Raw genomic sequence first — 115,343 nt, 5'->3', positions numbered from 1 at the left:
ACTGGGGAGATAAAGACGGAGTGGGCACAGATCATTTTGTATTGACGCTTTATACGGATATGGAAGTAGATGCTACTGGTAATCCGATAGGACCGGGCAAGATCATGGCGTTCAGCCTGAATGTCCCGCCATTTGCTTCGGAAGCTACGGAATTTCCGCTCCCTGAAGGCACTTTTGATGCAGCATTGAACGGATACACGTTTGATGAATGGACATTCAACCTCGGATATATGAATCAAATCGATCTCCCGACCGGAAAGGTGGATATTCCTGCCGGAACTTTCTACGGTGATGTGAAATCTTACTCTACGAGTGTCGATGCCGATTTGCTTTCCGGTGGTAAAATGACGGTGAAACGGCTGTCCGGTGGTGAATATTCGATTAGCGGAACATTGGTGGGCGATCTTTCCTTGAAACGTTATTTCACCTATACGGGAAAAGTAATCACCATCGACCGTCACGAAAGCAAGGATGAAACTCCTAATTCTACGCTGACCACCGATATTGCACTGAATGGATGGACGCAAGCCCGCCTGCAGGATAAGGGCGATTCTTATTATCTGCAAGATGAGTCGTGCCGGGTAGTCGAGCTTTATCTGGCGGAAGAGAGTATAAGTCTTGTCGACACTTGGCCGGCCGGTAATGGAAGAGTATTGAAGGTGGAATTTTTCGTGGAATGGGCTACGGATGTAACACAGGGTATTCCGGCAGGTACTTATACGGTGGTGGCGCGTGATAAGGAATCATATGGTATCCCGCGCGAGTTGCTGAAACCGGGAAACCTAGCTTCGGGCTATCCTAACGGCTTTACTTATCCGGGAGGAACCTGGTATGAGAAACTTCAGAACGGAGCCATGAAAGAATATGCACGCATAGACGGCGGAACCATGACTGTGGCACGCGACGGTGACAAACACACGCTGACGATAGATTTTATTGACTGTGATAAGGAACACCCGAATCATGTACGTACCACTTATTCGCAGGATGCTCCTATTACCGTATTTGATTATCGTCCGCAGTAAACACGGGTGGATGGCATCATTTTACTAATAACGCGATTTTATAATTAACCCCAAAAAACGAGAAATATGAAAACTAGATTTATTTCCTTTTTCTTATTCATGTTGGCAATGAGTTGTTTTGTGGCATGTAGTGACGATGATCCGGCCACTGATCCCGAACCGGAGCCGGAACCTGTGGAAACTGTGAATACGTACACGTATAAGGATAAGACCATACAAGCCCAATCGGTGTCTTGTTTTGAACAGGATGGCATTGTGTATGTGTGTATGAGTCCGTTGCAGAGTTTGGAAACGCTTGAAGACTTTATGAACAGCGGTAAGGAATATGTGATGTTGGGAGTGAGTAAGAGTCTGGTGGGCAGCCCGGTTACGATAGGCGGCTCTGAAGATGACAATTATGTGCTTTATTACATGGATGCCGATGGTGAGGCTATTCTGGCTGTCAATCCTTATGAGTGGAAAGAGGTGCTGACGCAAGGTAAGTTCACCTTGACGATGACTCCGGGTGAGAATGAAACATCGGCTGTGAAAGCTACTTTTGATTGTACGCTGAAAAGTGGCGGTAAGTTTACAGGGGAGGCTGGTTGTAGCTACAAGGCTCCTGCAAAGTTGCCCAGTGAATTTTCTTTCGGAAGTGAAGTGCGTCCGTTGAAATCGGTGGTGGCTACTGTCATCGGGGGAATTCAATATTTTTATCTTAGTCCGTACGCAGGACTGACAACGGTGGAAGATATGTCGGATACGGAGTTCCTGATGATCGGAATCAATCCCGCTATGTTGGGACAGGTATTGGATATCACGTCTTATGACGGTATGGATTATGCTTTCTATAATATGACAGAATTGGGAGCTGACGACCTGACTGCGGTGGAGCCTTATGGATGGTCTGAAATATGTTCGGCAGGTAAGTTCAAAGTAGAAAAGACGGACGATCATGTGAAAGTAACTTTTAGCTTTACTTTGCTTTCGGGTGAAAAGTTCGAAGGTTCTTATGAGGGTGCTTATTCTGAAATTAAGCAGAGTACGACGAATATATTAACGTTGAACGGAGAAAAAACGCGTGACATCAAAGCTACTTTCTATGAAAAGACAGATGCAGGAGTAGCGTTGTATCTCACTCCGTCGGGAATTTCATCTGCTGCGGACTTGGAAAATGTAAACTCGTATTATGTGCGCCTTTTTGTTCCGAATGCAGGACTTAACGGGCAGGAGGTGGATATTACAGATACCAATCTGGCTTTTGAGTTTACTTATTATAGCCCGTATGACGAAGAAAGAATACAAATATCCAAAGGTCACCTGGAGGATGCGGCAGGTACGTTCAGTGTATCGAAATCAGCGGATAATGAATATTCATTGACGCTTAACCTCAAATATTTGGGTGATAATAGCCTTAAAATATCAGGTAACTATAACGGTGCTTTCGCGGTGTATGATACGACGATCCCGAATGAATATCGCTTAGGGGCGGACGGTACTCCGGTCACTATCCAGTCTGTGGTGATAGATAAGACGGATGCGGATATTTGTGTTATTTACCTTTCACGACAACCAGGTATCACTACTGTGGCGGGAATGTCGGCAGCGGATGCAGTGGTGCGTCTTTCGAAAACAATGCTGGATGGAGTGCTCCGCGGATTCTCCGGTGATGATGAAAATGTGAAAATCTCGATTACGTATGAAGGAGTGACTTACAGTCGGGCTAATACCACATTGGGCAATCTGGCTCTGGGAGGCCGGACTTCGGTGTCTCTTCAGGGCAATGAAGTTGAAATGACTTTTGAAGTGGTAGGTATTAAGAAATATGGCGATGCCAGTTTGTCCGGCTACTATAAAGGTGCGGTGACAGTAATAGAGTGACGATTTAATGAAGTGTATTCATGAAGAAAATCTTATTGAAATATTTAAATTTATATGTTTTATCGGGATTGCTTCTGGTGGGTTTTGCCGGATGTAGTGACGATAAAGATAATGATCCGGTAAATCCCGGTCCGGATGTGGAGGAATTGCCTTCCATCGGTACTTATTCATTCCGGGGGGAAGCGAACAGGATCGTGTCCGGTGAGGCTACTATGGACGGTGGTTATTTTACCTGTATCTTTTCTCCGGAAAAGATACAGGACGGGAAAACTAGTACTTATTTTTTGTTTTCTCTGGGTATGTATTGGGAGGGGCAAGTGGTGGATGCATCGACCTTGTACCAAAACGACCAGTATTTCTTTATTTACGAAGATCCGTTCTATTATTATTCCCAATATAAAAGGGTGACGGGAACGTTTTATGTGAAGCGTAACAACGATGAGAATGTTACTGTCAAATTGAATCTGCGGCTTCACGACGGTGTCCGTTTTAAAGCGGAGGTTACAGCCGATTTGATGAAGCCGTCGGGAGAAGGTACTCCGGAATGATATAATCCTTTTTTTATATAATGAGCGGACAGTTCGTTACAGATTATCTTGGACTCTTTATAACAGCAATCAGCAAGTTATAATTTGATTCGCGTGATCTGTGATGAAATGTCCGCTTTGCTTTGGCTTGCCTTTTTTCTTGCCTTGTTTGGCTTTATCTTTCTCCGAATGATATTTTCTTTGTAAAAGAGTCGTTTCAGGGCTCTCCTAAAAACTTGAAGAACAGCCTTACTTGTGCCGGAGTGAGCAGGATGGCTTTTTCACTATATCCGGTTTGAGCGAGTGCGGCTTGCAGTGCAGTGTTCTTGGCAATCCAACTACGGAGGGTGCGTCGTGCCGAGGCGGACTGTATGTGAGGTAGGTAAAGTCCGGCCAACTGGCTTTTGCTATAGGCTTGTATGCGGGTACGGCTCTCTGTTTCTGCTTTTGGAGTTGTTTCTGTTTTCATATTGACTGTTTTTTAGAGGTTTATTTTGTATGAACTCATGCAAAGGTACGCCTTTTTATGTCGGTTGGTTCTGTTTTGTACAGAAGCCTTTGTAGGCATGAATCGTATCAAATTGTGTTTGTCTGTTCTCTCTTGCGACGGGTTGTAACATCGTGTTTCCCTGCTTTTTTCTCTTCGTGTACTTTTGTCTTCGTAATCGGTTACAAACAGTAGTTATTTATTCATCAATCAAAAAAGAAAGGAAAACAGTATGCCATTAATTTACAAACCTTATCAGGCAACACTTGCCAACAAGGAAGGACAGAAACTTTATTATCCCCGTCTGGTGAAATTCGGGAAAATGGTCAATACGCAGAAAATGGCGGAATTGATTGCAGAAAAAGCCTCGCTGACGGCGGGTGATGTTCATAACGTGATTCGTAACCTGATGTCGGTGATGCGCGAACAGTTGCTCAACAGCCGCACGGTGCGCCTCGAAGGCTTGGGAACATTTACAATGATTGCCAAAGCAGGAGGAAAAGGAGTGGAGTTGGAGAGTAAAGTCAGCAGTTCGCAGATCACTTCATTGCGTTGTCAGTTTACCCCTGAATACACCCGTGCCGCTAACGGAAGTGCTACCCGCGCATTGACCACCGGAGTGGAGTTTGTGCACATCAAGGATGTAGCGGGTTCGTTTGTGGCCGACGATGTCGTTGACAAAGACCCGGATGACGGCGACGAACCCGGTGGCGGAGGAGGAGAAGCGCCGGACCCGGCCGCTTGACCGGAAGTGCAGCTGGCAGCTGAATCCGTAGGGATTAACTGATAAGTTTGTCAGGCAAACTAAAGCTTATTGATAGACTTATCAGTAGCCGCGAATCGGGTATAGCTGATGGTTGCACTTCGACCGATATAAAATAGATTATCAACCTTAATAGAAAAGCGAATGAAATTATTACTGGAAAAGTTGTTAGACATTCTTGAGGCTGTTCTGCGGTTCCGTCATCGGAGAAGCAGTAAGACGGAAAAAGATTAGTGTACGTGTAAAAAAATGATCCTGAAAAAAAACGAAACGTGCCGCCCGCACATAGCTCACGGAACCGGTAACAAACGTGGAGCAACTCATAAAGTGAAAGTAAAGTAAGGCTCAAGGTTCAAATGAAGAAGCTGTCTCCCGATGAATGAGGCAGCTTCTTTTTTTGTACCCATTTATTTTTTTCTATTCTTGACCGTATTCAACAAAAAAACTCTATCTTTGTTTTGTAATTGAGACACAGCATATAATGGGAAGATTTATCAATCCCTTTACCGATTTTGGCTTTAAGTTTTTATTCGGCAGAGAGGTAGAAAAGGAGTTGTTAATCGACTTCTTGAACGATTTGCTCGTAGGAGAGCATGTGATTACCGACATTCAGTTCCTTAACAGTGAACAGCAGCCGGAAGTAAAAACAGAACGAGGTCTTATCTACGACATCTATTGCGTAACCGATACCGGTGAACGTATTATCGTAGAAATGCAGAACCGGGAACAGCCTTACTTTAAAGATCGTGCCCTCTTCTATCTTTCTAGGGCCATTACGCAGCAGGCGAAAAGGGGAGTTTGGAACTTTCAATTGGATGCCGTGTACGGAGTGTTCTTCATGAATTTCGTGATGGACAAGGATATGCCCTCTAAAATCAGAACGGATATCGTTCTTTCTGACAGGGATACGGGGAAGCTCTTCAGCAACAAGTTCCGGCAGATTTTTATCGAACTGCCGAACTTCAACAAAGAGGAGGATGAATGTGAAAATGATTTTGAACGCTGGATTTATATACTAAAGCATATGGATACACTTGACCGGATGCCTTTCAAGGCTCGCAAGGCCGTCTTCGAGCGACTTGAAAAGTTGGCTTCCAAAGCAAATATGACCCAGGAGGAAAGAGCCCGGTATGAAGAAGAATGGAAAGTTTATAACGATTATTTTAATACGTTGGACTTTGCTGAACAGAAGGGGGTGCAGAAAGGCTTGCAAAAAGGTAAAGAAGAAACAGCTCGTAATTTGAAAGAATTAGGAGTGGCTGACGATATTATCATAAAATCTACCGGGCTTTCGAAAGAAGAAATCGAAAAATTATAATTTCTTTCATTTTATCGGAAAGAAAGGTTTGGTCGAAAGTGAAAAATAGTCTGTAACTTATGAAGCAAAAGATAGTTGTGGAGACTTTTAACACATTCTTTTTTCGCTAAGAGTGAAGTAGCTAAAAACTATATATGTCTTTTGGGTGAAATAAACGGAATTGGAATATTATCCACGTTAAAATCAGAAAAAAGTTTTCCGTTTTGGAAAACTTTCTGTATCAGCGAGAAAGAAATGTTTCCCGAAATTTAATGTTAAAAGCTAACCAAGCTATTAGATTATCTTCTATCTTTGTATCTGGTTTCGGAGCTAAAAGAGGTTTAGTCAATGAGGGAACGCTGTGTAAATCGGCGACAGTACCCGCTGCTGTAATTCTCTAAGAATCCGCACAATAAGCCACTGCATCGATGTCGGTGTGGGAAGGTGTTGCGAGGGAGGGATAAGTCAGAAGACCTGCCGGAACTTTTTCTTTTAGTTATCAATATTTTAAATTTAAACTTTCGGGAGTTAAAGTTATGAACTACGCGGAAATTTGTATCATCAAACGTGATGGTAAGAGAGAAGATTTCTCTATCAGTAAGATCAAGAATGCAATTAGTAAAGCATTCAGTGCAACAGGTATTCAGGATGAGCAGCAGTTGGTGGCTGACATCACTATGAACGTAATCAGTCAGTTTACTACTCCTACTATTACCGTAGAAGAGATTCAGGATTTAGTAGAAAAGTCGTTGATGAAAGTACGCCCGGAAGTAGCGAAGAAATATATTATTTATCGCGAATGGCGGAATACGGAGCGCGATAAGAAAACCCAGATGAAGCAAGTGATGGACGGCATCGTTGCTATCGACAAGAACGATGTCAACTTGAGCAATGCCAACATGAGCAGTCACACGCCTGCCGGACAGATGATGACGTTCGCTTCCGAAGTAACCAAAGATTATACGTATAAATACCTGTTGCCGAAACGTTTTGCCGAAGCGCACCAGTTGGGAGATATTCACATTCACGACTTGGATTATTATCCGACAAAGACGACGACCTGTATCCAATATGATATGGATGACCTCTTTGAACGTGGTTTTCGCACCAAGAACGGTAGTATCCGTACCCCGCAAAGCATCCAGAGTTATGCTACGTTGGCTACTATTATTTTCCAGACGAATCAGAATGAGCAGCATGGCGGACAGGCAATTCCTGCTTTCGATTTCTTCATGGCAAAAGGTGTGGCCAAATCTTTCCGCAAGCATCTGGCATCGTTCATCAATTTCTATGTCGCCATGGAAAACGGAAATCAGGCCGATGAGAAATCCATCCGCACATTGATTAAAGAATATCTTCCGTCTATCAAGACTACTGAAGCCGAACGCGAAACATTGCGCATTGCTTTGGTGGCTTTACAGATTATTATAGATAAGGAACACCTTGCCCGTATCGTTGAGAAAGCTTATCAGCAGACTCGCAAAGATACCCATCAGGCCATGGAAGGATTTATCCACAACCTGAACACGATGCATTCACGTGGCGGTAATCAGGTGGTATTCAGCTCCATCAACTACGGTACGGACACTTCTGCCGAAGGCCGCATGGTGATCGAAGAATTGCTGAAAGCTACCATTGAAGGATTGGGTACAAGAGGTGAGGTGCCTGTATTCCCGATCCAGATTTTCAAGGTGAAAGACGGAGTTTCTTACTCGGAAAAAGACTTTGAGAAAGCAATGAAAGCGGAAAATATCGAAGAGGCAATGACCGACCGTTACGAGGCTCCCAACTTCGACTTGTTGTTGAAGGCTTGCCAGACTACGGCGAAAGCATTGTTCCCGAACTTCATGTTCCTCGACGCACCTTTCAATCAGAACGAGAAATGGAGAGCGGACGATCCGAAACGTTACATCTACGAATTGGCGACGATGGGTTGTCGCACCCGTGTCTTTGAAAACGTGGCAGGAGAAAAATCTTCTTTAGGTCGTGGCAATCTTTCATTCACTACGCTGAATATGCCGAGACTGGCGATTGAAGCCCGCATCAAGGCGGAAAACCTGATAGAGGATGAACGCAACAAGGATGCCATTGAACAGAAGGCAAAAGAAATTTTCATCGAATCCGTACACCAAATGTCCGTGCTTGTAGCCGATCAGCTTTACGAGCGTTATCAGTATCAGCGTACGGCCCTGGCACGTCAGTTCCCGTTCATGATGGGAAATAATGTGTGGAAAGGCGGCGGTGAGCTGAACCCGAATGAACAGGTGGGTGATGCATTGCGCAGCGGTACGCTGGGTATCGGATTTATCGGCGGACACAACGCGATGGTGGCTCTCTACGGACAAGGTCACGGCCACAACCAGAAAGCATGGGACACGCTGTATGAAGCGGTGATGGAAATGAATAAAGTGGTAAACGAATATAAAGAGAAATATAACCTGAACTACTCCGTTCTGGCTACTCCTGCCGAAGGACTTTCGGGACGTTTCACTAAAATGGATCGTCGGAAATATGGAAAAATCCCCGGAGTGACAGACCGCGACTATTATGTCAACTCTTTTCACGTAGACGTGAAAGAACCGATCAGCATCGTTGAGAAAATCAAGCGTGAAGCTCCGTTCCACGCCATTACGCGCGGCGGACATATCACGTATGTAGAACTGGACGGTGAAGCACAGAAGAATGTACGTGCCATCGCCAAGATTGTGAAAGTGATGCACGACGAGGGGATTGGCTACGGCTCTATCAATCACCCGGTAGATACTTGCCATAACTGTGGTTACAAAGGGGTTATCTTCGATAAATGTCCGGTGTGCCAGAGTGAAAGCATCCTTCGTATGCGCCGTATAACCGGTTACCTGACAGGCGATTTGAGTTCCTGGAACTCTGCTAAACGGGCAGAAGAACAAGACCGCGTAAAACACCTGTAGAAGTGAATTTATTAGGAACTTATCCTGAAACGATTGTCGATGGTGAAGGCATCCGGTACTCTATTTATCTTGCCGGATGTTCCCATCACTGTCCTGGTTGCCACAACCCGGAGAGCTGGAATCCGAGGGCGGGGGAAGAGTTGACGGAAGAAAAAATACAGTCCATCATCCGTGAAATCAAGGCAAATCCTTTGCTGGACGGTGTTACTTTTTCCGGTGGTGATCCGTTCTTCCATCCGGAGGAGTTTCTGCTTTTACTGAAACGGGTGAAAGAGGAGACGGGGATGAATGTGTGGTGCTATACAGGATATAGCTACGAAGAAATCAAGGCACAGCCCCGCTTGAGTGCTGCTCTTGATTATATAGATGTGTTGGTGGACGGACGCTTCGAGCAGGCTCTTTTCTCTCCGTATCTGGAGTTCAGGGGAAGCAGTAATCAACGGATCTTGAAGTTGAAGTAACGACTTTTCTCCACTAAAAAAACTTATTTTTCAAAGGAAACAAAAACACCTGTACCATTGTTTTGTTTACCTTTACGAAACCAAGTGAATCATTTTTCATCACGGAGTAACGCGGTGCTTTTTTTGTAGTCGGTGGTGTTTGTGTTTGCATCCCTGCGTTGCTTTATGGTGAAAAAAGAATGACTACTTACAAGAATAAGTTTTTATGGTACAATCGATAAATTCAACTCAAAAAATAGAGGAAACCGACGGATTGCCGATGCCTAAGCGTATTTGGGCGGTGGTGTCCGTCGGATTCGCTCTTTGTATGTCGGTATTGGATATTAACATCGTCAATATCGTACTACCCACGCTTTCGCATGATTTTGGGACTTCTCCCGCTGTAACAACCTGGATTATCAACGGCTATCAGCTGGCTATCGTCATATCGCTACTGTCTTTTTCCGCTTTGGGTGAAATCATCGGTTACCGGAAAGTCTTTCTTTCAGGTATCGGTCTGTTTTGCATCACTTCGTTGATTTGTGCCTTGTCCGATTCGTTTTGGACGCTAACCGTCGCCCGTATTTTTCAGGGGTTCAGTGCCTCTGCCATCACCAGCGTGAATACGGCACAGCTACGTTACATCTATCCGAAGAGCCAGATTGGGCGGGGAATGGGGATTAATGCGATGGTCGTTGCCATATCGGCTGCCGCCGGGCCTTCTGTGGCGAGCGGTATTCTTTCTATTGCCAGCTGGCACTGGTTATTTGCTATTAATGTTCCGTTAGGACTTACCGCATTGTTCCTCGGCATCAAACATCTGCCAAGGCAGGAGGAACGCTCGAAACGCAAGTTTGATTATATCAGCGCCATAGCGAATGCGGTTACCTTCGGCCTGCTTATATATACGCTGGACGGATTCGCCCATCACGAGGAAATGGATTTCCTTTTCATCCAACTGGTTGTATTGGCAGTGGTAGGCACGTACTATGTGCGCCGGCAACTCACGCAGACTACTCCGCTATTGCCGCTCGACCTGTTGCGGATTCCGATTTTCCGGTTATCCATCCTGACTTCCATTTGTTCCTTTATCGCTCAAATGTCGGCAATGGTTTCCCTGCCTTTTTTCCTGCAGAACACTTTAGGACACAGTGAGGTGATGACCGGACTTTTGCTTACTCCGTGGCCGTTGGCTACGCTGGTCACGGCTCCATTGGCAGGGTATCTCGTGGAGCGTATTCACCCCGGTATACTGGGAAGTATCGGGATGGTTTTGTTTGCCATCGGGCTTTTCTCGCTTTCCAGTCTGACTGCCGAATCATCTGATATAAGTATCATCCTGCGTTTGATGTTGTGTGGTGCGGGCTTCGGATTGTTTCAGACGCCGAACAATAGCACGATTATCTCTTCCGCTCCTACGCAGCGTTCGGGAGGGGCCAGTGGGATGCTGGGAATGGCCCGCCTGTTGGGACAGACCACCGGAACAACATTGGTTGCCTTGCTTTTCAGCTTTGTCACTCATAGCCGGAGCACGGCTGTTTGCCTGATGGTGGGGAGTGGGTTTGCCGTTGTGGCAGCTATCGTCAGTAGCTTGAGGCTATCACAGCCTTCCACCCTGAAAAGAAAATAATGAAGTCCTGAAAGAGGATTAAGTCTTTCAGAACTTCACAGGAACATCATACAACATATCAGTAAGCAATCATTCAAGATGAACTTGAAAGATTTGACTTTCTAGTATTTCGTTTCCCGTATGACTTCTACCAGACGGCGGAAGTCTTCCGGATGCACATCACCGATGTTTCCGATACGGAAGGTATCTGCTTTTGAAATCTTTCCCGGGTAAATCACGAATCCTTTATTTTTCAGTGCATAATAGAATGTTTTGAAGTCGAATCCTTCATGCGGATAAAGGAAAGAAGTGATGATAGGCGACTGGATGTCATCTTCGAGCAGTGTTTTGAATCCGAGTGCACGCATACCTTCCACCAAAATACGGTGATTTTCGCAGTAGCGTTGGTAACGTGCTTCTACGCCTCCTTCTTCAAGCAATTCGGTCAAGGCTTGTTTGAAAGCACGGACAACATGTGTCGGTGAAGTGAAGCGCCATTTTCCGTGTCCTTTTTCCATTGTTTCCCATTGGTCGTAGATGTCCAGGGAAAGAGAGCGTGCCACTCCTTTGCAATATTTTAATTCCGAACGGCGGGCGATGATGAATCCGAATCCCGGTACACCCTGAATACACTTGTTGGAACTGCTGATTAGGAAGTCGATACCGAGTTCGTTTACATCTAAGGGAATACCTCCGAAGCTGCTCATACAGTCTACAATCAGCTTTTTACCATGCATCTTGACGATGTGGGACAGTTCTTTGATCGGATTCAGGATACCGGTCGTTGTTTCGCAATGAACGAAAGCGACATGTGTGATATCGGAGTTATTGCTAAGATAATCGTCTACATATTCAACTGATACCTGCTCTGTTTCTTCAAAAGCCAGCATGTCGTAGTCGAGATGGTAATATTCTGCAATGTTGCCCATACGGTCGCCATAGGCTCCGTTGCTACAAATCAGGAGTTTGTCTTTCGGGGTGATGGTGGCGCCCAAAACGGCTTCCACGCAATAGGTTCCGCTTCCCTGTAAAAGGATGGAAGTGTATTCTTCCGGTTTTTTAGTGGCGATGTTAACCAGGTCTTTGCGGAGTTCCTGAACAATGCCGAGGTTGTAGTCTTCGTCCCATGTACACCAGTCGGTCATCATGGCTTCTTTTACTGTTTCAGAGGTGGTTAGAGGTCCCGGAGTTAATAACAAATATGGTTTCATAATGATGTTTTCTTTAGAAATGAATAAATAAATGATTTTGTTTCTTTTCTGATTGTTGGGTGCGGGCTTGAATGTTAGTTGCCGGCGTTGATCGTTTCAATCAGTGCGGGAAGTTCTTCGATAGTGCGTATCACGTAAGAAGCTCCTGCGGCAAGCATGCGCTCTTTGACATCGGCGATGCGGGCTTCGGGTTCGGAGGCAGGCATTGATTTTGTTTCTGCTTCGGTAAGTGCCATTTCATTGCTGCCGAGAATCACGCCTACACTATACACTTTCGCGTTCACTCCTTCGAGAATATCGGCAATCGTATCACCCACTTTTATAACGGCGTCGAGGCTGGGGACTGCTAATTTCGTCAGGTTCTCAAAAATCATGTAAGGAGCGGGACGTCCGGCGGGAAGTAGGTTGGGAGTGGCGCAATAATCCACGTGGTATCCTTTTGCCTGTGCGGCGGGGAGAACTACATCCATCATTTCGCGGGTATAGCCGGTGGTCGATCCTATTTTAATACCTGCGGCACGCAATTTTTCCAAAGTTGGGATTACTCCCGGAATAGGGTCTGTGTAGTTTTCGAGAGAGGCGAAGAGATGCTTCTCGAAAAGGCGGTTTAGTTCTACCACGTCTTCTTCCGTCCAGGCGCGTTGGTAACGGGCGGTAAACTGTTCGTTCACGTCAGGCATGGAAAGTAGTTCGCGGATGTGTTGAATTTTGGGTAGTCCCATTGGTTTGCGGGTCTGTACAACATCGATTACCAGTCCTTTTTCGGCAAATGCTTCGATAAAAGCAGCCACGGGGGCAAAACATCCATAGTCAACGGCTGTACCAGCCCAGTCCATAATAATACATTCAATCTTTTTCATTCTTGTTTCTATATAATATTGGTTTATTCGTCAGAAATTAGTAAGAAGCGAGGGAGGGGACGGGGCAAGATTCGTTCCCGCGTATTTCACCCTGTTTCCCTTTTCTGTATTTTTGTGTCAGATAAATCATTGCTAAGGTGAACGCAAAGGTGCAGACGATTCCTACTGTCCCTGCCATCGTATTGTAGAATTCCAGCCAATTCAAATCCGGGTTGAAACATTCTTTCACTACCAATACCACCACTGTGCCTGTGTAGCCGATGGAATCGACCATCGCTATGAAGAAACCTACATTTCCCTTGATGCGGAAACAGGCGATGAAGCGGTCGAAGAAGATGGTTTGAAAGCTCAAGTAAGAAAAATAGAGGCAGAGGCTCTGGATAAATAACCACACGAGCGGAGAAAGTTGCAGGGTATGGTAGTTGAATGCCACAGTGCTAAGTGTGATTGCTCCCGCAATGACAAGGGTCAATAGAACGGAAAGTACTTTGATGTGGCTTTTCATCACTGCCAGGGTGGCGAAAATGGCTAGGATAATCAGTGTGACTACACCGTCCACTTTGGCGAATACCCACGGGGAAAGTCCGGCGGCATTGACGTCTATGATTTTCACCAGAAAGTCTTCCTTGACATCTTGCAAAACGGTGAGAAAGAGGTTGGCGAAGAAAAGCAGTGTCAATATGGGAGCAAAGCTGCGGAACAGGTTCCAGCGTTGTTGTTTGTTGAGAGTGACACGTTCCACACGCAGTGCTTTGTCTTCGGCAGTCGGTTTGGGCAGGTGATCGAGGATATAGCCCAGTCCTGCCAGCAAGGGCAATGCTACCGCACCGATCAGTGCAGGCATCCAGAATTCACTGACATGCAGGGTGTCGACAACGAAAAGTCCGATGGATTTGGCTGTGCCGCTACTGACTGCGATACTAAGTCCGAAAAGGGAAGCGAGCAGATCCGTCACCCGGCGTCCTTCGAGGAAGCTGAAGATGACTCCCCACATACAGCCAAGCGACAGTCCGTTGAAGAACAACGCCAACACATTGAACGGGCGGGGTAGGCATCCGAAAAGAACCAAAGAGAGTTCGGCCACTAAAATAGAAACAAGAATGAATTTCAGGCGGCCTTCTCTCTTCAGTTCGGAAATAAGTTTGATCCCGATAAACTTGGATACCATATATCCGAATATCTGGATGATGCTGGTGGCTATCTTATAGTCCATACCAAATAGTTCCATGCCGTCGAACGTGGCGGCGGTGAACGGTTTGCGTAGTGCGTAGACTAATGAATAGGATAGCAGTGCCGCTCCTCCCGCATAAAGGATAAAGAGTAAATCGGAAAGTTTCTTTTGGGCCGAAGGCGACAGTTTTTCTTTGAAATTCATAATGCTATTTTTTTTGTTTCCGGTGCAAAAGTAAGGGTGTCGGAGCGAACGAAAAAATGAATTTCAATGAATCATATTGTATATATGAGCCTTTAAGTGTACTGAAATATTAATGTAATATTCATGCAATACAAACATAATACCTTAGTCATTCCTTTGCAACGGAATCAATTAACAAACCGAAAAATCATGGACGAACTTACGGATATTTATAAAAGAATAGAGTACCTGCGCAACAACGGGGTGAAGATGAAAGAAATTGCCGACCGGGTGGATATGGCTCCGAGTGTGTTGTCTGCTTTGTATTCGAGTGTGCTTCCCGCTTATATCGACTTATTGAAAACACGCACACCGGACGAGGCGCTGGATGAAGCTTTGGCACTGGTGAATAATGTTTCCAAGAAACGCTTATTAAATAATGTGGGATCGGTGAGGCTGTTGCTTCAGGAGATGGAGCCGGACGTGCAGAGCGAGGCGGAGAGTGGCAACTCTTTTATCAAGTTGCTGGGGAAAGAGGCGAAGGAGTCTGTGCAGGAGGTGTATAATTATAGCGGTATGTATCTTAGTTACAGTTTGTCGTCTTCTACGGATAGCTTGAAGATCGAGCCGTACATGATTTGTGCTTCCGAGAATAATGAGTATGTGAAGGTGGGGATGATTAATGCGTATAAGTCGGTGCATTGGGGGAGCGGGATTATCAGTAATCATCAGAACTCTTACCTGATGTTCAACGAAAGGGATTTGCCACAGTTTGCGCTGGTGACTATTTACCTGCAACTTCCGCATTATGAGTTTCCGAATATGCTGAAAGGGCTTTATCTCTGTCTGGACTACAATCATAATCCGATTGCGCGTCGTATTGTACTGGTGAAACAGTCGGATAGTACGGATGTTAATCAGTTTCTGGAGATGGAAGGGTGTCTGGTTCCGCGGGCGGAATTGACTCCGGAATTGGAGGTGTACTATAATTATACGTGTCAGGAGGGAGATTATATCAAAACGTGCACGGTGCCTTCACCTAAGTTGGATGAGACGGATTTGGAGAGAGAGAAGAAGATGTTGAAGATTTAAAGACAAACAACAATAAAAAAAGATCCCGGATGAAAATTGGTTTTTAAAACCTTTTTCATCCGGGATGATTCTTTTTATATGTTTTCTCTATCTTTCTATTGTTATATTCGCTAGAAGAAGAATCGCAAAATATCATTGAAGTTAGCCCATATCAACAGACCGAAGAGCAGAATCATACCGGTCATCTGGGCGTATTCCATAAACTTGTCGCTCGGTTTGCGGCGGGCTATCATCTCGTAGAAGAGGAAGAGCACGTGGCCACCGTCTAATGCGGGGATAGGGAGGATGTTCATGAAAGCCAGGATGATGGAAAGGAAGGCTGTCATATACCAGAACTGGTGCCAGTCCCAGGTAGCGGGGAAGATGCTGCCGATCGTTCCGAAGCCGCCCAGTTGTTTGGCTCCTTCTTTTGAGAAGAGGTATTTCATGTTTCCTACATAGCCTTTCAGGGTTTTCACACCGAGGGAGACACCTGCGGGGAAGGATTCAAAGAAGGCATATTCTTTTTTTACCATAGGGAGCAGACGGTCTGTGACGAGACAGGCGGTTACACCCATCAGGTAGGCGGAGTCTACACGCATACTTAGCGTGTCTGTTGCACCGTTACGCACATAAGTCAGCGTGATTAGACGCGGATCTATGCTGTCTTTGAGCAGGGTTGCTTCGTTTTTCTTACGTTCTGCCATCGCTTCTTTGAAGTCGGAGAAAGAGATCGGTGTTCCGTTCAGGGCGATGATGCTGTCACCTGCCTGGATTCCTGCTTGTGCGGCAGGAGAGTTCACCATTACGCTGTCTATAACGTACGGGAAACGGTAGGAGGCGAAGCGGACACTGTCTGCCAAGAGGCGTTGCATCAGGTCTTCCGGGATATAGACGGAGGCTTTTGCCCCGTTACGGATGACGCTTACTTCGCGTGCATCGGCAATCTGGCTCAACATGTCGCCGTCATAACGTTCGAAAGGAACACCGTCGGCAGAAAGGAGGATATCACCGTCCTGGAAACCTACCGCTTTGGCAGTCTCGTTGAATTCCATACCAAGAGGGGCTTCCTGTACCTTTATATATTGGTCGCCCCATGCAAAAAGAATCATGGAGTAGATGAACAGTGCCAACAGGAAGTTGAACAGTACGCCACCCACCATTATCAGCAGACGTTGCCACGCCGGCTTGGAACGGAACTCCCACGGTTGTTCGGGTTGTTTCATCTGTTCGGTATCCATCGACTCATCAATCATGCCGGCTATTTTGACATAACCGCCCAATGGCAACCAGCCTACTGCATACTCTGTGTCACTTTTCTTGGGTTTGAACTTAAAAAGGGTGAACCAAGGGTCAAAAAATAAGCAGAATTTTTCTACACGCACCTTAAACAAACGGGCAAAAAGAAAATGCCCGCCTTCATGAACGATAACGAGCAAGGATAAGCTCATAATCAATTGCAGGGCACGAATCAAAAATGTTTCCATATAGTCTATTTACAGTTTAAAGCCTTCAACTAATTCTCTACCGAAGAGAGGATATAAAGGCTATTTTCAATTTATATTAATACTAATCAATTTCTTTATTTTCTTTGTTCATCAATGGGATGAAGCGGATCATATCAGACTGGCTGCTATTTTCCTTGCTTCCGCATCCGTAGCTACATAATCGTCGTATGTCGGATTGGCGATGAAGGCAACCCGTTCCATTGTTTTCTCTATTACGTCGCTCATGCCGAGGAAGCTGATGCCGTCTTTCAGGAAAGAGGCTACCACTACTTCATTGGCAGCATTGACGATACAGGGCATATTCCCTCCGCGGTACATCGCTTCGTAGGCGAGTGCCAGGTTGCGGAACCGTTTCGTATCGGGTTGCTCAAACGTCAGATTCGTGCATTGGGAGAAATCGAGCCTGTCGAAAGAAGAGCTGATACGGTCGGGGTAGGAGAATGCGTACTGGATGGGCAGGCGCATATCTGGCATCCCAAGTTGTGCCTTGACAGCTCCGTCTTCAAACTGCACCATCGAGTGGATGACTGATTGCGGATGCACCACCACTTCGATCTGGCTGGGCTGAACACCAAACAACCATTTGGCTTCGATCACCTCAAAACCTTTATTCATCATGGAAGCGGAGTCGATTGTGATTTTTGCTCCCATTTCCCAGTTGGGATGTTTCAAGGCTTGCGTCTTTGTGACGGATTTCAGCTGTTCCAAGGTGCAAGTGCGGAACGGACCTCCGGAGGCTGTCAATATCACTTTCTCGATCGGGTTACCCACTTCTCCCGCTAAACACTGAAAAACAGCAGAGTGTTCAGAGTCTACCGGCAGAATCGGAGTGCGATATTGTTGTGCCAACTGATTAATCAGTTCGCCCGCTACTACCAATGTTTCTTTATTGGCCAACGCAATCGCTTTCTTGGCGCGGATGGCGTTGATGGTTGGTTTTAGTCCGGCATAACCGACCATGGCTGTCAACACCATGTCGATGGGGCCTGCTTCTACAATCTGACAGATAGCGTCTGTGCCTGCGTACACTTTGATAGGCAGGTCGCTCAATGCTTCTTTCAGTTCGGAATACTTTTCTTCGTTGGCTATCACTACCACTTCCGGCTGGAACTTCCGTGCCTGGGCAATCAGTAGTTCCACGCGGTTGTTGGCTGTCAGCGCATAGGCTTCGTACAGGTCGGGATGTTCTTCGATGACTTGCAGAGCCTGCGTCCCGATGGAGCCTGTTGAGCCTAGGATAGCTATTTGTTTTTTCTTTTTGTTAGTCTCTATATTCATTTTTCTATTATCACTTAAAATACGATGTATTTTTCGGGATTCACCGGATGACCTTTATACCAAAGTTCGAAATGGAGGTGCGGCCCTGTACTAAGTGTGCCGCTGTTTCCTACCAGAGCGATGGCTTCGCCTCCTTTCACGCGTTCACCTTCCTTTTTCAGGAGGGAGCCGCAGTGTTTATAGATTGAAATTAAATCCTGGTTATGTTGTACGCCAATCAGATAACCTGTCTCGGCGGTGTATGTACTTAGGATGACGGTCCCGTCCATGGTTGCCAATACACTTTCGTTGGGATTGGCGGCGATGTCGGTGCCGTAATGTTTCTTCTCGGCATTGAAGTGGTCGGACACCATACCTCGTGTCGGACGGTATAAAATGAGTCCGGTCACGTCCGGTTGGGAAGTGATGGAGGTCAGGTTATATTTTTCATTCTCTTCATACTGACGGCGGAATTCTTCTTCCCGTTTGGTACGTTCCATCAGTGTGTCTTCGCGGGCAGTGGTCAGTGAATCGAGTGTCTGCACGCTGTCGATGGATACTTTTCCACTGAAGATATCCTGAATGTTCATGATGTAAAGATTCTGCTTGTTGAGCACTTGTTGTAAAGAGTCTACACGCAGGGCATTGTCCACGATTTGTGTACGGACTTCACTGTTCATGTATCCGGGGAGGTAGTTGCGCAGCGGGGTGAAGGTGATGATGCAGGAAGCGATCAGGAAAAGTACCGCCAGCACGCAAAGTAATACGGAAAGTCCATTGAGCTTGGATACGCGAAGTCCGACAATTTCTTCAAGTGTATTTTCATTAACGATCGTTAGTTTATACTTGAACTTGAAATTTTTCCAGAAAGCTTTACTTCGTCTTCTCTTTGGCATCTCGGGTATTTACTGTTTTTACGATTTACTATTTACTATTTTCAGTGGATGAGCGGCTCATCGTTTGATTCGTTCTCACCGGTCATCTTCCAATTCCTCCAGATTGAGCAACCCTTCGGGAAGTTCCACCGTGATGAGTTTCTGTTTCTGGTCTATTCCTACGATAAATTCCTCCTGGGCGGGAACGAGCAGTTCCTCTTCTTCCGCTCCTTCAACCACGAAAAGGGTGTTTACCGTAGTGGTATCTACATCTATGACTTCTCCCAGAAGTCCGTGATGGATGTCTTCCATTTGGAAACCGATGAAGAAGTTCCAGGACAGTTCGCCGTCTTCCGCTTCTTCGGCGTGTTTCACGGGGAAGTAGACTTCAATGTTGGTGAACATTCGGGCACGTTCGGCACTGTCGACTCCTTCCAGTTTCACCAAGGCGGTGGAGTCTGAACGGAAGCGGTATTCTTCGATGAAGAAAGGCACGAAAATGCCATCGAGCAGGCATATCAGGTAATCACAGTCCACACGGTCGAAAATATCGTCCGTGAAGGTAAATTGCAATTCGCCGTGGATGCCGTGCGGTTTATTGAATAATCCTATCTTGTATACTTCTTCTTTCTTTATCATATCCGGGTGATTCTGGCTCCGATAGCGTTCAGACGTCCTTCGATGTTCTGATAACCACGGTCTATCTGTTCGATGTTACTAATGGTACTGGTGCCTTCGGCGCTCATGGCGGCAATCAGAAGGGCGATACCGGCACGTATATCCGGTGAAGTCAGGCGGGCGCCGCGCAGCTTGAAGCCGTGGTTGTGTCCGATGACTACGGCGCGGTGAGGGTCGCAGAGAATGATCTGTGCACCCATGTCGATCAGCTTGTCCACAAAGAACAGGCGGCTTTCGAACATTTTCTGATGGATCAGTACGCTGCCTTTGGCTTGTGTGGCTACAACGAGCATCACACTTAGCAAGTCGGGAGTCAGTCCCGGCCAAGTGGCGTCGGCTATCGTCATGATGGAGCCGTCGATAAATGATTCTATCTGGTATGTTTCCTGTGCGGGAACGTAAATATCGTCTCCTCTTTGTTCGAGCTTGATGCCCAGACGGCGGAAGCTCTCGGGGATGATTCCAAGATTTTCGTAAGAAACATTCTTGATGGTAATTTCGCTTTTCGTCATTGCCGCCATGCCGATGAAGCTGCCCACTTCAATCATGTCGGGCAGTACGGTGTGTTGCGTGCCGTGCAGTTCTTCCACGCCTTCGATGGTGAGCAGGTTGGATGCGATACCGCTGATTTTGGCTCCCATCCGGTTGAGTAACCGGCAGAGTTGTTGCACGTAGGGTTCGCAGGCGGCATTGTAAATGGTGGTCGTACCTTTGGCAAGTACGGCTGCCATGACGATGTTGGCTGTTCCGGTGACAGATGCTTCGTCCAGTAGCATATAGCTTCCCTGAAGTCTGTCGGCCGTTATTTCGTAGATACCCCGCTCTTCGTCGTAGCGGAAGTCGGCCCCTAAATTCTGAATACCTACAAAGTGAGTGTCCAGACGGCGGCGACCGATTTTATCTCCTCCCGGCTTGGAAATCAATGCCTTGCCGAAACGTGCCACCATGGGACCTATAAGCATCACAGAGCCTCGCAGACTGGAACATTTCTTTAGGAATTCATCGCTTTCCAAATAAGCCAGGTCTACATTTTCTGCTTTAAAACTATAAGAATCAATGCCTTTCTTCGCAACCGTCACTCCCATCTCCCGCAAGAGCTGAATCAGGTTGTTGACATCAAGAATGTCAGGTATATTGTTCACCGTCACTTCCTCTGCGGTCAGCAACGTGGCACAGATTATCTGCAAAACTTCGTTTTTAGCTCCTTGCGGGTGGATTTCTCCGCTAAGCCGATGTCCTCCTTCGATTACAAATGAAGCCATTAATTTTTTTAGTATTAAGTATAAAGTGTTTAGTATCTTCTTTTATTGTTTTGACGATTGTTGGTATAGTTCGTCTTCGGACGGTAGTTCTGATTCAGGCGTTCTGCCATCAGCCGGACGATATCGTCGGTCATTTGGAGTTCCCCGTTAGACAGTTCGTACAGGTCTTCGGCAATCTTTTTGTCGTCCACTGTATCTTTGTTCCATGCCAGGTAATCCTTTTTCATGTGGTTGCAGATAAGGGCAATCAGGTTTCTCTTTTCGTTTCCTTCAGGGAATTCGATCGCTTTTTTTATCAGTACTTCCAGCGTATGTCCGTAGTGACGGTAACGCATACGGGCAGTGGAGTAGGGGATATGGTCCGGGCGGGTCACCAGATTGTCCTTGCGGATGATTTCATACGGATAGTCAATATCCAGCTCAAAACCGGACATGATAGCCAGGTGGTCCCAAAGCTTGTGCTTGAAATCGGGTACATCACGCAAATGGGGGAACATATTTCCCATAATGTTGATGATGGTGTTGGCACAACGCTGACGTTCTGCACGATCCTGAATGGTCAACGCATAATCTACCATGTTCTGGATGCTACGTCCGTATTCGGGAAGCGGCATTCTTTTCTGTTGAGTATTGTATTGCATTTGTTAAATTAAAATTGAGAATTAAAAATTAAAAAATTAAAGAAGCTTTTTCGGCATGGAGGCAACGAATTCTTTCAGGTAGAAAGGTTCGAAGTAAGCCACGTCTTTATAGTCTTCATCGGCCACTACTTTTTCTGCCAGTGGGAACATCATTTTAGCCAACGGATGGATATTGTCGATAAAATGTGCGTTCGGATGCGTGATCTGTTCGCGGCATTTGTCGGCTCCGTTTCCAAAGAAATAAACCGGTTGTTCGTTCAGGAACTCCAGGTAAGAGTTCTCATCTACGATGTCGGCGGCAACTGTACGTTTCACTTGTAGACGACGGTCATAGACGGCTGCATATACTTCCATGCGGCGGGCGTCGATCATCGGACAAAGCAAAGCGTTTTCGGGCAAGTCGTGATACAACAGCACCGGAACACTCAATACTTCCAGCGTCGGGATACCGATCAAGGGGATATTGCGCCCGTAACAAATTCCTTTCGCCATAGAAACCCCGATTCGGAGTCCGGTGTACGAACCCGGTCCGCAACTCACTGCAACGGCATCCAAAGGGATGGCATGACTGTCTATGAACGACAATGCTTCATCTACAAAAACTCCTAAAGACACGGCGTGTGAAGGGCCTTTCAAGTCTTCTTTCACAAAAATCGTCTGTCCGTCTTGACTGGCCGCTACCGAGCAAACAGAGGTAGAGGTTTCAATATTCAGTATACACGACATAAAAATCAGCTTATTAAATTGTCGCAAATTTACATGATTATTTCCAATTCTTAAAATATTCGTGTACTTTTGCACAAAACTTTAAGGTTATGATACAGTCTATGACAGGATACGGTAAAGCTACGGCCGAACTTCCTGATAAAAAAATAAATGTAGAAATCAAGTCGCTCAACAGCAAGGCAATGGATTTGTCCACTCGCATCGCTCCGGCGTATCGTGAAAAAGAGATTGAAATCCGTAATGAGATTTCTAAAGTTCTGGAACGTGGAAAAGCTGACTTCAGCCTGTGGATAGAGAAGAAGGAGGGTGCGGATGCTGCTCCCATCAATAAGGATGTACTGAAAAGTTATTATAGCCAGTTGGATTCGATAAGCCGCGAACTGGGGATTCCTTGTCCCGCACCGGAAGACTGGCTCCAACTATTACTCCGCATGCCGGACGTGATGACGAAAACGGAAATTCAGGAACTGACGGAAGAGGAATGGAGCATGGTGCATGCTACCATACTTGAAGCCATCAGTCATTTGGTCGATTTCCGCAAACAGGAGGGGGCTGCATTGGAAAAGAAATTCCGTGAGAAGATTGCCAACATCAACAGTTTGCTCGAACAGATTACTCCTTACGAGAAAGAACGTGTAGAGAAAGTGAAGGAACGCATCACTGATGCTCTCGAAAAGACGTTAAGCGTAGACTACGACAAGAATCGTCTGGAACAGGAACTGATTTACTACATCGAAAAACTGGATGTCAACGAGGAAAAACAACGTCTTAGCAACCATCTGAAATATTTCATCAGCACGATGGAAAGTGGTAGCGGACAGGGTAAGAAGCTTGGTTTTATCGCCCAGGAAATGGGTCGGGAGATCAATACGTTAGGCAGCAAGTCCAATCATGCTGAAATGCAGAAGATCGTAGTTCAGATGAAGGATGAACTGGAACAGATTAAGGAACAGGTGCTGAACGTGATGTAAAACAGTATCTATCATTTTTAATTCTTAATTCTTCATTAAACTTATGACCGGTAAGCTAATTATTTTCTCTGCTCCGTCGGGTTCGGGCAAATCTACTATAATCAATTATCTGCTGACGCAGAACTTGAATTTAGCGTTTTCTATTTCTGCTACCAGCCGTCCTCCGCGTGGAACGGAGCAGCATGGGGTTGAATATTTCTTCCTTACGCCGGAAGAATTTCGCCAACGCATTGAGAACAACGAATTTCTGGAGTATGAGGAGGTGTATAAGGACCGTTATTACGGAACGCTGAAAGCGCAGGTAGAAAAGCAATTGGAAGCGGGTCAGAATGTGGTGTTTGACGTAGATGTGGTTGGCGGATGCAATATCAAGAAGTTTTATGGCGATCGTGCGTTGTCGGTGTTTATCCAGCCGCCTTCGGTGGAAGAATTACGCTGCCGGTTGGAAGGACGTGGAACGGATGCGCCGGAAGTGATTGAAAGTCGCATCGCTAAGGCGGAATATGAATTGAGTTTTGCTTCGCAATTCGATTGTGTGATTGTCAATGATAATTTGGAAACTGCTAAAGCGGAAGCTTTGAAAGTTATCAAAGAGTTTTTGGAACAATGAATAAGCAGAAAACCGGAATCTTCAGCGGATCATTCAATCCGATTCACATCGGACATCTTGCTCTAGCCAACTACCTTTGTGAGTATGAAGGATTGGATGAAATCTGGTTTATGGTGAGTCCGCAGAATCCTTTGAAAGCACAGGAGAAGTTATGGAATGATGAATTACGTCTCGAACTGGTAAAGTTGAGCATCAGTGACTATCCTCGTTTTCAGGCTTCAGATTTTGAGTTTCATTTGCCTCGCCCCTCATATAGCGTATATACGTTGGAGAAACTGCGTGAGGCATTTCCCGATCGCGAGTTTTATTTCATTATCGGTTCCGATAATTGGGAACGTTTTGGATATTGGTATCAGTCCGAACGTATCATTAAAGAGAATCAGATTCTTATTTACCCCCGTCCCGGCTTTCCCGTCAAAGAGGAGGAATTGCCGGAAACGGTGCGTCTTGTTCATTCTCCTGTATTTGAAATCAGTTCTACTTTTATTCGAGAAGCATTGGATGCAGGGAAAGATGTTCGATACTTTGTGCATCCAAAGGTCTGGGAGACTATAAAAGAAAGATAATATACGTCTTTGAATATATTAAAATATATATCCGACAGAATATAACGGATAATTTGTCAGCCACTCCTGTTGCCGGTAATCTGACATGGAAAAACGAATGCCATGTAGTCCTGGATTTTTTTCAACAAAAGAACGCAGACTTTTCGACTGTAAGTTTTCTTCTGCTTTCACTTCAACCGGAATAATATAGATTTCTTTTTGCAATAGAAAATCCAACTCTCCTTTGGAAGTATCTGAAGACCAGTAATAAATATTCAAGCCTTTCACCGATTTCAGTTGTTGTAACACATATTGTTCGGTAATTGCTCCTTTATAATCGGTAAATAAAATATTTCCTTCCAATAATGCCTGTGGGGGGAGTCCGCTCATTGCTCCCATTAATCCGGTATCCAGCATAAATAGCTTGAATGCAGAAAAATCTTCGTATGCCGATAAAGGTATTCCACCTTTCTTTACCCGGTTTACTTTATAAATAAGGCCGGCATCTATCAACCATTCCATAGCCAGTTCAAAATCTTTGGCTCTTGCTCCTTCTTTTATAACTCCATAAATGAATTTGCGATTTTCTTTTGCCAACTGTGCCGGAATCGAACGCCATACCATACGAATTCTGGGTACTTCGGCAATAGGAGCATGTTTGGAGAAATCACGATCATAAGAATCCAGTATATTTTGTTGTAACTGGCGGACTTCGGTATAGTCTTTGTGTTCAATAAAGGCATTGACTACTTCAGGCATTCCTCCTACGAAATAATACTGTTTAAGGAAGTCGGTGAGTTTAGAGCGGAAGGTAGAAATCAGGTTCCAATCTTGTTTAGCGAGCAAGCTGGCAAAAGGTTCTTGTCCGATAGCTTCTAAAAACTCGGAAAAAGAAAGTGGATATAAGTCTATAAAATCGACTTTTCCTACTGGGAAAGAATCATTTTGATGCATCGCGATCCCCAATAAAGAACCAGCTGCAATGACATGATACTGTGGTGCTTTCTCTTGGAAATACTTCATAGCTGTCAAACCGCGTGGAGCTTCCTGAAGCTCGTCAAAAAGAATTAAAGTATCCGTATTTACTACTTTTCCGGTAACTAATTGGATAGCCATTAAAATACGTTCGATATCAAAATCTTTTTGGAAAATCTCCTTCATCACTTCATTGTCTTCGAAGTTGATGTAAGCAAACTGTTTGTAAGCAGTAGCCGCAAACTCTTTCATGAGCCATGTCTTTCCTACCTGACGGGCTCCGCGAATAATCAAAGGCTTTCGTGTAGACTTTTCTTTCCAGTCATACAATTCTTGCATTGCATCTCTTCTCATACTTCTTTCTTTTATTATCAGCTACTTATAGATGCAAATGTAAGCATTAAAAGGGATATTAACAAAAAAAGTCGTACCTTAAAAATGTGATCTTTAACAAAAAGTCGTATCCTAAAAGTGTGGTATATCACAGAAAGTCGTACCTTAAAATGTAGGATGCTACTATTCGGGTTGTTTTTTCATACCAAGCTACGATACTTTACTCCGTTAATCGATGAAGAGTAATAACGATGATTTCCGCCGGAGCGCCAACACGGATTGGTAATTTGGAGGTTCCTATTCCGTTTGTTATAATCAAAGGTATTTTTGCAGAATTATATGCCAGTCCGGTGATGAAACGATTGCCATAGTGTGAGTTAAGTGCCGGGGCAACTCCGAATACACGGACTTGTCCGCCGTGGGTGTGTCCTGCCAGGGCAAGGTCGGTGTTAGCTACTGAAACATCTTCGATGTAATCCGGGGTGTGAACCAGTAAGATGACAAAATCTTTGGGAGAGAGTGCCAGAGTAGGCGATACTCCGTTGCGCCCCAGATCAAAAGGATTGCGCACTCCAGCGATAATGATCTGCTGCCCGTCTTTACGAAGCGTATCTACTTCATGTTCTAACGGACGCATGCCGTAATGTTTCATTGTATTCACAATATCGTCGTGGCAACGTTCGTAGTCGTTATTGCCCATTACCCCATAAGTGCCCATCGGTGTTTTTACGCGTGCCAGTGCGGAAAACAAAGGTTCCACATATTCACAACCTTCCTGATAGTCACCACCCATTAGAAGCACATCAGCCTTTTGAGCAATCAGTAGGCGGACAAGGTCGTTCAGGCCTTTTTCTTTCAGCAGACTTTTGTAGTGTAAGTCGGAAATGAAAGCGATACGGAAACCTTCAAAGGCTTCGGGAACATCGCGGTGGGTAAAGTCATATTTTACTACGCGGTCCACTCCGGTATAGACAGAAGATACATCTACGCTGGAAGAAGTGATTTTTGTTCCCCGCAGTACCAGATCCGACGATTCGTGTGTATCGGTAGAAGTCTTTTTCTTTGTATTCTGCTTTTTGTTTTTGGAAACATTCAGCTCTTTGAGTTGCGAGTGGTCGGGGGAGAATAACCCGGCTATAGCATTAGCCGTATCCGGATAAATAGAATCTGAATTTAAAACAGGGCGTGGCAAGGTAGCCACCATATTCTTTTTCGACTTACAGGAAGCCAGCAAAAGCAATGTCAACAGGATAACAGGGTAGATTGTTTTTATTTTCTTCATCTTCTCTTAGTTTGAAGTTTTTCGGGGTGCAAAGATACGAAAAATCATGTATCTTTGTCCGTCAAAACTATTTATAATATATTAAAGTATGGAAGAAGTAAAGCGTAACTCGCTACAAGCATGGATATTAGCTGCACGTCCCAAAACGCTGACAGGGGCCATAACTCCGGTTATGATAGGTACTGCTCTTGCTGCAATGGACGGACGTTTTCACTGGTTGCCTGCACTGATCTGCTGTCTGTTTGCAAGTCTGATGCAAATTGCCGCTAATTTCATCAATGACCTTTTCGACTTCCTCAAAGGGACAGACCGGGAAGACCGGTTAGGCCCCGAACGTGCTTGTGCGCAAGGATGGATTTCTCCGCAAGCGATGAAAACCGGGATTATTATTACGGTTGCTCTTGCCTGCCTTATCGGCTGTACGTTGCTCTTCTTTGCCGGGTGGGAATTGATTATCGTAGGAGTGCTTTGTGTGTTATTTGCCTTTCTTTATACCACCGGTCCTTATCCTCTTTCTTACAACGGTTGGGGCGATGTATTGGTGATTGTCTTTTTCGGTTTTGTACCCGTAGGCGGAACATATTACGTACAGGCGCTAACTTGGACACCGGATGTCACTATCGCCTCTTTAATCTGCGGACTGCTTATCGATACATTGTTGGTAGTCAATAATTATCGTGACCGCGAAGCGGATGCACGCAGTGGAAAAAGGACAGTGATCGTTCGTTTTGGCGAGAAATTCGGTCGCTATTTTTATTTGATGCTGGGGATTACCGCTTCTCTTCTCTGCTTGTGTTTCCTTCGTGAAGGTCATTTCTACGCCGCTTTTCTTCCGCAACTTTATCTGATCCCTCATTTCCTTACCTGGAAACGGATGGTGAAAATATACAGCGGTAAAAAATTAAACAGCATATTAGGCGAGACTTCGCGTAATATGCTGCTTATGGGTATTCTTATTGCAATAGGAATGTTGATAAATTGAGAATCATTTCCCGTACATCTTTTCGTAGTAACCCTGATAATCTCCGCTGGTAACTTCTTCCACCCAAGCTTGGTTGGCTAAATACCATTCGATTGTCTTTACGATACCTACCTCGAATTTAGTTTCGGGATACCATCCTAAGGCATTTGTTATCTTGGTGGGGTCGATAGCATAACGTTGGTCGTGTCCCAGACGGTCCTTAACGAAAGTAATCAGATCTTCGTTGATCCATTCGATCGAAATATCTCCGTTTTCGTCTTTCACTTTCTTTTTGAGAACCTGACGATATTCGGGATTTTCTGCCATCAGACGGTGGATAGTCGAAATTGTCAGTTTCACGATTTCGAGGTTTGTTTTCTCGTTGTGTCCACCAACGTTGTACACTTCTCCGTCTTGACCTTCACGCACAACGAGGTCGATTGCTTTGCAGTGGTCTTCCACATAAAGCCAGTCGCGCACATTGCTACCGTCACCGTAGACGGGGAGATGCTTTCCTTCGAGGATATTCTTGATAATCAACGGAATCAATTTTTCCGGGAAGTGGTACGGACCGTAGTTGTTGGAGCAACGGGTAATCGTTACCGGCATTTTATAAGTGTCGTGGTAAGCCATTACCACCATGTCTGCACTTGTCTTAGAAGCACTGTATGGGCTGTGAGGACAAAGCGGAGTTGCTTCAGTGAAATACCCTTCGGCTCCCAATGAACCATACACCTCATCGGTAGATACCTGATGATAGCGTACACCTTTTCTCCAGGTCGGATATCCTTGTTCGTCTTTCCCCATTACCCATGCACGGCGTGCACAATCCAGTAAGTTCTGTGTTCCGAGAATGTTGGTAATCAGAAACAGTTGCGGATTTTCAATGCTGCGGTCCACATGGCTCTCGGCAGCGAAATTCACCACATAGTCAAAACGATACTCAGCAAAAAGACCGTCTACCACATCGCGGCTACAAATGTCTCCTTTGATAAAGACACAGCGTTCGTTGTCGATGTCTTTGGCAATCGTTCCTAAGTTACCTGCATACGTCAAAGCGTCCAATATCACGACTTTGATGTCGTTATGTTTGGCTAAGATGTACTTGATGTAATTTGCCCCGATAAATCCTGCGGCACCGGTCACTAGATAAGTTTTCATATTTTATTCTTTATGTTGATTTTAGGATTGTTTAGCCAATTCGATAAGGTACTTTCCATACTCGGTTTTTTCGAGCTGTTGACCCAGTAGAAGCAACTGCTCCGTCGGAATCCATCCCTGACGCCAGGCGATTTCTTCAATACAGCTGACGTAAAAACCTTGGCGGTTCTGAATAGTGGCCACGAAGTTGGAAGCTTCCAGCAGACTGTCGCAGTTACCCGTATCGAGCCATGCAAATCCGCGTCCGAAGAGTTCCACTTTCAATGTACCTTCTTCCAGATACAGACGGTTCAAGTCTGTTATCTCATACTCTCCACGTGCTGAAGGACGAAGAGCCGCTGCTTTTTCCGTCACACTGGCATCGTAGAAATAAAGTCCCGGAACGGCATAATTACTTTTCGGCACTTCCGGCTTTTCTTCCAGTGAAATCACTTTTCCCTGTTCGTCAAATTCCACTACACCATAAGCGCGCGGGTCTTTCACGTAGTAACCGAAGATGCAGGCGCCCTTTTCTATATTGGCAGCCCGGCGGAGCATGGCGGAGAAGCCCTGTCCGTAAAACATATTATCCCCAAGAATCAGACAGCCCGGTTCGCCGTTCAGGAAATCGGCTCCCAATACGAAAGCTTGTGCCAGTCCGTTAGGTTGTTCCTGAATTTTATAGGAGAAAGACATACCCAGTTCCTCACCCGTTCCCAACAAGTCGCGGAACATCGGCAAGTCGCGTGGAGTCGAAATAATCAACACTTCGCGTATTCCTGCCAACATAAGTGTTGACAACGGATAATAAATCATCGGCTTGTCATACACAGGCATGATTTGTTTGGAAATCGCTTTAGAGAGCGGATAAAGTCGGGTGGCACTACCACCGGCTAGAATAATTCCTTTCATGTTCGTCTGAGTTATTCATTAACTGCGTGCAAAGGTCGGAAAGAATTCCGACGTGGCAAAATTTTAAAATAATTTTTCAATCTGGCAGGAACATTTATTTTATTTGTCCGCCAATTCGATGACTTCCAAGTCCTGAAAGGCCCCCTGGTTGATAACAAAACGTACCAAAGTCCGTACCTTGTGGAAACCGGACATGCCGGCAGCTCCCGGATTAATATGCAACATATCCAGTGTTTTATCATATTTCACCTTTAATATATGAGAATGTCCGCTGATAAAAAGTTTGGGCGGACGTGCCATCAGACTGCCGATGATGGAAGGATCGTATTTCCCCGGATAACCGCCGATATGTTTAATCAGCACTTCTGCACCATCCACCGTGAAACGGTTTATTTGCGGATACAGCTTTCTGATTTCCTGTCCGTCAATATTTCCATATACCGCCCGGAATGGACGGAAGGCGGCTAACTTTTCCGCTACTTCCAGCGAACCGATGTCTCCGGCATGCCAGATTTCGTCACACGGTTCAAAATATTCCAGATATTTCTCGTCCCAGTAAGCGTGAGTATCAGATAATAATCCAATTCTTGTCATAAATTTCTTTGTTTAATCCCACAAAGATACTATATTTGGAAAAATCTTAAAGCACATGGAAAGCAAATATAATTATTTCAAGCGAGATATTAGTTGGCTCTCATTCAATTACCGCGTATTGTTGGAGGCTCTGGACGAGCGTCTACCGCTCTACGAACGTATCAACTTCATCTCTATCTACTCTTCCAACCTCGAAGAGTTTTACAAAATCCGTGTAGCCGACCATAAAGCTGTTGCCTCCGGCGCTACGGAAAGTGATGAAGAAACCGTACAATCCGCCCGCGAACTGGTAGAAGAAATAAATAAAGAAGTCACCCGCCAGCTGGATGACCGTGTACGCATTTATGAAGAGAAACTACTACCTGCCCTGCGCAAGAATCACATCATCTTTTATCAGGACAGACATGTAGAACCGTTCCACCAGCAGTTTATTAAAGACTTTTTCCGGGAAGAAATTTTTCCCTACCTGCAGCCTGTGCCTGTATCCAAAGATAAAATAGTCTCCTTCCTGCGGGATAACCGCCTTTACCTGGCCATACGAGTCTATCCGAAGAAAGAAGGAAATGAAGGAACTACCAGTCTAACAGAATCCCGGCAACCTCTTTACTTCGTGATGAAGCAACCCTACGCCAAAGTGCCCCGCTTCATCGAACTTCCATCCCGCGAGAAAAACCATTACCTGATGTTTACCGAAGATATAATCAAGGCAAACCTCAACCTTATTTTCCCCGGCTACGATGTTGATTCCAGCTACTGCATCAAAATCTCCCGTGACGCTGACATATTAATTGACGACACCGCCAGCAGTGCCGACCTTGTCGCTCAACTCAAGAAGAAAGTGAAGAAACGTAAGATCGGTGACGTCTGCCGTTTCGTCTACGACCGTGGTATGCCTCATGACTTTCTGGACTTTCTGGTAGACGCCTTCCATATTCAGCGTGATGAACTTGTCCCCGGCGACAAGCACCTGAATCTTGAAGACCTGCGTCATCTTCCCAACCCGAACAAATCTCTTCACAGCCTCGAAAAGCCGAAGCCAATGAAGCTGACCATCCTCGACGAAAAAGAATCTATCTTCAACTACGTTGCCAAGAAGGACCTGTTATTATATTACCCTTATCACTCTTTCGAGCACTTCATCCACTTCCTGTATGAAGCCGTGCACAACCCGGAAACCCGTGAAATCATGGTAACCCAATACCGCGTAGCTGAAAACTCCGCCGTCATCAACACCCTGATAGCCGCCGCCCAAAACGGCAAGAAAGTCACCGTATTCGTGGAACTGAAAGCCCGTTTCGACGAAGAAAACAACCTTGCCACGGCCGAAATGATGCAAGCCGCCGGCATTAAAATAATATACAGCATACCCGGTCTGAAAGTACACGCCAAAGTAGCCCTTATCCGCCGCCGCGGACTGAACGGTGAAAAAATACCCAGCTACGCCTATATCAGCACCGGTAACTTTAATGAAAAGACCGCCACCCTCTACGCCGACTGTGGCCTTTTCACCTGCCGTCCGAAGATAGTGGCCGACCTCTATAACCTCTTCCGCACCCTGCAAGGCAAAGAAGACCCGAAGTTCACCACCCTTCTTGTCGCCCGTTTCAACCTCATCCCCGAATTGAACCGCCTGATTGATCGGGAAATCGCCCTCGCCGACGAAGGCAAACAAGGCCGTATCATCTTAAAAATGAACGCCCTTCAAGACCCCGCCATGATCGACCGTCTCTACGAAGCCTCCGAACACGGCGTACAAATAGACCTCATCGTCCGTGGAATCTGTTGTCTTATCCCCGGACAGTCATACAGTCGTAACATTCGTGTCACCCGTATTGTAGACAGTTTCCTCGAACACGCCCGTATCTGGTACTTCGGCAACGACGGCAAACCCAAAGTCTTCATGGGCTCCCCCGACTGGATGCGTCGTAACCTCTACCGCCGCATCGAAGCCATCACCCCCATTCTCGCCCCCGACCTGCGTGACAGCCTCATCGAAATGCTTAATATCCAGCTCGCCGACAACCAAAAAGCCTGCTGGGTAGACGACAACCTGCGAAATATATTCAAAAAAAGAGCGCCCGGCACCCCCGCTGTACGAGCCCAATACACCTTCTATGACTGGTTAAACAAAACAAATAACTAAAAAACAACCAACTAATTAACTAACATAAGAATCCCATACCCGTGTCCTGCAACTTACAACGCCCCACACGGCCTTCCCGCAACGTTCCCGCTGCACATCCCCGTTATACGCCCTTACTATATGGCTTCCCTCGCAACAACCACACCGACATCTCATGCAACCTCCCCCACAACGCCCACCCCGCACGCCCCTCCGGCCTACTTTTTTCTCCGTCAAGCGAGCCCCCGTAACGGAGCGTCAAAAAGGGCAGACTGTTTGAGCGTAGCGAGTTTCTGCCCTTTAGCGCAGTGCAGGGAGCGAGTAGGAGAAAAAAGTCAGCCTTGAATTTTTCTTTGCTTCTTTCTTTTGTTTCAAGACAAAAGAAAGACGATTGTAACATAAATGTAACATGTATGACACCTCCCTGCAACGTCAAATCCCGTCCTTTGCAGCCGGAAACAACATACACATATATTTATTATGGAGACTATTTATTTATGCATTATCATCTTCCTCTTTGTACTAGCTGTTTTCGATCTGATAGTCGGAGTCAGTAATGATGCAGTTAACTTTTTGAACTCTGCGGTAGGCGCCAAGGCCGCTTCGTTTAAAACCATTCTTTTCATAGCCGGTATTGGTATATTCATTGGCGCTTCCCTGTCCAACGGTATGATGGACATTGCCCGGCACGGCATCTACCAGCCCGAGCACTTCTACTTTGCCGAAATCATGTGCATTCTGCTGGCCGTCATGTTGACCGACGTAGTACTGCTGGACGTATTCAACTCCATGGGGATGCCTACCTCTACCACCGTTTCACTAGTCTTTGAACTACTCGGAGGTACCTTTGCCCTCTCACTTATCAAAGTACATAATAGCGATACCCTCGGTCTGGGCGACCTCATAAACACCGACAAAGCCCTCTCCGTCATCATGGCGATCTTCGTCTCCGTCGCTATCGCCTTCTTCTTCGGAATGCTTGTACAATGGCTTGCCCGTGTGATATTCACTTTCAACTATACGAAAAAGATGAAATACAGCATTGCCCTCTTCGGAGGTGTAGCCGCTACCGCTATCATCTATTTCATGCTTATCAAAGGACTGAAAGACAGTTCCTTCATGACCTCTGAAAACAAACACTGGATACAAGACAACACACTGATGCTAATCACCGTTTTCTTTGTATTCTTCACCGTACTGATGCAAATCCTTCACTGGATGAAAATCAATGTTTTCAAAGTCGTCGTACTGATGGGAACCTTCGCTCTGGCTCTCGCTTTTGCCGGTAACGACCTTGTCAACTTTATTGGCGTTCCCCTCGCAGGTTTCTCCTCTTTTTTAGATTACACCGCCAACGGAGAAGGAAATCCGAACGGCTTCCTGATGACCTCCTTGCTGGGACCTGCTAAAACACCGTGGTATTTTCTTATCGGAGCCGGAGCCGTCATGGTCTACGCCCTCTGCACCTCTAAAAAAGCACATGCTGTAATTAAAACATCTGTCGACCTTTCCCGCCAAGATGAAGGAGAAGAAGCATTCGGAAGTACTCCGATCGCCCGCACAGTAGTCCGCATCAGCATGACACTTGCCAATGGAATCTCCCGAATAATGCCGGACGGCAGCAAAAAATGGCTTGACTCCCGCTTCCGCAAAGACGAAGCAATCATTGCCGACGGAGCTGCTTTCGACCTTGTCCGCGCTTCTGTCAACCTGGTATTGGCCGGTCTGCTCATCGCCTTGGGAACCTCCCTGAAACTTCCCCTTTCCACCACCTACGTAACCTTCATGGTAGCTATGGGTACTTCTTTGGCCGACCGCGCCTGGGGACGTGATTCAGCCGTTTACCGTATCACCGGCGTATTAAGCGTCATCGGAGGCTGGTTCATCACCGCCGGAGCCGCCTTCACCATCTGTTTCTTCGTAGCTCTCGTACTCCATTATGGAGGTAACATCTCTATCATCGCCCTCATCGGTATAGCTGTATTCATCTTGATCCGTAGCCAGGTGATGTACAAGAAACGCAAAGCGAAAGAACAAGGTAACGAAACGCTGAAGCAACTGATGCAAACCACAGACAGCACAGAAGCCCTGCAACTGATGCGTAAGCACACCCGCGAAGAACTTTCCAAAGTATTGGAATATGCAGAAACAAATTTCGAACTGACTGTCACTTCATTCCTTCATGAAAATCTGCGAGGATTGCGTCGTGCCATGGGGTCCACTAAATTTGAGAAACAGCTCATCAAACAGATGAAACGTTCGGGCACCGTCGCCATGTGTCGTCTCGACAATAACACCGTACTCGAAAAAGGACTTTATTACTATCAAGGCAACGACTTCGCCAGCGAATTGGTCTACAGTATTTCCCGCCTCTGCGAACCTTGCCTCGAACATATCGACAACAACTTCAACCCATTGGACGCCATCCAGAAAGGTGAATTCAGCGATGTTTCCGAAGATATCACCTATCTGATTCAGCAGTGTCGTAAGAAAATGGAAAACAACGAGTACAACGACTTCGAAGAAGAAATCCGTCGTGCCAACGACCTCAACGGACAGCTTTCACTATTGAAACGTAAGGAACTGCAACGCATCCAAAGCCAATCAGGAAGCATCCGGGTAAGCATGGTGTATCTCACGATGGTTCAGGAAGCACAGAACGTAGTCACTTACACTATCAATTTGATGAAAGTAAGCCGTAAGTTCCAGATGGAAACTGAAATGCCGTAAGGACGAAAAGCAAGGATCGTCCACTGAATAACGGACGAATCATACTCCGCACGGAAAGGACTGTCTGATAAACCCTGTTTATATAGGAGGGGTGTATCAAACAGTCCTTTCTTTTTCAGAAATAGGTTTAAAAAAAGTTCTACTCTTTAGCATTTGATCTGGTAAAATTGTATATTTATAGTCGATAAGATACTTGAGACGATTTTAGATGCAATGATATAAAAACGAAATGAATGAAATATCAGTTAGAAATAACCACCTTACTGGTTCCTGTCAATGTGCATCAACTGTTTGAGAAATGTGAATGGCCTGAACTAAACTGTTTTGACAGAGAAATGGTTGAAGGCTATTTCTCTGATTTGGTGAATGGTATTCAAACCGATGAGGCTTTGGACGATTGGACGCTGACCGTTGTCCTTTATATCGGCACTTATTTGGGAGCCAACCATATCAGTATCTGGAAACATGGAATCACCGATACGGTAACTAAAGAAAAAGTGCTGACGATAGGTATACCTCTTCCTTGTAGTAAAACCATTCGTTGGGGAGTGAAGAAGAAAGGACGTTTTACCGGTAAAATACCGGATGAAAGCTTTAGGAGGAATAACAGACTCCTTCCCGTCAACTTTGCAAAATATGATAATATGGAGACCTATATAGAAGATAACATCCGGATAGCCCTTTTGAACCTGTTTGAAGTTGGTTTTACCCTGAAAGGATATAAAGTAAAGAAACGGTGATAAGTAACTGAATTGTAATCAAACTTCTTTTTCATAGGGATTAAACTTGCTTATCCCGGCAGGAAAACGTATCTTTGTTGGTAAGAAAACTATAACCGCAAGTTCTGATTATAAAACCGGAACTTTTGATTATGTAATCAGAAGTTTCAGTTATAAAACCAGAACTTGCGGTTTTAGTTTGTCCTATAGGAAAAACAACTTTTCCTGTAGGGGAGAACAAGTTTTCTACCTATAGCGAGTAAGTTTTCTATTAATAATCAATATTTCAAATAAACTTTAGTATTATGGCAATGTACGTAATGGAAGAAATGCCCGATATTCATGGAACGGGCGAACAGGTACTTTATCCTCGGTTTGCAATGATAGATCAGGTATCTACCGAGGATTTAATACGTCAGATAGCATCCAGCAGTGGCTTTAATGTCGGAGATGTGGAAGGCGTAATTACACAGATCGGTATTGAAATGGCACATCAGATGGCAGAAGGCAAGTCTGTGAAGCTGGATGGTATCGGAACATTCTCTCCTTCGTTGGCGTTATGCAAAGATAAAGAACGCGAAAAGACCGGAGAGGGTGAAACCCATCGTAACGCACGAAGCATTGTGGTGGGGAGCGTGAACTTTCGTGTAGACAGGAAGATGGTGAGGCGTATCAACGGAAGATGTCTGCTGGAAAGAGCTCCGTGGAAGTCGCAACGCTCTTCACAGAAGTATACACCGGAGCAACGACTAGCATTGGCTGTTAGATATCTGGAGGAACATCCTTTTCTGACGGTCTACGAATACCGGAAACTGACAGGTCTGCTGCGCACGGCGGCTACCAATGAATTGCGCCAATGGGCGTATACGCCCGGTTCCGGTATCGGGATTGATGGCAGAGGAACACATCGGGTGTATATAAAGAAAACATAATTCATCATATTTGTATGATGATACTTTGAGATTTTGAATTAAGAGCATTGGGGGGAATTGCGGTGAGGGCGCTTTTCTTCAGGGATGTGCTTGAGTGATAACTAAAATTAATAAAAATGGGGAATTTGATTTCATTTATGAAGGAAGTAGCTGAAGGGCTTCGAAAAAGTGGGAATTATGGAACTGCTCATGTTTACAGGAGTAGCATGAATGCTATCATTGCATTTAATGGGAGCAGGAATCTGTCATTCAAGAAAGTGAATCAGGAGTTTCTTAAAAGTTTTGAAACGTATTTGCGGGAAAAGGATTGTAGTTGGAACACGGTTTCAACCTATATGCGTACATTGAGGGCGGTGTACAACCGCGCGGTTGACCGTCGTATGGCATCTTATATACCGCATCATTTCCGGTATGTTTATACAGGAACGCGTGCTGACAGAAAGCGTGCACTGGAAAAGGAGGATATGGAACGATTGATGAAAGAGCTTCCCAAACAAATTCATCAGGGAAGGGAAGAATTACAACGTACGCGCGCGTACTTTTTCTTAATGTTCATGCTTCGTGGTATGCCGTTTGTAGATCTTGCCTATCTTAAAAAGCAGGATATGGTGGGGAATGTGCTTACTTATCGTCGTAGAAAAACCGGGCGGCTTCTAACTGTGACGCTTCTGCCGGAAACTATGAAACTAATAAAAAAGTATATGAACACCGATTCTGCTTCTCCTTATCTTTTTCCCATACTGACTGGCGGAGAAAGTACCGAAGCTACCTACAGGGAATATCAGATAGCTTTGCGTAATTTTAACTATCAGCTTCTGTTGCTGAAACAAGTACTTGCATTGACTTCTGATTTAAGCTCATATACGGCTCGGCATACTTGGGCTACAATGGCATATTATTGCGAGATACATCCAGGCATTATTTCAGAGGCGATGGGACATTCATCTATTATCGTCACAGAGACTTATCTAAAACCTTTTAAGAATAAGAAAATAGATGAAGCGAATGTGACGATTCTATCTTCGCTGAAGAGGAACTATATTTGTGGCAAGTAACTGATTAATAGTGCTGTTACTTTGTAGGTAACGGGGAGAAAAGACGCTGCAAATATGAGCATATTTCTTAAAACATCCAAACAAAATCGTACATTTTTTCTAATAAACTACTCAAAATAGGAATAAACACAGAAGAACACGTGGATTCTTTGTCTTAGAGCTTTGTTAACGTCTAAATTTTGCAATAGATTTCCCGCCCCTCTACTTTTTCTCATAAGCAGGGGTAAGAAGATTCGTCATATATCGTATTATTTTCTAGTATAGACTACTCCAAAAGAGCAGGCACAAGGGTTTTCCCGTTACCTACAAAGTAACGGGAAGAGGGGGAGTGAAGCGAAATAAATCATGAATTAGTACAAACAAATTTTTTATTTATTAATTGTATAACATTTAATTTACTTTTATGAGAAAATGGACGTATTTAGTCGCAACCTTGCTCATGGCAGGTACGACGGCGACATTCACGGGATGTATTGATACCGATGAACCGGAAGGCATTGCAGAACTTAGGGGAGCAAAGTCTGATTTTATCAAAGCTCAAGCTGCAGTTGAGCTTGTAGAGGCTGAATTGAGAAAAGCACAGGTTGCAGAGCAAGAGTTAGTTAATGCAGGTTTGGCACTTCAGAATAAATCTGCAGAAATTGATTTGCAGTTGCATGAACTGAATATTCAGTTGAAGCAACTCCTGATTGAAAAGGAAGAAGCTGCTACTGCACAAGCTAAAGCGGAAGCGGAAGCTGCCATTGCAAAAGCGGAAGCTGACAAAACTAAGTGGGAAAATGAAAAGGCATTGATTGTTGAGCAGTATAAGGAAAAAATGCTTCTTGCCGAAACTGTCACTGCTAAAGCACAGGAAGCTTACAAGCAAGCTATGGAACAGATTGAAGCTTCCAAGTTATTGCTGACAGATGAAGAACAAGCTCGTTTGAATGGTGTACAAGCGCAAGTCGCCTATGCAAAACAAGCAATGGACAAGGCAATGTATGGATATTCAACAACTGTTATCAAAAGAATTCTGTCATCGGAAGTTGCAAATTCCACTACTACTACAAATCCGGATGAAAGCACGGAGACTAATTCTTCTACGACTAAGTATTATGTTTATCTTATTACTGAAGATCCTACCCAGTCTGTGGATGGCTATAAAGCCGGTAGCTTAAAAAAACTTCAGGAGCAATTAGCTAACTATTCTGATATAGTAGCTGATAATAATTTAGAAGCGGTTTTGGATAATGCATTGAAAAATGCAGAATTTGCTTTAGAAATGACGCAGAAGTATGCTGATAACTTGAAAGCTATCTTGGATAATGAGTATACTACTGTTGCAGATTGGGAAGCAGAAGTCAAGAAGCTGGAAGAAGAGATTGCTGCTGCAAAAGTCAAGGAACAACAATATAATATTGAAAAAGGTAAGCTGGAAGTTGCTAATCCTAAACTGATATCTGACTTGGAAGCTACTAGCAATAAGTTGGAGACTGCTAAAAATAACCAGAACTCTAACAAGAACAAAGCTAAAACAGCTGCAGCTTATTCTAAGAAAGTGGAGGCTGAAAGTGTAAAGAAAGGATTAAATGATGCAATATCTGGTGGAACAACTGTTGCTGGTTATAATTCTAATACTGGTACTTTTGCCTATGCTAAAGGTATACAAATTACTGAAGCACAAAGTCAGATTGATGGTTGGGTTAAGCTGATTGATAAGGCTACTAAAGGTGTTGATTTGGAAAATATAGAATGGGCCAAACCACAATTGGCTACAGCTCTTGCAGCACAAAAAGAAGCAGAAGAGAACTATGCTAAAGATTATAAAGCATGGGAAGATGCAATGGCAGCTTATGATGAAAGTCTGAAAATAGATTTGGAGAAATCAGAGGCAGCCGCTAATGCTGCAATAAAGAAATATAATGGACTTAAACCAGAAGATAGAAAAAAAGAAGCTAATATTGATGCTGTAGCTACGGCTTTAGTTGCATACTATAAGGATGCATTGGCTAAAGAAGCACAAGTTACTAAGGCAACTGCAACAAAAGGAAGTGATACGAAAAAAATCTCTGCTTGGTTGATAGCAGACGCTGATAACTTTAAAAAAGTTGTTGGAGTAGATTTAGGCTTTATCATTTGGGATGCTGGTGACATTGCTACTGCAAATGAAATTAGTAAAGAAAATATTGGAAAATTAATAGATGTAGAGCAAGATTCCAGTGTAAAGACTCCATTGGAAAAGTGGAAATCTGCTTCTTCTGCTGTATTTAGCGATAATTTCAATTCAGGTAATAATCCAAGAAGATTGCCAGTATCTAAGGACGAAGTAATAGCTGCGGCTGGTGGTAACCATGTAGACGCTTTGAAGAATGGTAATTATGGTTCTCTTGGTAAGATGATTTGGGCAACAGCAGAAACGGCTAGTCTACAGGCTATAATTGATCAGGTAGAAACTTACAAAGCTTTGAAAGAAGCATTTACTGCTCAAAAAGCTGTAGAGCAGGCTGCTCAAGATAAAGCAAATGCTGCTTTGGCGGATGCTGTAGATAAAGCTAAGAAAGCTAACGACGAAGCCCAGGCTGCTTATGATAAAGTCTTTAAAGAAGTAAATGATAATATTGAAACAGTACAAAAAGAATACGGCAATAATGAAATTATCAAAGGTAAGATTGAAACGGAAATCACTGTTTATTTGAATAATAACTTTACTAATGGTGATTTAGGTTCCTTGGAAGCTATCAAAAACTTGGTTAAGGAAGAATACATGATTGCTCTGGCAAATGTCACTGCCGCTAAGGCCGATGTTGCTAAAGCTAAGAGAAATATAGAGAAATTAGCGGCAGGTACTTATACTGATACAGATTATATTACTGAATCATTGGCAAGTATTCAGGAAAATATCAAAGTAAAACAGGCTGAATATGATGCTGCCAAGGCAGACTATGATGCTGCAAGCGCTCAATTGAAAGCACTTCTTGCTATCTTCTTGAAATAATTCCCTAACTACGTAAAAGTAACAAGATGATAAAAAAACTATGCACATTACTTTTGCTGACCTGTATGACAGCTGCGCCTTCAATGGCGCAGCGTTACAGCAGCAGTGATGATGCGTCGTTTGTCCCGAAGAAAGGACAGTGGCAGGTTTCAGTCCTGCTTGGTAGCGGAAAGTTTTTTAATGAAAACACTTCTTATCTGCTTCCCAAGTTCTCCAATGATGGAGGAGTAGTCGGACTTCCAAATGGAGGGACGGATAACTCCGGCGATCTGAACCGCTATCTGAACATCGGGAGTCTGAATAATAATAGTCTGGTCAATATAGCCGGAATTGAAGGTAAGTATTTTGTGTCTGACAATTGGGATGTAAATTTCCAGTTCAGCATGAACGTCAGCCTCACTCCTAAGAAAGACTATGTAGAAGGAGACAACAGTGTACCCGACATGATTATCCCTGCGCAAAGTTATATCAATGCACAGATGACTAACAACTGGTATGTATCTGTCGGTTCCAACTACTATTTCAAGACTCGCAACGAACGTATTCATCCGTATCTTGGAGGCGCACTCGGCTTCCAGATGGCACGCATTGAAACAACCGAACCATACACCGGAGACACCTATAAGGATAGTGACGACTCGGAAGAACTTCCGTCACAGGTCTATGTTTCCGGAAGTAAAGCCGGTCAGATGTACGGTTTCAAAGTAGCTGCCGTAGCAGGTATTGAGTATAGCATTGCCAAAGGTTTTGTTTTCGGTTTCGAAATGCACCCTCTGGCTTACCGCTATGACTTGATACAGATTTGCCCGAAAGGATTTGATAAATATAACGCCAGTCACCACAATATCAAAATATTTGAAATGCCTGTAGTGAAACTGGGATTCAGATTCTAAGGATGAATGATTATACAAATGTATGAATGAAAAGAGAAAGCCGTTCAGCTGATAGTGCGGACGGCTTTTCTTTTTTAAAGAAGAATGAAGAGCTTAATGAACAGATATGTGAAACTTTTATCTTTTCTTCCGGGAATATGTCTGATAGTGGCTTGCACCGGGCATCAGATAAAAGGTTACGAGATTAACGGTAGTACACCTTTGCCCGAATTCGAAGGAAAAATGGTTTATATGAAAGATTTTTCGAGCGGGCAGCTGGTAGATAGTGCAGAAATAGTCCACGGAAAGTTTGATTTTTCCGATACGGTGACTATTGTGTCGCCCGTAGTAAAAGTGCTTTCTATTCGTGCCGGCAAATCGGGACTGGAATACCGCCTCCCTGTTGTCATAGAAAATGGTAGTATCCAAGCCTATATTTCCGATGTGGTTTGCACAGGAGGAACAATGCTGAATGAACGAATGCAGGATTTTCTCATGGCTGTTGATGAATATTCTACAGCCTGCGAGAACAAGCAAACGGAACAGATAAAATCCGGATTTGCGGATTTATTGAAAAAATACATAGAAATCAATGATGACAATGCAGTAGGAGAATATATTCGGACTGCCTATCGTTCATCACTTTGATGCAATCAGATTGCTTTTAAGACTATAAACTAAATTTCCCACATAATAATATCCTCTCCAGATATTTCCTCCATATTTTTATAGAAGGGAATGTTGCATAAGAGAGACAGAAATGCGCCCTTGTGAAAGTCCATATTTCTGTATTGTTATGTTTTGAGGACGTTCCCGTATTTCCCATTCCCTTTTTCCCCCGGGAACGTCCTTTTCAACGACCTTCTGTTGTATATCTCATATAACTTACGCTGTATGGAAGAATCTAGTGGATCTGTACTATTGGTAACTTTTCATACAAAGATAGTGTTTTTTACAAATACTTTATATCTTTGCAAAACAATGGCATATGCCGGGATTTAACCATACCACTGAAAATATGAAAACAAAAACTTTATTAGGCTTCTTTCTTCTTTCTGTTATGGCTTTTTGTGTATCAGCCTGTCAAGATGATGCAGAGATTATCTTATTTAGTGGTTCCGAACTGGTTGACGAAACAGGAACTTGTACAAACACAGTTTCTTCTACAGTCTTGTATCTTAACGGATGGGAAGCGGAGAATATCGGGATAGCCAATGGAAAAGGTGGCTACTCTGCACAAAGCTCCGATGAAACAATTGTGACAGCAACAGTCATCGACAACCGATTATGGCTTAGTTCGCATGGTAAAAAAGGGAAAGTAACGGTTACCGTTACTGATAAGGATGGTAATTATGTCACCCTGCCTGTGACTGTTTCTTATGGCGTATTGACATTTATGTGCGTCGACCAACCTGAATTTCAGGTTTCCAGACCCAGTGAAGATATGTTGTCATTGGATTCGGAAAGCGAGTTGCAGGAAAAAGTAAATGTGGCAATGGCTCCTTATTCTTTTATAAATAAAGGAGATATCTGCATTTTGCGGCCGGATGATGTATATCATTTATCTGAAGAAGGAACAGGAGGGAAATTCATTTATAAGACAGAGGATGAGCAAATTCTTGTTGAAGGAACATACCAGATAGAGTGGGCTTCATTGGGTGGAAAACAGAAAAAGGCTTTTGTTTTTACATATATAGATAAAAATAATGTAGAGCAACAACACACGTTTTTTAATTTTAGTCCGTATTTAGGAACTCAAAGTTCTACAAGAGAAAGAGGACCGATTACTACGGCATGGTTGGAGGAGGTATCCGATTCACCTTATCTGGAAGGAGTTTTGCCGGCGGATAGAACAGTTGTATATTGGGTGGATACAGTGATTTCCAGTTTGTCTGCCGAGGCTGTGTGATTGGAAGTAACTGATTAAAAAAGGAAAAGCTCTTTATAAGGGACTGAATGTTTGGAAAGCCCTTGAAGCGAAAATCATTCTTATTGAGATATTAAAGTGCACCCCAAAAGTTTTAGATCTAACTTTTGGAGTGCACTTTATTCAAGGTCCTTTCGGATATTCAGGTGAGTATATTTTCAGCCACTTTCTGATTATTTACGTATATCTTATTGCAAAGCCCGGATACGTACTTCTGTGCCTGTCTCATTTTTCAATCCGTCTTTTACTTTATGGATATCTGTTTCTCCGTAATGATAAGGGTACAAAACACGTGGCTTGATGATTTTGGCTGCCCGTATCGCTTGTTCCGGTGTCATGGTATATGGTTGGTTAACCGGCAGAAAAGCGATATCAATATCTTTCACTTGGTTTAGTTCCGGAATATCCTCCGTATCTCCGGCAATATAAATACGAGTTCCTCCTAAAGTCAGAATATATCCGTTGTCACGTCCTTTGGGATGAAATTTATCCCTGCCGGGAGTCGTATTATAGGCGGGTACGGCTTCCAGTTTGATATCTTTGGCGAGTTGAAGCACATCACCGTTCTTCATCTCTTGTCCTCTATTCAGCTTTTTCCGGCAGTTAGGATTAGCTATAATTTTGGTCTGGTTTGTTTCGATAGCTGCTATTGCTTTAGTATCGAAATGGTCGCCATGTTCATGCGTAATCAGAATGAAATCCGCTTTCGGCTGTTGTGTATAGTCGGCATAATCGGAAACAGGATCAATGAATATTTTTTGTCCTGCATAGTCCAGTAATAAGCTGGCATGTTTGAAGAAAGTGATCTTCAAGCTTTTACCATTCTTGGTGGTAAACGAATCCATTTCAAAGTTTGACATCTTTGCTGTCTGATTAATTGGTTTATCAAACGAATGGGAATAAGAAAATCCGTAAGAAAGGCATAATACGAATGCTACTAATAGATTCTTTTTCATATCTCTGCAGAATTTGGTTCCCTGCAAAGATAAACATCCGGGAGGATTTATCGGTTCACATTTGAAATGATTCTCTTCGAAATTAACTTTCTTTTTGTGGAAAATAAGAAGGCACGGGAAATATTTCATTCCCGTGCCTTCTCTTATTATTTTATGCCTTTACGGTATTCTTATGCGTTCAATGCCTGTTCGATATCAGCAATAATATCATCCGCATTTTCGATACCTACCGATAGACGGATCAAGTCCGGGCGTACACCTGCTTCCATCAGTTGCTCATCCGTCAACTGGCGGTGAGTATGGCTCGCCGGATGGAGCACGCAACTACGTGCATCCGCCACGTGAGTAACGATCGCAATGAATTCCAGTGAATCCATAAACTTGATAGATACGTCACGTCCGCCTTTCAGTCCGAAGGAGATGACTCCGCAGGAACCATTCGGCATATATTTCTGTGCAAGGCTATAATATTTATTGTCCGGCAGTCCGCAATAGTTTACCCAGGCAACTTTCTCATTTTTAGAAAGATATTCGGCTACTTTCTGCGCGTTGCGGCAGTGTTGAGGCATACGCAGGTGCAACGTTTCAAGTCCCAGATTCAATAAGAAAGAATTTTGCGGGCTTTGGATGCTGCCGAGGTCACGCATCAGTTGGGCAGTTGCTTTGGTGATATAAGCACCTTTGCCGAATGCTTTGGTATAAGTCAGTCCGTGGTATGACTCGTCCGGAGTACAAAGTCCCGGGAATTTTTCAGCATGAGCATCCCAGTCAAAATTACCGCTGTCTACGATACAGCCACCTACGCTTGTAGCGTGTCCGTCCATGTATTTGGTAGTAGAATGAACCACGATGTCAGCTCCCCATTCAAATGGGCGGCAGTTGATCGGGGTCGGGAAAGTGTTGTCAACAATCAAGGGAACCCCGTGACTGTGTGCGATGCGTGCAAATTTCTCAATATCCAGTACTTCAAGAGAAGGGTTGGAAATCGTTTCACCGAATAAAGCTTTTGTATTCGGTTTGAAAGCTGCAGAAATTTCTTCTTCGCTGGCATCCGGATGAACGAAAGTCACATCGATGCCTAGCTTCTTCATAGTCACGCCAAACAGGTTGAACGTACCTCCGTAAATAGCGGAAGAGCAAACAAAGTGATCTCCTGCCTGACAGATATTAAAAATGGCATAGAAGTTGGCAGCCTGGCCGCTGGAAGTCAGCATAGCGGCTACACCACCTTCAAGGGCAGCGATTTTGGCGGCAACAGCGTCATTCGTTGGATTTTGCAGGCGGGTATAAAAGTAACCACTGTCTTCCAGGTCGAACAGGCGGGCCATCTGCTCGCTGGTATCGTATTTGAAAGTTGTACTTTGATAGATGGGCAATACGCGTGGTTCGCCTTTTTTAGGCGTCCATCCTGCCTGTACACACAGGGTTTCCGGTTTGAATTGTTTTGCCATAATGTTATCGGGTTTTAATGTTTTATTTCAAAAAATGTTTTAATGCTGCAAAAGTAGGGAAAATAATTGTATTTTTGCCCTGTTTATGAGTGAAATGATACTCTTGCGAAGGAGATAGTTAATGTAGTTATGAAAAATAAACTCTATATTCTTTTATTCTTAGCTTTTCTTTTTTCGGGCACAACTCTTTGGGCACAGCAGAAGGCAACCCCGAAGGCGGGTGAAGGTATCTCTTCTTTTCTGTTGAGGCACAACCGCTCTCCGAAGAAGTATTACGACGACTTTATTGAGCTGAATAAACAGAAACTGGGAAAGAACAATGTGCTTAAAGTGGGCGTGACGTATGTTATTCCTCCCATCAAGAAATCACCTTCCGAAAATACCGGGACAAAGCAACAATCTCCGAAAGCTAAATCAACAAAAATAGGAACCACTATCAACGAACCTTTGTTTGGAAAGCAACTGGCTAATGTGAAAGTCACTTCCAACCGTCTTGCCGGTGCTTGCTTCTATGTGGTCAGCGGACATGGAGGTCCTGATCCGGGTGCTATCGGGAAAGTTGGTAAATACGAATTGCACGAAGATGAATACGCTTATGATATTGCCCTCCGTCTGGCACGTAACCTGATGCAGGAAGGGGCCGAAGTCCGTATCATCATTCAAGATGCTAAAGATGGTATCCGTGATGATTCATACCTGTCAAACAGTAAACGGGAGACTTGTATGGGTGATCCAATTCCTTTGAATCAGGTGCAACGCTTACAGCAACGCTGTGATAAAATAAACGCTCTTTACCGGAAAGACCGTAAGAACTACTCTTATTGCAGGGCGATTTTTATTCATATTGATAGCCGTAGTAAGGGAAAACAAACGGATGTCTTTTTCTATTATTCGAATAAAAAGGGAGAAAGCAAACGATTGGCAAATAATATGAAAGATACGTTTGAGTCAAAATATGATAAGCATCAACCCAACCGGGGCTTTTCCGGCACAGTAAGCGGGCGTAACTTATACGTACTTTCCCATACCACTCCCGCTTCCGTCTTTGTGGAGTTGGGTAATATCCAGAATACGTTCGATCAGCGTCGGTTGGTGATGAATTCCAATCGTCAGGCACTCGCCAAATGGCTGATGGAAGGCTTCCTGAAAGACTATAAGGAGAAGAAATAACATTTTTACTTCTCCTTTCGTGAACAAAATAAAAATCTGAATGTTTTATATATGCAAATCGCCTGATGGCTACTTGTAGGTATGCGAATATATATAGGCTAGTGAATATGCCTCCCCGGCATAACAGGAAGATTGCATAGTAGTTTTGTCGTGTTTTATTTTGTGTTTGTGTTGTGACGGTGCTGCGATGTGAATCGGGGTACCGTTTTTTCGTTTCTCTTGAATTCCTTAAAGGGCGTGCTATTTCATTTTCTTATCATATTATTGAATAAAATCTTATCAATCCTGTGAACAAAATCCGGAAATGTATGTTATTTATTGTGCAAATCGCCTGATAAAGCTTCTTGTGTGTATGCGAATATAGATAAGTCAAGCAAGGTATGCCTCCCCGGCATGACAGGAAGATTGCATAGTAGTTTTGTCGTGTTTTATTTTGTGTTTGTGTTGTGACGGTGCTGCGATGTGAATCGAGGTGCCGTTTTTTTTGTCACATATAAAGAAACGGCAGGCTTACAAATAAGAAACGAGCTTACAAATCTCCTAAAGTATATCATAGAATCTTTGCAAGCTCGTTGTATGAGTGGTGCTTTTGCGCACCTTATCTAGTTGTTATAAAGGCATATTACCATGCTTCTTGGGCGGGTTTGTCTGCATCTTGTTTTCCGTCATTTCCAGTGCCTGAATCAGACGTTTGCGAGTCTGTCTCGGATAAATGATTTCGTCAATATATCCCAGCTCGGCAGCCTGATACGGAGTGGCAAACTTTTCTTTGTAGGCTTCCAGTTCCTTGGCCTTTGTTGCTTCGTCAGCTTTGCGGAACAGGATATTGATGGCGCCGTCCGCACCCATCACAGCAATTTCTGCACTTGGGTAAGCGAAGTTCACGTCAGCTCCGGTCTGCTTGGAGTTCATTACGATATAAGCACCACCGTAAGCTTTGCGGGTAATCACTGTCAGTTTGGGAACAGTGGCTTCTGCAAATGCATAAACTATTTTTGCACCGTGACGGATGATACCATTGTTTTCCTGCGTATATCCCGGAAGGAATCCCGGAACATCTTCGAATGTAATCAATGGAATATTGAAGCAATCGCAGAAACGGATAAAACGGCTTGCTTTGTCGCTGGCATCAATATCGAGAACACCGGCAAGATAAGCTGGCTGATTCGCTACGATACCTACCGAACGACCTGCCATACGGGCAAAGCCAATGATAATATTCTTAGCAAAGTTCGGCATCACTTCGAAGAAATAGCCGTTGTCTATAACACGTTCGATAATGTCTTTCATGTCATACGGTACGTTCGGGTCTACCGGAACGATTGTATCCAGAGAAGTATCTTCGCGGTTTGTTTCGTCAGTGCAAGGTTTTTTCTTAGCTTCATCCATATTATTCTGCGGTAAGAAAGAAAGCAGTTCACGGATGCTCATCAGCAATTCTTCTTCGGTATTGCACATAAAGTGAGTCACACCGCTTTTGCTGCTATGTGTCATTGCGCCACCCAGCTCTTCTTTACTTACTTCCTCATGAATCACAGTTTTTACTACATCCGGACCAGTCACAAACATGTGACTTTTTTCTTTCACCATAAAGATGAAATCGGTCAGGGCAGGAGAGTAGCAGGCACCTCCGGCGCAAGGACCCAGGATTGCCGAAATCTGTGGAATCACACCGCTGGCCATTGTATTCTGATAGAAAATATCAGCATAACCGGAAAGGCTCTCGATCCCTTCCTGGATACGTGCACCGCCCGAATCATTCAAAGCGATAATCGGGGCACCGTTCTTCAATGCAAGTTGTTGTACTTTCACAATCTTTTTAGCATTGGAAGCTGACAGTGAGCCGCCATATACCGTAAAGTCATAAGCGTAAACAAACACCTGGCGACCGTCCACCTTTCCGTAACCGGATACGATACCATCTCCCGGAATTTTGTTCTTATCCATACCGTAGTTCGTACAACGGTGAACCATCAACTTATCCAGTTCAACGAAAGTACCCTTATCGAGTAACATCTCGATACGTTCGCGGGCAGTCATTTTACCGCTTTCATGTTGCTTCTCTATTTTATCAACGCCTCCACCAAGAGAAGCGATGCGGTCACGTTCCTCGAACGTGGCGTATGCTTTATTTATTTCTTCCATAATGCAATCCGTTCTTATTATTATGCAATCGGTTCTAATGTTATTAATGTCTGTTCGCCGGTTATGCTATCACCTTCTTGAACCAGAATTTCTTTAATGCGGCAATCCGAAGTCACTTTGTAGTTGCTCTGCATCTTCATTGCTTCGATAACGATGACAGTATCTCCCGCTTTCATTTCCTGACCGACTACAACAGGTATTTTCACTACCTTGCCCGGCATCGGAGAAATGATACAGTCATTCTGTTCCTCTTCCCCTTTCTTGCGCATCCGTAGATATTTCGCCTGGCTGTCCACAATTTCTACATTGAAACTGCTATAATGCGTATTCACTTTATAGCTTTTCCCGTTATCACGGCGAATCAGCTGTGCATTCGAACTGCGTCCGTCCATCAAGATGTTGCAAGTGCCGTTTTCCGCCATCACTACATCTGCTTCAAACGGTTTTCCATCAATGGTAAGCACCACCTTGTTATCTTCCTTGCTGACCAACTCTACTTCGGCCACACGGTTTCCTATATGAATTTCCATAATTGAATTCTCTTTGTTAAAATTAGATTCTCAACACTCCCTTGTGCAGTCCGAACTCTTTCCATTTGCTGATAGGACGGTTGTCGGTAGCCATACCGCTGTTGTTCTCTTCGAGGTTCATCAAGTAGTCCATATAGGCGGCAATCAAAGCAATATTTTCGGAATGTTCGCTGGTGCGCATGATGCGTTGTTGCAGATATTCGCCGTTCTTGGTGATGAATCCTGTATCATAGTGACCTTCCACGAAATCGGGAGTGTCCATGATGGCACGCAGATAGCTGATGTTGTTTTTCACACCGGTCAACTTATATTCGTGGAGTACGCGGCGCATCCGCTCGATAGCGTATTCGCGGTTGGTAGCCCATACAATCAGTTTACCGATCATCGGGTCGTAGTAGATTGGAATTTCATATCCCTCGTACACATAACTGTCAATACGCACACCGATACTGTTCGGCTCTGTAATCTGTTTGATGATACCCGGACTTGGCATGAAATTCATTTCAGTGTCTTCGGCACAGATACGACATTCGATAGCGTGCCCGCGTTGCCGGATATCCTCTTGTTTCAGTTGAAGCACTTGTCCGTCGGCAACTTTAATCTGCTCTTTTACCAAATCTACCCCAATCACTTCTTCCGTAATCGGATGCTCCACCTGTAAACGGGTGTTCATCTCAAGGAAATAATAGTTGCGGTGTTTGTCAACAAGAAATTCGATAGTACCCGCACCGATGTAGTTCACCGCTTTAGCCGCAGCTACCGCCTTTTCACCCATATCTTTCCGTAGTTCGGGAGTGACGAAAACCGAAGGAGTCTCTTCTACGATTTTCTGGTTACGGCGTTGCACGGAACATTCGCGTTCGCATAGATGAATGACATTTCCATGCTTGTCACCAAGAATCTGGAACTCGATATGATGAGGCTCTTCAACGAACTTCTCCAGATAAACCGTGTCGTCGCCAAAGGAAGACAACGATTCGCTCTTGGCAGTAGTATAAGCTTCTTCCACTTCTTCGGCACTGTGGATGAGGCGCATACCCTTTCCACCACCGCCCATAGAAGCTTTCAGCATCACCGGGTATCCGATCTTATTGCAAAGTTCTATGGCTTCTTCCACACTTTTCAAATTGTCTTGTGTGCCGGGAACAACGGGTACTCCCGCCTCGATCATTTTGATACGGGCAGCAATTTTATCCCCCATGGCTTCCATTGTTTCCGGATTAGGTCCGATAAAGATGATTCCTTCTTCCTGACATCGACGGGCGAAGGTAGCATTCTCGGACAAGAAGCCGTAACCCGGATGGATGGCGTCCGCATGAGCTGCTTTCGCCACTTCGATGATTTTTTCTATATTCAGATAACTCTCTTTGGATGCTGCCGGCCCTACGCAATAAGCTTCGTCTGCATAAAGCACATGCTTCGCGGTCCGATCTGCTTCGGAGAAGATAGCGATACTCGTTATCTCCATCTCCCGGCAGGAGCGCATCACCCTTACGGCAATTTCACCGCGATTGGCTACTAAGATTTTTTTTATCATACTTTTTTCAATTAAGTACATACTTATTAATGTCTTCCCATCTAATGGACATACTCCACCCGACGAAAAACAGTATTTTTTTGATTTGGGGCTTAACAAGTGATGCTCTTTCTCCTAACCCACGAGGAGGGGAGCGTCTTACACAAAATGGCAGGTCTTCTGACTGACTCTTGTCTTATTTGCCTTCCCGATTAACATCAGTGGCGTTAAATTAGTTCAATTATAAGACATTGAACAGAGCTTCACAGCAGCGGGACTGTTCGGGACTTACACCCGATTCCCTATTAATCGTCGTCCGTTGGATACGGATTCTGAACCATTTCGGGGGGCAAAGATAAATAAATATTAAATAAGATGTTCCTTTTTTGCACGAAAGTTTCATTTTTGTGCAATGCTTGTCTTTAAATAAGGATTCTTTAATTAGTGTATAACCTTGCTACTTTTCTAAACTATATTTCTCCTGATATTGTTAGGTTGATAGTAATTAATTAAAAGGAGATATTCGTATGAAAGAAAAGAAAATAGCTCGTGAAGAAAGAAATCAGGAGAAACTGGCTAACGGTGATTGGGTAATGGCAGAGTTTTATGCAACGTGGTGTCCTCATTGCCAACGTATGAAACCGGTTGTTGAAGAATTTAAGAAACTGATGGAAGGAACATTGGAAGTGGTATTGGTAGACATCGATCAGGAACCTGCCCTTACAGATTTCTATACAGTTGAGTCGACTCCTACCTTTATTCTTTTTAGAAAAGGACAACAGCTCTGGAGACAATCCGGCGAATTACCTTTGGAAAGATTGGAAAGAGCAGTGAAAGGATTCAAATCCTGACGATTATTGCATAGTTTGTTACAATGATATGCGTAGCTGATTCTATGCTGGTATGTCTTTGTCTGGCATACTTCTAATATGCATAAAGAAAAGCAGAAAGTATTCTCCGGTGAGGTACTTCCTGCTTTTCTTTATTTTTATTGCTTTCTGTTGAGTCGTAACTCATACAGGCAAGCCTGTACCTCTTCAAGGCTGCCGGTATGTTTTCCTTCATCATCAGACAGTTTGATACATTCCCTCCATTCCTGATTGACATTCATCTTACATTGTGTCAGTTTCATCACGATGTTCGAAGGTTCGAACCCGGTATCGTTGGTGAGATTGGTACCGATCCCGAAAGAGCAGCGGATTTTGTTTTTGCAGTATTCTTGAATATCCAATGCTTTTGTAAAGTCTAGGGCATTGCTGAATACGATGGTTTTGGTTGTCGCGTCGATTCCCAACTCTTTGTAGCGGGCAACCAGCTTATCGATAAACTCAAATTCATTGCCGGAATCACACCGCACTCCATCGAAAAGTTTGGCTTGTTTACGGCTAAGGTTGCTAAGGAAGATGCCGGAAGTATATGTATCGGAAAGTGCGATACCTAAATCACCGTCATAAACATTCACCCAGTTTTCGAGTGCCATATAGTTGGCATGTTTATATCCGAACTGTGCTCCATGAAACATAAACCATTCATGTGGATGAGTTCCCATCATTTTCATTCCATATTTCATTGCAAAGTTACAGTTGGAAGTTCCGGTGCAATATTGCGCTGTTTCGTTCAGCTTCTTGATAACCGTTTCCTGCACATCAATGGAGAATCTTCTCCGTGTGCCGAACTCTGAAAAGCGAAGCTGATGTTGATTCGACAATTCTATTTTCTCCGACAGCTTGCAAAGAATCTCGTTCATGTCTGCTACATTGCCAAAGAAACGGTTTTTGATTTCGGAGACAATAGCGAGCAAAGGCACTTCGTATAAAGTCACTTTATAAAGCAAGTCAGTCACTTCGATGTGGAGATGACAAGCTTCATCCAGATGAATATCAATCTTATTCGGATCGAAACGAAAAGAAGACAACCACTCCCAGTAGACTCTCGGAAGGAATCTGCAGTTTTTCGTCATATATTCCAGCTCCTCTTCCGTAAACCTCAACTGACTAAGATTCTTGATCTCTGCCTTGAGTGCCTTCAGGAAATCTTTGGTATATTGAGTTTCATTCCGGTCGTTGAAACTAAACGTGCCCATTGCATAGGGAAACAGTTTGATATAAGCATACGATGTGGTAAACTTATAAAGATCGGTATCTAGTAATGTCTTAACAATCATTTCGTTCGCTCTTTATATTTTATAACGTCGTAAAGTTAGTATTTGTTGAATAATATAACGACTTAATCATTAATAATTATGCCTTTTTTTATTCGAGGGGAATAAAGCCAGGATCTGAATATATATTCTGTTTGCAATGGCAAATTCCTTATCTCTTATTATACTTACCTCAATAAGTCAAGCCGATTTTCAGCGTAATGGAATGGTGCGACAATTCTTCCTTAAACGTCGTATGGAAATACGGATCTTCCTGTTTCTTTGTCCGTTCCAGTTTCTGGAGTTCATAACCTGCCATCAAATTCAGTTTAAATTTCCGGTTGACCTTAAATTGTGCACCGATGGAAGGAGAGAGGTAAAAGCCTCCGTTTGCTTCTCTGTCTGTGGCAAAAGACCCACCGATATGACATTCCAGATAAGGAGTCAGTCTCCTGGGCTTCGTTATATAAAATTGCGCACTGGCATAAAGCGGAATGAGTAGTTTTTCATAAACAGAAAGTCCGCTACCCGCACCGATGGCAAACCGTTGACTGATGTGGTAGTGACTGACGATTTGCCAGTTGAAAGGCGTGTAAGAAGGCTGATTCATAGAAAAACCTGTCCCGATATATGTAGTGTAAGAGAGACGTCTGCTGTCTGTTTGTCCGTCGGCACATACAGTGATGAAAGATAGCAGCGCAAAGATGAATATAAATTTCTTCATAATGATGCAAGGATAGAGTCTGATAATATTATGGTTAGCTACTGCTATTGCACATACACGGTTATACTTTTAACGATATGCAATGCAGTTGTGAGTGAAGAAGTATCTTTGGTAAGATCTCCATTACTTCCATCCGGGCTACCGTGTCCGATCAGTTTGGCTGTAAATTCTTTCTTGCCGGAAGTCAAATCCACTTCTGCTGCGTAGACAAGGGCAGGCTGTCCGCTCCCTTCTTTTCCACCGGAGTAATTGGCGTCTCCTTCTTTGGCCGATTTCGGATATGCATCATTGAAATCTGTAGAATGATTGATTTCAATTTTGACTATAAACTTCTTCAACTTCCCGGTTGGCGACATCTTCACATTAAAACTACCTTTCGGAGTAGCTCCGCTGATACCGTCCGTCAACGGTTCCTTTTTGCTAGGGAGATATAACCCGTCTTCATATTGGATTCCCCGTTGATAACACCAATGCGGCAGCGCTTCCTTTCGGCGGTTACCGCCGGAGGCTTGCCAGGATTGAGTGGCTATTTTGTGTGTCACATACACGGTGGACAGATAATTCCCTTCCATGTCTTCAGTCCAGATTGCAATCTGGGGCGGATTTTTGATGTTGATGCCTAGAAACAAAGGAAAATTATGCAACCACTCTTCCCCTTTTTCAATAGATATTTTAAGATCGTTACTGTCGTATTCTACTAAATCCCGGTTGCATCCACTATTTATCAATAGAGAAAGAAACCATATTCCCATTATTGTCATTTTATTCATTTGATTAGAGTTGTTTTTGTAACCAGAGGTCTACTAATAGATTGATGCCTTCTTCCAATTCCTCCCAGCCGCTTTCCTGCTGAATCTTGAGGCCGTTGTAGACCGGGCAGTTTTCTTCGAGCAATGCCAGATAACTGATGGCTGCGGTGATGATGGAAGCCATAGCAGCAATCTCTTTTTTCGGATGTTTTGATAGTTTGCTGACTGCCTCTACCAGCCAGATTCCTTTCTCTTCCCGTTTGTTGCGCAACTCTTTCACAAACTTATTGTCCGTTGTCAGTTCCCAGCGATACAGGCGTTTCAATGTATAATTCTCCCGTAACCACATGATTTGTCTTTTGAATATCTGCTTGATAAATGCGGCTAAATGAGCCTGATCCGGTAACTCTTCATCGAAATTAATCCAATAGTCGTTCTGCTGAATGTAGGCTGCTATCAGTCCATCCAGCGAATTGAAATAACGGTAGATAAGCATTTTTGAAACTTTGGCCTTGGCTGCTACCGCATTGATCCCCAACCCCTCGAAACCGCTTTCTTCAATGATGTCGTTGACGGCTGTAATCAGGGTCATTTCCGTAGCCTGTCTGTTTTTAGTAATCTCTTTTTCCATACTTTGATACTTTTGTTACTGACTGGTCACAAAGATATGTTTCCTATCGGTAACATCAAGGAAAAAGAGATTATTTTTTGTAATGGTTGCCGGTTAATAGCCTATCATCTTTACCGATAATACGTTATCCGGTCGTTTTATGATAACGCCACTGTCGGATTATGAACGGTCAGTCCGCCATCCACCACAATCGTTTGTCCAGTGATGTATCTGGCATCGTTCGAAGCCAGAAAAGCGATGGTAGCTGCAACATCCTCCGGTTCTCCCAGATAAGGAGTGGCACATTGACCGAGGAAGATATTACGTACATCCTCATTCAGGTTGTCCAATGCAGCGGGAGTAAGTACCAGTCCCGGAGCTACGGCGTTGCAACGGATGTTTTTCTTTCCCATTTGAGTAGCGATATATTTCGTCAGGTTGATGACACCCGCTTTGCTGGCGCCGTATAAAGTACCGTTGGCATCAGCCGTAAGTCCGCTTATGGAAGCTACGTTGACAATGTTCCCACCACCATTGGCAGTCATGATAGGAATGACCTGTTGGGAAAGATACATCGTGCAGCAGAGATTCAGATGGAATGCTTCGTCAAAGTAGTTGATGTCCAGCTTTTCGATGCTAAGGTCACGTTTGGGATCAGTTCCTCCTACATTATTAATCAGTACGTCTATTCTTTGATATTCATTCATGGAAAAATCAATCAACTCTTTGCAACTCTGGAGTTCGGTGGCGGAGAAATAGACATGACGCACGTCAGCCCCTGCGTGCGTGAGTTCGTTGGCAAGCTGCTCCGCTCTTTTCTCGGAATGGTCAGCGATGACTACTTTGCCTCCTTCGGAGACAATGCGGCGTGTGGTTGCTTCGCCGATACCACCGGCGGCACCGGTGATGACAACTACTTTATTTTCGAATCTGTTCATATAATGGGAATTTGATGATTACCTTCTATTAGAAACAGCTGGCAGAGGAATTTGTTAGCCCTTATAAACTCTCTTTAATAAGATAAGGTGTTCGATTCGAAAACTTTTGCATCTTTTCCAGTTTTACGCTCTGATTATTTAAGAAAACTGTTAAATGTTAATGCCTGCCCACTCATTTGTTAATACGGCTCTGATTCTATTAAACCATGTTATAAGATACGCTGCTTTGGCCTCAAAATTTGGAGATAACCGAAAAGTACGTATCTTTGTACTGTGTTTTTCATAGTATTAGATTTAAGGTTAACAAAAGATTGGCTGTCTGGGATAGATAGCCTTTTTTTATGCCTGTAAGTCAACTGCAGACCGAAGAGATTAAAACAACGAATATTGGTTATCCCGCAGGCTTTTCATCTCCCGTTCCTTTACGATATCATCTTCGGATAAATGGCCGATGAGTAGCGGTGAGTTTTTATCATGTTTTCTCCTATTATATACTGCCGTGTTATAATTGCCTTTGATGGCATAACAATAAATACATCCGTTCAGGCAACTTTCATAAGTTCCGATATCAATGCTTTCAATGCAGTTGCAGATGTTACGCTGGTTTTTATCCTTTTGGGCGAGGATAGGATAACCGATGATCTTTTCTATCAGATCCTTATCAATACACAGGCCGCTCGGAATACCTAAATGTCTTAAATCCACTTTTACAGTACAAGTATCCAGCTGTATGTCGGGATAAACGTCGATTGTTTTTTTAAAGGAGACAGCCATTTCTTCTATTTCCTCTTGAGTCAGCGGATGGATGTTGAATAACCGTACAGAGTTCCGGATATGCTGGTAATGATCTATGAATCCCAGCATACATTTGGCAGTGTGGTCTTTGAGTTCGTCGGCAATCCGGGCAAATGCTTCCTGGTGGAAAGAAACATTGTATTCCTCGTTTGTCAGTATCGGATCATATCTCCAGATCACCCTTTCCCTGCCGATTTTATCAGCCAGCTTTTTAAAGGTATCCATTCGTTTATTGATGGAGGGCAAATGATTTTCCAGCTTTTCTCCGTAGGGGTTAAGTGTAAATTGGAAGTAATAGTTGTAATCCTGCAATTTCTCCAGTTGGTTGAGCATAGGTGCCGGGTTCTTGGTCCAGAAAACAAAGCAATCTACTACAGCAGGAGATAGAGAGATCTTGCTAATCATTTTCGGATGATATGGATTGGGCACTAATACATATCCTTCTTTAATCCGGTTGAAAAACCACTGGGAATAGAATGCCGGAATATCTGTCCGGCGGCTGGCACTGATTATCATAGTTCAAAGTTACAAAAAAAAAGACGATGTTGTTTCAATGATTCCCTCTTTTTTGTATTCTTACTTACCCAAGAAGTAACTTGTGTGAATGAATATGTTAAATGTTAACGTGTGAAGTCTGAAATGTTAATGCGCTTCCCAGAGTATTAAACCCTGTTATAATATGGGCTGTTTAGGCTCTAAAATTTGCTATTTACCTGAAATATGGTACCTTTGTACAGTGTTTTTTTCATAAGTATTAGATTTAAGGTTAACAAAAGATTGGTTGCTCGTGATGAGTAGCCATTTTTTGTTTTTATACACTATGATTGTTTATTCCTTAATCATAGTCAACAGCATCTTAAATCTCTCCACTGCTGTAAGGGCATGCGGCGCATTCGCCGGAAATACGATACTTTCTCCTGCTTTTACGGTGAACAGAGTTCCGTTTACAGTAATATTCACTACCCCTTCCAATACCTGCACGAGCGCATCAAACGGGGCACGATGTTCGCTTAACCCTTCTCCTTTATCAAAAGAAAATAAAGTGATATTTCCTGCCGGACTTTTGATTAACTGTTTGCTGATAACGCCTCCTTCAGTATATTCAATGAGAGAAGCCAAATGGAGCACAACTCCTTTTTGAAATGATTGTTCCATATTTGTTTTATTTTTAAGTTAATATCATATAGAGAACACTTTTCGAATATGCATTGTTTGTCTATAACAAAAAACGATTTTTATTGTTATAGTACGAAAGACTCAATAAACTAACCATTATTATGAAGAAGAATATCTTATTGTTTGGAGCACTGATAGGTGCTTTCTTATTGGTTTCCTGTTCGGGAGGAAACAAGAAACAGGCTGCGTCCTCCGTCACTCCGGAGGAATTGGATAATGCCAGTAAAGTGATAAACTATTATCATACATCGCTCATCGTGTTGAGGCATGTAGCTAATGCAAAAGACGTAAATGCGGTCTTGGGATATATGGAACAGACAGGAAAAGTTCCTGAAGTATCTCCGATAGCACCGCCTGAAGTATCTGCCAGAGACACTGCGGAATTGATGGATCCGGGAGATTACTTTAATATACAAGTCCGTCAGAATCTGAAGCAGAGTTATAGAGGACTTTTCAGTGCACGGGCGCAATTCTATGATAATTTTAATAAGTTTCTCTCTTACAAGCAGGCCAAAGAGACAGCCAAGGCTGGCAAACTCTTGGATGAAAACTATCGGCTAAGTGTAGAAATGTCCGAATATAAACAAGTGATTTTTGATATTCTAAGCCCTCTCACGGAACAGGCTGAAAAAGAACTTCTTGCCGACGAACCGTTGAAAGATCAAATCATGGCTATGCGTAAGATGTCCGGCACTGTGCAAAGCATAATGAATCTTTATTCCCGCAAACATGTACTGGAGGGTGCTCGCATTGATGTGAAGATGGCAGAATTGAAGAAAGAACTCGAAGCTGCAAAGAAACTTCCTGCTGTCACAGGCTATGATGAAGAGCAAAAGAATTATTATAGCTTCCTGTCTTCTGTGGAATCGTTTATGAAAGATATGCAGAAAGCAAGAGATAAAGGCGCATATTCCGATGCAGATTACAATGCGATGTCGGAAGCCTACGAATATGGACTTTCCGTTATCTAAAGAATTCTTCCTCTGTTTGAATGAGTTGCAATCATGCTTCTTCAAGCAGGGGATGCTTTTTTAATTAAGTAAAGAAGTCCTTTTTTTACTATCCCCTTTTAAACAGGAGTTTTACTTTTGCATTTGGATTAAGAAATAATATCTTTGTTATATGCAATCATTTCAACTGATAAAACCCTGTTTTGCACTGGCTCCCTATATACGGCATTACTGGATATTGCAAGACGACTCAATAGCTCCTGTCTCCGAACGGACTCTGCCTATTGGCTGCATGCAACTGGTATTCCATAAAGGGAAACAACTTCTTTTGTTGGGCGAGTCGGAGCTGCAACCCCAATCCTTTATTTCCGGACAATCGGTCGGTTTCTCGGATGTGATGTCTACAGGCAGGATAGAGATGATTACTGTTGTTTTTCAACCTTATGCGGTAAAAGCATTGTTTCATATACCCAGTCATTTGTTCCGTGGGCAGACTGTAGATATCGATGCGATGGAAGATGTAGAACTGTCGGATTTAGTGAAACAGGTCACGGATACTTCTGATAATGCAGTTTGTATTCGGTTGATAGAGCAGTTTTTTCTTCGTCGTTTATACACTCTTCCCGAGTATAATCTCAAGCGGATGTCTGCTGTCTTTCATGAAATAAACCTCCGGCCGCAAATCAATATTTCTCATTTGTCGGAAACAGCCTGTTTGAGCAGTAAGCAGTTTGGGCGTATCTTTGCCGATTATGTTGGCACTACTCCCAAGGAATTTATTCGTATTATCCGTATGCAACGGGCGTTATCCATGCTGCAACAGGATGCTACGATTCCTTTTGTACAAGTGGCTTATGAATGTGGCTTTTCCGATCAGTCTCACATGATAAAGGAATTCAAACTCTTTTCCGGTTATACCCCTGCGGAGTATCTTTCTGTATGCGCCCCTTATTCCGATTATTTCTCTGAACTCTAAAGATGTCTCTTTTTTCCTATCGGGCTTCCTCGTGTTACCCTACTTTTGCAATGTCTTTGCAAAGGCTTAGTAGTAACCATAAAAAAGAAACGAGATGAAAAAATTAATTGCATTTTTTGAGATTCCTGCTACCGATTTCCGTCGGGCTGTCGATTTTTACGAAACTGTGTTGGGTGTGCAACTTCCGACTTTTGAATGTGAAACAGAGAAAATGGCTTGTTTCACGGAAGAAGGTGAAACCGTCGGTGCTATTTCTTATGCTTCAAATTTCGACTTTCTTCCTTCAACGCATGGCGTACTTATCCATTTCAACTGTGAGGATATTGAACAAACGTTGGAAAAAGTGCTTCTGAAAGGAGGGAAAGTTGTCATTCCCAAAACAAAGATTGAGGCAGACGATAAAGGATGGTTTGCCGTATTCACGGATAGTGAAGGAAACAGGATTGGCGTCTATGCTGAAAAATAACAGGTAGGGAAGAGGGAACAGCCTGTCTGGAAGTGACTGCTGTTCCTTCGTCCCCTTATCCGGATTATTCTACCGGAATATAGATCTCCGTCAACAACTCTTCGGGGGGAGTGTCACATGGATTGTTCAGATAGCGTTCAGCACTGGCTTCATCACGTATCGTACATTCCATTTCGGGCAGATACTTTCCGTAAATCGTATCGTACACAGCTTGCAGATTGTCATACGGGCCTTTATAAAGGAAAATAGCATAACGTCCGGCTGGGATAACCTTGAATCCCACATCACTTTTGGGGGCAACCTTTACAGGCATTACCATGCATACGTCTGTACGCAGTTTCTCGGCTGGCGTCACTTTCGGATCATCGTGGTAGATGCAAAGCGGGCTGAAATCTCCCATCGGCAGTTTTTGTTCTTTGATGAATTGGAATAAACGGCCCCAAGTGCCACCGTAATCATTCAGTTTGTAGTCGCCTGTAAGGCGGATATAAATCACATTCCGTTCGGAGACATTTCTGATCTCTTTTTTTAGTTCCAGGTCTGGCCTGATAATCGCTGGTTTCATAATTACAAAGTTTTTATTGTTTCTATATTCTAAAGGTGAAATGCCATAAAATTGCTTGAACACTTTCGATAATGAAGAAGGGGATGCGTAACCAATCCGGTAGGCGATGTCAGCAATCGGAATATCCGAGTAGCGGAGTAGGCGTGCGGCAGCTTCTGTCCGCGTCCGGACAATAAACGTACCAATCGGTTCACCGAGAAAAGCTTTCATGATCCGGTGAAAGTAAAAAGGAGAAAAGTTTGAAATTCTGGCCAGAGATTTTAAATCAATATCTTCTCCTAAATGTTGGATGATGTATTCCACTACAACATTTACGCACTTTTGATATTCCTCTTTCGTTGTTTTTTTCTGTTGCATAACTAATTTTGGTATTTCACTTCGCAAAGGTATTGGTAAAAAAGCGAAATGACTTGTCCGATATTGCGGAAATGTCAACTTTCTATTTTCTTTCTATGGTTGCCCTATACCTGTTTTGAGAATTTATTTTGATATATAATGTACCTTACAGTGGTGTTATGGTGTGAACCATGACCAAATTTTTAACCGTTAATTGCGAAATTGATTTTCTTGTTTTAAATAATGTCAAAAACTAAAATAAAAAAGCCGGTTTTGTTATAAACTATTATTAAAATGATTATATTGTAACCGAATTATTAATAAAAATAGCCATGGATAAAACAATTGTAGGGAACAATGCCGGAAAGGTCTGGTATGCCCTGAAAGAAATTGGTGAAATTTCAATACCTGAATTGGCGAGAAGATTAAACCTAAGCGTAGAAAGTACAGCATTGGCCGCCGGTTGGTTGGCACGAGAGAACAAAATTTGTATCCAACGGAAAAATGGATTAATTGCTTTATCTGATGAAAGCGCTTTTCCCTTCAGCTTTGGATAATAGCAGGTTTTGTGAGTGAATATCTTTGAAGTTCCGTTAACTTATAAGTAAGAATATGTCCGTATAAGGTATCACAAGTTAAGTTTGAACTTAAGAAGTTTTATATTTAAAAGAGTTGCTCAATAATAGGGCAACTCTTTTAACGTATAATAAACGTATAAAAATGTCGAATCGTGTCCGGATGTAGATAAAATTTATATACTTGTATTCCACAATAATAATTGCCTGTTTTTTCTCTGGCAATTCTATTCCGGAGAATATCTTTAGAATCCTACCCGTTTTCTTCCCTGGGAGAAATCCATTCCTTCGTAATTATAGATTTCAGCCAGTGTCATGGGGTGTGTCTGTTCGGGAATATCCAGGCTTTCTTCCTTGATTAGTTGATTAACCTTATCAGTAGTCAGGTCTTTAAACTCGTATCGGGCAGCCAGACGTCCTTTTCTAAGCAATGCTTCGTCGATATCTTTTAATGGAGCATTAAAGGTGCAGATAAATTTGATACACAATTCATCGCTCAATAGCCCGTCGCTAATATTCAGTATGTTGACTAAGCCGGCATTCATACGGTTGCCTCCGTTGCGGCTTGACAATAGTTCTTCGCAATCCTCTACGATGAAGATAGAATTCTTTTGTTGGCGGATGAAAGTGATAAAGCTCGGATCCGAAAGTTTATCTACCAGGTCTCCACTCATATAGATCATTCTCTTTTTTCCAAGATTGATAAGGTGGCGGATATAAGTCGTTTTTCCTGTACCCTGTTTTCCATGCAAAATGATTAATCCGCTTTTGTTGTCCTCCAGCAGAAAGTTTTCGATCTCGGCAGCTACGGGAACAAAATCATCGTTATAGTGACGATCAATCTGAATAGCAGGTTCATTAACTTGCGATTGTTTCAGGCTGAAGTAGTTATGAGAGTATGTTACTATAAATAGATTGTTAAGTTTCTCATTTTCCTTCTTGTGGTTTTCGCAAATCTGATTGATCTGATTGATTTCCTCCTTGTCGATATTGGAATAGACAATCTTTACGCAATTATCAAAATAGCCGATCATCAAATTCTTTTTGCAGATAACGATACAGTCGTATAACTCTTTTGTAGATGTATTATCTTCTTCTTCCTCCTCTTCTTCTTTTTCATTTTCAAAATGATTGCAGTACACATGCTCGAATATATCGAACGCGTCATCTTGCTGATAAAGTTCCTTGATTTCTTTCAGAAAATCCTGGTTTACTTTATATTTTACCATTTTCATGGAAGGGAATCGTTTGAATATCTGATAGAATAGACTACAAATGCTACTGTCGCTGAACCATCCTGTGGAGTAATCAAAAATATCTGTGAAATCTGCGAGTGTGCATTCTTTACTCATTTTTTCTTTTTATATAAATAGAATGGCAAAGGTACGAAATAAATCTATGATATGAACTGAACCGATTTATCATTTTCTCGAAAAACATAGGCGTGGATAGTTTCCTGTATTTATATCAAAGCTCCTGCAAATGATTTTTCATTTTCATTTCTCATGTTCTCATAATATATGTGATAACAATCTTCAAATCAGTTATATAACACTATGAGAAATAAAAGAAGAAAGGGTATTTCTCATAGTGTTACCAGCATTTTGTCCACAAAACAAAGTATTTCTCATAGCTTTTCAAGGCATTTCTCATAATCTTTCGTAGGGCAAAGAGGCTAATTAATTGTAATAGATTCAATGCTACATATTCAGTTATGTATTGATTAATAATATATTATAAAGCGTTTATGAAAGTGTATGGAGTAGATATTCTCATGTTTTCCTACCGGTATCTGAATCGTTCCACTAGAGTGGAAAGGTCTGTTCACTAGAGTAGATAGAACCGTTCACTCCAGTGCAACGATCTGTTCACTAGAGTGTAACGATACGAATAGTGGTAGGAAGAAATAACAATGATTAGGGAAAAACATAAAGGTATAAGGTGAATAACATACAGGAAAGTAGTAAATAGCAAGAAGTTGCTTAATAAAACCGAAGAAGGAAAGGAGTAATCGTAAATCCGGCAAAAGTCCGGAAAAACTACAATTATACTGTATGAGAAATGAGTAAAATGTATAGACGGAGTATGAGAATAAGATGAGAAATAGTTTAAACCCTATGAGAAATGCTCGATTTTACGGACTAAATCATGGCAATACTATGAGAAATACCCTTTTGTGTTTTATTTCTCATAGTATTATCTATTTGATTCACAGATGATTATTATGTATATTATGAGAACATGAGAAATGAAAAAGAAAAATCCTTTTCAGCAAAGTGAAGTTTCTACGCATCATTCTCATACAAGTATCATATTAATGAATCAAACTAAGGAATGGAATCCACTATAAAACCACTATCTCTTATATCTATCTTTCTTTCCTCTTATTTTAATGAACTGATTCTTTAATTGCTCCCTAACGCAAACTGATTCCCGGCGCACCTACGCGTCCGCGTGTGATATAATAATGTGTATCCCTCTCGTCGTTTCCGCGCACAATTTCCCTATACATAAAAAATATGTTCTACAACATCGTTATGCGTCAGCACTTTAGCAAATGTATTCAAAAATAATTAGAAAAAATAGTTTGATATATTTGGAGTGTATACCAAAAGGGCGTACTTTTGCACCCGCTTTCCAAGAGAAGAAAGCCTTGACAAATTGACTTAGTGAAAAAGTGGAATCTCACTTAAAGAAAAGAACAAAAAACTTCCGAAAAAGTTTGGATTATAATAACTAAAGTTCTTATCTTTGCAGTCCGATTCGCAAAGAAAATTGGCAAGAGTTATTCTTTCATACCTTCTTTCCCTTTCGCATAGAGAGCCAGAGAAACCAGCGTAAAAAGAAAAACTAAAAAAACTTCCGAAAAAGTTTGGTAGTTAAAAATAAAGTCCTTACCTTTGCACCCGCTTTTAAAACGAAAGCAACAAGTTCTTTGAAATATTGATAAACAATACAAGTAGTACAAGTAAAAAAATAGAACCGTCAATACTTGTCTTATTCAGTAGCGATACAATTAAGACTAATAGGTATTTGAATAAGGTCAATAAATTTACGGCGTCCTGAACAGAGCAAAAAGATCATCTTAACCGATGATAAAAAATACTTTTACAATGAAGAGTTTGATCCTGGCTCAGGATGAACGCTAGCTACAGGCTTAACACATGCAAGTCGAGGGGCAGCATTTTAGTTTGCTTGCAAACTGAAGATGGCGACCGGCGCACGGGTGAGTAACACGTATCCAACCTGCCGATAACTCCGGAATAGCCTTTCGAAAGAAAGATTAATACCGGATAGCATACGAATATCGCATGATATTTTTATTAAAGAATTTCGGTTATCGATGGGGATGCGTTCCATTAGTTTGTTGGCGGGGTAACGGCCCACCAAGACTACGATGGATAGGGGTTCTGAGAGGAAGGTCCCCCACATTGGAACTGAGACACGGTCCAAACTCCTACGGGAGGCAGCAGTGAGGAATATTGGTCAATGGGCGAGAGCCTGAACCAGCCAAGTAGCGTGAAGGATGAAGGCTCTATGGGTCGTAAACTTCTTTTATATGGGAATAAAGTTTTCCACGTGTGGAATTTTGTATGTACCATATGAATAAGGATCGGCTAACTCCGTGCCAGCAGCCGCGGTAATACGGAGGATCCGAGCGTTATCCGGATTTATTGGGTTTAAAGGGAGCGTAGGTGGATTGTTAAGTCAGTTGTGAAAGTTTGCGGCTCAACCGTAAAATTGCAGTTGAAACTGGCAGTCTTGAGTACAGTAGAGGTGGGCGGAATTCGTGGTGTAGCGGTGAAATGCTTAGATATCACGAAGAACTCCGATTGCGAAGGCAGCTCACTAGACTGTTACTGACACTGATGCTCGAAAGTGTGGGTATCAAACAGGATTAGATACCCTGGTAGTCCACACAGTAAACGATGAATACTCGCTGTTTGCGATATACAGTAAGCGGCCAAGCGAAAGCATTAAGTATTCCACCTGGGGAGTACGCCGGCAACGGTGAAACTCAAAGGAATTGACGGGGGCCCGCACAAGCGGAGGAACATGTGGTTTAATTCGATGATACGCGAGGAACCTTACCCGGGCTTAAATTGCAACAGAATATATTGGAAACAGTATAGCCGTAAGGCTGTTGTGAAGGTGCTGCATGGTTGTCGTCAGCTCGTGCCGTGAGGTGTCGGCTTAAGTGCCATAACGAGCGCAACCCTTATCTTTAGTTACTAACAGGTTATGCTGAGGACTCTAGAGAGACTGCCGTCGTAAGATGTGAGGAAGGTGGGGATGACGTCAAATCAGCACGGCCCTTACGTCCGGGGCTACACACGTGTTACAATGGGGGGTACAGAAGGCAGCTACACGGCGACGTGATGCTAATCCCAAAAACCTCTCTCAGTTCGGATCGAAGTCTGCAACCCGACTTCGTGAAGCTGGATTCGCTAGTAATCGCGCATCAGCCATGGCGCGGTGAATACGTTCCCGGGCCTTGTACACACCGCCCGTCAAGCCATGAAAGCCGGGGGTACCTGAAGTACGTAACCGCAAGGAGCGTCCTAGGGTAAAACTGGTAATTGGGGCTAAGTCGTAACAAGGTAGCCGTACCGGAAGGTGCGGCTGGAACACCTCCTTTCTGGAGCGATGTCGTAACTGTCACAAACGTGGCAGCAACTTAAAGACTTTAAAGGTTCTGTTTTTTGTACTACTGGTACTTGTTTATTTATAATATATAGATCAACCATCTATAGAAGTATAGATAGAGATAAACAAGAGAAAAAAGAAGCCGAGTCTAACATACAGGTAGACAAGGTTGAACTAGTCCTATAGCTCAGTTGGTTAGAGCGCTACACTGATAATGTAGAGGTCGGCAGTTCAACTCTGCCTGGGACTACCAAGCTCAAGAACGAAGGAATGACGCGTCAGCGGAATGCAGCAATTCTTGATAACCTCTTGGGGGATTAGCTCAGCTGGCTAGAGCATCTGCCTTGCACGCAGAGGGTCAACGGTTCGAATCCGTTATTCTCCACCATCTCTGAAAAGAGAAACGATCTTTGACATGATGTACAAAAAGTAAAATTTTAGTAAGAGCTAAAAGTATATATCAAACCGTACGTGTTCGAGTACGCAATATTGATAGAAGGAAGCAATTCCAATACCAATACCAGTATAAGAATAAAACGTTTGAAAGAAAGTAAGCAAGGGCGCATGGCGGATGCCTTGGCTCTCGGAGGCGATGAAGGACGTGATAAGCTGCGATAAGCTTCGGGAAGGTGCAAATAACCTTTGATCCGAAGATTTCCGAATGGGACAACCCGGCATTCTGAAGGAATGTCATCCATCCTAGATGGAGGCTAACACAGGGAACTGAAACATCTTAGTACCTGTAGGAAAAGAAAATAATAATGATTCCCCTAGTAGTGGCGAGCGAACGGGGATTAGCCCAAACCAATGTTGTTACGGCAATATTGGGGTTGTAGGACCACGATATCGCAAGAACTTTAGTGAGAAGAACCCTTTGGAAAATGGGACCATAGACGGTGATAGTCCGGTATTCGAAGCTAAACGAAGCGTAGTGGTATCCTGAGTAGCGCGGGACACGAGGAATCTTGCGTGAATCTGCCGGGACCATCCGGTAAGGCTAAATACTCCCGAGAGACCGATAGCGAACCAGTACTGTGAAGGAAAGGTGAAAAGCACTTCGAATAGAAGAGTGAAATAGTCCCTGAAACCGTGCGCCTACAAGCGGTCGGAGCAACTTCGGTTGTGACGGCGTGCCTTTTGCATAATGAACCTACGAGTTACTTTTTCCGGCAAGGTTAAGGATCTTGAGATCCGCAGCCGAAGCGAAAGCGAGTCTTAATAGGGCGATTAGTCGGAAGGAGTAGACGCGAAACCAAGTGATCTACCCTTGGTCAGGTTGAAGGTTAGGTAACACTAACTGGAGGACCGAACCGATAAGCGTTGAAAAGCTTCCGGATGAACTGAGGGTGGGGGTGAAAGGCTAATCAAACTTGGAGATAGCTCGTACTCCCCGAAATGCATTTAGGTGCAGCCTTGGGAATTACTACTGTGAGGTAGAGCGACTGATAAGATGCGAGGGCTTCACCGCCTATCAAGTCTTGATAAACTCCGAATGCGCAGTAGTTCGATCCCAGGAGTGAGGGCATGGGTGCTAAGGTCCATGTCCTAAAGGAGAAGAATCCGGACCATCAGCTAAGGTCCCGAAATAATTGCTAAGTTGAACTAACGAAGTCAGATTGCTAAGACAGCTAGGATGTTGGCTTGGAAGCAGCCATTCATTTAAAGAGTGCGTAACAGCTCACTAGTCGAGGAGTTTGGCGTGGATAATAATCGGGCATCAAGCAATTTACCGAAGCTATGGGATGTTAACTAAACACTAACATCGGTAGGGGAGCATTCCACTCTGCGTCGAAGGTGAAGCGTGAGCTTTGCTGGAGCGTGTGGAAAAGCAAATGTAGGTATAAGTAACGATAAAGGGGGTGAGAAACCCCCTCGCCGAAAGACTAAGGTTTCCTGATCAACGCTAATCGGATCAGGGTTAGTCGGGTCCTAAGGCTCAGCCGAACGGTGAGGCCGATGGCAGAACAGGTTAATATTCCTGTACTACCTTAAGGAGTGACGTGGAGACGGAGGAGTGACAGCGCCGCGGACTGACGGAATAGTCCGTTGAAGGGTGTAGATGTTGATTATCCCAGGCAAATCCGGGATAAGAGTCGAACCTGATAGTATACCAAATTCTTCGGAATAAGGTAATAGTGCGTGTAAGCATACTCCCAAGAAAATCCGCTAAACTTAATCTTTAAGGTACCCGTACCGCAAACGGACACACGTAGTCGGGTTGAATATACTAAGGCGCTTGAGTGATTCACGGTTAAGGAACTAGGCAAATTGACCCTGTAACTTCGGGATAAAGGGTCCCAACGAGAGTTGGGCGCAGAGAATAGGTCCAGGCAACTGTTTAACAAAAACACAGGGCTGTGCTAAATTGAAAGATTACGTATACAGCCTGACACCTGCCCGGTGCTGGAAGGTTAAGAGGAGATGTCATCGCAAGAGAAGCATTGAATTGAAGCCCCAGTAAACGGCGGCCGTAACTATAACGGTCCTAAGGTAGCGAAATTCCTTGTCGGGTAAGTTCCGACCTGCACGAATGGTGTAATGATCTGGACACTGTCTCAACCGTGAGCTCAGTGAAATTGTAGTATCGGTGAAGATGCCGATTACCCGCGATGGGACGAAAAGACCCCGTGAACCTTTACTATAGCTTAACATTGAATTTGGGTAATTGATGTGTAGGATAGGCCGGAGACTTTGAAGCAGGTACGCCAGTATTTGTGGAGTCGCTGTTGAAATACGGCCCTTTGATTATTTGAGTTCTAACTCGTAGAAACGAGGACACTGTTTGGTGGGTAGTTTGACTGGGGTGGTCGCCTCCAAAAGTGTAACGGAGGCTTCTAAAGGTGCCCTCAGGACGATTGGTAACCGTCCGTAGAGTGTAATGGCATAAGGGCGCTTGACTGGGAGACAGACAAGTCGATCAGGTAGGAAACTAGAGCATAGTGATCCGGTGTTTCCGTATGGAAGGGACATCGCTCAAAGGATAAAAGGTACTCCGGGGATAACAGGCTGATCCCTCCCAAGAGCTCATATCGACGGAGGGGTTTGGCACCTCGATGTCGGCTCGTCACATCCTGGGGCTGGAGAAGGTCCCAAGGGTTGGGCTGTTCGCCCATTAAAGTGGCACGCGAGCTGGGTTCAGAACGTCGTGAGACAGTTCGGTCTCTATCTATCGTGGGCGTATGAAATTTGCGTGGCTCTGACACTAGTACGAGAGGACCGTGTTGGACTGACCGCTGGTTTACCAGTTGTGCCGCCAGGTGCATTGCTGGGTATCTAAGTCGGGATTGGATAAGTGCTGAAAGCATCTAAGTACGAAGCCAGCCACAAGATTAGATTTCTTAGGGTCGTCAAAGACGATGACGTTGATAGGATGCAGGTGTAAAGGTGGTAACATCAAAGCCGAGCATTACTAATTGCCCGTTCACTTTCTTTCGGACATGTACCGGTTGGGTATATACGTTTAGCTTGCTAGACACTGAAATTTTACTTTTCATCATGTCATAACCTTCTTCAGGTGGTTATAGCACGAGGGTTCCACCTCTTCCCATTCCGAACAGAGAAGTTAAGCCTCGTCACGCCGATGGTACTGCGTAACAGTGGGAGAGTAGGTAGCCGCCGTTTTTAAGAAGCCCCTTGATTCATTTTGAGTCAAGGGGCTTCTGTCATTTGGTACTTTGCGAAAAAAGTGCTATATTTGCGACCGACAATTATTTTATTAAACGTTTAAAGCAAATTTAAAAGGTATGAAAACTAAATTATTTTTGGCTGCTGTAGCAGTAACATTTTCTTTTGCAATGATGTCTTGTACTGGTAACAAAACTACTAACGCTGCTTCTGAAGGTGAAGAGACAACTGTAGAAACAGTGGAAGCTGTTGTTGAAACTGATTCTTGCTGCCAGGCTAAGGACTCTTGTGCTACTGCTTGCGACAAAAAAGCTGATTGCGCAGAAAAGAAAGAATGTTGCGATAAGAAGTAATCTATTGATTTAGAACAATAAAGAAGGAGAGGGAGAGAATGGTTCAACATTCTACTCCCTCTTTCTGTTTTAATAAACATATCGCTTTATTCGTGATACATTTTTGCTAATAATCGGCTTTAACTTATGAAATGATATTTTTTTCGATAAAAAAGTAACGTATTATTTGGTGGTAAAGAAATAATCCATACCTTTGCACCGTCAAACTAATAAAAGAGACAAGAAATGAATCAGATGTTTATACATATTCTACTATGCGGTATTATTATTCTACTATCAAAGGTTAGTGGAAGTGAGTGCTGCGCGTAAATGTGTATAAATGAAAATATACGAAAGCCTTTCTCACTTCCAAGTGTGAAAGGCTTTTTTTAATGCTAATAATTATATAATATACATAAGAATATGGACAATAGGTTATTTATTTTTGATACCACTCTTAGAGATGGTGAACAGGTTCCGGGATGCCAGTTGAATACAGTAGAAAAGATTCAGGTAGCAAAGGCATTGGAAGCGTTGGGAGTAGACGTGATTGAAGCCGGATTCCCCATTTCGAGCCCGGGGGATTTTAATTCAGTAATTGAGATTTCAAAAGCGGTGACTTGGCCTACTATCTGTGCTTTGACCCGCGCAGTTCAAAAAGATATTGATGTAGCCGTAGATGCACTGAAATTTGCTAAACATAAACGTATTCACACCGGTATCGGTACTTCTGATTCGCACATTAAATATAAATTCAATTCGAATCGTGAAGAGATTATCGAACGTGCAGTAGCTGCTGTGAAATATGCCCGCCGTTTTGTAGACGATGTGGAATTTTATGCAGAAGACGCAGGCCGTACGGATAACGAATATCTGGCACGTGTGGTAGAAGCTGTCATCAAAGCGGGAGCTACCGTAGTGAATATCCCTGATACAACAGGTTACTGCTTGCCTTCAGAATATGGCGCCAAGATAAAATACTTGGTTGACCATGTAGACGGCATTGATAATGCCATACTTTCTACTCACTGTCATAATGACTTGGGTATGGCTACTGCCAATACGATAGCCGGTGTTTTGAACGGTGCGCGTCAGGTGGAAGTTACCATCAACGGTATTGGCGAACGTGCAGGAAATACTGCTCTCGAAGAAATCGCCATGATTATTAAGAGCCATCACGAAATAGATATTCAAACCAATATCAATACGCAGAAGATTTATCCGACCAGCCGTATGGTATCCAGCCTGATGAATATGCCGGTACAACCCAATAAAGCAATCGTTGGACGTAACGCTTTCGCACACTCTTCAGGTATCCATCAGGATGGCGTATTGAAAAATGTACAGACGTATGAGATTATCGATCCGCATGATGTGGGTATTGATGATAACTCTATCGTATTGACTGCCCGCAGCGGACGTGCTGCATTGAAAAATCGTCTTTCTATATTGGGAGTGAATCTGGATCAGGAAAAACTGGATAAGGTATATGATGAGTTCCTGAAGTTGGCTGATAAGAAGAAAGATATTAATGATGATGATATTTTAGTATTGGCAGGTGCAGACCGTAGCCAGAACCATCGTATCAAACTGGATTACTTGCAGGTGACGAGTGGTGTCGGTGTTCGTTCGGTAGCTAGTTTGGGATTGAATATTGCCGGTGAGAAGTTTGAAGCTTGTGCCAGTGGTAATGGTCCGGTAGATGCTGCTATCAAAGCATTGAAAAAGATTGTAGAACGCCACATGACTCTGAAAGAGTTTACTATTCAGGCTATCAGTAAGGGAAGTGATGATGTAGGTAAAGTGCACATGCAGGTAGAATACGATAACCAGATTTATTATGGTTTTGGTGCCAATACAGATATTATTGCTGCTTCGGTAGAAGCCTACATCGACTGTATTAACAAATTCAAATCGTAAAAAAGAGGTTGACAGTCGGTTTGGTATTACAGAGATTGATTGAAAGAGTAAATAGTAATTAGTAAAATAGTAAATAAACAGATGAATACATTATTTGATAAGATATGGGATGCCCACGTGGTGACTACTGTGGAAGATGGCCCTACACAGCTTTATATTGATCGGTTATATTGTCACGAAGTGACTAGTCCGCAGGCTTTTGCGGGATTGCGTGAACGTGGAATCGGAGTATTGCGTCCCGAAAAGGTATTTTGTATGCCCGACCATAATACACCGACACACGATCAGGATAAGGAGATTGAAGATCCGATTTCTAAAACGCAGGTGGACACGCTGACGCAGAATGCGAAGGATTTTGGTCTGACACACTACGGCATGATGCATCCGAAGAATGGTATTATTCATGTGGTAGGTCCCGAACGTGGTTTGACCTTGCCGGGAATGACGATTGTTTGCGGTGACTCTCATACTTCTACTCACGGTGCAATGGGAGCGATTGCTTTCGGTATCGGAACGAGCGAGGTGGAAATGGTGCTGGCTTCACAATGTATTCTCCAGTCGAGACCGAAAACAATGCGTATCACTGTAGACGGTGAACTGGGTAAAGGGGTGACTGCAAAGGATGTGGCTCTGTATATGATGTCTAAGATGACTACCAGTGGTGCTACGGGTTACTTCGTGGAATATGCAGGTTCGGCTATCCGCAATCTGACAATGGAGGGACGTCTTACCCTTTGCAACCTTTCTATTGAAATGGGTGCGCGTGGTGGTATGGTTGCTCCGGATGAAGTGACTTTTGAATATATCAAAGGACGTGAAAGTGCTCCGCAAGGCGAAGCATGGGACAAGGCTTTGGCTTATTGGAAGACATTGAAGAGTGATGATGATGCCGTGTTTGATAAAGAAGTCCGTTTCGAAGCGGCTGATATTGAACCGATGATTACCTACGGAACGAATCCGGGTATGGGTATGGGAATCACACAGCATATTCCTACTATGGAAGGAATGAGTGAAGCTGCACAGGTTTCGTTCAAGAAATCAATGGAGTATATGGGATTCCAACCGGGTGAATCTTTGTTGGGTAAGAAGATTGATTATGTATTCCTTGGTGCTTGTACAAACGGTCGTATTGAAGATTTCCGTGCATTTGCTTCCATCGTGAAAGGTCGTAAGAAAGCGGAGAATGTAATTGCATGGCTGGTTCCGGGTTCATGGATGGTAGACGCACAGATCCGTAAGGAAGGAATCGACAAGATATTGACGGAAGCCGGATTTGCTATCCGTCAGCCGGGATGTTCTGCTTGTCTGGCAATGAACGATGATAAGATTCCTGCCGGAAAGTATTCGGTATCTACCAGCAACCGTAATTTCGAAGGACGTCAGGGCCCCGGTGCACGCACTTTGCTGGCTAGTCCGCTGGTAGCTGCCGCTGCTGCGGTGACAGGTGTGATTACCGATCCGAGAGAGCTGATGTAATTCAAATTCGTAAATCATTAAATTGTAAATAAGACGATGGCTAAGACAAAATTTAATATAATAACAAGTACTTGTGTACCTCTTCCTTTAGAAAACGTAGATACCGACCAGATTATTCCGGCACGTTTCCTGAAAGCAACCACTCGTGAAGAAAAATTCTTTGGTGATAATCTTTTTCGTGACTGGCGTTATAATGCTGACGGTTCCCTGAACAAGGATTTTGTGTTGAACAATCCTACTTATAGCGGACAGATATTGGTGGCAGGAAAAAACTTCGGTTCGGGTTCCAGCCGTGAACACGCTGCCTGGGCTATTGCAGGATATGGTTTCCGCGTGGTGGTATCCAGTTTCTTTGCCGATATTCATAAGAATAATGAGTTGAACAACTTTGTGCTGCCGGTGGTTGTTACCGAGGAGTTTCTGCAGGAGTTGTTTGGTTCGATAGAAGCGGACCCGAAGATGGAAGTGGAAGTGAACCTTCCCGAACAGACCATCACCAACAAGGCGACAGGTAAAAGTGAACATTTCGAAATCAATGCTTACAAGAAACTTTGTTTGATGAACGGATTGGACGATATCGATTTTTTGTTGAGCAATAAAGATAAAATAGAAGAATGGGAAAAGAAGGCGTGAAAATAGAAATCATGGACACAACGCTCCGTGATGGTGAACAAACCAGCGGAGTATCTTTCGTGCCTCATGAGAAACTAATGATCGCCCGTTTACTGTTAGAAGATTTAAAGGTAGACCGGGTGGAGGTTGCTTCGGCGCGTGTGTCGGACGGTGAGTTTGAAGCCGTGAAGATGATTTGCGACTGGGCGGCCCGTCGTAGTCTGCTCCATAAAGTGGAAGTGCTCGGCTTTGTCGACGGGCATACTTCTGTCGATTGGATTCAGCGTACCGGCTGCCGTGTGATAAATCTTCTTTGTAAAGGTTCACTGAAGCATTGTACGCAACAACTGAAAAAGACACCGGAAGAACATCTGGCGGATATCATAAGTGTGGTGCATTATGCCGACGAACAGGATATAACCGTCAATGTTTATCTGGAAGATTGGAGCAACGGTATCAAAGATTCTCCCGAATATGTATTTCAGTTGATGGATGGATTGAAAGAGACGAGTGTCAAGCGTTTTATGTTGCCTGATACGTTGGGTATCTTGAATCCTTTGCAAGTGATAGAGTATATGCGGAAGATGAAGAAACGTTATCCGAATACTCATCTCGATTTCCATGCGCACAATGATTATGATTTGGCTGTGAGTAATGTCCTTGCCGCGGTATTAAGCGGTGTCAAAGGATTGCATACAACCATCAATGGGCTGGGTGAACGGGCAGGAAATGCTCCTCTCGCAAGTGTGCAGGCTATCCTGAAAGACCATTTCAATGCGGTGACAAATATCGACGAAAGCCGTTTGAATGATGTCAGCCGGGTAGTGGAGTCTTATTCGGGAATTGTGATACCTGCCAATAAACCGATTGTAGGTGAGAATGTCTTTACGCAAGTGGCCGGAGTGCATGCCGACGGGGATAATAAGAATAATCTCTACTGCAATGATTTGCTTCCCGAACGTTTTGGCCGCAAGCGCGAATATGCATTGGGTAAGACAAGCGGTAAAGCAAATATCCGTAAGAACCTCGAAGATCTCGGATTGGAGCTGGACGAAGATGCTATGCGCAAGGTAACGGAACGCATCATCGAGTTGGGCGACAAGAAAGAACTGGTTACACAGGAAGATTTGCCGTACATTGTTTCGGATGTGTTGAAACATGGAGCAGTGGGTGAGAAGGTTAAACTGAAGAGCTATTTTGTGAATCTGGCTCATGGGTTGAAACCGATGGCAACGTTGAAGATAGAAATCAACGGAAAAGAGTACGAAGAGAGTTCAGGCGGCGATGGTCAGTATGATGCTTTTGTTCGTGCGCTGCGTAAAATATATAAGGTGACATTAGGACGTAAATTCCCGATGTTGACCAATTATGCGGTAACCATCCCTCCCGGTGGACGTACAGATGCATTTGTGCAGACAGTTATCACGTGGAGTTATGATGAGCAGGTGTTCCGTACCCGCGGACTTGATGCCGACCAGACAGAGGCTGCCATCAAGGCTACTATGAAGATGTTGAACCTCATCGAAGATGAATACGAGAAGAGCAAGTGAGAAACAACTTGCCCGAAGAATGTTTTTTATAAGAATATATAAATAGAAGAATAAACGATTATGGATTTTAAAATTGCTGTATTAGCAGGCGACGGCATCGGACCGGAGATCTCTGTGCAAGGTGTAGATGTGATGAGTGCCGTTTGCGAGAAGTTTGGTCACAAAGTAAGTTACGAATATGCAATCTGTGGAGCTGATGCGATTGATAAAGTAGGCGATCCGTTTCCGGAAGCAACTTATCAGGTTTGTAAAGAGGCGGATGCTGTTTTGTTCTCTGCCGTAGGTGATCCGAAATTTGACAATGATCCTACTGCCAAGGTACGTCCGGAACAAGGCTTGCTGGCTATGCGTAAGAAACTGGGTCTTTTCGCTAATATCCGTCCGGTACAGACATTCAAATGCCTGATCCACAAATCTCCGTTGCGTGCGGAGTTGGTAGAGAATGCCGATTTTATCTGTATCCGTGAGCTGACCGGAGGTATGTATTTCGGTGAAAAGTATCAGGATAATGATAAGGCGTATGATACAAACTATTATACTCGTCCGGAAATCGAACGTATTTTGAAGATGGCTTTCGAATATGCGATGAAGCGCAGAAAACATCTGACTGTGGTAGATAAGGCAAATGTGTTGGCTTCTTCCCGTCTGTGGCGTCAGATTGCACAGGAAATGGCTCCGAACTATCCGGAAGTGACAACTGATTATATGTTTGTGGATAATGCTGCAATGAAGATGATTCAGGAACCTGCTTTCTTCGATGTGATGGTAACAGAAAATACCTTCGGTGATATTCTGACTGACGAGGGTTCTGTAATCAGTGGTTCTATGGGCTTGCTTCCTTCTGCTTCTACAGGTGAAAGTACTCCGGTATTTGAACCTATTCACGGTTCATGGCCGCAGGCTAAGGGATTGAATATTGCTAATCCGTTGGCACAGATTCTTTCTGTAGCTATGTTGTTCGAGTATTTCGACCTTAAAGAAGAGGGTGCATTGATTCGTAAAGCCGTAGATGCTTCTTTGGATGAGAATGTACGTACGCCGGAAATCCAGGTGGCTGACGGTGCTAAGTACGGAACAAAAGAAGTAGGACAGTGGATTGTTGATTATATCAAGAAAGCTTGATAAACCCGGATAAAAAAGTAAAAGCCTGGCATCGGATAACGGTGTCAGGCTTTTACTTTTTAGTTCGAAATATGTTGTGTTCTACCAACTTTTAATAGTGGAGTATAGAACGATACCGAGTATAGTCAGTAATCCTACATAAATAGTGACTGACCATTGTTTTATTTCTTTTCTCTTCGTGCGGGTGGAAGGTTCCAGATAGATGGCTGCTTTGTGGGCGATAGTGCAGAACAACCAACCGCCGAATCCTCCGATAATACCTCCTACGAGTAAATCACCGGGATAATGTACACCCAGATATATACGTGTGTAGCAGTTGAGTATTGCCCAGGTCAGGATGAAAATGCTTAGCCAACGTTTACGGAACAGGAATATGACAAACATGGCAAGACCTAATGAATTGGCGGCATGGCACGATGGGAAACCGTAGCTTCCTCCGCGGTAACCATTTACGATATATACTAGATCTACAATCGGGTTCTCCGGATTGGCGGGACGCAGACGTGCTACTACCGGACGAATGATGCTGCTGCACATCTGGTCGGCAAAGGTGATAGTCAGTGCAATGGCAGCCACGTAGCACATTACTACTTTCCAGTGGAAGTTTTTTAATAAAATATACAATATAGTGGCATACATGGGAATCCAGATGAATTTACCCGTGAAAGAACTCATGAAATAATCCCAGAAAGGGGAATGTATACCATTGAAAGACAAGAAGATATTTGTATCTATCTCCGAAAGATATTGGACAATTCCGGTGTGTATCATCAGGCTTTATTGATCTATTTTAATGTCGCAAATATACAATAAAGAATAGAAAATTGTCCTATATTACTTTATAAATATTCAATATAACTCATTTCCTAGCGTTTCGCCAGGTCGTCGTAGAGCTTCTGCAGGAACGCTTTTCCTTTTTCCAGGTTGGCTCCTTTGGCAGTACCTTCGTCCAGTTGCACAGTATTGGCATCGAGGTTATATACCAATTGATTATCGGCGGTAATCATTCCGAAATAATTCGGCCGGGTAAAGTATGCGAAATGAGGTGACGCCGGATTCATGATATTTTTGCTGAAAGTAAATTCATCATGCGGCAATCCTAGTTGAGCGAGCAGGGTAGCGGCGATGTCTATTTGTGAAGCATAAGTATCTACAACCAAGGGTTGTTTTATTGCACCTCCAATTAAAATCAGTGGAATGGTTTGGCCGTCCAGCGGATTTTCTATTGGATACGGATATGCACCCTGATGATCGGGAACGAGTACAAACAGTGTATTTTTCCATAGCGGTGTCTCTTGATACTGTTTCACGAAATCTCCCACGCAACTATCGGCATAGGCAAAAGAATTGAGGATTTTGTCATCCAGTCTGTGGAACGGGACTTCGAATGGTTCGTGGCTGCTTGATGTCTGTACAAGTTTCAGAAACGGTTCTTTTTGTTTTTCTTCTTTCAGGTCTTTCATCAGGCGTTGGAATAAGACGTGATCCTGTGCTCCCCATTTTCCTGTACGTTCGGACAGAGGAAAATCTTTATCGGAAATAATCTTCTCGATGCCGGAAGATACCAGGTAAGAGCGCATATTGGTAAAATCGGCATCTCCACCATAGTAATATTCCAGATTATATCCTGCGTTTTTCAAGCTGCGGGGGATAGAAGGAAGTTTGTCCGTCTTTTCGGGATATTTCATGATGCTGGTGCTTGGCTGTCCGGGATATCCGCTGATAATGGATGCCAGTCCGCGGTCTGTACGGAAACTGCTACCGTAGAAGTTGCTGAATAGTATGCCTTCCTTTGCGAATTTATCCATGTTGACAGCCACATTAGGTTGTCCTCCGAAAGTTTCCATCAAGTGTGTGGAGAAACTCTCAAGGATAATAAAAATAATGTTCGGACGTTGTGTATTCAATAATTGGGGGATGCTGTCTGTTGCTGCGACAGGTTTGTCTACCATCTCTGCAAATAATTCGTCGGCTATTTTCGGGTCCATGAAGCGATATTGCTTATCGAAATTATTCTGGTGGGTGGCGGAATACATGAAGCTGAATGCCGGATTGATGGCTGCATGATTCATGCGTTGGTCCTGACTGAAATACACCTTGCTCAAATTCATGGTGGATACGCTGAATCCGCCCCGGATAGGGATGAAAAGTGCCGCTGTCAGCAAAAGGAGTGCAAGCGAGACATTCTGACGTCGATAAGGAATTTTCAGGGGCTTTTTCTCCCGGATAAGGACGCAATAGAAAATAAAGTATAAAATTGCTGCATAGATCAGCATAGATAAGATTCCCAATAGTACAAACCAAAAGCTGACGCTTGCCATAGCATCTTTGGGGGAAGAGAAGAAATAGAAAACGGGGGTGGCATCCAGACGGAATCCCCAAAAGCCGTATAATCCCAGGTCGATGATAAAAATGCAGGCCATGATAAAGGCGATTACCCCGAAGTATCCTTGCCGGATGCGGCGGAGTATGGATGAATTGGTCCAGGCGGAGGCGATGAGCAGTAAGCCGGGGATAGCGGTCAGGTAACCTGCAAGAGATAAATCCAGAGGCAATCCGTGCCACATGACGCGGAAGTAGTCACCTAAAGATACATTGGTATATAAGTCATGGTAGTAAACCATGAAGATTGGTTTCTGAAGAACGAATAAAAGAACAAATAAAAAATAGGTCGTGAGAAATTGTATGATTCTCTTTTTCATATCTGTAAACTTAAAAAGATTGAACGGATACAAAGTTACTATACTTTTCCTTATCTTTCTCATGAAGTGATATAAAACATACCTTTTTTTCCATATCTTTGTCGTGTCTGTGACAAAAATAAAGTAATAAGATGGCAAAGATTGCAAGGAAACTAACAGATTTAGTGGGGAATACCCCTTTGATGGAACTTTCCGGTTATAGCGGAAAGTACGGTCTGGAACAAAATATTATTGCCAAACTGGAGGCTTTTAATCCAGCGGGAAGTGTAAAAGACAGGGTGGCTCTTTCGATGATTGAAGATGCTGAAGTTCGGGGATTATTGAAACCCGGTGCGACGATTATTGAGCCGACAAGCGGAAATACAGGTGTCGGGTTGGCAATGGTAGCCACTATTAAAGGGTATCATTTGATATTGACCATGCCTGAAACAATGAGCCTGGAACGGCGGAATCTGTTGAAAGCGCTGGGTGCGCAGATTGTATTGACAGACGGGTTAGGAGGGATGGCAGCTTCTATTGCCAAGGCGCAGGAGTTGCGTGATAGTATTCCCGGTTCGGTGATCTTACAACAATTTGAGAATCCGGCTAATGCGGCTGTTCATGAGCGGACGACAGGTGAAGAGATCTGGCGGGATACAGACGGTGAAGTGGCTGTTTTTGTGGCCGGAGTGGGCACCGGAGGAACGGTTTGCGGTGTAGCCCGTGCTTTAAAGAAACATAATCCGGATATTTATATTGTGGCGGTAGAACCGGTGTCGTCTCCTGTATTGGCAGGAGGAGAGGCGGCTCCGCATCGTATTCAGGGTATCGGAGCAAATTTTATTCCCAAACTTTATGATGCTTCTGTGGTAGATGAGGTGATGGGTGTACCCGATGATGAAGCGATTCGTGCGGGACGTGAGTTAGCGTCGACGGAAGGTCTGCTGGTGGGAATTTCTTCGGGAGCAGCTGTGTATGCTGCCCGTCAACTGTCACTGCGTCCGGAATTTAAGAACAAAAAAATAGTAGCGTTGTTACCTGATACGGGAGAGCGTTATTTGTCGACCGAACTGTTTGCTTTTGACGCATATCCATTGGATTAATTCATTCATTATAAAAAAGACCTGAACCATGGTAAGAATAATTATAGCTTTGCTTTTTTGTTTTCCGGCTGTTGCCTTTGCACAAACTTATCAGCAATTGTCCGAGAGAGCCATTGAATGTATTGAGAAAGACAGTCTTCCCAAAGCAGAGGAACTTTTGCTTCAGGCTTTGAAGCTGGAACCGAAGAACGCCAAAAATGCGTTGCTTTTTTCTAACCTGGGATTGGTACAGCGCCGCTTGGGTGAGTTTGATAAAGCGCTGGAGTCTTATTCTTTTGCACTGAATTTTGCTCCTTTGGCAGTTCCTATTTTACTCGACCGTGCCGCTATTTATATGGAAATGGGAAAAACAGACCGTGCTTATACCGATTATTGTCAGGTGCTTGATGAGGATAAGCAGAACAAGGAAGCTTTGTTGATGCGTGCCTATATTTATGTGCTCCGCCGGGATTATCCGGCTGCGAGAATCGATTATAATCGTTTGCTGGAACTGGATCCGCAGAGTTATAGCGGTCGTCTGGGATTGGCTACTCTGGAGCAGAAAGAAGGAAAATTTCGGGAATCTCTTGAAATTCTGAATAAGATGATTACGGCTACTCCTGACGATGCGACGCTTTATATTGCCCGTGCCGACGTGGAACGTGAAATGAAGCATGAAGATCTGGCATTGGTTGATTTGGAGGAAGCGATCCGGTTGGATGCTGCCTCGGCTGATGCTTATCTGCTGCGTGGGAATATCTATCTGGCACAGAAAAAGAAAGGACTTGCCAAAGCTGACTTTGAGAAAGCCATTTCATTGGGAGTGCCTCCGGCTGATTTGCACGAACAGCTTAAGCAGTGCAAGTGACGTATGATTATTCTACAAACTGCCTAATCAAATTAACGAAGTCTTTTCCGTATTTTTTCTTCTTGTATTCTCCGATACCGCTGATTTCTCCGAATTCTTCTATAGTGGTAGGACGGGAAATACTAAGCAGGTGTAATACTTTGTCTGACAAGACGATGTAGGCGGGTAGTGCCTCCTGATCGGCCAGTTGTTTCCTCAATCCGCGTAAGGCTTCGAATAAATCCTCGTTTTCTCCACCTTCCAGGCCGAAAGGAAGTACCTTTGCAACAACCACTTTTTTCTTTTTTCCTTTTTGAGTGGCGACTTCTTCGTGCCGGATGACTGCTAATGTTGCCTTAGCTCTCCCGAAGAGAATATCACTTCCGCTTGCAGTAATTTTAAGATGGTTGTTTTCGTTATAGGCTATTTCAAAGTAGCCGAGTTGCAACATCTGAAGCAGATAGTCTTGCCAGTCACGAGGAGGAATGTCGCGTCCGGCACCGAACGTTTTAAGTTCCTGATACCCTTTTCCGGTTACTTCCGCAGAATAGTTTCCACGGAGAATGTCAATCAGCAATCCTGTGCTGATTTGTTGTTCTGTACGTGCGATGGCGCTTAATGCCTTTTGCACAATGACCGTACCGTCAAATCGTTGAGGAGGATTTTTACAAACATCGCAATTACCGCAATCCTCCGTTGTTGTTTCTCCGAAATAGCTTAACAGGATTCTTCTCCGGCAAATATCGGCTTCAGCATATTGCTGCATCCGTTGTAGCTTTTCCAGATTGATGCTCTGCTGATTGCTTTCCGAAGCAAATTTAGTGAGTAATATAAGATCTCCGAGTGAATAAAATAGGACAGTACTGCTGGGCAGTCCATCCCGTCCGGCACGTCCTATTTCCTGATAAAAACTTTCTATACTTTTAGGCAGGTTATAATGTATGACCCAGCGGACATTTGATTTATCAATCCCCATTCCAAAAGCAATGGTGGCACATACTACCTGTATGCGGTCGTTAATAAAATCATTCTGTGTTTCGTCCCGGTGTTGGGTGGATAATCCGGCATGATAGACACCGCAGCGAATACCCTGCTTTTGCAACATCTGTGCGACGGTTTCTGTCTTATTTCGGCTCATACAATAAATAATCCCGCTTTCTCCCCCGTGGCGGTGAATAAATTCTAAGATAGCCTTGTTCTTCTCTTTCGCTTGAAAACCACGTTTCACAGTCAGGCTAATGTTGGGGCGGTCGAAAGATGAGATAAAGATACGGGGATGGTTGAGATGTAATTGCCGTACAATGTCTTCGCGCGTGATTTTATCCGCAGTAGCAGTTAGTGCGACAATCGGTATTTGCGGAAATTGTTGGTGAAGCACTCCCATTTGTGTGTATTCCGGACGGAAGTCATGTCCCCATTGTGAAATACAATGCGCTTCATCAATAGCAAACAGAGAGATGTTCATATCCCGCAACAAATAATCCTTTTCTGCTAAAAGTTTTTCCGGTGAAATGTAAAGCAGCTTCAGTCGTCCTTCAACACATGCGCGACGCAGTTGGACGTTTTCCGTTTCGTCATTACTGCTGTTCAGTGCCCCGGCTGCGATGCCATTTGCCAGCAATGCTTCTACCTGATCTTTCATCAATGAGATAAGTGGGGAAACGACAACGGCAGTACCTTCGCAAAGCAATGCAGGGAGTTGGTAGCAGATTGATTTTCCCCCACCAGTAGGCATTAATACCAATGCATCCTGTTTGTTTAGGATGTGGCGGATGATTTCTTCTTGCAGAGGACGGAAACTATCGTATCCGAAATATGTCTTTAGAGTTTCTCTCATTGATGCTGATTTATCCATGCTGCAAAGGTACATTTTTCTTTGGCAATTTTCATTATGTGTAGATTTCAGTTTCTGATATGAATTATAAATAAGTTAAAGTTTCTTATTATTCAACCCTATTCCCTCTTTTTCAAGGTTTTTGATTGTTTATTTAGAAAAAAATGCACAAAATAATTGTGTGTTTAAAAAAAAAGTAAGACATTTGTAACATGTTATGTTGCAAATGAGCAATAATTAACAAATGAACAAACCCTAACCAGTTAATTCAATGAGTGATTTAGAGAACAAAAAAACGGAAGAAACTCCGAAAAAACGTCCCTACAATTTGAGGGAAAAGAAAGAAAAAAAGGCTGCATACAGGTCTTTGATTAGACCGGAATTGGCAGACGAGTTGTATGACAAGATCCTGAATATCATCGTTGTACAGAAGAAGTACAAGGATCCTGATTATTCAGCTAAGGACTTGGCGAAAGAATTGAAAACGAATACTCGTTACCTTTCTGCAGTAGTAAACTCACGCTTTGGCATGAACTATTCTTGCCTGTTGAATGAATACAGAGTAAAAGATGCTTTGCATTTATTGACTGACAAACGTTATGCCGACAAAAATGTGGAAGAAATTAGTGCCATGGTTGGCTTTGCAAATCGTCAATCTTTTTACGCTGCATTTTACAAAAACGTAGGTGAGACTCCTAATGGATATCGCAAAAAACATCTCGAAAATAAGAAATAATTGCGCGTTCCGAAACTAGTCAAAAGGAATTACCTCTAAATGAAAGATTTTGGAGATAATTCCTTTTCTCATTTTAATTAATCAATACTAACATTATGAGAAAACATCTGATTTTAATGACAGTGGCCGCCACGCTCTTAACATCGTGCGGAGGAAGTAAAACAACAACTGCTGAAGCAGAAAAATTTGATTATACAGTGGAACAATTTGCTGATTTACAAATATTGCGTTATAAGGTTCCCGGATTTGAGGAACTGACGCTGAAACAGAAGGAACTGATTTATTACCTGACAGAGGCTGCTCTGGAAGGAAGGGATATTCTGTTTGACCAGAATGGAAAATATAATTTGAGAATCCGTAGGATGCTCGAAGCAGTATATACAAACTATCAGGGGGATAAAACGACGCCTGATTTTAAAAACATGGAGGTGTACTTGAAAAGGGTATGGTTCTCCAATGGTATTCATCATCACTATGGTACGGAGAAATTTGTGCCGAACTTCTCACAGGAATTCTTGAAACAGGCCGTGCTCGGTCTGGATGCCAAGTTGCTTCCGCTGGAGAAAGGGCAGACTGCCGATCAACTCTGTGCCGAGCTGTTCCCGGTGATTTTCGATCCGGCAGTTATGCCGAAGCGGGTAAACCAGGCGGATGGCGAAGATCTTGTATTGACCTCTGCTTGTAACTATTACGATGGAGTGACGCAGAAAGAGGCAGAACGTTTTTATAGTGATATGAAAGACCCGAAAGACGAAACACCGGTTTCTTACGGACTGAACAGTCGCTTGGTAAAAGAAAACGGAAAGTTGACAGAGAAGGTTTGGAAAGTAGGCGGACTCTATACACAGGCTATTGAGAAGATTGTTTATTGGCTGAAGAAAGCGGAAGGTGTGGCAGAGAGTGAGGCGCAAAAGGCCGTTATCACCAAGCTGATTCAATTCTATGAAACAGGCAATCTGAAAGATTTCGATGAATATGCTATTCTTTGGGTGAAAGACTTGGATTCACGAATAGATTTTGTGAATGGATTTACTGAAAGTTACGGCGACCCGCTGGGGATGAAAGCGAGTTGGGAATCTTTGGTGAACTTCAAAGATCTGGAATCGACACATCGTACGGAGATTATCAGCAGTAACGCGCAATGGTTTGAAGATCATTCTCCGGTTGATAAATCTTTCAAGAAAGAAAAGGTGAAAGGGGTATCGGCTAAAGTGATTACTGCTGCTATCCTTGCAGGTGATCTTTATCCGGCAACAGCTATCGGTATCAATCTGCCGAATGCTAACTGGATTCGTGCTCATCACGGCTCTAAGTCAGTAACAATCGGAAATATAACAGACGCTTATAATAAAGCTGCTCACGGAAACGGATTCAACGAAGAATTTGTTTATAGCGATGCTGAAATACAACTGATTGATGCCTATTCTGACTTAACGGACGAGCTGCATACGGACTTGCACGAATGTTTGGGACACGGTTCCGGTAAGTTGCTTCCGGGCGTAGATCCGGATGCATTGAAGGCTTATGGCTCTACCATCGAAGAGGCACGTGCTGATTTATTCGGATTGTATTATGTAGCCGATCCGAAGCTGGTGGAACTGGGATTGCTCTCTTCTCCCGATGCTTATAAGGCTCAATACTATACTTATCTGATGAACGGGTTGATGACACAACTGGTACGTATCGAACCGGGAAATAGTGTTGAAGAAGCTCACATGCGCAATCGCCAGCTGATAGCCCGTTGGGTATTTGAAAAAGGAGCTGCCGATAAAGCGGTGGAACTGGTGAAGAAAGACGGAAAGACTTATGTGGTTATCAATGACTATCAGAAGGTACGTCAGCTTTTCGGCGAATTATTAGCTGAAATTCAGCGCATCAAGTCGACTGGCGATTTTGAAGGTGCTCGTACATTGGTAGAAAACTATGCGGTAAAAGTGGATCCGGCTCTGCATGCAGAAGTTCTGGAACGCTATAAGAAGCTGAATCTAGCTCCTTACAAAGGCTTTGTGAATCCGAAATACGAACTGGTGACAGATGAAAACGGAACTGTTACAGATGTCACAGTTTCCTATGATGAAGGTTATGTAGAACAAATGCTGCGTTACAGCACTGATTATTCTCCGCTGCCTTCAATAAACAACTGATTTGAAATGGATATAAAAGAACAATTAAAAGATATCAAGACACAGCTCCGTCTCTCTATGAACGGGGCTGTGTCCCAAAGTATGCGTGAGAAAGGGCTGGTTTATAAACTCAATTTCGGAGTGGAACTGCCTCGTATCAAGATGATTGCCGAAAATTATGAGAAGAATCATGACCTGGCACAGGCTCTGTGGAAAGAGGACATTCGCGAATGTAAAATTCTGGCGGGGATGCTTCAGCCGATTGAAACGTTTTATCCTGAGATAGCCGACATTTGGGTAGAAAATATCCGGAATATCGAAATAGCCGAGCTGACTTGCATGAATCTCTTCCAGCATTTGCCGTATGCTCCGGCCAAATCTTTTCACTGGATTGCAGATGAGCAAGAGTATATACAGACTTGCGGTTTTCTGACTGCTGCCCGTCTTCTGATGAAGAAAGGGGATATGACCGAACGCGCCTCCGGCGAATTACTCGATCAGGCAATCTGTGCTGTACATTCCGACAGTTATCATGTTCGTAACGCTGCTTTATTGGTTATCCGCAAATATATGCAGCATAGTGAAGAACATGCCTTTCAAGTATGCCGTCTGGTGGAGGGAATGGCTGATTCTACCTTGGAAGGGGAGCAGATGCTCTACAACATGGTGAAAGAAGAGACTGAAGAATAATTAACCCATTACTTATTTCTAGGAATTTCTTTTGCTTTCCGCAAAAAAGGCTTAACTTTGTTCGCGCTAATTTTGGCTGATGATGGAAACTCAAAACGTGAAAGATACAGTAAGGCAGATATTCACGGAATATCTCACGGCGAACGGGCATCGTAAGACTCCTGAACGCTACGCCATACTCGATACTATTTATTCTATCGACGGTCATTTCGATATTGACATGCTTTATTCACGGATGATGGACCAGGAGAATTTCCGGGTGAGCCGTGCAACTCTCTACAACACCATTATCCTCCTTATCAATGCACGACTGGTCATTAAGCATCAGTTTGGCACTTCTTCCCAATACGAAAAATCATATAATCGCGAGACACATCATCATCAGATATGTACTCAATGTGGTAGAGTGACCGAGTTTCAGAACGAGGAATTACAGCATGCCATTGAAAATACGAAATTGAGCCGCTTCCAGCTTTCGCATTACTCCTTATATATATATGGAGTATGTGGTAAGTGCGACAGAGCTAACAAACGGAAAAAAGTAAATAACAACAATAAAAAAGAAAAATGAAAGTAGATGTTCTATTAGGATTACAATGGGGCGACGAAGGTAAAGGAAAAGTAGTCGACGTTTTAACACCTAAGTATGATGTGGTTGCTCGTTTTCAGGGCGGCCCGAATGCCGGTCACACGCTTGAGTTCGAAGGACAGAAATATGTGCTCCGCTCTATTCCTTCCGGTATTTTTCAAGGAAACAAGGTAAACATCATCGGTAACGGTGTGGTACTTGATCCGGCATTGTTTAAGGCAGAGGCAGAAGCGCTTGAAGCATCAGGTCATCCGCTGAAAGAACGTTTGCACATTTCAAAGAAAGCTCATCTGATTCTTCCGACACACCGCATTCTGGATGCTGCCTATGAAGCAGCCAAAGGAGACGCCAAAGTAGGAACTACCGGCAAGGGTATCGGCCCTACTTATACGGATAAAGTGAGCCGTAACGGTGTTCGTGTAGGTGATATTCTTCATAATTTCGACCAGAAGTATGCTGCCGCAAAAGCTCGTCACGAACAAATTCTGAAGAGCCTGAATTATGAATACGATCTTACTGAACTGGAAAAAGCATGGTTGGAAGGTATCGAATACCTGAAACAATTCCATTTTGTAGATAGCGAACATGAAGTGAATAATCTGTTGAAAGATGGTAAGAGCGTTCTTTGTGAAGGAGCGCAGGGTACTATGCTTGATATTGATTTCGGTTCATATCCGTTCGTGACTTCTTCCAATACCGTATGTGCGGGAGCCTGCACCGGACTGGGAGTGGCGCCTAACCGTATCGGTGAAGTATATGGTATCTTCAAAGCATACTGTACTCGTGTAGGAGCAGGCCCGTTCCCATCAGAACTGTTTGATGAAACAGGTGACAAGATGTGTACTTTGGGACATGAATTCGGTTCTGTTACCGGACGTAAACGTCGTTGTGGATGGATCGACCTGGTAGCGCTGAAGTATTCCGTTATGATAAACGGGGTTACCAAATTGATTATGATGAAGAGCGATGTACTCGATACTTTCGAAACAATCAAAGCTTGTGTTGCCTACAAAGTGAATGGTGAAGAAATCGATTATTTCCCGTATGACATCACAGAAGGGGTAGAACCTGTTTATGCAGAGCTTCCGGGCTGGCAGACAGATATGACCAAGATGCAGAGCGAAGATGAATTCCCGGAAGAGTTCAACGCTTATCTGACTTTCCTGGAAGAACAACTTGGCGTAGAAATCAAGATTGTTTCTGTAGGACCGGACAGAGCACAGACGATCGAACGTTATACAGAAGAATAACCATTGATTTATTATATGGAGGAAAGGCGGAGATTGAAGAAAAACTCCGCCTTTTTTATTCAAGCCTTTGTAGTCTATTCTAAACACACAGAAAAATAATGTACGCCTTATGAAAACACGTTTTATTACTTTCCTTTTGTTGTTCGTCATGAACTTGGGAGCATTTGCACAGTCTCCTTATCAGCCTGCCGAAGAGAATCTGAAAGCACGGCAGGAATTTCAGGACAATAAGTTTGGTATTTTTCTTCATTGGGGGCTATATGCCATGCTCGCTACCGGTGAGTGGACTATGACAAACAATAATCTGAATTATAAAGAGTATGCCAAACTGGCAGGTGGATTTTATCCTTCCAAGTTTAATGCCGATAAATGGGTGGAGGCTATTAAAGCTTCGGGAGCCAAATATATCTGTTTTACTAGCCGTCATCACGAAGGTTTTTCTATGTTCGATACTAAGTATTCGGATTATAACGTAGTCAAAGCCACCCCTTTTAAAAGAGATATTGTGAAAGAACTGGCAGCTGCCTGTGCCAAGCAGGGAATCAAGCTTCATTTTTATTATTCTCATCTTGACTGGGCGCGTGAGGACTATCCCTGGGGACGTACAGGACAGGGGACGGGACGTTCGAACTCGAAAGGGGATTGGAAAAGCTATTATCAATTCATGAATAACCAGTTGACGGAGTTACTGACGAATTATGGTCCGATAGGTGCCATCTGGTTTGACGGATGGTGGGATCAACCTAAATCTTTTAACTGGGAATTACCAGAGCAGTATGCTTTGATTCATAAACTCCAACCGGGCTGCCTGGTGGGTAACAATCATCATCAGACGCCTTTTGATGGAGAAGATATTCAGATTTTCGAACGCGATCTGCCGGGTGAGAATGCTTCGGGACTTTCTGGACAGGAGGTGAGTCGCCTGCCGTTGGAAACTTGCGAAACAATGAATGGTATGTGGGGATATAAGATTACCGACCAGAATTATAAATCTACAAAGACATTGATTCACTATCTGGTGAAGGCAGCCGGTAAGAATGCCAATCTTTTGATGAATATCGGCCCTCAACCTGATGGGGAACTTCCTGCGGTAGCTGTGCAACGCTTGGCAGAGATGGGAGAGTGGATGAAACAATATGGCGAAACGATCTATGGAACACGAAGCGGCATAGTTGCTCCGCATGATTGGGGAGTGACCACACAAAAAGGAAATAAACTCTATGTACATATCCTCGACCTGAAAGATGCAGCTTTGTTCCTGCCATTGACAGGCAAGAAGGTTAAGAAAGCAGTCTTGTTTAAAGATCAGTCTCCGGTTCGTTTCACAAAGACGAAAGCTGGTGTTTTGCTCGAATTCGCTGAGGTTCCGAAAGATATTGACTATGTAGTAGAACTGACAATTGACTAATTTTTAGCTAATTCTTCATAAAAGCAAGGGGAAACTATTCTGACATTGAACGTTTCCCCTTATTTTTGGCAAACAATTTGTTTATAGATATATAGAGTAATAATTAAAATTGAAAAGTATATGATGTCTTATTGGGTATTATTTATAGGAATCGCTGTTGTCAGTTGGTTGGTACAGATGAATTTGCAAAACAAATTCAAGAAGTACTCTAAGATTCCTACAGGAAACGGAATGACAGGACGCGATGTTGCTTTGAAGATGTTGCATGACAATGGAATTTATGATGTGCAGGTTACACATACGCCAGGACGGTTGACCGACCACTACAATCCTACTAACAAAACAGTGAATTTGAGTGAAGGGGTGTATGAAAGTAACAGCATAATGGCGGCTGCCGTAGCGGCCCATGAATGTGGACACGCTGTGCAGCATGCACGTATGTATGCTCCGTTGAAGATGCGTAGTGCGCTGGTTCCGGTTGTGAACTTTGCTTCTTCCATTATGACGTGGGTATTGTTGGGTGGTATCTTGCTGATAAACTCTTTCCCGCAGTTATTGCTGGCAGGTATTATCCTGTTTGCTATGACTACATTGTTCAGCTTTATCACGCTGCCGGTGGAAATCAATGCAAGTAAACGTGCATTGGTATGGTTGAGTTCATCCGGCATTACTAATTCGTACAATCATGCGCAGGCAGAAGACGCTCTTCGTTCAGCTGCTTATACGTATGTAGTTGCTGCATTAGGTTCATTAGCAACATTGGTTTACTACATCATGATCTTCATGGGTAGAAGAGACTAAGAAATGAAAAAGGGAAAAGGCAGTTTTGCCAGCTTCCTTCTATAGAATAAAAAGGGATCCTCCGCAGTCTTTCCAAAGACTATGGAGGATTTTTTATATAGTTTGGAGGACTTGTTTGAGTGTTTCTTTACGATATTAATAGGGGATGGACACAATACGGGTGATTTTTTCAAATATATGTAAGCATTGCTCGGAAATTTGCAGTAAATTTGCGCCATTAAAATTATAAACAGTAATATTATGGCAGCAAAACCAAGTATTCCTAAAGGAACTCGTGACTTTTCGCCGGTAGAAATGGCGAAGCGTAATTATATATTCAATACGATTCGTGACGTATATCATTTGTATGGTTTCCAACAGATAGAGACTCCGTCTATGGAGATGCTTTCTACACTGATGGGAAAGTACGGCGATGAAGGGGATAAACTACTCTTTAAGATTCAAAATTCAGGAGATTACTTTTCCGGGATTACTGACGAAGAATTGTTAAGCCGTAATGCTGTCAAACTGGCAAGCAAATTTTGTGAGAAAGGTTTGCGTTATGACTTGACAGTACCTTTTGCTCGCTACGTCGTGATGCATCGTGATGAGATCACTTTCCCGTTCAAGCGCTATCAGATTCAACCGGTATGGCGTGCTGACCGTCCGCAAAAAGGACGTTATCGCGAATTTTATCAATGTGATGCTGACGTTGTAGGAAGCGATTCATTACTGAACGAAGTGGAATTGATGCAGATTGTCGATACTGTTTTCAGTCGTTTTAATATTCGTGTATGTATTAAGATAAACAACCGTAAGATTCTTTCCGGTATCGCTGAAATTATAGGTGAATCGGATAAAATCGTCGATATTACTGTAGCGATTGATAAACTGGATAAAATAGGTTTGGATAATGTAAATGCCGAACTGAAAGAGAAGGGAATCAGTGATGAGGCTATTGCCAAGTTGCAGCCGATTATTCTCCTTAGCGGTACGAATGCGGAAAAGTTGGCAACATTGAAAAATGTATTATCGGCCAGTGAAGTAGGATTGAAAGGAGTGGAAGAAAGCGAATTTATCCTGAATACATTGGAAACAATGGGCTTGAAGAATGAAATCGAGCTTGACCTGACATTGGCTCGCGGACTGAATTACTATACAGGTGCTATCTTTGAAGTGAAAGCGTTGGATGTGCAGATTGGTAGTATCACAGGTGGTGGTCGCTATGATAATCTGACCGGAGTATTTGGTATGGCAGGAGTGTCGGGAGTGGGTATCTCTTTTGGTGCAGACCGTATCTTCGATGTATTGAACCAACTTGAACTTTATCCGAAAGAAGCTGTGAATGGAACAGAACTTCTATTCATCAACTTCGGTGAAAAGGAAGCTGCATTCTCTATGGGAATTCTGTCGAAAGTGCGTGCTGCCGGTATCCGTGCCGAGATTTTCCCGGATGCAGCCAAGATGAAGAAACAGATGAGTTATGCCAATACAAAGAATATTCCGTTTGTAGCTATTGTCGGCGAGAATGAAATGAACGAAGGCAAAGCCATGTTGAAGAATATGGAGACAGGAGAACAAAATCTTGTTTCGGCAGAAGAACTGATTGCTGTAGTGAAGAAATAAGCAGAGATATTAGAAATTGTTTTTCATGGCTACTTACAGAGTAGAAAAATCAGTATATAATTTTATAACGAACCATTATAAAAATCTAAGTACATGAATAAAATTATAAGTATAATCGCTTTATTGCTCATCCTGCCTATTTTTAAAGTGGAAGCATACGATTTTGTAATTGATGAAATTACATATAATTTCACAAAAGAACATGGTACGGTTGAAGTGTCTGGGCTTCGAGAATTTTTAAATCTCGAACCTGGAGACCGAAATTCAAGTCTGCCTCTTGTGGTGAATATTCCTCCTGTCGTTACTTATAAGGATAATAAATATGACGTTGTTAGCATTGGATATGCTGCATTTCAAGGGTGTAGAAAAGTTACTGAAATAAAAATACCATCGACAGTTCGAGAGATTGGAGAATTTGCTTTTGAAAATTGTTCCAAACTTGAAATTATCAACATACCTGATTCCGTAAAGATGATTGGGCGATGTACTTTTTCTGGTTGTTACGCTCTGAAATCAATATTATTACCTCTGATGCTTAAGAGTATAGGAGTTGAAGCATTTAAAGGTTGTGATTTTAAAGAAATAACTATACCGGAGGGGGTAACCGTAATTGGGGATGAAGCATTTGCTACATGCGAAAGCCTTGAATATGTATCGTTGCCTGATAGCATGGAAACTCTTCATAATGGTTTGTTTAGTGGTTGTGGAAAATTGAAATCAATAAAACTTCCAAGAAATTTGAAAATAATAAGGGACTATTGTTTTGCTGAATGTATTTTATTGGAAAACATGGAATTTCCAAATTCATTGTATTATTTAGGAGATTTTGCGCTATCTAAGACTGGTGTGAAAAATATAATAATTCCAGATTCTTTCACAGAATTAGGGAAATCTGTCTTTTATGGTTGTACCGATTTAGAAAGTATTTCAATACAAAATAATAAGTTGAGGATAGGTGGATCATTATTTTATAATTGTAGCGGTCTAAAGAAAGTTATATATGGGAGTGTCATAGTTCCTGAAAAAACATTTTATGGATGTTCGTCCTTGACCGAGGTGAAGTTATTAGATTCAGTAAAGTTTATTGGAGAAGAAGCGTTTGAATCATGCACATCACTTGTATCAATTGATTTACCGTATTTAGTAGAGGAAATTGGGAAACGAAGTTTTAGAGGATGTACCTCATTAAGTAATATAAATTTTCCTTTGTCTTTAAGGAAAATTGGGGCAAATGCCTTTCAAGGATGTATAAATCTCAAAAAGGTAGAATTGCCTAAAAGGCTGGAACAGTATAGGTACGATTTTGAAGATACTACAAAATTTAAGTGGATTAAATAGTAATTATATATTCGTGAATAAGAGACAATTTCTTAGGGAAAACTGCCATATAGGACGGTGGAGTCTCAATGCGTTCACTATAAAACTATGAGTGTGGAATCAATTCTTAGCATTACAGCTAGCCTTATTGCCATTGGCGGTTTAGTGTATGCAGGTTATCAAAGGTGTAAGAAGAAAAGTCTGTCAACGTTGATGACCGAGCTTGTTGCTAAAAATACATCTGTAAAAGGTCAGCAGGCAATCCTTCAAAAAATCAGCAGAAACCTCTATTTAAGTGGGAAAGGATTGTCAATCGGCTATATCAGGAATTTCTCCGTCAGTGGCAGATCGAAAGAGGTTATATTTCAAGATATATGTTTGAAAAATAACATTGAACCGACTGTGGAACTGTGTAAACGGATGTTGACGTATGACGTTCCCTCATTTCGTGCGAAATGGAATGAACAGCACATTGAAAATATAAATAAACCTGCGCAATCAATGACCCAATTGTTGGTGGAACAACCTATCACGAACGGTAAACGACAGATTGTCTACTTATCTGCATTGTTTCAGGAAAAATATCCTGAAACGTATAAAAGGCTGACGGATATTTTGGATAAGCATAATGTCGGGTATGCTTTACTCAAAGCAACACGCGATATATGGTGTCGTGATTATATGCCGGTACAGACGGCAAGTGGCAAACTTATTCAGTTCAAATATGACCCTTCATATTTGAAGAACAATGAAAAATACGAGGCATCACGTTCTAATGTATGTGAAGTATGTAAAGCAAATGGTATTAAACCGACTTTCTCAGACATCAATCTTGATGGTGGAAATGTCCTTATTTGTGGCAACCGTGCTATCATCTCTGATCGTGTGTTTAGTGAAAATCCTGGTAGAAAAGAGGAAGATTTGAAAGCCGAACTTAGCCGCCTACTTGAAGCCGAGATAATAATTATTCCAGCGCAGAAAGACGATTTCACAGGTCATGCAGATGGTATGGTTCGCTTCGTCAACTGCGATACAATTCTCGGTAATGACCGTGCTGAAGAATTCAAGTATTGGCGCGAGAAGATGGATAAAGTAATCAGCACTTATCACCTACAATATATTGATGTGCCATTTTTTTATGGCTACAAAGATAAAGCACATCCCGAACATGCAATTGGGATATATGTCAATTACCTTGAAGTTGAGAATCTGATTGTAGTTCCCGTGTTCGGTGTTCCCGGAAATAAGGATGCCGAAGCTGTTGTGAAAATCAAAGAAATCTTTCCTGATAAAATAGTTGAAACAATTGACTACAATGAGGTAGCTTTGGAAGGTGGTCTTCTCAATTGCACTACATGGACGTTGAATAGTTTTCAATGATAAAGATGGGTAGGTCGCTTTCGACACCTTAATCCTGATTGAATAATTTTGAGCAGAGAATATCTTCTCGGATTTTGTAATAGTTTACTTATTTCTAAAGAAATAAATGACAAGATCCTGAGTATCTTAATCATTGGTCTACGATATGACACTAGAAGATTATAGTCTCATTTTAATATTTTATTTGATCTAGTATTCCATTGAGGAAAGCAATCGCTACTCCATAATTCGTCATAGGAATGTGTTGCTCCCGAGCACGTTCGATGCGGCTAAGTACGTATTTACGATTGAACATACATGCTCCGCAATGGATTACCAAAGAGTAAGGAGTCAGATCCTGTGGAAAGTCAGTTCCGGCTACCATATCAATTTGCAGATTCTCTCCAATTCGTTTCCGTAACAAACGGGGGAGTTTCACTCTTCCTATATCTTCTGAAAGGGGAGCGTGTGTACAAGCTTCCGCTATTAGTACACGTGACGATTCCGTCAGCCTTTCAATCGCAGTTGCACTTTCTACATAATAGTGAATATCCCCCTTATATCCTGCGAAAAGCACAGAGAAAGAGGTTAGTTCACTTTCCTCTGGCTTCTGTTCATAAATCGTTTTGAAGACCTGTGAATCGGTGATGATTAATTTTGGAAGACGGGCAAGAGCTTGCAGGGTTGCCGGAAACTTGTCAGTAGTACAAGTCACTACGAGACATTTCTTGTCCAACAATTCACGGATAGTCTGCACTTGTGGTAAAATCAGTCTGCCTTTTGGAGCTTGAATATCCTGCGGCATAACCAGAAGTACAAGGTCGTTTTCTGTCACAAGTTCCCCGGTGATACTCTGTTGACCGAAGTCCGAGGGCAGCTTTTCGAGAATGGCTTGCCGGATCTGTTCAATTCCTGTCTTTTCTTTGGCGCTGATAAGTAATGGGCGTATTTTATATTCTTCCTCAATGTATGTGGCTAAGCTATCACTGTTCTCTCGTATATCTATTTTATTCAATACCGGAATGACAGGGATATTCTTCTCTTTCAATAGTGTCAGCATCTCTTTTTCATGAGAAAAGGTAGTATCTCCACATAGCAGCAATGCAATATCTGTTTTCTCAATAGCCTTTAAAGTCCGGCTGATACGCAGCTCTCCAAGTTCTCCCTCATCATCGAACCCCGGAGTATCTATAAACAAACACGGACCAATACCTTGAATTTCCATAGCTTTGGATACAAGGTCGGTAGTCGTTCCCGGAGTATCTGAAACGAGGGCGGTATCCTGTCCTGTCAATGCATTGATAAGAGAAGATTTACCACTGTTCCGTCTACCGAAAAGGGCTATATGAAGTCTGCTTGCATTTGGAGTATCTGTTAAGCTCATAATTACTAATTTATCAATCTGTTAATTCATGTACAGCCAATTGGCACATCGACATATTAGCACATTGGCGTATGATTTAAAATCTAAAATCTCTTTGCCCTGCGGCTATGGCTTTGAGGTTTCGGATAGCTATTTCCCTGATTTTGGGGTTGGGGATTCGGTCTGTTTCTTTTAGAATCAATTTCAATCCTTTCTGACGGGTATCTTCGGAAGCATAATCTTCCAGATACTCTTTCAGAGTCATCAGGGCATTGGGGCCGCAACAGTTGGCTATCTGACCGGATTTCACTAATGACATGAAACGGTCGCCTGTCCGTCCTTCCCGGTAACAGGCAGTACAGAAGCTGGGGATATATCCGAGTTCGAGCAACCAGTTGACCACTTCGTCTAATGTCCGGGTATCGCTTACGTCAAATTGCGCGGAATTATGATCGGGTAATTCCGTTTCAGCATATCCGCCTACACTGGTACGTGAGCCGCCGCTGATTTGTGAGATACCCAATTCGAGTACCTTCTTGCGCGATTCTTGTGATTCACGTGTGGAAATAATCATTCCAGTATAAGGAACGGCAATTCGGATAACAGCTACAATCTTACTGAATATCTCATCGGAAATTGAATTCGGAAAATCTCCGGCATTAATGTCATCCGCCGAACAGATACGCGGCACACTGATTGTATGGGGACCTACACCGAATTTGGCTTCCAGATGTTCGGCATGCATTAACAATCCGATAAAATCATACCGATAAGTATTCAAACCGAAAAGCACACCAATACCTACATCATCGATTCCCCCTTCCATGGCACGGTCCATCGCTTCGGTGTGATAGGCATAATTGCTTTTCGGACCGGTGGGATGAAGTGCTTCGTAGTTGTCCTTGTGATAAGTCTCCTGGAATAAGATATACGTACCGATACCTGCCTCTTTTAATCGACGATAATTTTCTACTGTAGTAGCTGCGATATTTACGTTTACGCGGCGGATAGCTCCGTTTTTATGTTTGATACTGTAAATCGTCTGAATAGATTCCAGAATATATTCTATCGGATTTAGTGACGGATGCTCCCCTGCTTCAAGAGCGAGCCGCTTATGTCCCATGTCCTGCAAAGCAATTACTTCCCGGCGAATTTCCTCCTGCGTCAGTTTCTTGCGTGCAATCGTTTTATTTTTAGCATGATACGGACAATATAGGCAACCATTTACGCAATAGTTCGACAAATAAAGTGGTGCGAACATGACGATACGGTTGCCATAAAACTTCTGTTTGATTTCTTTGGCGAGATGAAAGATACGTTCTATCAGGTCAGGTTGGTTACATTCCAGCAGAATAGCCGCTTCCCGGTGCGTTAGTCCCTTGCACAGAGCAGCCTTTTCAATCAGTTGTTCAATCAGGACACGGTTATCCTTATTGTTCTGCGCATATTCCAGCGTATCCAGAATCTCCTCATGATGGATAAACTCTTCTGCTTTTGATGAATCTTTTTGGTATATCATATATTCTCTGTAGTGTACTTAAAGTCGCCTCTTTCGGTAGAAATCTCGTAGCCGATGGTTTTCAATTGCTTTTGTAAGGCAGCCAGCCCTTCGGCAGATTCCGCTCCGAGTGAAGCTTTGTCATTATATAATTCATATTTTCTCCGTTCCTCTCGAGGAGACAAGTTAGGCATAACCACATTCGCACCTGCTAAAATACCCCGTTCCCTGCCATCAGGAATGAGAGTGGCAAGGGCTGTTGTTGCCGGAATCAATGCGGACGGATGCATCAGGCGGAAAATGGATAATAGAAGAATCGTCTGTTCCGCCGTTCCGCTGGGATATTCGGCAAAAGGTGTATCATGATGGGGCAGGAAAGGCCCGATGCCAATCATTTCCGGGCGTAGCTTTTCTATAAACAATAGATCCTCAATGATATGCTCTACTGTTTGTCCCGGACTGCCGACCATAATTCCGGTTCCTGTCTGATAACCGATCTCTTTCAAATCCGCTAAACATTGCAGGCGTCGTTTGTCGGACATTTCCGCTGGATGCAGTTGCCGGTAATGCAACTCATTATAAGTTTCGTGACGTAACAGATAACGGTTGGCTCCGGCACGGAAGAAACGTTCGTATGCCTCACGTGATTTTTCACCGAGTGACAGCGTAATAGCACAATCCGGATACTCCTGTCTGATACGGGCAACAGTCATTTCTATCTGATCGTTTGTTAGTGCAGGATCTTCTCCTCCTTGTAATACAAAGGTGCGGAATCCCAGTTCATAGCCCTGTTTGCAACAGTTCAGTATACTCTCTCGGCTTAACCGGTAACGTTCGATATTCGGATTCCCTTTTCGGATACCACAGTAATAACAGTTGTTCCGGCAGCAGTTACTGATTTCAATCAGTCCGCGGATATAAATCTTATTTCCGAAGTGGAGGAGTGCGACTTCCTGCGCCTGTTTATTGATGTAACGCAGAATTTCTGCGTCACATCCGGTCAACAGTTGCCGGAACTCTTCCGGTGTCAGTGTTCTTTCCTGTCGTAGTTTATCGATCCATTGTTTCATAGCTCTCTTTCCGTTTGAGCAGCTCTTGTGCCAGTTGGCGACGTCCCGAAACAATGTCGTTATGCGTACTCGGTCCGGTGATACATCCTCCTTCGCATGCCATCACTTCAATAAATTGTCCGGCAGCCTTTCCTGTTTTGGCGCAGGCACGCAGCAGAGCGATATTCTTTTTATTGATGTCCGACACTTGTATCGCATTAATTTTCTCCGCTTCTTCTTTCAAATAAGCTTTGACAGCTCCCATCACACCACCTGCCTGTGCAAATCCGTGTGCTTCGCGAACGGAAGTATGCAATACGGAGAACTCCTGCATTTGTTCCAGCTGAATACCCAACCCGTCGAGAATCGAACCGATTTCTTCGAACGTCAGGATATAATCCACGGCTTCATCGCGGCGTACTTCTTTTCGTTTTGCCACACAAGGACCGACAAATACAATCTTAGCATCCGGATGCTTCTCTTTGGCAATCCGTGCAGCGTAGTACATTGGTGATCCGGTGGTAGAAACATAAGGTTTCATATCCGGAATATGTTTCTCTACCAATTCGATATAAGAAGGACAACAGGAAGTAGTCATAAACTTCTGTCCCTCTTCCAGCTTCTCCAACAATTCGTGGGCTTCATTGCTAGTGGTTGACATGGCACCTTCGGCCACTTCGATCACATCGGTAAATCCAATTTCCTTGAAAGCACCGTACACTTGTCCGATAGAAGTTTTAAACTGTCCCAAAATAGACGGGGCGATGATGGCGACCATCTTTTCCCCTTTACGGATGCGCTGCAATACATCGAATGTTTGCGAGATTTCGAAGATAGCCCCGAACGGACAAGCATTCATGCATTTTCCACAGTAGATACACTTGCTTTCATCAATGTGCTCTATGCCGTGTTCATCTTTGCTGATAGCTTTTACCGGACAAGACTCTTCACAAGGTACGGGAATGTATACAATAGCGTGATAAGGACAACTCTTGTGACAAATACCGCAACTGACACATGTGTCATGGTCAATCATTGCCTGACCGTTTTTCTTGAAACGTATCGCATCTTTAGGGCAGTTCATGTAACAACTACGTGCCACGCATCCGCGACAAAGGTTGGTTATTTCATAATTGATCTGTACACAGGAAGAACAGGCCTCGTCGATGACGCACATGATATTTTCCTTGTCTGGTTCGGGACGACTCAATGCCAATCGTGCATATTCGGAAAGTGGGGTAACTTCGTCGTGTTCGTCTGTCATATCCAGTCCCATCAGGGGAAAAGTCTTGTATCTCCACACTGCGCGTTCTTTATGTACGCAACACCGTCCTAGGGGTTTCGATTTTCGTGGACTCAACTCAATCGGAAGCCGGTCTATCTTTTCCACTAATTCGTCGTTTTTCCAGAGTCTAACAAGGTCTGCCAGCAGTTTATGCCGGACAATCATAATATTATTCGTAAATGCCATATTGTAATAAAGAGGTTGTTAGTTAGTTGGTGCAAAGATACGAACAGAATTTCAATATTTAAGTTTTTTGAAACATTCTTGTAACTTTTTTGTAGCCCTCGCGTGTTATCTTTGTAGTGGACAAAAAATAAGAGGAGGCAGAGTTATGAATAGCAGTATTTTTGAACAGCGCAGTCGTTTTGCCATGATTGGTGCATTGATGGTTATTATCAGCCTGATGTTTTTATTCTACATGGGAAGTTCTTTGGTAAGCTCTACCAAAAAATACTTGGAGCAGATACATGAGATAGAGATCACTTGTATCGACACAGACGAATAAAAACAAGCAACCGAAAGGTAGGATAATCCGGAGGAATTCGTATTTTTGCCGGGAGAAAAACAAATCTTATGGAAGAGAAGAATAAAGCCTGGAAAACGGTAAGTAGCAAATATTTATTTCGCCGTCCGTGGCTGACTGTGCGTTGCGAAGATATGTTACTTCCCAATGGGAACCATATCCCCGAGTATTATATCCTTGAGTATCCCGACTGGGTAAATACCATTGCCATTACCAAAGATGGTCAATTCGTTTTTGTCCGCCAGTACCGTCCGGGAATCGAACGAACTTGTTATGAACTCTGTGCCGGTGTCTGCGAGAAGGAAGATGCTTCGCCGTTGGTGTCCGCCCAGCGTGAATTGTGGGAAGAAACGGGCTACGGAAAAGGAAACTGGCAAGAGTATATGGTGATTTCCGCTAATCCGAGCACTCATACCAATCTGACTTACTGCTTTCTTGCCACAGACGTGGAACTGATAGACCATCAGCATCTGGAAGCTACTGAAGATATCACCGTCCATCTGCTCACATTGGAAGAGGTGAGAAGTCTGCTCGATAAGAACGAAATTATGCAAGCGCTGAATGCTGCTCCATTATGGAAATATATCGCAAATCTGTAATTGTGTTTGGAATTCTGTAGAGAAACAATAACTTTGGAGAAAATTTAAATCATCTTATTATGAAAACAGTTTTATGGAGTATGCTTTGTTTGTTTCTCTCCGGATGGGGAAGTATGCAAGCGGTATTAGCACAGGACTTGAAAGAGATGGAAAAGAACTTGTCCGCCATCAACGAGGAATTGAGTCAAAAGACAAAAGAATATAGTTGGCAGCTTGCAGCTGCTTACGCAGATTATTGTGAAGCAAACAATAAATATATAAGTTGGAATGATTTGCCTTATCTGCAACAGGTTGTCGAATATGAGCGTCCTGCTTCTTTGGAGACTTATCGTCTGGAACATAAAGCCAATAAAGAGGAACTGGATAAGTTTTTAAATACATACAAAGAATATAAAGATCTGGTGAAGAAGCAAAAAGAAGCGGTAACCAAGGAAGAGAAAGATGCTGTATCAACAGCCTTTTCTGCATTCTGGAAAAAGTTGAGAAGTGAAGAGAATGCTTATAAAGATTTGTACTATGCCGAACGAAAGGCTGTCTGCAAATATAGATCGGAAGCTTTGCGATATGCGATTGCCTATTATAAAGAAAAGAAGCAGGAGATTCCGACTTCTTATATAAAATATACTGAACGGTCTTATTTATTGCAGAAAGGTTCTGCCTTGGAGTTATTACAAAAAGAAATAAGTGCATTGGAAAGTGTACAGAGAGAGATAATTCAGAATATAACGAGGGCAAAGTATGGGTTGAGTGAAACCGGAGAAAATAAAAGAGAGAAGATATTTGATTGATAAGAGATCATCTGGGATAAAGAAATCCCTTTTTATAATTGGAGGTCTGGACTGAAGAGTTCGGACCTCTTTGTTTTCTCTCTCAAGTACATATAGGTAAGTTTTTTTTCATCCTATGCCAACTTCTTTTGCATAGGGAGAAAACTTGTTTAGAGTATAAGATAAACTATAACCACAAGTTCTGATTATATAACTGAAACTTTTGATTACATAACTGGAAGTTGCAGTTTTATAACCGGAACTTGCGGTTATAGTTTGAGATAAGGGAAAAGCAACTTTTCCCAAGGAAGAAAGTAAGTTTCCTCCTTATAGAGAATAAGTTTTCTAACCATATTCCATAAGATAGATAATAAGAATCAGGGAATGGCGATGCTGATTTGTTCAACGGTTATTCCAATACAAAAATAATAGTTTCATTTACGGGGGCCCAGTCATAGATAAACTTGGCATGGGAAGTTGCATTCCGCACGCACATGTGTGAGCGTGGAGTAGTTCCCAACGACGGACTATATTCTATCTGCGTCTTGCGGGGAGCATTGACCGGTACTCCGTGAATATAGGCCCCGTCCGTGAAACGACTCGCATAAGGAGCATAACCTCCCGTTTCTTTCGAGCCGTCTTTTAGAAATACCATTTTTACTTTCTTTTCCTGTAAAACAAACATTCCTAAAGGAGTTTCCTGTGCATACGGGGGCAGATGACGTCCCGTAGTGGAAGGATTCATACTGCGAACCACCCATTGCCCTTTTCCGCTACGTTCAAGAGAAGCGATATTCTGATTGTGGCGGTCTACGAAAACAGCTTTGTTAAAAACAATCGTATCTCCGATTACTTTGACATATTTTTTAGGAATCATCCACTCATCTCCGGTAAACATAGGCTCTGCTTTTATGAATTTCTCTCCATCTTCGATAAAACGGGTTAATTCCCCATCCTGTCCGTAACGTTCGGGTACTAATGTGTCAGTCAATAGATAAAGCGGAACGGATTGGTAACGTTCTATGCCAAGAGTATCTGCCACCCGTCCGTAAGCGTTTCTTTTGAAACTTCTCACAAGTGGTGCTTCTCCATTTCTGTTTTTGTAATTCTGGAGAATGGCCCAGGTGGAAGGCTGCAACTGTATATTTTCGAGTAATGCCAGCCGTTCTTTGATTTTATCCCACTGAAACTGCCGGGTAGTGTCTTTATAAGGATAGGTATCTTCCAATGTGTATTGGTCATACAATAAATCTTTGGAGATTTCTATCTGCTCTGCCGTGAGTTTTTTATTAACAGGTTTAACCTCGGGTTGAACTATTGTATCCTGTGACAGCGAGTCTGTTTGTTGTTCGTGTACAGGAGAAATCTCTCCTGTACGCGAAGTGCAGGAGTAGAAGACGCAAGAGGCGATGATGAGGCCGGATGCTATTCCATTCATATTATTTATACAGTGCATTTGATGGTTCGTTTACGAATATACGTCATTATAAGGAATAATCCTTTTGTTTTGTTTAAAAAGTAGGTGACAAATATACTTTTTTGCCATACAATGCAAGTTGTCAGTCATTTTGTCAGTCTATTTCTGACAAAGAATCATTTATTTACTTTGGCACGCTTTTCGCAATAACTTTAGCGTTCCGCCTGAAAAATGGCGGGTAACATCTACTATTAAATGTATAACTAAAATATAACAAGTAACTATGAACATTAAACCATTAGCAGACAGAGTGCTTATCCTCCCTGCACCTGCAGAAGAAAAAACAATTGGTGGTATCATTATCCCTGATACAGCAAAAGAAAAACCTTTGAAGGGTGAAGTTGTGGCAATAGGTCACGGTACGAAAGACGAAGAAATGGTATTGAAAGTAGGCGATACAGTTCTTTATGGTAAATATGCCGGAACAGAACTTGACGTTGAAGGTACTAAATATCTGATTATGCGTCAGAGCGATGTTCTCGCTGTTTTGGGTTAATTAATAATAGTAAATAGTAAATCTTTAAATAGTAAATAAAGAGATGGCAAAAGAAATATTATTCAATATCGATGCCCGTGACCAATTGAAAAAAGGTGTCGATGCTTTGGCAAATGCAGTAAAAGTAACTCTGGGCCCGAAAGGACGTAACGTTATCATTGAGAAGAAATTCGGTGCTCCGCACATCACAAAAGACGGTGTGACAGTAGCAAAAGAAATCGAATTGGCAGATGCTTACCAGAACACTGGTGCACAGTTGGTAAAAGAAGTTGCTTCTAAGACAGGTGACGATGCCGGTGACGGTACAACTACTGCAACCGTTCTTGCACAAGCTATCGTAGCTGAAGGTTTGAAGAACGTAACTGCCGGTGCTAGCCCGATGGATATCAAACGTGGTATCGACAAGGCCGTTGCCAAAGTGGTAGAATCAATCAAGGATCAGGCTGAAACTGTAGGTGACAACTATGACAAGATTGAACAGGTTGCCACTGTATCTGCAAACAACGATCCGGTAATCGGTAAATTGATTGCTGACGCTATGCGTAAAGTTTCTAAAGACGGTGTGATTACTATCGAAGAAGCAAAAGGAACAGACACTACTATCGGTGTAGTAGAAGGTATGCAGTTCGACCGTGGTTATTTGTCTGCTTACTTCGTGACAAATACGGAAAAGATGGAATGTGAGATGGAGAAACCTTACATCCTGATCTATGACAAGAAGATTTCTAACCTGAAAGATTTCTTGCCTATCCTCGAACCTGCTGTACAGACTGGTCGTCCTTTGTTGGTAATTGCAGAAGATGTAGATAGCGAAGCATTGACTACATTGGTAGTAAACCGTCTGCGTTCTCAATTGAAGATCTGTGCTGTGAAAGCTCCGGGCTTCGGTGACCGTCGTAAAGAAATGCTGGAAGATATCGCTATCCTGACAGGTGGTGTTGTTATCAGCGAAGAAAAAGGTTTGAAACTGGAACAGGCTACCATCGAAATGTTGGGTACTGCTGACAAAGTTACAGTTACTAAAGACTATACAACTGTTGTAAACGGTGCAGGTAACAAAGACAGCATCAAGGAACGTTGCGAACAGATCAAAGCACAAATTGTAGCAACTAAGTCTGACTATGACCGTGAGAAATTGCAGGAACGTCTGGCTAAATTGTCAGGTGGTGTAGCTGTTCTCTATGTAGGTGCTGCTTCTGAAGTAGAAATGAAAGAAAAGAAAGACCGTGTGGACGATGCTTTGCGTGCAACTCGTGCTGCTATCGAAGAAGGTATCATCCCGGGTGGTGGTGTAGCTTATATCCGTGCTATTGATTCTTTGGAAGGAATGAAGGGTGATAATGCTGATGAAACAACTGGTATTGGTATCATCAAACGTGCCATCGAAGAACCGCTTCGCGAGATTGTTGCTAACGCTGGTAAAGAAGGTGCAGTAGTTGTTCAGAAAGTACGTGAAGGAAAAGGTGATTTCGGTTACAATGCCCGCACGGACGTTTACGAAAACTTGCACGCTGCCGGTGTAGTAGATCCTGCTAAGGTTGCTCGTGTAGCTTTGGAAAATGCAGCTTCTATCGCTGGTATGTTCCTGACTACTGAATGTGTAATTGTAGAAAAGAAGGAAGATAAGCCAGAAATGCCGATGGGCGCTCCCGGAATGGGAGGCATGGGCGGAATGATGTAATTCCGGCTTTCGCTGAATGAATATGAAAACGAGGGTGTCCGAAAAGGGTACCCTCGTTCTTTTTATTATCAATCTATTCTGCAAATTGATCTTTTCAAAACATCCTTGCTTTATATTTTGTTTGGTCAACGTATTCTTAGTAATGAGAATACTTCGTATATTTAGAATCAAATTTATTAATAAAAGTGAGATGTTGAAAGTATTAACATTTATGAAGCAGGTAGCTAACGGGCTACAGGTGGAGGGAAACTTCGGTACTGCACACGTTTATCGTAGCAGTCTGAATGCCATCATTGCTTATAGTGGGAAAGTGGACTTCACCTTTGATGAAGTGAGTCCGGAGTGGTTAAAGGGATTTGAAGTATATCTTCGCAGTCGTGGTTGCAGTTGGAACACCGTTTCCACTTATTTGCGCACGTTTCGTGCGGTTTACAATCGTGCCGTTGATCTTCGGAAAGCTTCTTATGTACCTCATCTGTTCCGTTCTGTTTATACCGGTACTCGTGCCGACCATAAACGTGCATTGGGCGATGAAGATATGAAAAAGGTATTTGCAAAATTGTCTCGTACGTCCGGTGTGCCATTAGCGGTATATCAGGCGCAAGAGTTATTTATTCTGATGTTTTCGCTTCGTGGTATGCCATTTGTGGATCTCGCTTATTTGCGTAAGAGTGATTTGCGTGATAACGTAATAACGTATCGCAGACGTAAGACAGGACGGCCATTGTCAGTGACATTGACTCCCGAAGCGATGATCCTGGTGAAGAAGTATATGAATCGTGATCCTTCTTCTCCTTATTTGTTTCCATTGTTGAAAAGCCGTGAAGGAACCAAAGAGGCGTATCGCGAATATCAGTTGGCATTGCGCAGCTTTAACCAACAGTTGATGTTGCTAGGTGAATTATTGGGATTATCCGATAAGTTGAGCTCGTACACCGCCCGCCATACCTGGGCTACGACAGCTTATTATTGTGAAATCCATCCGGGCATTATCTCCGAAGCGATGGGACATTCGTCTATCACCGTCACTGAAACCTATCTGAAACCTTTCCGAAGTAAGAAAATTGATGAAGCAAATAAACAAGTTCTTGACTTCGTGAAACGCTCTGTTGTAGGTGTAAGCGCTTGAAAATTATTCTGTTACTTTGTAGGTAACGGGAATGAATATCGGTGCAAATATGAGCATATTTCTTAAAACAACCAAACGAAATCACACATTTTTTCTAATAAAGCATTCAAAAGTAGAACTAGGACAAATAAAACACGCGGATTCTTTGTATTAGGGCTTTGTTAACTTCTAAATTTTGCAAAAGATTTCCTTCCCCTCTACTGCCTTTCAGAAGCAGGGGTAAAAAAATTTCATCACATTTGGTATCATTTTTCAGTATCGACTACTCCAGAAGAGCAGGCACAAAGGTTTCTCTGTTACCTACAAAGTAACGGGTTGTGCTATTATTGAAACTTAGTGTTTAATAATATATTATTAATGTAATTTTTAAGTAGTTATGAAAAGAAAATTTGTAAAAGTGATGTTCTTCGGGGCGTTGGCGCTTTCTACTGTCACCTATGTAGGTTGTAAGGACTATGATGATGACATAAAAAGTGTACAGGAACAAATTGACCAGATCAAGTCAAACAATCCTGTAAGCGTGGGAGACATGCAAACTGCCATTAATGTGGCTAAAAGTGCTTTGGAAAGTCAGTTGGCTGATTTAAAGACAAAATTGGAGAATAAGGATTCTCAAATTAAAGATTTGGGTCTGAAAATTACTGATTTGGAGGACAAATTGTCAAAGACTGCTGATAAGGCAACGGTCGACCAGCTGACAAAAGACTTGGCAACAGCTAAGAATGATTTAGAAGCACTGAAGAAACTTCAAAAGTCTGATATTGATGGTTTGACAGCAAGAATTGTAAAGCTGGAAGCCCTTAAAGAGGAATTGGATGGTTTAAAAGTCAATTTCGCTACAAAAGAAGAGCTGAAGAACTACGTTGAATCTGCAAAACTGTCAGGACTTATCAGTGATGAAATTGCCACAGCTTTGGGAGAAGATGGGGAGATTGCCGCTGCAATAAATGATGCTATTCAAACAAAGGTTCTTGCAGACTTTGGCAGTATGAAGGAAGTTGCTGCTCTTGCCGGAGAGGATGCAACTGTAGCAGATGTTATTAAAGAATTGTATGCTGCTATTAATGCTGATAAAACTGGTATCCTTGCTAAACTGACTGCGCTGGAAGACTATCAAACAGCATTGGAAGATAAAGCGGTAGAAAATGGTTTCGAGAGTGTAGAAGCCGTTATTGCAGAGGTGAAATCTCTTAAAACGACTCTTTCCGGTCTTTATGCAAGCGCAGAATTCAGTGAAAAAGTCAAGGCGATTGTTTCAGCAGAACTGACGACTGTAAATAGCCGTATAGATACGTTAGAAGATGACCTTGCAAAACTGGGTGTTGCTATTAAAGGTATGATTCAGAGTGTAGTATATATTCCTACAAGCATAGATCGTAGCGTAGATTTCTATACTTTGTATGCTAAGAAAACTTCAACCTCATCTTCTTATGTTGTTGCAGCGAAGAGTGCAGATGCAAAAGAATTGCAATTCCGTATTTCTCCGGCTTCTGCTGCTATGACATTGGAGGATTTCAATAAAAACTACGAAATCAAGTTAAATGCTGAAGAACGTAACTGGACTCGTGCTGCTGAACCGTTTGCCGTAGAAGTGAAGAACTGTGAAGCTGGTGTTCTTACAGTATCATTAACAACTTCAAGCGAAAAGAGCCATGCGATATCTTTGAATATTGTAAGTACAAAAGATGCGGAAGGTAAAGAAGGATTGACTCCGACAAATGTTAATTCTGATTATATCGCAGTGATACAGTCTAGTTATTATCTGAAGACTGCTTATTATGAGGTAGCAACAGAGAAAGCAGGCGAGATTATCTATGATGCTCCCCAACCGGTTGATTATTCAGGAGTTGGAACTTTGACGGTTTCATATACAACAACTGCAAGTGGAAGCACAGCATTTACAAAAACATTAGAAGAACTGAATGTAGAGAATATCTTTGCGACGACTTATAGCTTGACTGGAACAGATGCAAATCTATTTGAAGTTTCTACTGCAGGTAGCGTTAGTCTAAAAACATCCGGTCTGATTGCTTCTTTGGATAAAACTGCTAATGTTATGGCTAAAGTAACGGCTCCAGGTTTCTATTTGGAAACTAGTTCTGATAATCCTAAAAAGTTAGGAACTGTAAAAGTAACACGTACTATTGATGAACTTACACATGCGTATGCTTTGGTAGAACGTGACTGGACTAATGAAACAGCAGTTGCTGCAGAGGAGAGAGTAGTTCTAAATGTTGCTGACATTTATAACGATCCGGCTGTGAATATCCGCCCATCAGCTTATGAAAGTTTGAGTTTGGTTGAACTTCTTCCTACAGCAGGTATACGCTTAGAAAATGGTGCAAATAATGCCTTGACTTTAATCATTCCTAAAAATACAGCTGCTGGTGATTATACCGCAACAGCTAAGTTCGAAGGAGATGGCTATACGCTTGTTGTAAATGTTCCAGTTAAGATTAAGCCTATCACTTTGGCTAAATTGGCTAGAGTGTCGGAAATGTGGTCTTCAGATCAAACTCGTACAGGCTTTACTCCGACAAAAGATTCTGAGACAGCGGCTACTGCTATTACTTCCGAATTTAAGCTTGCTACTATATTCTCCAACTTTGATGCTGTTAAAGCTGCTGTTTTGGCTAAAGGTGGTACTTTCGTAATTACTACTAACATTACGGAAAATAGCATTGCTGGCGTTAGCTATGATGAAAACGAGGCTAAGTTTACGTTTGATAAAGATCTCTATACTGGTAAGATGACTGTTGGTGGTAAGACTGTACCTGCTGTAGTTAAGTTTACTATTAAAGCTAGCTATAATGGTAAAGTTGAGGATACGATTGAAGGTATTGTTGAAGTGAAAGATATTAGTGGAACTTGGGTTGCTCCGACTGCAACGACTCTTTCTTTATCTGATAAGTCTGTAGAATATAATGTTTCAACAGGTTTTGCTTGGAATGATTTGGCAGGTAAGACTATGTGGAAGGATGGTGCTGTGGTAGCAGGAACAGAAAGCAATGGATTTGCAAATTCAGTTACTAATCCTCTTGATATCTATGGTCTGGCAGCTCCTGTTTTTGAATTCAAAGAAGCAGCTGCGTCAACTTATCTGTCTCTTGATGATGCTACAGGAAAGGTGACCTTTACAGCAGAAGGTAAATCTCACCATTTCTACGAAGCTGTAACTTATACTGTAGAAGTAAAAGCTACATCTAAGTGGGGTACAATTAAGAATTATGAAGGAAAGAATACAATTACAGTAACTATTCCGGCAGAATAAGAAGAAAAATTGGAGAGTTGCTTCAAACCTCTTAATGCTTTATATAAGCAAAGGATTGTATTACAGTTGAAACTACTCCAAATTCAGAATAATAAAACCCTTCTTCACCTTGTGTGAAGAATACGCCGAGAAGAAACAGAGTGAAGGATTTGGCTTGTGAAAGTCAATCCTTCCAATTCTGTTCTTCTTATAGAAAGGGATACCTCCCTTATTTCCCACAGGTATCCCTTTTTTTTATTTCATAACATCTCCTTATTTGCACTAGAAACCAATTTGCTAGTCCCTTATTTCCCTATAGATTAAGGAGATGTTTTGAGAATATAGAAAGCCCGGGCTTGCGAAAGTACGGGCTTTTTCATTATTATTTATTTATCGGATTGAATATAATGGAAGTTCTCGTCATACAGTCCTACGAGCAGGCTTTGGCCTTTACCATCCACTTTCAGCCCGCCATATACGGCTTTTTGATAAAGAGTATCTTGTTCCTCTTCAAAGAAGAAAGACTCGGCACCGAGGAAGATCCGGTGACGTACTATTTTATATTTGATGACTAGCTCATTGTCGTTTACAGGCTCTAAAGCGTTTTGCAGCCGCACTATTTTTCCTACTTGATTACTGTCAATTTGAAGTATGGCATAACCGCGTATGGCAGTTTGTTGGTCTAGCAGATCTGATGAAGCTTCTTTGTAGCTAAGCCTCATATAGTCTCCTTGCATAAGAGAGCGGGGATCGACGGGAGCTAGCTGTAACAAAATCAACTGTCCGTCTTTCAAAGTTTGCTCTTTTTTATAAACCGACCAGTTGAAATATCCCAGTAGCAGTATCAGGTTTGCAATAATCAATATTCGGCTATACTTTTTCATGTCTTGTTCTTTTTTGAGTGAAGAAATACCAGGCTGTAATACATGCAATTCCGATGAAGAAAAGTGTCATGGATTTGGTGAGCAGGCTTAAATTCAGATCATAATAGTATTTGGAAACGGCATAGATAAAAAGAAGAAGCGAGGCAGCACACTCCGCTTTGTAGCCATAATGGAAACATATTAGAATCAGCAACAAACTGCCGGATAAATAAGGAGCAAACACGGTAGGCAGACAGATAACAATACAAAGAATATAGATACCAATCTGGTTCACCGGATGATCCACTTTCATGACCTGCATGATTCGTTGAACCATTATAAGAATACCGATCCATATACAAACAGACAGTATGCAGGATACAAGCCAGCTATTTGTTTCTGATATCAGATAATTGATTGATAATCCTCCCAGTGAGACGATACCGGATATGAATAATCCGAAATGAAATGGTTTGTATTTGGAAAAGTAATTCTCTGTTCCTATACATTCAAACAACTTAGTTTCAAAGATGTTGGCAAATAAAAATAGTGCAAGGATAGGAACTACAGCTATTTGCAAGGGATAAAACGAAGAAAAGACATGGGCGGCTTCTCCGAAGAAAGATATATTAAACAGAATGACTGAAAGAAAGGGGAGGATAAACCCTCTTGATAACAAGAATGTGAGAATACTGATTCCCATAAGTGTAGTGAAGAGGATATTAATGCTGGCATTTATACCAAAACCAATCAATACACACCCGGCTATGTATAAAGTGATGTTCATTGCATCCAGAAAAGACCGAATCACCATGCGGCTGATTGTTAGGGTAGTGAGAATTAATATACTTCCTACAATCAGGCAAGAAATATCGGAGCGGAGGATTCTGGCAAGTGCCAGAAATCCCAGAAAGAAAATAGCCGTCAGGATTCCTCCGATAATAGATACGGCTTGAATGGTGAGGTTATGCTTCTGTGCCATACCATTGCTTTTTTAGATGAAGAATGATGTAAATGAGTAAAGTTGTTCCGGTGATGACAATAACCCCTCCGTAGAAGAATATCTGAACATCCCTAAGACCGCTTTGTGATATGAATGTAGTCAATAGAATCATTAATGCAGCAAACGGAATGATAGCCAGATAGAACAGGCTTTTTACTTTCCATCCATACCAAAGTCCCGCAGAGAATAAAAGGAGGGTGCTTATGAGAGGAACAGACAATATGGCATTTTCTTCGCAGATTGCCATCATTAACAGAAAACTGGTATGTATAATAGTAGCCAGTGAAAGAAGACTGACAAACCAGCGATTGTTTCTGTCCAAATGACCTTTTACACTCATCCATTCCGTGATGATCGTTGTTAAGGCACATATCCAGGTTACTGCATTGGCCAGCAAAGTCATTTCCCAGGAGTTGGCACTGGCAATCTGTATATTGTACAACCATATCGTAGTACAAAGTAATCCGATGAACGTCAGCCATAACGGAGCGAAACGGATAGCAACCGCCCAGAGAATAGTGAAGAGAGTCCATCCCAGGAAAAGATCGTAAGCATCGGCTCCCGTTTGGTAGATTTGTCCGAAGACAGCGAAAAGCGTGCCTATCAGGAATGTAGCTCCGGTCAGGAGAATTTGTTTGACGAGCTTATTCCAATGCGTGAATGTAGCGAGCAGGACAGAAGCTACTAATAACACTTCTACTATTCCTAACTTTGCAAATTTGGGTAATTCCTCCCAGTTGTAGGCAAAGAAGAAGATAATTCCTGCCACTGTAAAACCAACGCCCACTGCCAATAAAAAAATAGAAAGGAATTGATTCCATTGTTTTTTATCTGCGTACAGCGCTTGTCGGGATAAAGGCGAAGAGTCGGTCTTTTCCATGTGTTTTTGCTTTTTGATGATTACAAACATAAGAAAATAAAATGATTATCACCTCAAGATAGACTATAAAAAGGTATGACTTACCTTATTGAAATTGACAATAATAGTAGGTCATACCTTGAGAGAGGTTATGAAAATATTCAAAATAGAATAACTTAAAATACCTCCCGTATATGCTTAAAGTTAGAATTGATTGTATCAATTACTTCTTGTGAACGACCGTTGATTAACAACTTATACATTGATTGTGCAAAGCCCACCATTTGACCGAATTCAATTTTGGGAGGCATGGCCAGTGCGTTCGGATCAGTCATGATATTAACAAGTACCGGACCGTCCAACTCAAATGCATTCAGTAAGGTAGTCAACACTTCTTCCGGATCACTGACATTAAATCCGGTCATTCCCATTGCTTCCGCCACTTGAGCAAAGTCTGGATTCAACATATTTGTCTGCCAGTCCGGCAATCCGTCCACTTCCATTTCCAACTTCACCATTCCCAATGAACGGTTGTTGAATACGATAATTTTAATTGGTAACTTATATTGTACAACGGTTTCCAAGTCTCCTAAAGTCATAGACAAGCCACCATCTCCGCAAAGCGCCACTACCTGGCGATCCGGATAAGCTAGTGCGGCACCGATGGCTTGCGGCAAAGCATTTGCCATAGAACCATGATTGAAAGAACCCAGCATGTGGCGTTTGCCTGTCGCTTGCAGATAACGTGCTCCCCACACACAAGTCATTCCCGTATCTACTGTGAACACAGCATCGTCCGAACTTAGTTTGTCTATTTCGGACATCACATATTCGGGATGAATCTTATTTACATCGCCTTTATCTTCCGTGTAAGCAGCCAGATCCTTCTTTACGCCTTCATATCTTTTGAGTTGTTTCAACAGGAACGAATCATCTGTCTTCGGATTCAGCATACGCAATAGACTTTGGATGCTCAGTTTAACATCACCGCAAAGTCCGATATCCACCTTTGCACGACGTCCCAGACGTTCGGGCTTTATATCAATCTGTGCTATCTTGATGTCATCCGGCAGGAAAGCGGAATAAGGAA

95 protein-coding genes, 2 tRNA genes, 3 rRNA genes and 2 riboswitches (2 of these 102 cut by a window edge) are annotated in these 115,343 nt (G+C 43.0%); of the genes, 58 read left to right on the top strand and 42 right to left on the bottom strand.

What is annotated here, in order from left to right:
- The 3 genes from Bovatus_RS09670 to Bovatus_RS09660 form a co-directional block, all read left to right on the top strand.
- Nucleotides 1–1,025 carry the 3' portion of a hypothetical protein gene (locus Bovatus_RS09670; RefSeq protein ID WP_004296767.1) on the top strand. Its footprint begins 175 nt before the window's first position, so only the last 1,025 of its 1,200 coding nucleotides appear in the window; the start codon falls outside the window, past its left edge; its stop codon occupies nucleotides 1,023–1,025.
- 66 nt (nucleotides 1,026–1,091) lie between these two features.
- Entirely contained in the window at nucleotides 1,092–2,885 is a 1,794-nt protein-coding gene (locus Bovatus_RS09665) for a hypothetical protein (RefSeq protein WP_004296769.1), read from the top strand.
- 20 nt (nucleotides 2,886–2,905) lie between these two features.
- Complete coding sequence (locus Bovatus_RS09660) at nucleotides 2,906–3,433, top strand: hypothetical protein (protein ID WP_004296771.1); 528 nt, start codon at nucleotides 2,906–2,908, stop codon at nucleotides 3,431–3,433.
- Nucleotides 3,434–3,629: 196 nt separating this feature from the next.
- On the opposite strand, the gene Bovatus_RS09655 is transcribed toward Bovatus_RS09660, so the two are convergent.
- Entirely contained in the window at nucleotides 3,630–3,881 is a 252-nt protein-coding gene (locus Bovatus_RS09655) for a DUF4248 domain-containing protein (protein ID WP_004296773.1), read from the bottom strand.
- 250 nt (nucleotides 3,882–4,131) lie between these two features.
- Between Bovatus_RS09655 and Bovatus_RS09650 the strand changes: the two genes are divergently transcribed.
- The 5 genes from Bovatus_RS09650 (at nucleotide 4,132) to Bovatus_RS09630 (ending at nucleotide 10,959) form a co-directional block, all read left to right on the top strand.
- Nucleotides 4,132–4,644, top strand: coding sequence for an HU family DNA-binding protein (locus tag Bovatus_RS09650; RefSeq protein ID WP_004296776.1), 513 nt, complete (start codon nucleotides 4,132–4,134; stop codon nucleotides 4,642–4,644).
- A gap of 499 nt (nucleotides 4,645–5,143) precedes the next feature.
- Nucleotides 5,144–5,980: an Rpn family recombination-promoting nuclease/putative transposase gene (locus Bovatus_RS09645; protein ID WP_004296779.1), complete on the top strand. Its 837-nt coding sequence runs from the start codon at nucleotides 5,144–5,146 to the stop codon at nucleotides 5,978–5,980.
- A 287-nt stretch (nucleotides 5,981–6,267) separates the two neighbouring features.
- Nucleotides 6,268–6,455, top strand: a riboswitch (cobalamin riboswitch).
- Nucleotides 6,456–6,495: 40 nt separating this feature from the next.
- Nucleotides 6,496–8,889, top strand: coding sequence for an anaerobic ribonucleoside triphosphate reductase (locus tag Bovatus_RS09640; RefSeq protein ID WP_004296781.1), 2,394 nt, complete (start codon nucleotides 6,496–6,498; stop codon nucleotides 8,887–8,889).
- 2 nt (nucleotides 8,890–8,891) lie between these two features.
- Nucleotides 8,892–9,350 (top strand): anaerobic ribonucleoside-triphosphate reductase activating protein, encoded by a 459-nt coding sequence (gene nrdG, locus Bovatus_RS09635; RefSeq protein WP_004296782.1) that lies wholly within the window; start codon nucleotides 8,892–8,894, stop codon nucleotides 9,348–9,350.
- A gap of 205 nt (nucleotides 9,351–9,555) precedes the next feature.
- Complete coding sequence (locus Bovatus_RS09630) at nucleotides 9,556–10,959, top strand: MFS transporter (protein WP_004296786.1); 1,404 nt, start codon at nucleotides 9,556–9,558, stop codon at nucleotides 10,957–10,959.
- 101 nt (nucleotides 10,960–11,060) lie between these two features.
- Here the strand turns inward: Bovatus_RS09630 and Bovatus_RS09625 are convergent, their stop codons facing one another.
- The 3 genes from Bovatus_RS09625 to Bovatus_RS09615 all read right to left on the bottom strand — a co-directional run bounded on the left by Bovatus_RS09625 (nucleotide 11,061) and on the right by Bovatus_RS09615 (nucleotide 14,384).
- Nucleotides 11,061–12,149, bottom strand: a complete 1,089-nt coding sequence (locus Bovatus_RS09625) for a 2-aminoethylphosphonate--pyruvate transaminase (RefSeq protein ID WP_004296787.1) — start codon at nucleotides 12,147–12,149, stop codon at nucleotides 11,061–11,063.
- Between the two features lie 74 nt (nucleotides 12,150–12,223).
- On the bottom strand, nucleotides 12,224–13,009 hold the full coding sequence (gene phnX / locus Bovatus_RS09620) for a phosphonoacetaldehyde hydrolase (RefSeq protein ID WP_004296789.1): 786 nt from the start codon (nucleotides 13,007–13,009) through the stop codon (nucleotides 12,224–12,226).
- A 37-nt stretch (nucleotides 13,010–13,046) separates the two neighbouring features.
- Nucleotides 13,047–14,384 carry a DUF5690 family protein gene (locus Bovatus_RS09615; RefSeq protein WP_004296790.1) on the bottom strand — a complete coding sequence of 446 codons (1,338 nt, stop codon included), beginning with the start codon at nucleotides 14,382–14,384 and terminating at the stop codon, nucleotides 13,047–13,049.
- Between the two features lie 189 nt (nucleotides 14,385–14,573).
- Here Bovatus_RS09615 and Bovatus_RS09610 point away from each other — a divergent pair, with 189 nt between their 5' ends.
- The gene (locus tag Bovatus_RS09610; protein ID WP_004321692.1) at nucleotides 14,574–15,455 is read left to right on the top strand and encodes a hypothetical protein; all 882 of its coding nucleotides are present in this window, start codon (nucleotides 14,574–14,576) and stop codon (nucleotides 15,453–15,455) included.
- Between the two features lie 110 nt (nucleotides 15,456–15,565).
- Here Bovatus_RS09610 and rseP read toward each other — a convergent pair whose 3' ends face one another.
- The 7 genes from rseP to tsaB all read right to left on the bottom strand — a co-directional run bounded on the left by rseP (nucleotide 15,566) and on the right by tsaB (nucleotide 22,381).
- The gene (gene rseP, locus Bovatus_RS09605) at nucleotides 15,566–16,921 is read right to left on the bottom strand and encodes an RIP metalloprotease RseP (RefSeq protein WP_004296792.1); all 1,356 of its coding nucleotides are present in this window, start codon (nucleotides 16,919–16,921) and stop codon (nucleotides 15,566–15,568) included.
- 129 nt (nucleotides 16,922–17,050) lie between these two features.
- Entirely contained in the window at nucleotides 17,051–18,220 is a 1,170-nt protein-coding gene (locus Bovatus_RS09600) for a 1-deoxy-D-xylulose-5-phosphate reductoisomerase (RefSeq protein WP_004296793.1), read from the bottom strand.
- Nucleotides 18,221–18,234: 14 nt separating this feature from the next.
- The gene (locus tag Bovatus_RS09595; protein WP_004296794.1) at nucleotides 18,235–19,095 is read right to left on the bottom strand and encodes a M23 family metallopeptidase; all 861 of its coding nucleotides are present in this window, start codon (nucleotides 19,093–19,095) and stop codon (nucleotides 18,235–18,237) included.
- Between the two features lie 75 nt (nucleotides 19,096–19,170).
- Nucleotides 19,171–19,713 (bottom strand): ribosome maturation factor RimM, encoded by a 543-nt coding sequence (gene rimM / locus Bovatus_RS09590; RefSeq protein ID WP_004296795.1) that lies wholly within the window; start codon nucleotides 19,711–19,713, stop codon nucleotides 19,171–19,173.
- On the bottom strand, nucleotides 19,710–21,014 hold the full coding sequence (gene murA / locus Bovatus_RS09585; protein ID WP_004296796.1) for a UDP-N-acetylglucosamine 1-carboxyvinyltransferase: 1,305 nt from the start codon (nucleotides 21,012–21,014) through the stop codon (nucleotides 19,710–19,712). The genes rimM and murA overlap by 4 nt, the downstream gene beginning before the upstream one ends.
- Nucleotides 21,015–21,043: 29 nt before the next feature.
- Nucleotides 21,044–21,655: a DUF4290 domain-containing protein gene (locus tag Bovatus_RS09580; protein WP_004296797.1), complete on the bottom strand. Its 612-nt coding sequence runs from the start codon at nucleotides 21,653–21,655 to the stop codon at nucleotides 21,044–21,046.
- A 36-nt stretch (nucleotides 21,656–21,691) separates the two neighbouring features.
- Nucleotides 21,692–22,381: a tRNA (adenosine(37)-N6)-threonylcarbamoyltransferase complex dimerization subunit type 1 TsaB gene (gene tsaB, locus Bovatus_RS09575; RefSeq protein ID WP_004321687.1), complete on the bottom strand. Its 690-nt coding sequence runs from the start codon at nucleotides 22,379–22,381 to the stop codon at nucleotides 21,692–21,694.
- Between the two features lie 89 nt (nucleotides 22,382–22,470).
- Between tsaB and Bovatus_RS09570 the strand changes: the two genes are divergently transcribed.
- The 3 genes from Bovatus_RS09570 to nadD are packed head-to-tail and all read left to right on the top strand — an operon-like array spanning nucleotide 22,471 to nucleotide 24,528.
- Nucleotides 22,471–23,352, top strand: a complete 882-nt coding sequence (locus Bovatus_RS09570) for a YicC/YloC family endoribonuclease (RefSeq protein WP_004296799.1) — start codon at nucleotides 22,471–22,473, stop codon at nucleotides 23,350–23,352.
- Between the two features lie 43 nt (nucleotides 23,353–23,395).
- Nucleotides 23,396–23,962, top strand: a complete 567-nt coding sequence (gene gmk / locus Bovatus_RS09565) for a guanylate kinase (protein ID WP_004296800.1) — start codon at nucleotides 23,396–23,398, stop codon at nucleotides 23,960–23,962.
- Nucleotides 23,959–24,528 carry a nicotinate (nicotinamide) nucleotide adenylyltransferase gene (gene nadD, locus Bovatus_RS09560; protein WP_004296801.1) on the top strand — a complete coding sequence of 190 codons (570 nt, stop codon included), beginning with the start codon at nucleotides 23,959–23,961 and terminating at the stop codon, nucleotides 24,526–24,528. Before gmk ends, nadD begins: the two co-directional genes overlap by 4 nt.
- 18 nt (nucleotides 24,529–24,546) lie before the next feature.
- Here nadD and Bovatus_RS09555 read toward each other — a convergent pair whose 3' ends face one another.
- Together Bovatus_RS09555 and Bovatus_RS09550 are read right to left on the bottom strand one after the other, a co-directional pair.
- A complete protein-coding gene (locus tag Bovatus_RS09555) occupies nucleotides 24,547–25,836 on the bottom strand; it encodes an ATP-binding protein (protein ID WP_004296802.1) in 1,290 nt (429 codons plus the stop codon).
- A gap of 199 nt (nucleotides 25,837–26,035) precedes the next feature.
- On the bottom strand, nucleotides 26,036–27,097 hold the full coding sequence (locus Bovatus_RS09550; RefSeq protein ID WP_004296803.1) for a metallophosphoesterase: 1,062 nt from the start codon (nucleotides 27,095–27,097) through the stop codon (nucleotides 26,036–26,038).
- 88 nt (nucleotides 27,098–27,185) lie between these two features.
- Here Bovatus_RS09550 and Bovatus_RS09545 point away from each other — a divergent pair, with 88 nt between their 5' ends.
- Nucleotides 27,186–28,079: a 1,4-dihydroxy-2-naphthoate polyprenyltransferase gene (locus Bovatus_RS09545; RefSeq protein ID WP_004296804.1), complete on the top strand. Its 894-nt coding sequence runs from the start codon at nucleotides 27,186–27,188 to the stop codon at nucleotides 28,077–28,079.
- A gap of 3 nt (nucleotides 28,080–28,082) precedes the next feature.
- On the opposite strand, the gene rfbB is transcribed toward Bovatus_RS09545, so the two are convergent.
- The 3 genes from rfbB to Bovatus_RS09530 all read right to left on the bottom strand — a co-directional run bounded on the left by rfbB (nucleotide 28,083) and on the right by Bovatus_RS09530 (nucleotide 30,704).
- The gene (rfbB, locus tag Bovatus_RS09540) at nucleotides 28,083–29,219 is read right to left on the bottom strand and encodes a dTDP-glucose 4,6-dehydratase (RefSeq protein ID WP_004296805.1); all 1,137 of its coding nucleotides are present in this window, start codon (nucleotides 29,217–29,219) and stop codon (nucleotides 28,083–28,085) included.
- 21 nt (nucleotides 29,220–29,240) lie between these two features.
- The gene (gene rfbA, locus Bovatus_RS09535; protein ID WP_004296806.1) at nucleotides 29,241–30,110 is read right to left on the bottom strand and encodes a glucose-1-phosphate thymidylyltransferase RfbA; all 870 of its coding nucleotides are present in this window, start codon (nucleotides 30,108–30,110) and stop codon (nucleotides 29,241–29,243) included.
- A 99-nt stretch (nucleotides 30,111–30,209) separates the two neighbouring features.
- Nucleotides 30,210–30,704 carry a metallophosphoesterase family protein gene (locus Bovatus_RS09530; RefSeq protein ID WP_004296807.1) on the bottom strand — a complete coding sequence of 165 codons (495 nt, stop codon included), beginning with the start codon at nucleotides 30,702–30,704 and terminating at the stop codon, nucleotides 30,210–30,212.
- Between the two features lie 55 nt (nucleotides 30,705–30,759).
- Here Bovatus_RS09530 and Bovatus_RS09525 point away from each other — a divergent pair, with 55 nt between their 5' ends.
- The 9 genes from Bovatus_RS09525 (at nucleotide 30,760) to Bovatus_RS09480 (ending at nucleotide 44,020) form a co-directional block, all read left to right on the top strand.
- Entirely contained in the window at nucleotides 30,760–32,847 is a 2,088-nt protein-coding gene (locus Bovatus_RS09525; protein WP_004296808.1) for an RNA degradosome polyphosphate kinase, read from the top strand.
- Nucleotides 32,848–33,306: 459 nt separating this feature from the next.
- Nucleotides 33,307–35,556, top strand: coding sequence for an inorganic phosphate transporter (locus Bovatus_RS09515; RefSeq protein ID WP_004296811.1), 2,250 nt, complete (start codon nucleotides 33,307–33,309; stop codon nucleotides 35,554–35,556).
- A 233-nt stretch (nucleotides 35,557–35,789) separates the two neighbouring features.
- Nucleotides 35,790–36,296 carry an Imm9 family immunity protein gene (gene imm9, locus Bovatus_RS09510; protein ID WP_004296812.1) on the top strand — a complete coding sequence of 169 codons (507 nt, stop codon included), beginning with the start codon at nucleotides 35,790–35,792 and terminating at the stop codon, nucleotides 36,294–36,296.
- A 284-nt stretch (nucleotides 36,297–36,580) separates the two neighbouring features.
- Complete coding sequence (locus Bovatus_RS09505; RefSeq protein ID WP_004296814.1) at nucleotides 36,581–37,207, top strand: HU family DNA-binding protein; 627 nt, start codon at nucleotides 36,581–36,583, stop codon at nucleotides 37,205–37,207.
- Between the two features lie 116 nt (nucleotides 37,208–37,323).
- Nucleotides 37,324–38,262: a tyrosine-type recombinase/integrase gene (locus Bovatus_RS09500; protein WP_004296815.1), complete on the top strand. Its 939-nt coding sequence runs from the start codon at nucleotides 37,324–37,326 to the stop codon at nucleotides 38,260–38,262.
- A 403-nt stretch (nucleotides 38,263–38,665) separates the two neighbouring features.
- Nucleotides 38,666–41,239, top strand: coding sequence for a coiled-coil domain-containing protein (locus tag Bovatus_RS09495; RefSeq protein WP_004296818.1), 2,574 nt, complete (start codon nucleotides 38,666–38,668; stop codon nucleotides 41,237–41,239).
- Nucleotides 41,240–41,265: 26 nt separating this feature from the next.
- Nucleotides 41,266–42,132 (top strand): BT1926 family outer membrane beta-barrel protein, encoded by an 867-nt coding sequence (locus Bovatus_RS09490; protein WP_004321670.1) that lies wholly within the window; start codon nucleotides 41,266–41,268, stop codon nucleotides 42,130–42,132.
- Between the two features lie 84 nt (nucleotides 42,133–42,216).
- Entirely contained in the window at nucleotides 42,217–42,759 is a 543-nt protein-coding gene (locus Bovatus_RS09485) for a DUF4369 domain-containing protein (RefSeq protein ID WP_004296822.1), read from the top strand.
- Between the two features lie 340 nt (nucleotides 42,760–43,099).
- Nucleotides 43,100–44,020, top strand: a complete 921-nt coding sequence (locus tag Bovatus_RS09480; protein WP_004296824.1) for a hypothetical protein — start codon at nucleotides 43,100–43,102, stop codon at nucleotides 44,018–44,020.
- A gap of 206 nt (nucleotides 44,021–44,226) precedes the next feature.
- Here Bovatus_RS09480 and Bovatus_RS09475 read toward each other — a convergent pair whose 3' ends face one another.
- Nucleotides 44,227–45,123 carry an MBL fold metallo-hydrolase gene (locus tag Bovatus_RS09475; RefSeq protein WP_004296825.1) on the bottom strand — a complete coding sequence of 299 codons (897 nt, stop codon included), beginning with the start codon at nucleotides 45,121–45,123 and terminating at the stop codon, nucleotides 44,227–44,229.
- 41 nt (nucleotides 45,124–45,164) lie between these two features.
- The gene (locus tag Bovatus_RS09470) at nucleotides 45,165–46,445 is read right to left on the bottom strand and encodes an O-acetylhomoserine aminocarboxypropyltransferase/cysteine synthase family protein (protein WP_004296826.1); all 1,281 of its coding nucleotides are present in this window, start codon (nucleotides 46,443–46,445) and stop codon (nucleotides 45,165–45,167) included.
- A 129-nt stretch (nucleotides 46,446–46,574) separates the two neighbouring features.
- Between Bovatus_RS09470 and Bovatus_RS09465 the strand changes: the two genes are divergently transcribed.
- The gene (locus Bovatus_RS09465) at nucleotides 46,575–47,615 is read left to right on the top strand and encodes an N-acetylmuramoyl-L-alanine amidase family protein (protein WP_004296827.1); all 1,041 of its coding nucleotides are present in this window, start codon (nucleotides 46,575–46,577) and stop codon (nucleotides 47,613–47,615) included.
- A 609-nt stretch (nucleotides 47,616–48,224) separates the two neighbouring features.
- Here Bovatus_RS09465 and Bovatus_RS09460 read toward each other — a convergent pair.
- The 3 genes from Bovatus_RS09460 to accC are packed head-to-tail and all read right to left on the bottom strand — an operon-like array spanning nucleotide 48,225 to nucleotide 51,827.
- On the bottom strand, nucleotides 48,225–49,760 hold the full coding sequence (locus tag Bovatus_RS09460; RefSeq protein ID WP_004296828.1) for an acyl-CoA carboxylase subunit beta: 1,536 nt from the start codon (nucleotides 49,758–49,760) through the stop codon (nucleotides 48,225–48,227).
- Between the two features lie 20 nt (nucleotides 49,761–49,780).
- Nucleotides 49,781–50,290, bottom strand: coding sequence for an acyl-CoA carboxylase biotin carboxyl carrier protein subunit (locus Bovatus_RS09455; protein WP_004296829.1), 510 nt, complete (start codon nucleotides 50,288–50,290; stop codon nucleotides 49,781–49,783).
- Between the two features lie 22 nt (nucleotides 50,291–50,312).
- Nucleotides 50,313–51,827 (bottom strand): acetyl-CoA carboxylase biotin carboxylase subunit, encoded by a 1,515-nt coding sequence (gene accC, locus Bovatus_RS09450; protein ID WP_004321665.1) that lies wholly within the window; start codon nucleotides 51,825–51,827, stop codon nucleotides 50,313–50,315.
- Between the two features lie 132 nt (nucleotides 51,828–51,959).
- Nucleotides 51,960–52,163, bottom strand: a riboswitch (cobalamin riboswitch).
- Between the two features lie 170 nt (nucleotides 52,164–52,333).
- Here accC and Bovatus_RS09445 point away from each other — a divergent pair.
- Complete coding sequence (locus tag Bovatus_RS09445; RefSeq protein ID WP_004296832.1) at nucleotides 52,334–52,657, top strand: thioredoxin family protein; 324 nt, start codon at nucleotides 52,334–52,336, stop codon at nucleotides 52,655–52,657.
- 137 nt (nucleotides 52,658–52,794) lie between these two features.
- Here Bovatus_RS09445 and pncB read toward each other — a convergent pair whose 3' ends face one another.
- The 7 genes from pncB to Bovatus_RS09410 form a co-directional block, all read right to left on the bottom strand.
- Complete coding sequence (pncB, locus tag Bovatus_RS09440; RefSeq protein ID WP_004296833.1) at nucleotides 52,795–53,970, bottom strand: nicotinate phosphoribosyltransferase; 1,176 nt, start codon at nucleotides 53,968–53,970, stop codon at nucleotides 52,795–52,797.
- Nucleotides 53,971–54,139: 169 nt separating this feature from the next.
- A complete protein-coding gene (locus Bovatus_RS09435) occupies nucleotides 54,140–54,670 on the bottom strand; it encodes a hypothetical protein (protein WP_004296834.1) in 531 nt (176 codons plus the stop codon).
- A 44-nt stretch (nucleotides 54,671–54,714) separates the two neighbouring features.
- On the bottom strand, nucleotides 54,715–55,440 hold the full coding sequence (locus tag Bovatus_RS09430) for a hypothetical protein (RefSeq protein WP_004296835.1): 726 nt from the start codon (nucleotides 55,438–55,440) through the stop codon (nucleotides 54,715–54,717).
- 4 nt (nucleotides 55,441–55,444) lie between these two features.
- Complete coding sequence (locus Bovatus_RS09425) at nucleotides 55,445–56,050, bottom strand: TetR/AcrR family transcriptional regulator (RefSeq protein WP_004296836.1); 606 nt, start codon at nucleotides 56,048–56,050, stop codon at nucleotides 55,445–55,447.
- 137 nt (nucleotides 56,051–56,187) lie between these two features.
- Nucleotides 56,188–56,967 (bottom strand): 7alpha-hydroxysteroid dehydrogenase, encoded by a 780-nt coding sequence (gene hdhA, locus Bovatus_RS09420; RefSeq protein WP_004296838.1) that lies wholly within the window; start codon nucleotides 56,965–56,967, stop codon nucleotides 56,188–56,190.
- A 372-nt stretch (nucleotides 56,968–57,339) separates the two neighbouring features.
- Nucleotides 57,340–58,278 carry a DUF1848 domain-containing protein gene (locus Bovatus_RS09415; RefSeq protein WP_004296839.1) on the bottom strand — a complete coding sequence of 313 codons (939 nt, stop codon included), beginning with the start codon at nucleotides 58,276–58,278 and terminating at the stop codon, nucleotides 57,340–57,342.
- 312 nt (nucleotides 58,279–58,590) lie between these two features.
- Nucleotides 58,591–58,917, bottom strand: coding sequence for a cupin domain-containing protein (locus tag Bovatus_RS09410; protein WP_004296840.1), 327 nt, complete (start codon nucleotides 58,915–58,917; stop codon nucleotides 58,591–58,593).
- Nucleotides 58,918–59,039: 122 nt separating this feature from the next.
- Between Bovatus_RS09410 and Bovatus_RS09405 the strand changes: the two genes are divergently transcribed.
- The 3 genes from Bovatus_RS09405 to Bovatus_RS09395 all read left to right on the top strand — a co-directional run bounded on the left by Bovatus_RS09405 (nucleotide 59,040) and on the right by Bovatus_RS09395 (nucleotide 61,330).
- Nucleotides 59,040–59,909, top strand: coding sequence for a DUF6845 domain-containing protein (locus tag Bovatus_RS09405; protein WP_004296841.1), 870 nt, complete (start codon nucleotides 59,040–59,042; stop codon nucleotides 59,907–59,909).
- A gap of 151 nt (nucleotides 59,910–60,060) precedes the next feature.
- Complete coding sequence (locus tag Bovatus_RS09400) at nucleotides 60,061–60,864, top strand: AraC family transcriptional regulator (protein ID WP_004296842.1); 804 nt, start codon at nucleotides 60,061–60,063, stop codon at nucleotides 60,862–60,864.
- Between the two features lie 94 nt (nucleotides 60,865–60,958).
- On the top strand, nucleotides 60,959–61,330 hold the full coding sequence (locus Bovatus_RS09395) for a VOC family protein (RefSeq protein WP_004296844.1): 372 nt from the start codon (nucleotides 60,959–60,961) through the stop codon (nucleotides 61,328–61,330).
- A 64-nt stretch (nucleotides 61,331–61,394) separates the two neighbouring features.
- Here Bovatus_RS09395 and Bovatus_RS09390 read toward each other — a convergent pair whose 3' ends face one another.
- Complete coding sequence (locus Bovatus_RS09390; RefSeq protein ID WP_004296845.1) at nucleotides 61,395–62,252, bottom strand: AraC family transcriptional regulator; 858 nt, start codon at nucleotides 62,250–62,252, stop codon at nucleotides 61,395–61,397.
- 311 nt (nucleotides 62,253–62,563) lie between these two features.
- On the opposite strand from Bovatus_RS09390, the gene Bovatus_RS09385 reads away from it, so the two are divergent.
- The gene (locus Bovatus_RS09385) at nucleotides 62,564–62,788 is read left to right on the top strand and encodes a winged helix-turn-helix domain-containing protein (protein ID WP_004296847.1); all 225 of its coding nucleotides are present in this window, start codon (nucleotides 62,564–62,566) and stop codon (nucleotides 62,786–62,788) included.
- 263 nt (nucleotides 62,789–63,051) lie between these two features.
- On the opposite strand, the gene Bovatus_RS09380 is transcribed toward Bovatus_RS09385, so the two are convergent.
- Nucleotides 63,052–64,158 (bottom strand): AAA family ATPase, encoded by a 1,107-nt coding sequence (locus Bovatus_RS09380; RefSeq protein ID WP_004296848.1) that lies wholly within the window; start codon nucleotides 64,156–64,158, stop codon nucleotides 63,052–63,054.
- Between the two features lie 1,758 nt (nucleotides 64,159–65,916).
- Between Bovatus_RS09380 and Bovatus_RS09375 the strand changes: the two genes are divergently transcribed.
- The 11 genes from Bovatus_RS09375 to leuB all read left to right on the top strand — a co-directional run bounded on the left by Bovatus_RS09375 (nucleotide 65,917) and on the right by leuB (nucleotide 78,089).
- A 16S ribosomal RNA gene (locus Bovatus_RS09375) occupies nucleotides 65,917–67,445 on the top strand.
- A gap of 184 nt (nucleotides 67,446–67,629) precedes the next feature.
- Nucleotides 67,630–67,706, top strand: a tRNA-Ile gene (locus tag Bovatus_RS09370).
- A 58-nt stretch (nucleotides 67,707–67,764) separates the two neighbouring features.
- Nucleotides 67,765–67,841 (top strand) — tRNA-Ala (locus Bovatus_RS09365).
- Nucleotides 67,842–67,997: 156 nt separating this feature from the next.
- Nucleotides 67,998–70,886, top strand: a 23S ribosomal RNA gene (locus Bovatus_RS09360).
- A gap of 77 nt (nucleotides 70,887–70,963) precedes the next feature.
- Nucleotides 70,964–71,074: ribosomal RNA gene (gene rrf / locus Bovatus_RS09355) — 5S ribosomal RNA — on the top strand.
- Together the 16S, 23S and 5S rRNA genes with 2 tRNA genes alongside form the textbook arrangement of a ribosomal RNA operon.
- Nucleotides 71,075–71,196: 122 nt before the next feature.
- The gene (locus tag Bovatus_RS09350) at nucleotides 71,197–71,430 is read left to right on the top strand and encodes a hypothetical protein (RefSeq protein WP_004307193.1); all 234 of its coding nucleotides are present in this window, start codon (nucleotides 71,197–71,199) and stop codon (nucleotides 71,428–71,430) included.
- Nucleotides 71,431–71,832: 402 nt separating this feature from the next.
- Nucleotides 71,833–73,329 (top strand): 2-isopropylmalate synthase, encoded by a 1,497-nt coding sequence (locus Bovatus_RS09345; RefSeq protein ID WP_004301125.1) that lies wholly within the window; start codon nucleotides 71,833–71,835, stop codon nucleotides 73,327–73,329.
- Between the two features lie 81 nt (nucleotides 73,330–73,410).
- Complete coding sequence (gene leuC, locus Bovatus_RS09340; protein ID WP_004301124.1) at nucleotides 73,411–74,805, top strand: 3-isopropylmalate dehydratase large subunit; 1,395 nt, start codon at nucleotides 73,411–73,413, stop codon at nucleotides 74,803–74,805.
- Between the two features lie 36 nt (nucleotides 74,806–74,841).
- Nucleotides 74,842–75,438, top strand: coding sequence for a 3-isopropylmalate dehydratase small subunit (gene leuD, locus Bovatus_RS09335; protein ID WP_004301121.1), 597 nt, complete (start codon nucleotides 74,842–74,844; stop codon nucleotides 75,436–75,438).
- Complete coding sequence (locus Bovatus_RS09330; protein ID WP_004301119.1) at nucleotides 75,420–76,967, top strand: alpha-isopropylmalate synthase regulatory domain-containing protein; 1,548 nt, start codon at nucleotides 75,420–75,422, stop codon at nucleotides 76,965–76,967. Before leuD ends, Bovatus_RS09330 begins: the two co-directional genes overlap by 19 nt.
- Nucleotides 76,968–77,027: 60 nt before the next feature.
- Nucleotides 77,028–78,089, top strand: coding sequence for a 3-isopropylmalate dehydrogenase (leuB, locus tag Bovatus_RS09325; RefSeq protein ID WP_004301116.1), 1,062 nt, complete (start codon nucleotides 77,028–77,030; stop codon nucleotides 78,087–78,089).
- Between the two features lie 81 nt (nucleotides 78,090–78,170).
- Here the strand turns inward: leuB and Bovatus_RS09320 are convergent, their stop codons facing one another.
- Together Bovatus_RS09320 and Bovatus_RS09315 are read right to left on the bottom strand one after the other, a co-directional pair.
- Nucleotides 78,171–78,860: a phosphatase PAP2 family protein gene (locus Bovatus_RS09320; protein WP_004301114.1), complete on the bottom strand. Its 690-nt coding sequence runs from the start codon at nucleotides 78,858–78,860 to the stop codon at nucleotides 78,171–78,173.
- 95 nt (nucleotides 78,861–78,955) lie between these two features.
- Nucleotides 78,956–80,791 carry an LTA synthase family protein gene (locus tag Bovatus_RS09315; RefSeq protein ID WP_004307190.1) on the bottom strand — a complete coding sequence of 612 codons (1,836 nt, stop codon included), beginning with the start codon at nucleotides 80,789–80,791 and terminating at the stop codon, nucleotides 78,956–78,958.
- A 131-nt stretch (nucleotides 80,792–80,922) separates the two neighbouring features.
- On the opposite strand from Bovatus_RS09315, the gene cysK reads away from it, so the two are divergent.
- Complete coding sequence (cysK, locus tag Bovatus_RS09310) at nucleotides 80,923–81,873, top strand: cysteine synthase A (protein ID WP_004301107.1); 951 nt, start codon at nucleotides 80,923–80,925, stop codon at nucleotides 81,871–81,873.
- A 28-nt stretch (nucleotides 81,874–81,901) separates the two neighbouring features.
- Nucleotides 81,902–82,720 (top strand): tetratricopeptide repeat protein, encoded by an 819-nt coding sequence (locus Bovatus_RS09305; protein ID WP_004301105.1) that lies wholly within the window; start codon nucleotides 81,902–81,904, stop codon nucleotides 82,718–82,720.
- 7 nt (nucleotides 82,721–82,727) lie between these two features.
- Here the strand turns inward: Bovatus_RS09305 and recQ are convergent, their stop codons facing one another.
- Nucleotides 82,728–84,536: a DNA helicase RecQ gene (gene recQ / locus Bovatus_RS09300; protein WP_044918788.1), complete on the bottom strand. Its 1,809-nt coding sequence runs from the start codon at nucleotides 84,534–84,536 to the stop codon at nucleotides 82,728–82,730.
- Nucleotides 84,537–84,804: 268 nt separating this feature from the next.
- Between recQ and Bovatus_RS09295 the strand changes: the two genes are divergently transcribed.
- The 10 genes from Bovatus_RS09295 (at nucleotide 84,805) to Bovatus_RS09250 (ending at nucleotide 96,432) form a co-directional block, all read left to right on the top strand.
- Entirely contained in the window at nucleotides 84,805–85,269 is a 465-nt protein-coding gene (locus Bovatus_RS09295) for a helix-turn-helix domain-containing protein (protein WP_004301101.1), read from the top strand.
- A 95-nt stretch (nucleotides 85,270–85,364) separates the two neighbouring features.
- Nucleotides 85,365–87,413 carry a dipeptidyl-peptidase 3 family protein gene (locus Bovatus_RS09290; RefSeq protein WP_004301099.1) on the top strand — a complete coding sequence of 683 codons (2,049 nt, stop codon included), beginning with the start codon at nucleotides 85,365–85,367 and terminating at the stop codon, nucleotides 87,411–87,413.
- A gap of 6 nt (nucleotides 87,414–87,419) precedes the next feature.
- Nucleotides 87,420–88,082, top strand: a complete 663-nt coding sequence (locus Bovatus_RS09285; RefSeq protein WP_004301097.1) for a DNA alkylation repair protein — start codon at nucleotides 87,420–87,422, stop codon at nucleotides 88,080–88,082.
- A gap of 82 nt (nucleotides 88,083–88,164) precedes the next feature.
- Nucleotides 88,165–88,653 carry a Fur family transcriptional regulator gene (locus Bovatus_RS09280; RefSeq protein WP_004307184.1) on the top strand — a complete coding sequence of 163 codons (489 nt, stop codon included), beginning with the start codon at nucleotides 88,165–88,167 and terminating at the stop codon, nucleotides 88,651–88,653.
- Complete coding sequence (locus Bovatus_RS09275) at nucleotides 88,650–89,921, top strand: adenylosuccinate synthase (protein WP_004301093.1); 1,272 nt, start codon at nucleotides 88,650–88,652, stop codon at nucleotides 89,919–89,921. The genes Bovatus_RS09280 and Bovatus_RS09275 overlap by 4 nt, the downstream gene beginning before the upstream one ends.
- Before the next feature lie 109 nt (nucleotides 89,922–90,030).
- The gene (locus Bovatus_RS09270) at nucleotides 90,031–91,329 is read left to right on the top strand and encodes an alpha-L-fucosidase (RefSeq protein WP_004301091.1); all 1,299 of its coding nucleotides are present in this window, start codon (nucleotides 90,031–90,033) and stop codon (nucleotides 91,327–91,329) included.
- 120 nt (nucleotides 91,330–91,449) lie between these two features.
- Nucleotides 91,450–92,130: a zinc metallopeptidase gene (locus Bovatus_RS09265; RefSeq protein WP_004301089.1), complete on the top strand. Its 681-nt coding sequence runs from the start codon at nucleotides 91,450–91,452 to the stop codon at nucleotides 92,128–92,130.
- A gap of 240 nt (nucleotides 92,131–92,370) precedes the next feature.
- Nucleotides 92,371–93,735 (top strand): histidine--tRNA ligase, encoded by a 1,365-nt coding sequence (hisS, locus tag Bovatus_RS09260; protein ID WP_004301086.1) that lies wholly within the window; start codon nucleotides 92,371–92,373, stop codon nucleotides 93,733–93,735.
- Between the two features lie 93 nt (nucleotides 93,736–93,828).
- Nucleotides 93,829–95,073 (top strand): leucine-rich repeat domain-containing protein, encoded by a 1,245-nt coding sequence (locus tag Bovatus_RS09255; RefSeq protein ID WP_004301083.1) that lies wholly within the window; start codon nucleotides 93,829–93,831, stop codon nucleotides 95,071–95,073.
- 87 nt (nucleotides 95,074–95,160) lie between these two features.
- Nucleotides 95,161–96,432 carry an agmatine deiminase family protein gene (locus Bovatus_RS09250; protein WP_004301081.1) on the top strand — a complete coding sequence of 424 codons (1,272 nt, stop codon included), beginning with the start codon at nucleotides 95,161–95,163 and terminating at the stop codon, nucleotides 96,430–96,432.
- 172 nt (nucleotides 96,433–96,604) lie between these two features.
- Here the strand turns inward: Bovatus_RS09250 and hydF are convergent, their stop codons facing one another.
- The 4 genes from hydF to Bovatus_RS09230 form a co-directional block, all read right to left on the bottom strand.
- The gene (gene hydF / locus Bovatus_RS09245) at nucleotides 96,605–97,795 is read right to left on the bottom strand and encodes a [FeFe] hydrogenase H-cluster maturation GTPase HydF (protein WP_004301079.1); all 1,191 of its coding nucleotides are present in this window, start codon (nucleotides 97,793–97,795) and stop codon (nucleotides 96,605–96,607) included.
- A gap of 76 nt (nucleotides 97,796–97,871) precedes the next feature.
- Complete coding sequence (gene hydG, locus Bovatus_RS09240) at nucleotides 97,872–99,293, bottom strand: [FeFe] hydrogenase H-cluster radical SAM maturase HydG (protein ID WP_004301076.1); 1,422 nt, start codon at nucleotides 99,291–99,293, stop codon at nucleotides 97,872–97,874.
- Nucleotides 99,290–100,342 carry a [FeFe] hydrogenase H-cluster radical SAM maturase HydE gene (gene hydE, locus Bovatus_RS09235; RefSeq protein ID WP_004301074.1) on the bottom strand — a complete coding sequence of 351 codons (1,053 nt, stop codon included), beginning with the start codon at nucleotides 100,340–100,342 and terminating at the stop codon, nucleotides 99,290–99,292. Before hydE ends, hydG begins: the two co-directional genes overlap by 4 nt.
- On the bottom strand, nucleotides 100,323–101,792 hold the full coding sequence (locus Bovatus_RS09230; RefSeq protein ID WP_004301073.1) for a 4Fe-4S dicluster domain-containing protein: 1,470 nt from the start codon (nucleotides 101,790–101,792) through the stop codon (nucleotides 100,323–100,325). The genes hydE and Bovatus_RS09230 overlap by 20 nt, the downstream gene beginning before the upstream one ends.
- 145 nt (nucleotides 101,793–101,937) lie before the next feature.
- Here Bovatus_RS09230 and Bovatus_RS25480 point away from each other — a divergent pair, with 145 nt between their 5' ends.
- The 3 genes from Bovatus_RS25480 (at nucleotide 101,938) to Bovatus_RS09220 (ending at nucleotide 103,516) form a co-directional block, all read left to right on the top strand.
- On the top strand, nucleotides 101,938–102,111 hold the full coding sequence (locus Bovatus_RS25480; RefSeq protein WP_004301069.1) for a hypothetical protein: 174 nt from the start codon (nucleotides 101,938–101,940) through the stop codon (nucleotides 102,109–102,111).
- A 68-nt stretch (nucleotides 102,112–102,179) separates the two neighbouring features.
- Nucleotides 102,180–102,728 carry an NUDIX hydrolase gene (locus Bovatus_RS09225; protein WP_004301068.1) on the top strand — a complete coding sequence of 183 codons (549 nt, stop codon included), beginning with the start codon at nucleotides 102,180–102,182 and terminating at the stop codon, nucleotides 102,726–102,728.
- A 59-nt stretch (nucleotides 102,729–102,787) separates the two neighbouring features.
- Entirely contained in the window at nucleotides 102,788–103,516 is a 729-nt protein-coding gene (locus Bovatus_RS09220; protein ID WP_004301066.1) for a DUF5039 family protein, read from the top strand.
- A 388-nt stretch (nucleotides 103,517–103,904) separates the two neighbouring features.
- On the opposite strand, the gene Bovatus_RS09215 is transcribed toward Bovatus_RS09220, so the two are convergent.
- Nucleotides 103,905–104,951: a L,D-transpeptidase gene (locus tag Bovatus_RS09215; RefSeq protein ID WP_004307170.1), complete on the bottom strand. Its 1,047-nt coding sequence runs from the start codon at nucleotides 104,949–104,951 to the stop codon at nucleotides 103,905–103,907.
- Nucleotides 104,952–105,195: 244 nt separating this feature from the next.
- On the opposite strand from Bovatus_RS09215, the gene Bovatus_RS09210 reads away from it, so the two are divergent.
- From Bovatus_RS09210 to Bovatus_RS09195, 4 genes are all read left to right on the top strand, one after another.
- Entirely contained in the window at nucleotides 105,196–105,468 is a 273-nt protein-coding gene (locus Bovatus_RS09210) for a co-chaperone GroES (protein WP_004301062.1), read from the top strand.
- 43 nt (nucleotides 105,469–105,511) lie between these two features.
- A complete protein-coding gene (groL, locus tag Bovatus_RS09205) occupies nucleotides 105,512–107,149 on the top strand; it encodes a chaperonin GroEL (protein WP_004301061.1) in 1,638 nt (545 codons plus the stop codon).
- Between the two features lie 190 nt (nucleotides 107,150–107,339).
- Nucleotides 107,340–108,278, top strand: a complete 939-nt coding sequence (locus Bovatus_RS09200; RefSeq protein ID WP_004307167.1) for a tyrosine-type recombinase/integrase — start codon at nucleotides 107,340–107,342, stop codon at nucleotides 108,276–108,278.
- A 376-nt stretch (nucleotides 108,279–108,654) separates the two neighbouring features.
- Nucleotides 108,655–111,549 (top strand): coiled-coil domain-containing protein, encoded by a 2,895-nt coding sequence (locus Bovatus_RS09195; protein WP_004301059.1) that lies wholly within the window; start codon nucleotides 108,655–108,657, stop codon nucleotides 111,547–111,549.
- Between the two features lie 365 nt (nucleotides 111,550–111,914).
- Here the strand turns inward: Bovatus_RS09195 and Bovatus_RS09190 are convergent, their stop codons facing one another.
- The 4 genes from Bovatus_RS09190 to Bovatus_RS09175 all read right to left on the bottom strand — a co-directional run.
- Nucleotides 111,915–112,412: a GDYXXLXY domain-containing protein gene (locus tag Bovatus_RS09190; protein WP_004301057.1), complete on the bottom strand. Its 498-nt coding sequence runs from the start codon at nucleotides 112,410–112,412 to the stop codon at nucleotides 111,915–111,917.
- Nucleotides 112,399–113,373: a DUF4401 domain-containing protein gene (locus Bovatus_RS09185; RefSeq protein WP_004301056.1), complete on the bottom strand. Its 975-nt coding sequence runs from the start codon at nucleotides 113,371–113,373 to the stop codon at nucleotides 112,399–112,401. Before Bovatus_RS09185 ends, Bovatus_RS09190 begins: the two co-directional genes overlap by 14 nt.
- Entirely contained in the window at nucleotides 113,357–114,274 is a 918-nt protein-coding gene (locus Bovatus_RS09180) for a DUF2157 domain-containing protein (protein ID WP_052588009.1), read from the bottom strand. Before Bovatus_RS09180 ends, Bovatus_RS09185 begins: the two co-directional genes overlap by 17 nt.
- Before the next feature lie 155 nt (nucleotides 114,275–114,429).
- On the bottom strand, nucleotides 114,430–115,343 hold the 3' portion of the coding sequence (locus Bovatus_RS09175; protein WP_032843878.1) for a thiamine pyrophosphate-dependent enzyme. The gene runs 826 nt beyond the window's last position; the window shows 914 of its 1,740 coding nt (coding positions 827–1,740); its start codon lies beyond the right edge, outside the window; the stop codon is at nucleotides 114,430–114,432.

Origin of the sequence: Bacteroides ovatus, from assembly GCF_001314995.1 — a bacterium.
Classification (GTDB): Bacteria; Bacteroidota; Bacteroidia; order Bacteroidales; family Bacteroidaceae; genus Bacteroides; species Bacteroides ovatus.
This window is presented reverse-complemented; position numbering and strand designations above follow the sequence as displayed.

Excerpts from the sequence above, each read along its gene's own strand:
- rfbB (WP_004296805.1), bottom strand. The coding sequence starts at position 29,219 with ATGAAAACTTATCTAGTGACCGGTGCCGCAGGATTTATCGGGGCAAAT.
- rfbA (WP_004296806.1), bottom strand. The coding sequence starts at position 30,110 with ATGAAAGGAATTATTCTAGCCGGTGGTAGTGCCACCCGACTTTATCCG.
- Bovatus_RS09275 (WP_004301093.1), top strand. The coding sequence starts at position 88,650 with ATGAAAGTAGATGTTCTATTAGGATTACAATGGGGCGACGAAGGTAAA.
- Bovatus_RS09265 (WP_004301089.1), top strand. The coding sequence starts at position 91,450 with ATGATGTCTTATTGGGTATTATTTATAGGAATCGCTGTTGTCAGTTGG.
- rseP (WP_004296792.1), bottom strand. The coding sequence starts at position 16,921 with ATGGAAACATTTTTGATTCGTGCCCTGCAATTGATTATGAGCTTATCC.
- Bovatus_RS09580 (WP_004296797.1), bottom strand. The coding sequence starts at position 21,655 with ATGCAATACAATACTCAACAGAAAAGAATGCCGCTTCCCGAATACGGA.
- Bovatus_RS09660 (WP_004296771.1), top strand. The coding sequence starts at position 2,906 with ATGAAGAAAATCTTATTGAAATATTTAAATTTATATGTTTTATCGGGA.
- Bovatus_RS09290 (WP_004301099.1), top strand. The coding sequence starts at position 85,365 with ATGAGAAAACATCTGATTTTAATGACAGTGGCCGCCACGCTCTTAACA.
- leuD (WP_004301121.1), top strand. The coding sequence starts at position 74,842 with ATGGCTAAGACAAAATTTAATATAATAACAAGTACTTGTGTACCTCTT.
- recQ (WP_044918788.1), bottom strand. The coding sequence starts at position 84,536 with ATGAGAGAAACTCTAAAGACATATTTCGGATACGATAGTTTCCGTCCT.
- Bovatus_RS09185 (WP_004301056.1), bottom strand. The coding sequence starts at position 113,373 with ATGGCACAGAAGCATAACCTCACCATTCAAGCCGTATCTATTATCGGA.
- Bovatus_RS09385 (WP_004296847.1), top strand. The coding sequence starts at position 62,564 with ATGGATAAAACAATTGTAGGGAACAATGCCGGAAAGGTCTGGTATGCC.
- Bovatus_RS09505 (WP_004296814.1), top strand. The coding sequence starts at position 36,581 with ATGGCAATGTACGTAATGGAAGAAATGCCCGATATTCATGGAACGGGC.
- Bovatus_RS09230 (WP_004301073.1), bottom strand. The coding sequence starts at position 101,792 with ATGGCATTTACGAATAATATTATGATTGTCCGGCATAAACTGCTGGCA.
- Bovatus_RS09570 (WP_004296799.1), top strand. The coding sequence starts at position 22,471 with ATGATACAGTCTATGACAGGATACGGTAAAGCTACGGCCGAACTTCCT.
- leuB (WP_004301116.1), top strand. The coding sequence starts at position 77,028 with ATGGATTTTAAAATTGCTGTATTAGCAGGCGACGGCATCGGACCGGAG.
- Bovatus_RS09465 (WP_004296827.1), top strand. The coding sequence starts at position 46,575 with ATGAAAAATAAACTCTATATTCTTTTATTCTTAGCTTTTCTTTTTTCG.
- Bovatus_RS25480 (WP_004301069.1), top strand. The coding sequence starts at position 101,938 with ATGAATAGCAGTATTTTTGAACAGCGCAGTCGTTTTGCCATGATTGGT.
- Bovatus_RS09595 (WP_004296794.1), bottom strand. The coding sequence starts at position 19,095 with ATGCCAAAGAGAAGACGAAGTAAAGCTTTCTGGAAAAATTTCAAGTTC.
- imm9 (WP_004296812.1), top strand. The coding sequence starts at position 35,790 with ATGAAATATCAGTTAGAAATAACCACCTTACTGGTTCCTGTCAATGTG.
- hydG (WP_004301076.1), bottom strand. The coding sequence starts at position 99,293 with ATGATATACCAAAAAGATTCATCAAAAGCAGAAGAGTTTATCCATCAT.
- Bovatus_RS09650 (WP_004296776.1), top strand. The coding sequence starts at position 4,132 with ATGCCATTAATTTACAAACCTTATCAGGCAACACTTGCCAACAAGGAA.
- tsaB (WP_004321687.1), bottom strand. The coding sequence starts at position 22,381 with ATGTCGTGTATACTGAATATTGAAACCTCTACCTCTGTTTGCTCGGTA.
- Bovatus_RS09390 (WP_004296845.1), bottom strand. The coding sequence starts at position 62,252 with ATGCAACAGAAAAAAACAACGAAAGAGGAATATCAAAAGTGCGTAAAT.
- Bovatus_RS09435 (WP_004296834.1), bottom strand. The coding sequence starts at position 54,670 with ATGAAGAAATTTATATTCATCTTTGCGCTGCTATCTTTCATCACTGTA.
- Bovatus_RS09250 (WP_004301081.1), top strand. The coding sequence starts at position 95,161 with ATGAGTGTGGAATCAATTCTTAGCATTACAGCTAGCCTTATTGCCATT.
- Bovatus_RS09425 (WP_004296836.1), bottom strand. The coding sequence starts at position 56,050 with ATGGAAAAAGAGATTACTAAAAACAGACAGGCTACGGAAATGACCCTG.
- Bovatus_RS09645 (WP_004296779.1), top strand. The coding sequence starts at position 5,144 with ATGGGAAGATTTATCAATCCCTTTACCGATTTTGGCTTTAAGTTTTTA.
- Bovatus_RS09350 (WP_004307193.1), top strand. The coding sequence starts at position 71,197 with ATGAAAACTAAATTATTTTTGGCTGCTGTAGCAGTAACATTTTCTTTT.
- Bovatus_RS09330 (WP_004301119.1), top strand. The coding sequence starts at position 75,420 with ATGGGAAAAGAAGGCGTGAAAATAGAAATCATGGACACAACGCTCCGT.
- hydF (WP_004301079.1), bottom strand. The coding sequence starts at position 97,795 with ATGAGCTTAACAGATACTCCAAATGCAAGCAGACTTCATATAGCCCTT.
- Bovatus_RS09470 (WP_004296826.1), bottom strand. The coding sequence starts at position 46,445 with ATGGCAAAACAATTCAAACCGGAAACCCTGTGTGTACAGGCAGGATGG.
- Bovatus_RS09655 (WP_004296773.1), bottom strand. The coding sequence starts at position 3,881 with ATGAAAACAGAAACAACTCCAAAAGCAGAAACAGAGAGCCGTACCCGC.
- Bovatus_RS09270 (WP_004301091.1), top strand. The coding sequence starts at position 90,031 with ATGAAAACACGTTTTATTACTTTCCTTTTGTTGTTCGTCATGAACTTG.
- Bovatus_RS09430 (WP_004296835.1), bottom strand. The coding sequence starts at position 55,440 with ATGAATAAAATGACAATAATGGGAATATGGTTTCTTTCTCTATTGATA.
- Bovatus_RS09345 (WP_004301125.1), top strand. The coding sequence starts at position 71,833 with ATGGACAATAGGTTATTTATTTTTGATACCACTCTTAGAGATGGTGAA.
- Bovatus_RS09525 (WP_004296808.1), top strand. The coding sequence starts at position 30,760 with ATGGAAAGCAAATATAATTATTTCAAGCGAGATATTAGTTGGCTCTCA.
- Bovatus_RS09480 (WP_004296824.1), top strand. The coding sequence starts at position 43,100 with ATGCCGGGATTTAACCATACCACTGAAAATATGAAAACAAAAACTTTA.
- Bovatus_RS09215 (WP_004307170.1), bottom strand. The coding sequence starts at position 104,951 with ATGCACTGTATAAATAATATGAATGGAATAGCATCCGGCCTCATCATC.
- Bovatus_RS09225 (WP_004301068.1), top strand. The coding sequence starts at position 102,180 with ATGGAAGAGAAGAATAAAGCCTGGAAAACGGTAAGTAGCAAATATTTA.
- murA (WP_004296796.1), bottom strand. The coding sequence starts at position 21,014 with ATGGCTTCATTTGTAATCGAAGGAGGACATCGGCTTAGCGGAGAAATC.
- Bovatus_RS09555 (WP_004296802.1), bottom strand. The coding sequence starts at position 25,836 with ATGAGAAGAGATGCAATGCAAGAATTGTATGACTGGAAAGAAAAGTCT.
- Bovatus_RS09460 (WP_004296828.1), bottom strand. The coding sequence starts at position 49,760 with ATGGAAGAAATAAATAAAGCATACGCCACGTTCGAGGAACGTGACCGC.
- Bovatus_RS09625 (WP_004296787.1), bottom strand. The coding sequence starts at position 12,149 with ATGAAACCATATTTGTTATTAACTCCGGGACCTCTAACCACCTCTGAA.
- Bovatus_RS09395 (WP_004296844.1), top strand. The coding sequence starts at position 60,959 with ATGAAAAAATTAATTGCATTTTTTGAGATTCCTGCTACCGATTTCCGT.
- Bovatus_RS09415 (WP_004296839.1), bottom strand. The coding sequence starts at position 58,278 with ATGATAATCAGTGCCAGCCGCCGGACAGATATTCCGGCATTCTATTCC.
- Bovatus_RS09630 (WP_004296786.1), top strand. The coding sequence starts at position 9,556 with ATGGTACAATCGATAAATTCAACTCAAAAAATAGAGGAAACCGACGGA.
- Bovatus_RS09550 (WP_004296803.1), bottom strand. The coding sequence starts at position 27,097 with ATGAAGAAAATAAAAACAATCTACCCTGTTATCCTGTTGACATTGCTT.
- Bovatus_RS09410 (WP_004296840.1), bottom strand. The coding sequence starts at position 58,917 with ATGGAACAATCATTTCAAAAAGGAGTTGTGCTCCATTTGGCTTCTCTC.
- nadD (WP_004296801.1), top strand. The coding sequence starts at position 23,959 with ATGAATAAGCAGAAAACCGGAATCTTCAGCGGATCATTCAATCCGATT.
- pncB (WP_004296833.1), bottom strand. The coding sequence starts at position 53,970 with ATGATTGTTAAGACATTACTAGATACCGATCTTTATAAGTTTACCACA.
- Bovatus_RS09295 (WP_004301101.1), top strand. The coding sequence starts at position 84,805 with ATGAGTGATTTAGAGAACAAAAAAACGGAAGAAACTCCGAAAAAACGT.
- Bovatus_RS09490 (WP_004321670.1), top strand. The coding sequence starts at position 41,266 with ATGATAAAAAAACTATGCACATTACTTTTGCTGACCTGTATGACAGCT.
- Bovatus_RS09640 (WP_004296781.1), top strand. The coding sequence starts at position 6,496 with ATGAACTACGCGGAAATTTGTATCATCAAACGTGATGGTAAGAGAGAA.
- gmk (WP_004296800.1), top strand. The coding sequence starts at position 23,396 with ATGACCGGTAAGCTAATTATTTTCTCTGCTCCGTCGGGTTCGGGCAAA.
- Bovatus_RS09200 (WP_004307167.1), top strand. The coding sequence starts at position 107,340 with ATGTTGAAAGTATTAACATTTATGAAGCAGGTAGCTAACGGGCTACAG.
- Bovatus_RS09315 (WP_004307190.1), bottom strand. The coding sequence starts at position 80,791 with ATGAAAAAGAGAATCATACAATTTCTCACGACCTATTTTTTATTTGTT.
- Bovatus_RS09530 (WP_004296807.1), bottom strand. The coding sequence starts at position 30,704 with ATGACAAGAATTGGATTATTATCTGATACTCACGCTTACTGGGACGAG.
- Bovatus_RS09610 (WP_004321692.1), top strand. The coding sequence starts at position 14,574 with ATGGACGAACTTACGGATATTTATAAAAGAATAGAGTACCTGCGCAAC.
- Bovatus_RS09665 (WP_004296769.1), top strand. The coding sequence starts at position 1,092 with ATGAAAACTAGATTTATTTCCTTTTTCTTATTCATGTTGGCAATGAGT.
- Bovatus_RS09180 (WP_052588009.1), bottom strand. The coding sequence starts at position 114,274 with ATGGAAAAGACCGACTCTTCGCCTTTATCCCGACAAGCGCTGTACGCA.
- Bovatus_RS09195 (WP_004301059.1), top strand. The coding sequence starts at position 108,655 with ATGAAAAGAAAATTTGTAAAAGTGATGTTCTTCGGGGCGTTGGCGCTT.
- Bovatus_RS09285 (WP_004301097.1), top strand. The coding sequence starts at position 87,420 with ATGGATATAAAAGAACAATTAAAAGATATCAAGACACAGCTCCGTCTC.
- groL (WP_004301061.1), top strand. The coding sequence starts at position 105,512 with ATGGCAAAAGAAATATTATTCAATATCGATGCCCGTGACCAATTGAAA.
- Bovatus_RS09485 (WP_004296822.1), top strand. The coding sequence starts at position 42,217 with ATGAAGAGCTTAATGAACAGATATGTGAAACTTTTATCTTTTCTTCCG.
- Bovatus_RS09190 (WP_004301057.1), bottom strand. The coding sequence starts at position 112,412 with ATGAAAAAGTATAGCCGAATATTGATTATTGCAAACCTGATACTGCTA.
- Bovatus_RS09320 (WP_004301114.1), bottom strand. The coding sequence starts at position 78,860 with ATGATACACACCGGAATTGTCCAATATCTTTCGGAGATAGATACAAAT.
- Bovatus_RS09305 (WP_004301105.1), top strand. The coding sequence starts at position 81,902 with ATGGTAAGAATAATTATAGCTTTGCTTTTTTGTTTTCCGGCTGTTGCC.
- Bovatus_RS09545 (WP_004296804.1), top strand. The coding sequence starts at position 27,186 with ATGGAAGAAGTAAAGCGTAACTCGCTACAAGCATGGATATTAGCTGCA.
- Bovatus_RS09255 (WP_004301083.1), top strand. The coding sequence starts at position 93,829 with ATGAATAAAATTATAAGTATAATCGCTTTATTGCTCATCCTGCCTATT.
- Bovatus_RS09455 (WP_004296829.1), bottom strand. The coding sequence starts at position 50,290 with ATGGAAATTCATATAGGAAACCGTGTGGCCGAAGTAGAGTTGGTCAGC.
- Bovatus_RS09405 (WP_004296841.1), top strand. The coding sequence starts at position 59,040 with ATGAAGAAGAATATCTTATTGTTTGGAGCACTGATAGGTGCTTTCTTA.
- Bovatus_RS09445 (WP_004296832.1), top strand. The coding sequence starts at position 52,334 with ATGAAAGAAAAGAAAATAGCTCGTGAAGAAAGAAATCAGGAGAAACTG.
- cysK (WP_004301107.1), top strand. The coding sequence starts at position 80,923 with ATGGCAAAGATTGCAAGGAAACTAACAGATTTAGTGGGGAATACCCCT.
- Bovatus_RS09280 (WP_004307184.1), top strand. The coding sequence starts at position 88,165 with ATGGAAACTCAAAACGTGAAAGATACAGTAAGGCAGATATTCACGGAA.
- hydE (WP_004301074.1), bottom strand. The coding sequence starts at position 100,342 with ATGAAACAATGGATCGATAAACTACGACAGGAAAGAACACTGACACCG.
- Bovatus_RS09220 (WP_004301066.1), top strand. The coding sequence starts at position 102,788 with ATGAAAACAGTTTTATGGAGTATGCTTTGTTTGTTTCTCTCCGGATGG.
- Bovatus_RS09515 (WP_004296811.1), top strand. The coding sequence starts at position 33,307 with ATGGAGACTATTTATTTATGCATTATCATCTTCCTCTTTGTACTAGCT.
- Bovatus_RS09400 (WP_004296842.1), top strand. The coding sequence starts at position 60,061 with ATGCAATCATTTCAACTGATAAAACCCTGTTTTGCACTGGCTCCCTAT.
- Bovatus_RS09495 (WP_004296818.1), top strand. The coding sequence starts at position 38,666 with ATGAGAAAATGGACGTATTTAGTCGCAACCTTGCTCATGGCAGGTACG.
- Bovatus_RS09600 (WP_004296793.1), bottom strand. The coding sequence starts at position 18,220 with ATGAATATAGAGACTAACAAAAAGAAAAAACAAATAGCTATCCTAGGC.
- hisS (WP_004301086.1), top strand. The coding sequence starts at position 92,371 with ATGGCAGCAAAACCAAGTATTCCTAAAGGAACTCGTGACTTTTCGCCG.
- Bovatus_RS09500 (WP_004296815.1), top strand. The coding sequence starts at position 37,324 with ATGGGGAATTTGATTTCATTTATGAAGGAAGTAGCTGAAGGGCTTCGA.
- Bovatus_RS09210 (WP_004301062.1), top strand. The coding sequence starts at position 105,196 with ATGAACATTAAACCATTAGCAGACAGAGTGCTTATCCTCCCTGCACCT.
- Bovatus_RS09475 (WP_004296825.1), bottom strand. The coding sequence starts at position 45,123 with ATGAAATATTTCCCGTGCCTTCTTATTTTCCACAAAAAGAAAGTTAAT.
- Bovatus_RS09380 (WP_004296848.1), bottom strand. The coding sequence starts at position 64,158 with ATGAGTAAAGAATGCACACTCGCAGATTTCACAGATATTTTTGATTAC.
- leuC (WP_004301124.1), top strand. The coding sequence starts at position 73,411 with ATGAATACATTATTTGATAAGATATGGGATGCCCACGTGGTGACTACT.
- rimM (WP_004296795.1), bottom strand. The coding sequence starts at position 19,713 with ATGATAAAGAAAGAAGAAGTATACAAGATAGGATTATTCAATAAACCG.
- phnX (WP_004296789.1), bottom strand. The coding sequence starts at position 13,009 with ATGAAAAAGATTGAATGTATTATTATGGACTGGGCTGGTACAGCCGTT.
- Bovatus_RS09615 (WP_004296790.1), bottom strand. The coding sequence starts at position 14,384 with ATGAATTTCAAAGAAAAACTGTCGCCTTCGGCCCAAAAGAAACTTTCC.
- accC (WP_004321665.1), bottom strand. The coding sequence starts at position 51,827 with ATGATAAAAAAAATCTTAGTAGCCAATCGCGGTGAAATTGCCGTAAGG.
- hdhA (WP_004296838.1), bottom strand. The coding sequence starts at position 56,967 with ATGAACAGATTCGAAAATAAAGTAGTTGTCATCACCGGTGCCGCCGGT.